The following is a 113,930-nucleotide window of genomic DNA, read 5'->3' as shown; positions in this document are numbered from 1 at the left end:
GGTCTTCTCGTTGAGAAAGGCATCCACCATGGCGCCGCGGTCGGCGTCGTGCCGGCCGCTGTTGGCGCGGGTGTACTTGCCGCTGAGTACGCCGCCCTTCAACGGCGACCACGGCGTGATGCCGAGGCCGAATTCGGACGCCATCGGCACGAGTTCCTGTTCGATGGTGCGCTCCAGCAGCGAGTACTCGACCTGCAGCCCGATGAACGCCGACCAGCCGCGGAAGCGCGCGAGGAGGTTGGCTTCGGCGATCTTCCACGCCGGGGTGTCCGAAACCCCGATGTAGCGCACCTTGCCGGCACGCACGAGGTCGTCGAGTGCCGCCATGGTCTCCTCGATCGGGGTGTTGGCGTCCCAGATGTGCAGCCAGTACAAATCGATGTAGTCGGTTTGCAAGCGACGCAACGAATTTTCGCAGGCGCTGATCAGTGATTTGCGGCCCGAGCCGCCGCCGTTGGGATCACCCGGATACAGGTTGCCGCTGAACTTGGTGGCGATCGTCAACCGATCGCGGCGGGCGGGGTGGCGCCCGACGTGGTCACCGATGATCTTCTCGGAATGGCTTCGGGTGTAGAAGTTGGCGGTGTCGATGAAATTGCCGCCGAGTTCGATGTAGCGGTCGATGATCTGTTGTGACTCCTCGACACTGCTGCCCCAGCCGAGGTCTTCGCCAAAGGTCATCGCGCCCAGGCAAAGGGGGCTGACGCGCAAACCGGAGCGTCCGAGTGTCACGTATTGATCCAGCGGCATGTTGCCCACTTCCTGGTAGATTGTTCGACCATGAGGTTGTTCATAACAAAACTAGTTTATGTCTGAACGATCTGGCAAGTCGTCTGCAGTGGATGCGGCCAAGATCTGGTCGCTGAACTATCGGGTGCTGCTGTCGGTCATCTCGTGCGCCGAGGCGGACATCTGCGCGCTGGGCCTCGAATCCAAGGAGCTTTTCCTGCTCGCCGAGATCGACGAGCATCCCTATCCGGCCGAGCTGGCCGCGACCCTGAGCATGCCCAAGGCGACGGTGACGCTCTACCTGAAACGGCTCGAGGCCGCGGGGTTCGTGCGCCGCGAGATCGACCCGTCCGATTTGCGCCGGCACCGGCTGCAGCTCACGACGACCGGGCGCCGGGCCGCCAGGGACGGCCTGAAGCTGCTTTCCGACGAGTTCGACAAGCGCCTCGGGCGGCTCACCGTCGCCCAGCGCAACGACCTCAGGAGCCTGCTCGAGAAAATCCTCTGAGCGTGGGGACTGTGGGCGTGAGCAGGTTGGCCCGGCTAGTCTGACGTGTCGTGCGCGTCCTGGTGATCGGTTCCGGTGCCCGTGAGCATGCGCTGCTGCTGGCGCTGCGCAAAGACCCGCAGGTCACGGGGCTGGCCATCGCCCCGGGCAACGCCGGCACCGCCCGGCTGGCCGAGCAGCACGACGTCGACGTCACCTCGGCGGAGGATGTCGTCGCCCTGGCGCGAGCGGTGCGCGCCGACCTGGTGGTCATCGGTCCCGAGGTGCCGCTGGTCCTCGGGGTGGCCGACGCGCTGCGGTCGGCCGGCATCGTCTGCTTCGGCCCCGGCAAGGACGCCGCCCGCATCGAAGGCTCCAAGGCGTTCGCCAAAGAGGTCATGGCCTCGGCCGGCGTGCGCACCGCGGCCACCGAAATCGTCGACAGCCCCGCACTTTTGGACGCCGCCCTGGACCGCTTTGGTCCGCCGGCCGGCGATGCGGCGTGGGTGGTGAAGGACGACCGCCTCGCCGCCGGCAAGGGAGTGGTGGTGACCGCGGATCGCGGTGCGGCGCGAGCGCACGCCGCCGGGCTGCTCGAAGCCGGCCACCCGGTGCTGCTGGAGTCGTATCTGGACGGTCCCGAGGTGTCGCTGTTCTGCGTCGTCGACGGCGCGACCGTGGTGCCGCTGCTGCCGGCGCAGGACTTCAAGCGCGTCGGCGACGGCGACAGCGGACCCAACACCGGCGGCATGGGCGCCTACGCGCCGGTCCCGTGGCTTCCCGACGAGGTCTATCGCGACATCGTCGGCAACATCGTCGAACCCGTTGCGGCCGAGATGGTTGCGCGTGGCTGCCCGTTCAGCGGATTGCTGTATGCCGGGCTCGCGATCACCGCAAACGGGCCCGCGGTGGTTGAATTCAACTGCCGCTTCGGCGATCCCGAGACCCAAGCGGTGCTGGCACTGCTGGAATCGCCACTCGGCCAGCTCCTGTACGCGGCGGGCAGCGGCACGTTGACGGAGTTCGGCGAGCTGCGCTGGCACGACGGTGCCGCGGTGACGGTGGTGCTCGCGGCGGAGAACTATCCCGGGCGTCCTCGGGTGGGCGACGTCATCGTCGGCTCCGAGGCCGACGGGGTGCTGCACGCCGGAACCGCGCGACGCGAGGACGGCGAAATCGTCTCCTCGGGTGGCCGCGTGCTGTCGGTGGTGGGAACCGGCGCCGACCTCTCGGCAGCGCGAGATCACGCGTATGACGTCCTACGTTCGATTCGACTGCCGGGCAGTCATTTCCGCAACGACATCGCCCAGCTGGCGGCCGAAGGCCAGATCCGCGTCTAAAAGGCGTTAGAAGGCGACCGCCTGTCCGTCGCGGCGCGGATCGCTGGCAGCGAAATAGCCGCCGTCGAGCCGCCAGATCGCCTGGCAGCTGCCGAATTGGTTGTAGTCGTCGACGGCGACCAGGTCGTGCCCGCGCCGGCGCAATTCGTCGAGCGTCGCAGCGGGGAAACCCTTTTCGCAGCTGACCTGCGTCCCCTCCACCCACCGGAACCGCGGGCCGTCACACGCCGCCTGCGGGTTCTGCCCGTGGTCGGCGATGCGCACCATCACCTGCACATGTCCCTGCGGCTGCATCATTCCGCCCATCACCCCGAAGCTCATCACCGGGGCCCCATCCTTGGTCACGAAGGCCGGAATGATGGTGTGGAAGGGGCGCTTGTTCGGGCCCACGACGTTCGGATGGCCTTTCGTCGCAAGGAAATTCGCGCCCCGGTTTTGCAGCGAGATGCCGGTGCCGGGCACCACCACGCCGGAACCGAATCCCATGTAGTTCGACTGGATCATCGACACCATCATCCCCGCGGCGTCGGCCGCGGTCAGGTAGACGGTTCCGCCCGTCGGGGCGCCCGCGGAGGCCGGCTTCGCCCTCGCGCGGTCGATCAGCGCGGCGCGCTGCGCCAGGTAGTCCGTGTCCAACAGGTGTTCGGGCCGCAGCGGCATGTGCTCGATGTCGGCGACATACGCCTGGACGTCGGCGAACGCGAGCTTCACCGCTTCGATCTGCAGGTGCACGCTGTCGGCGGAATCCGGTGGCAGCGACGCCATGTCGAAGCGCTCCAGGATGCCCAGGGCGATCAGCGCGACGATCCCCTGCCCGTTGGGCGGAATCTCGTGCACGGTGTATCCGCGGTAGCCGCCGTCGACAGTGCCCACCCAGTCGGCGCGGTGCGCCGCGAGGTCGCTACCCCGCATGACACCGCCGTGGGCCGACGCGTGCGCCTCGAGTTTGGCGGCCAGCACCCCGCGGTAGAACGCCTCGCCGCGGCTGGCGGCGATCGCCTCGAGTGTGGCCGCGTGATCGGGCAGGCTGAATCGCTCGCCGGGTTTCGGCGCCCGCCCGCCCGGCAGAAACGCCTCGGCGAAACCCGGCTGCCTCTCGAAGAGCGGCACCTGGGCCGCCCACTGCTCGGCCACCGTCGGCGAAACCAGAAAGCCGTTGCGGCCGTAGGAGATCGCGGGCTCGAAGAGCCGCTCGAACGGCAGCTTGCCAAACTTGGAGTGCAGTTCGGTCCACGCCGACACCGCGCCCGGCACGGTCACCGAATTCCACCCGAAGAGGGGAACGGCTTCTCCGCCAAAGTATTCCGGAGTCCAGCCCGCCGGGGAGCGGCCCGATGCGTTCAGCCCGTGCAATTGCTTGCCATCCCACACGATGGCAAAGGCGTCCGAGCCGATGCCGTTGGAAACCGGCTCCACGATCGTCAGCGTGATGGCGGTGGCTATGGCCGCGTCGACCGCGCTGCCGCCCTCGGCGAGCATCCGCAGGCCAGCCTGGGCGGCGAGCGGTTGCGATGTGCACACAACATTTTCCGCCACGACGGGCTTGCGGGGCCAGGCGTAGGGGAGGTTCCAGTCGAACGGTGCGCTCATCTCCGCGAGCGTAACGCCATGGCGATTTCGGACGCGATGCTTCGCCGTGGCGTTACGCCCGCGGGGCGGCGGCGCAGACCCCTCACGCCGTCAGCAGCGGTGCCATCCAGGTCAGCTCGGCGGGCAACTGCGAGCTCCAGAATCCCCCGTCGTGCCCACCGGGTGAGAAGCCACCGGCCGGCGGATTGCGCAGTTGCGCGATGAACTGCTTTGTCGCGCTGTAAAACGGATCGCTGTCGCCGCAATCGATCCGAATGGGGATCGAGGCCAGGGCGGGCATGCCGAACACCGAGTTCGCGGCGAAGTCGTCGGGGCCGTCGAAAGCGCCGGGTGCGGCCGCGCCTGACGACATCCACAGTGCGGGGCTCACCGCGCAGATCGCCGCGGTGCGGCCCGGTCCCAACCGACCGCCCAGCAGCAATGCGCCGTAGCCGCCCATCGACCAGCCCAGGAACGCCACCCGTGAGGTGTCCAGATTCTGGTTGCCCAGCATCGGGATGAGCTCGTCGAGCACCATGGCGCCGCTGTCCTCGCCGGAAGACCGTTTGTGCCAATAGCTGCCGCCGCCGTCGACGGCGACCACCGCGAACGGCGGTAGTCCGGCGTCGACGGCCTGCGCCAGACCGTGTTCGACGCCGCCCGCCATCACGGTGGACGCGTCACTGCCCTTGCCGTGCAGCGCGATCACGGGTCGCAGCGGCTTCGTCTGGCCCGGCGGACGCGCGATGGCCCAATTCGTGTTCACGCCGCCACGCGCGGCGGAGACGAAGGAACCGGTCACCATGGTGGGCGCGGCCGCCGCCGGGGGAGCCGGATCGCTAGGCGGGCTCGGCGCCAAAGGCACCTGGGTGCCGGCCGTCGACACCGGCGTGGCATGAGATGTGCGTGGCTGTAACAGGATGTCGAGTCCGTACGCGCCGACGGCGCCGAGGGCCGCACCGGCGCCGAGACCGAGCACGGCGCGGCGGCTCAAGTCGGGCATGCGGGCCATCATGCCATGTTCGTTCGGCGGGCCGTTTGGCCGAAATGGCAATGCAGTACCACTTTGGCTGGCACGATGGCTACTCGTGACTGCAGCGGTTACTCCGAAAGGAGAACGTCGACGGTACGCGCTCATCAGCGCCGCCGCCGAGCTGCTCGCCGAGGGCGGGTTCGAAGCGGTGCGCCATCGGGCGGTCGCCGGGCGGGCCGGATTGCCGTTGGCGTCGACCACCTATTACTTCTCCTCCCTCGACGATCTGATCGCACGCGCGGTCGAGCACATCGCGATGATCGAGGTGGCGCAGCTTCGCTCGCGGGTCACCGCGTTGTCCCGGCGGCGCCGCGGGCCGGAGACCATCGCCGAGGTGCTGGCGGACCTGCTCGTCGGGGACGTGTCCGGCCCGGGACTCACCGAGCAGCTGATCTCGCGCTACGAGCGACACATCGCGTGCACTCGCCTGCCCGCGTTGCAGGAAACCATGCGACGCAGCCTGCGTCAGCGCGCCGAGGCCGTTGCGGAGGCCATCGAGCGCTCGGGCCGCTCCGTGCATATCGAACTGGTGTGCACGCTGATCTGCGCGGTCGACGGGTGTGTGGTGTCGGCCCTGGTCGAGGGCCGGGATCCGCGCGCGGCGGCGCAGGGCGCGGTGGTCGATCTCATCGAGGTGCTCGCCCCCATCGATCAGCGCCCCGTGCAGATCTGACCCGGCAGCGACGGCGTCACGATGCATCCGCTGTCAACGTCGCCGTAGATCGTCATCCCGGCCGGGCGGCGCTGCGCGTACAACGCCACGTAGGCACAGACGACCGCGTCGACCGGATCCTCGGCGCGGCGCAGCTCGCATTTGCGGTGCGCGGCGGCCACCGCCGCCCGCAACGCGACCCAGCCCTCGTGCGCGGCGACGCGCAGCGGGATCGGGGCCTGCGCGAGCCGTTCGAGCCCGTCCATCAGTACCAGAAGCTCGGACTTGAGCCGGTCGACGCTACGGCCCGGCTTGGCCTTGTACTTCAGGGTTCGCTCCAACCCGAACAGCGCGACTGTCGCCGCATGCGGGTAGACCTCGACGGCGCGACGGCCGACCGGTGACCGAGGATCCAGGTCGAGGCCGAGCGCCGCGGCCAGGCGTCCGCCGCGCGGGCCGTTGGCGAATTCGGGCTTTCCGGTGTTGCAGGGGTGGGTGCCGGCCTCGAACCGGCGGAAGTCGCGGTTGAGCGCGGTCTCGGCCGGACGCTGGCCGGTCGGGTTGTTCACCACCAGAGGCGCGTCGAAGGCGACGACGCAATCGCCCCACACGTAGGGCCGCAACGCGGCCAGGATCTCGTCGTCGTCGCGGGCCGCGCCCACGCTCACCAAATCGCCGTCGGAGTCGACGACGGCGACGCCGGTCGGGTTGCGACCCGCCCAGGCGAGGTCGACACCGGCGAAGTACATCCGCACAGGGTATGACCGCGACGCAACGAGGGTATGGCGGCATCGAATGTAACGCCACGGTGATTTTCGGCCCGATTTTTCGCCGCCACGTTACGCCCGGTGATGAGAAGACCCGGGCGCGACGACCGTAAGCTGTGTGTTCGTGAGGACCAAGTGAGCATTCCGAATGTGCTGGCCACCCGGTACGCCAGCGCCGAGATGGTCGCGATCTGGTCGCCGGAGGCCAAGATCGTCGCGGAGCGGCGGCTGTGGCTCGCGGTGCTGCGCGCGCAGGCCGAGCTGGGCGTCGCGGTGCCCCCCGACGCGATCGCCGACTACGAGCGGGTGCTCGAGGACGTCGACCTGTCGTCGATCGCGGACCGTGAACGCGTCCTGCGCCACGACGTCAAGGCCCGCATCGAGGAATTCAACGCGCTGGCCGGTCACGAGCATGTGCACAAAGGCATGACCAGCCGCGACCTGACCGAGAACGTGGAGCAGCTGCAGATCCGGCGGTCGCTGGAGCTCGTCTTCGCGCACGGGGTTGCGGTCGCGGCGCGGCTCGCCGAGCGGGCCGTCGCCTATCGCGACCTGGTGATGGCCGGACGCAGCCACAATGTCGCCGCCCAGGCCACCACGCTCGGCAAGCGATTCGCGTCGGCGGCCCAGGAGACGCTGATCGCGTTGACCAGGCTGCGCGAGTTGATCGACCGTTATCCGCTGCGTGGCATCAAGGGACCGATGGGCACGTCGCAGGACATGCTCGACCTGCTGGACGGCGACGCGGCCAAGCTCGCCGAACTCGAGCGGCGCATCGCCCAATTCTTGGGTTTCGCAACGGTTTTGACCAGCGTCGGGCAGGTGTATCCGAGGTCGCTGGACCATGACGTGATTTCGGCGCTGGTGCAGCTGGGCGCGGGAGCGTCGTCGATGGCGCACACCATTCGGCTGATGGCCGGCCACGAGCTGGTCACCGAGGGGTTCGCGCCGGGCCAGGTCGGCTCGTCGGCGATGCCGCACAAGATGAACACCCGCAGCTGCGAACGGGTCAACGGCCTGCAGGTGGTGTTGCGCGGGTACGCGTCGATGGCCGCCGAGCTGGCGGGTGCGCAGTGGAACGAGGGCGACGTCTTCTGCTCCGTGGTGCGCCGAGTGGCATTGCCGGACAGCTTTTTTGCCATCGACGGGCAGATCGAGACCTTCCTGACGGTGCTCGACGAGTTCGGCGCCTATCCGGCGGTGATCGCTCGCGAGCTGGACCGCTACCTGCCCTTCCTGGCCACCACCAAGGTGTTGATCGCCGCGGTGCGTGCCGGCATGGGCCGCGAGGCCGCGCATCACGTGATCCGCGAACACGCGGTCGCGACGGCGCTGGCCATGCGGGAACGCGGGGCCGAGCCCGATCTGCTGGATCGGCTGGCCGCCGACGACCGGCTGCCGTTGGACCGGGCGGCCCTGGACGCCGCGCTGGCGGACAAGAAGGCGTTCACGGGCGCGGCCGGTGACCAGGTGGACGAGGTGGCGGCCCTGGTGGACGCGCTGGTGAGCCGCTACCCGGACGCCGCCAAGTACGCCCCGGGTGCGATCCTGTGACCCTGGCCGGCGCACTCGCGGAGATCGATTTCACCGATCTCGACAACTTCGCCGACGGGTTCCCGCACGACCTGTTCGCCATCCATCGCCGCGAGGCGCCGGTGTACTGGCACCCACCGACCGACAACACCCCGGACAACGAGGGCTTCTGGTCGGTCGCCACCTACGCGGAAACGCTTGAGGTTCTCAAGGATCCGGTGACGTACTCGTCGGTCACCGGGGGCGAACGGCCCTACGGCGGCACGCTGTTACAGGACCTGGCGATCGCCGGGCAGGTGCTCAACATGATGGACGACCCCCGGCATTCGCAAATCCGGCGACTGGTCAGTTCCGGGCTGACGCCGCGGATGATCCGTTTAGTGGAAGACGATCTGCGGACCAGGGCGCGCCGGCTGCTCGACGCCGTGGTGCCGGGCGAGCCGTTCGACTTCCTGGTCGACATCGCCGCCGAGCTACCGATGCAGATGATCTGCATCCTGCTGGGAGTCCCTGAATCCGAACGGCATTGGCTGTTCGACGCGATCGAGCCGCAGTTCGATTTCGGCGGTTCGCGCAAAGCGTCGCTCTCGCAGCTGTCGGTGGAAGAGGCCGGGTCGCGCATGTACGACTACGGCCGGCAATTGATCGCGTCCAAGCGTGAGAACCCGACCGATGACATGTTGTCGGTCGTGGCGAACGCGATGCTCGACGATTCGGATGCGTCGGCCCTTTCCGACCTCGAGCTGTACCTGTTCTTCAGCCTGCTGTTCAGCGCCGGCGCGGAGACCACCCGCAACGCGGTCGCGGGCGGGCTGCTGGCGCTGGCCAACCATCCGTCGCAATTACGTTCCCTGCGTGAGGATCTCGGTGCGCTGCCCACCGCCGTGGAGGAGATGGTGCGGTGGACCTCACCCTCGCCGTCGAAGCGGCGCACCGCCACCCGCGACGTCACGCTGGGCGGCCGGCCGATCGAGGCCGGACAGAAAATACAGATCTGGGAGGGTTCGGCGAATCGCGACGCCAGCGTGTTCGACCACGCCGACACATTCGATATCGCCCGGAAACCCAACCCGCACCTGGGATTCGGTCAGGGCGTGCACTACTGCCTGGGCGCCAACCTGGCCCGGCTGGAACTGCGGGTGCTGTTCGAGGAGTTGCTCTCCCGGTTCGGTGCCGTGCAGGTGGTCCGGCCGGTCGAATGGGCCCGCAGCAACCGGCATACCGGCATCCGGCACCTCGTCGTGGAGCTACGCGAAGACCAGTGACGATCCGGTTCGCCGATATCGAGCCCTCACCCGATGTGTTCGCTGCGGTGATGGCGACCGGCATCTTGTCGATCGGTGCGAAAAATCACGGGTACCGGTTGATCAGCGACACGATGGGTGTCATCGCCACTTTGGGTCTGGTCCTCCTGGTTGCCCTCGTCGTCGCGAAGGGTTGCGCCACCGGACACAAGCTGCGCTGGGATCTGACCGATCCCGACGTCACGCTGCGGATGATCACCTTCGTCGCCGCCTGCGCGGTGATCGACACGCGCCTGTCGTCGAATGTGTGGGTGGCGCGGGTGCTCGGTGCCGTCGGGCTGGCGTCGTGGCTGGTGCTGATCCTGCTCAGCGCGCGAAACATGTTGGCGCACCGCTGGTCCGCGCTGCGCGACCGCGCCCACGGCGCCTGGCAGCTGGGCAGCGTCGGAACATCGGGTTTGGCGATCGTGATCGCCCGGGCGGCCCGTCACACCGGTCATCACTGGTGGCTCGCGGTGGCCGTGGCCGCGTGGGTGGCGGCGCTGTGCATCTACGGCCTGATGACCTGGCTGACCCTGTGGCGCGTGGTCAACGAACGACAGGACCGCGACGGCTTCGAACCGGACACCTGGATCCTGATGGGCGGCATGGCGATTGCGACGCTGGCCGGCGATAACATCCACGCCGTGGCCCCCGCCTGGCTGGCCGGCCCGGTGCGCGTGGTCACCATCGTGACCTGGGTGACGGCCACCCTGTGGATACCGCCGCTGATCTACTTCGCGCTGCACCGCATTCGGCGGTATCCGAACATGCTGCGGTTTGCCGGCGTGTGGTGGGCGTTCGTGTTCCCGCTGGGCATGTATTCGGCGGCCAGCTTCGCCATGGCGATCGAGATCGGTCAGCGATCGCTGCTCACCGTCTCGCTGGTGTTCTTCTGGGACGCGTTGGCGGCCTGGTTGATTGTGGTCGCCGCGGGGCTGCTCCTGTTGTCGCGGGCGCTGCTGCTAAGCCCCGCGGATCGCGATACCCGCCGAGCGTAATTCAAGCGCGGCCAGGGCCCCGATGGTGACCGGGTCCTCACGGCGCCACCCGCCGACCGGGTCCGCGCTGACCGCGATCAACTTGCGTGGTGGGCGGTTGGTCAACGCGCGCAGCGCGAGCAACTGCGCACCGGCCGGGGTTGCGGCCAACGCGGTCACCGTCAGCTTGCGCCGAAAGAAGCGAACCCGCAGAAACAACCACGGGATCACCGCGACGAGGATCGGGAGCGCGACGACCGCCATCGCCAGCAGCACCGCGAGCCAGCTCGCCGCGGTGTCCAGGTCGTGGCCCGCACCCGCGATGTCCAGCGCGGCCTGGCTGGCGGAGTTGAGCGGCTTGCTGACCGTGTCGCCCACCACCGGGATGTGCTGGGCGCCGTGGCCGGCGGACGCGAGGTTGCCGGCGATGCCGTCCGCGCCGCTCTCGACCTGGCGGCCCGCGTCGGCGATGGTCGCGATGGCGTCGTAAACCGCCAGGGCGACGAGGAGCCACAGCGCCGTCCACACGACGACGGCGAAGTCGCTGAACAGCTGGGCGGCCAGCCGGCCGGGCCTGGTGGAGTAGGGCAGAAACCGCGGTGTCATAGCCCGATCCCAGCACAAGCCGCGTCGTCAGGTGCCCGATAGGCTGACCGGATGCCCGCACTGTCCGACTACCAGCATCTGGCCAGCGGCAAGGTCCGTGAGCTGTATCGCGTCGACGACGAACACCTCCTATTGGTCGCCACCGACCGCATCTCGGCGTACGACTTCGTCCTGGACAGCACTATCCCGGACAAGGGCCGCATCCTGACGGCGATGAGCGTCTTCTTCTTCGGTCTCGTGGACGCCCCCAATCATTTGGCCGGGCCGCCGGATGACCCGCGCATCCCCGACGAGGTGCTGGGCCGGGCCCTGGTGGTGCGGCGGCTGGACATGCTTCCGGTCGAATGCGTGGCGCGCGGTTACCTGACCGGCTCGGGGCTCCTGGACTACCAGGCGACCGGCAAGGTCTGCGGCATCACCTTGCCTCCGGGACTGGTCGAAGCCAGCCGGTTCGCCGAACCGCTGTTCACCCCGGCGACCAAGGCCGCGTTGGGGGACCACGACGAGAACGTCTCGTTCGCCCGCGTGATCGAGATGGTGGGCGGGGTGCGCGCCAACCAACTGCGCGACCGCACGTTGCAGATCTACGTTCAGGCCGCCGACCATGCGCTGAGGAAAGGAATCATCATCGCGGACACCAAGTTCGAGTTCGGCACCGACCGCGACGGCAACCTGCTACTGGCCGACGAGATCTTCACCCCGGATTCGTCACGGTACTGGCCGGCCGACGAGTACCAGGTCGGCGTGGTCCAGAACAGTTTCGACAAACAGTTCGTCCGCAACTGGCTCACCAGCCCCGACTCCGGGTGGGACCGCCACGGCACGCTACCCCCGCCGCCGCTCCCGGACGACATCATCGAGGCGACCCGTGGCCGCTATATCGAGGCCTACGAACGCATTTCCGGCCTGAGCTTCGGCGACTGGATCGGCCCCGCCGCATGAGCGAGTCGCACCTTGCCGGTCCCGTGCCACCCGTCGCCAAGCGGGTGGACAGCCGGCGCGAGCACCACGGTGACGTCTTCATCGACCCCTATGAGTGGCTGCGCGAGAAGACGAACCCCGACGTGATCGCCTACCTCGAGGCGGAAAACAGCTACGTCGACCAGATGACCGCCCACCTCGAACCGTTGCGGCAACAGATCTTCGACGAGATCAAGGCGCGTACCAAGGAAACCGACCTGTCGGTACCGACGCGGCAGGGCCAGTGGTGGTACTACGCCCGCACGTTCGAAGGCAAGCAGTATCGCGTCCAGTGCCGTTGCCCGGTAAGTGATCCCGACGACTGGAACCCGCCGACCCTGGACGAGAACACCGACATTCCCGGCGAACAAATCTTGCTCGATTCGAACGTCGAAGCCGAGGGTCACGAATTTTTCTCCCTGGGCGCCGCAACCGTCAGCCTCGACGGAAACCTGCTGGCGTACTCCGTCGACACCCTCGGCGATGAACGCTATACGTTGCGGTTCAAGGATTTACGCACCGGCGAGCTGTATCCGGACGAGATCGCCGACATCGGCGCGGGTGCGACCTGGGCCGCGGACAACCGCACCGTGTACTACCTCACCCTGGACGCGGCCCATCGCCCCGACAAGGTGTGGCGGTATCGGGTGGGCTCCGGTGCGGAATCGGAGCTGGTGTACCACGAAGCCGACGAGAAGTTTTGGCTCGGCGTGGGACTCACCAGAAGTGAGGCCTACGTCTTCATCGCCTCCGGTTCCTCGATCACCTCCGAATTCCGCTACGCCGACGCCACCGATCCGCAGGCGCAGTTCACCGTCGTGCTGCCGCGCCGCGAAGGCGTCGAGTATTCGGTCGAACATGCGGTGGTGGGCGGGCAGGACCGGTTCTTGATCCTGCATAACGACGACGCGGTCAACTTCACGCTGACCGAGGCGCCGGTCAGCGATCCCACCCAGCAGCGCACGCTGATCCCGCACCGCGACGATGTCCGACTCGACGGGGTGGACGCCTTCGCCGGCCATCTCGTGGTCAGCTACCGGCGTGAGGCGCTGCCGCGGCTCGCGCTGTGGCGCGTCAACTCCGACGGCACATACGCGGAGCCCGAAGAGGTTTCGTTCGATTCCGAACTGATGTCGGCCGGCCTGGCCGGCAACCCGAATTGGGGCGCGCCCAAGCTGCGGATCCGGGCGGGGTCTCTGGTCATTCCGGCACGGGTCTACGACATCGACTTCGTCACCGGCGAACGCACCCTGCTGCGCGAGCAACCCGTACTCGGCGATTATCGCCCGGACGATTACGTCGAACGGCGCGACTGGGCGGTCGCCGAGGACGGCGCCCGGATCCCGGTCTCGGTCGTGCACCGCTCAGGAATCGAATTCCCAGCGCCCGCGCTGGTTTACGGCTACGGAGCCTACGAGATCTGCACCGATCCGAGTTTCTCCATCGCCCGGTTGTCGCTGTTGGATCGGGGAATGGTGTTCGCGATCGCCCACGTCCGCGGCGGCGGCGAGATGGGCCGGCTGTGGTATGAGCACGGCAAGCTCTTGGAGAAGAAGAACACCTTCACCGACTTCGTCGCGGTGGCAAGGCATTTGGTGGATTCCGGAGTAACCCGCCCGCGCCGGCTGGTGGCGTTGGGGGGCAGTGCCGGCGGACTGTTGATGGGGGCGGTGGCCAACCTGGCGCCGGAACTCTTTGCCGGAATCCTCGCGCAGGTACCGTTCGTCGACCCGCTGACCACCATTTTGGATCCCTCCTTGCCGCTGACCGTCACCGAGTGGGACGAATGGGGAAACCCGTTGGCGGACAAGGACGTCTACTCCTACATGAAGTCCTATTCCCCGTATGAGAACGTCGAGGCAAAGCCGTATCCGGCGATCCTGGCGATGACCTCGCTCAACGACACGCGGGTCTACTACGTGGAACCCGCAAAATGGGTCGCGGCCCTGCGACACCTCAACGCGAACGGCAGCCCGGTCCTGCTGAAGACCCAGATGAATGCCGGGCATGGCGGCGTCAGCGGTCGCTACAAGGGTTGGGAGGAAACCGCGTTCCAGTATGCGTGGCTGCTGGCCACCGCCGACGGCGACCGTTATGGCGGCGGCCGGGACGGCTAGCTCGAGGATCAGCCGAGCCGGGCGCTAGTCGTCGCCGACGGGCGGGGTCGCCAGCCTCCTGGGCAGGAAGGATGCCGGGACGACGGTGAACGCCACCAGCACGACCGCCAGCACGAACACCGTCGTATAGGCGTGCGCCAGGTGGTGCGACACGTGGCTGGCCAGATCGGGCGTCATCGTCTGCCCGGGAAGGGCCGACGGGTCAATGCTTCGCTTGCCGGCGGGCGGGCGCACCCCGGCCATCTCGTTCGCCGCCATCAGGGCTTCGTTGCGATTGAACTGATTGGTCAGGATCACCGCCATGAGCGCGGCCCCGATCGACCCGCCCACTTGCTGATTCACGCTGATCAACGTCGTCCCGCGGGCCACCTGACGCGGGGTAAGCGCCTGCATGAGCGCCGCGGAAAGCGGCGTGGTGGTCAAGCCGGCACCCAGGCCCATGATCGCGAGCCCGGACACCAAGACCGGCGAGTATTCGGCCTGCGTGGCGACGCCGTAGGTGAACACGCCCAGACCCGCTGCCATCAGGGGCAGGCCGATCAGCACGATGTTGCCGGGACCGTGCTTGTCCATGAAGGCCCCGCCGATCGGCATCGTCAATACGGCCCCGATTCCGATCGGCAGCATGTGCAGCCCGGACTGCATCGGCGTCTCGTGGCTGACGATCTGGAAGTAGCTCGGGATCAGCAGCCCTACGCCGACTGAGGCGGCCCCGAACACCAGCATCGTCACGTTGACCTCCGTGACCACGGGGTTGCGGAACAGCCGCAGGTCGATCAGGGGGTGATCGGTGCGATGCCACGCATGCACGATGAACGCGCCGATCAATGCCAGGCCGAGCAGCGCCGGCCCCAGCACGTAAGGGTCGGTGATCGTGTGCCGACCCGGAATGGAGCACACCCCGCACAGGAAGATCGCCACCCCGGGGGAGAGCAACAGCGCGCCGGTGATGTCGAGGGCCTCCGAGGGGGCCGAGCGATCCTTCGCGAACATGATCGCGGCCAGCGCGAACGCGGTCAGCCCGATCGGCAGGTTGATCAGGAAGATCCACTTCCAGCCATACGCACCGATCAGCCAACCCCCCAGGATGGGCCCGCCGATGGGGCCGAGGAGGATCGGGATTCCCCCCACCGCCATGAGGCGGCCGACCCGTTTGGGCCCGGCCTCACGCGTCAAGATGACGAAGCTGAGCGGCAGCAGCATGCCGCCGCCCACCCCTTGCACCACCCGGAACAAAATCAGCAGCAAGATGTTCGGTGCCACCGCGCACAGCAGCGACCCCAGCGTGAAGATCAGGACCGAACCCATGAAAAGCCGCTTGGTCCCGAACCGATCCGCCGCCCATCCGGTGATCGGGATCACGGTCGCAAACGCGAGCATGTAGCCGGCGATGGTCCACGAGACGACCGCCTGAGTGGACCCGAACTGATCGATGAAGGTGCGTTGCGCGACGGCGACGACGGTGCTGTCCAGGACGGCCATGATGCAGGCCAGGCCACAGACTCCGGCGATCCGGAACAGTGCTGCGTCGAGCTTGTCCGGGTACTCGTCTGGGTGCCGCGACGGACCCGGCTCGATGGGCAACGGAACGGTGAAAGATGCGGAACGGGTGTTCTCCATGGCGCCGCTGAGCATATCCACCCGGCTAGCCGCGCTGAGGCGTTTTTACTCGTATTCGCCGCTATTACCACGCGTGTAATTCCTGCCGCGCAGAGGCGGCGCGGACGGCAGTTTAAAGCGAAAAAATCGGCTTTTCGCGGGCGACAGGGCGCGAATGCGTCATTCGCCGGCAGTTTCGCTTGCCGGCTTTTTCGGCAAAAAGGACGCCGGAATGATCGTGCAAACCACCAGCACGACGGCAATCACGAATACCGCGGTATACGCGTGGGAAAGATCATGCACCACATTCCCCCAAAAGCCCGGGACAAGGGCCTGCCGGGGGATTGCGGATTGGTCCACCGGCACCCCGTCGACGGTCGCACGCTGATGCAGGACAGCAACCTTGTTTGCCGCGACGATATTTTGGCTCCGATTGAACTGATTGGTCAGGATCATCGACATCAGCGCGGTCCCCATCGAGCCGCCCACCTGGTGGTTGACGCTCATCAAGGTGGTTCCCCGGGCGATTTGATGCGGTGCCAGCGCCTGCACGGCCGCGACCGACAACGGCATCATCGTGCAGCCCATGCCCAGGCCCGTGACCGCCAGCGCCACCAGCAGCACAGGTAGATAGTGCGCCTGCTTGGCCACCCCGAACGCGAAGGCCCCCAGCCCGGCCGTGATCAGCACAATCCCGACCAGCACGATTTTGCCCGGCCCTTGCCTGTCCACCAGCGGCCCGGTCAGCCGCATGGTCAGCATGGCGCCGAGCCCCTGCGGGATCAGGTGCACGCCCGCCTGCATCGGCGTTTGGTGCAGCACCTGCTGGAAGTAGCTGGGAAGCAGCAGGCCGGCGCCGAAAAAGGCGGTCGCGAAGACCAGCATCGTCACATTGGCGTGGGTCAGCACCGGATTGCGGAAGAGCCGCAGATCGATCAACGGATGATCCGCCCGGTGCCAGGCGTGCGCGACGAACCCCGCGATCAATGCCAGTCCGATCGTCGCCGGGATCACCACATGGCGGTCGGCCACGGTGCCGCGGCCCGGGACGGACGACACCGCGAACAGGAACATGGCCAGGCCGGGGGAGAGCAGCAGCACGCCGACGGCGTCGAACGTTTCCGACCGGACCGGATGGTCGCGGGGGAACACGATCGCCGCGAGAACAATGGTGAGCAGTCCGATCGGCACGTTGATCAGGAAGATCCATCGCCAGCTCGAGGTGTCGATCAGCCAGCCGCCCAGGATCGGGCCGCCGATCGGGGCGAGCAGCATCGGGATGCTCAGGATCGACATCAGGCGCCCGAGCCGGGCGGGGCCGGCCTCACGGGTCAAGATCATGAACCCCAACGGCAGCAGCATGCCGCCGCCGACACCCTGAACCACCCGAAAGATGATGAGCTGCAAGATGTTTGCGGCAATCGCGCACAGCAGTGATCCGAGCATGAAGGCCAGCACGGAGCCTATGAAGAGCCGCTTGGTGCCGAACCGGTCGGCGGCCCACCCGGTTATCGGGATCACTGTCGCCAGGGCGAGCGTGTAGCCCGTCATCGTCCAGGCCACGACCGCCTGCGAGGACGCGAACTGATCGATGAAGGTGCGTTGCGCGACGCTGACCACCGTGACATCCAGGATCGCCATGACCGTGGCCAAGATGCACACGCCGGAGATCCGCAACAGCTCGGCGTCCAACTTGTCGGGATACTCCCGTGTGTCGGCGCCCGGCTGCTCCGCGGGGGCATGGGGCAGCGGCGCTCCGGCCGCTGCGTAGGAGGCCTCGTCCATGGCGTTGCTTAGCATATCGAACAGATCGTGTCCGCCGGCGCCGGTGGCCGTTTGCTGGACCGCCCCTGAAATTCCGGTCGCCGAACCCAGTTATCGCTTTTGGGTGAGCGCATATACGCCTGCTGTCTGCGTGTCCTTCACCGTTCCGACACTTGCGGTCGGCAAACTGCTGGTGTGTCTGGAAAATTGATCGTTTCGGTCTCGGGGATCGGGGAACGCACCCTGCCCGACGTCGAGGCGTTCTGCGCACAAATGGATGCCCGTGAGGTACCGGTTTCGCTGCTGGTGGCTCCCCGCCTGTCCGGCGGCTACCGACTCGACAGCGACCCGAAAACCGTTGACTGGCTGACCGCCCGCCGCGCCGGTGGCGACGCGATCGTGTTGCACGGCTACGACGATGCCCTCACCAGGAAGCGCCGCGGTGAGTTCGCGATTTTGCGGGCGCATGAGGCCAATCTGCGCTTGATGGCCGCCGACCGGGTCCTCGAGCACCTCGGTTTACGCACGCGGCTGTTCGCGGCTCCCGGCTGCGTGGTTTCGCCCGGCGTCGTCAAAGCATTGCCGGGCAACGGTTTTCGGATGCTGGCCGATCTGCATGGGATCACCGACCTGGTGCGGCACACCACCGTGCGGGCGCGGGTTCTCGGCATCGGCGAGGGTGTTCTCGCCGAGCCGTGGTGGTGTCGCACGGTCGTGCTGTCCGCCGAGCGGATCGCCCGGCGCGGCGGCATCGTGCGGGTGGCGGTCGCCGCGCGGCACCTCCGCAAACCCGGACCTCTGCAGGCGATGCTGGACGCGGTCGACCTGGCGTTGATGCACGACTGCACACCGACGGTGTATCGCTGGCGTCGTGACAAGGCCTTGCTCGACGCCGCCTGACGAATCGACTGCCTGACCTGCTGTCCGGGGCACTACCCTGGACCGACATGAGCGTTTCTTCGGTTGCCGGGTTCGGCGCTGATGCCATCGTCGTCGGAGCGGGGCTGTCCGGCCTGGTCGCCGCCTGCGAACTGGTGGATCGCGGCCTGCGGGTGCTGATCCTCGACCAGGAGAACAGCGCCAACCTGGGCGGGCAGGCGTTCTGGTCCTTCGGCGGTCTGTTCTTCGTCGACAGCCCCGAGCAGCGCCGGTTGGGCATCCGCGACAGCCACGAGCTCGCGCTGCAGGACTGGCTGGGTACGGCGGCGTTCGACCGGCCCGAGGACTACTGGCCGCGCCAATGGGCCCATGCCTACGTCGATTTCGCCGCGGGGGAGAAGCGCAGCTGGCTGCGCACCCGCGGGCTCAAGCTTTTCCCTTTGGTGGGGTGGGCCGAGCGCGGCGGGTATGACGCGCAGGGGCACGGCAATTCGGTTCCGCGCTTCCACATCACCTGGGGCACCGGGCCCGCGCTGGTCGAGATCTTCGCCCGTCAACTGCGCGACCGCTCCACGGTGCGCTTCGCGCACCGCCATCAGGTCGACGAGTTGATCGTCGAGAATGACGCGGTGACGGGCGTCCGGGGGACGGTGCTGGAGTCCTCAACCGCGCCGCGCGGCGTCGCCTCCTCACGAAAGGCCATCGGGGAGTTCGAGTTCCGCGCCGCTGCGGTGATCGTGACGAGTGGTGGCATCGGGGGGAACCACGAGCTGGTGCGCAAGAATTGGCCGAAGCGGATGGGCCGCGTGCCCGAGCAATTGCTCAGCGGCGTGCCGGCACACGTCGACGGCCGGATGATCGGCATCACGCAGAAGGCCGGCGCGCGGGTGATCAACCCGGACCGGATGTGGCACTACACCGAGGGCATCACCAACTACGACCCGATCTGGCCGCTGCACGGAATTCGCATCATCCCGGGCCCGTCGTCGCTGTGGCTGGATGCGAACGGCAAGCGGTTGCCGGTTCCCCTGTATCCCGGTTTCGACACACTTGGCACGCTCGAGTACATCACCCGATCCGGGTTCGACTACACGTGGTTTGTGTTGAACGCCAAGATCATTGAGAAGGAATTCGCGCTTTCCGGGCAGGAACAGAATCCCGATCTGACCGGGCAGAGCGTGCGCGAGCTGCTGCGGAACCGGGCACGCTCCGGACCGCCGGGGCCCGTGCAGGCGTTCGTCGATCGGGGCGTGGACTTCGTCAGCGCGGATTCGTTGCGGGACCTGGTGTCCGCGATGAACAAGCTGCCCGACGTGCAACCGCTGGACTACGCCACGGTGGAGGCCGAGGTCACCGCGCGGGACCGGGAGGTCGCCAACAGGTTCAGCAAGGACGGCCAGATCACCGCGATCCGCGCGGCCCGCGGCTATCTGGGCGACCGGCTGGGCCGGGTCGTGGCGCCGCACCGGTTGACCGATCCGAAGGCCGGGCCGATGATCGCGGTCAAGCTGCACATCTTGACGCGAAAGACGCTGGGCGGCATCGAAACCGATCTTGCCGCACGGGTGTTGACCTCCGACGGCACTCCGCTGAGCGGGCTGTACGCCGCCGGCGAGGCGGCGGGCTTCGGCGGCGGGGGCGTGCACGGCTACCGCGCGCTGGAGGGCACATTCCTGGGTGGATGCATCTTCTCGGGCCGCGCCGCCGGCCGCGGCGCCGCCGACGACATCACCTAGCTGCTCGCGCTAGAAGGTGACGGCGTCCTCTTCGGGCAGCACCTGGAAGTCGGTGCTGGTCATCTCGGTGAGCCGGCCGTAGTAGATGCCACGTGCATCGGGGGCGATGATCCCCTGGTGGATGGGGACGGCGCGCGCTGGTGCCACCGCGCGAAGGTAATCGACCGCTTCCGAAACCTTCATCCACGGGGCCGCCGCCGGGGTGGCCAAAACGTCCACCGGCTCGTCGGGCACGAACAGCGCGTCGCCGGGATGCATCAACCGGGCGGGATGCTCGCCGTCGCCGATGAGAAACGAAATGTTCTCGATCACAGGGATTTCCGGGTGGATGACGGCGTGCTTTCCCCCCAAGGCCCGCACGGTCAGCTCACCGATCTGCAGTTCGTCGCCGACGTGTACCTCGCGGCAGGGCGCGCCGAGTTGCGCGGCGGTCTGTGGGTCGGCATACAGCGCGACATCCGGGTTACCCTCGAGCAGTGCCGGCAACCGTTTCCCGTCGACGTGGTCGGGGTGCTGATGAGTGATCAAGATGGCGGTTAAGCCGGTGATTCCCTCGAAACCGTGGGCGAAGGTACCGGGATCAAACAGCACGCGTGTCTGGTCGAACTCGGCGAGTAGGCACGAATGACCGAAATGCGTCAGTTGCATATCTACGATTGTGCCTTGATGGACAAGCTGCCGCTGCGCGTGATCCTGGCCACGATGCTGGTCGCCGGCGGCCTCGCGGTCGCGCTGGTCGTCGTCATCCCTGCGCACGGTGAGCCCGAGACCTGCCCCGCCATGTGCGACCGGATCCCCAACACCGCGTGGATCGATCAGCGTGCCGTGCCGCTGGACGCGGTGTACCACTGGCCCGCGCTCGCCGGTCAGGCGGTCCAGACGACGGGCTCGGCGCCCGGCCCCCGGTTTCGGTTCGAGGAGCTGTGCGCCACGCCGGCCACCGCTCGGGACCCCCGCGACTCGGCGGTCTCCGCCCGTTCGACGGTGCAGCATCCGGACGGTCAGTGGCAGTTGCAGGCCCAAATCCTGCATTGGCGCGGTGATACGGCCCGCGGTGGCGAGATCGCGGCCGAGGCGTTCCGTAGCGCCGTCGCCGCGTTGCGGAGTTGCCAGCAGCGTGCGCCGCAGCAATCGCCGTCGTTGACCAGCGACGACACCAACCGCATGGCCGCCGTGATCAGCGGCCCGGTGGTGATGCACACCTACCTTTTCGCCCACCCGGCCAGCAGCACGGTCAGCGAGGTCACGCTCTGGTCGACGTCCCCGCCGCAGGCGCCCTGGCCGGCGATGGCCGACGACCCGGTGCTGGGCGCCATGGGCGCGCCGCTGTGTGAGGCCTACATTGCCTCGTGCCCGTGAGGGCGAGCTGCGGTTTCGCCGGTAGAGTTGGCGGCGAAACGCCAACTGAGGAGGAGCGCCGGTGGCCCGGGTGATCGTGAACGTGATGCCCAAAGCGGAGATTCTGGACCCGCAGGGTCAGGCGATCGTCGGCGCGCTGGGCCGCCTCGGTCACCCGGGGATATCAGATGTCCGGCAGGGCAAGAGGTTTGAGCTCGAAGTGGACGACAGCGTGGACGACTCGGCGCTCGCCGAGATCGCCGAATCGCTGTTGGCGAACACCGTGATCGAGGACTGGACGATCAGCCGGGAGACGACGTGACCGCACGCATCGGGATCATCACGTTTCCCGGCACGCTCGACGACGTGGACGCCGCCCGGGCGGCCCGCCGCGTCGGCGCGGAGCCGGTCAACCTGTGGCACGCCGACGCCGATTTGAAAAGTGTCGACGCCGTGGTGGTTCCGGGCGGCTTCTCCTACGGTGACTACCTGCGGGCGGGGGCGATCGCCAGGTTCGCCCCGGTTATGACCGAAGTGGTGGACGCCGCGCGGCGCGGGATGCCGGTCTTGGGTATCTGCAACGGTTTTCAAGTGCTCTGCGAGGCCGGCCTGCTGCCCGGTGCCCTGACCCGCAACGTGGGTTTGCATTTCATCTGCCGCGACGTGTGGCTGCGGGTGGCGTCGACGTCGACGGCGTGGACGTCGCGTTTCGAACCGGACGCCGATCTGCTGGTGCCGCTGAAGTCCGGCGAGGGCCGCTACGTGGCGCCCGCCGAGGTGCTCGAGGAGCTCGAGGGCGAGGGGCGGGTGGTGTTCCGGTACCACGAGAACGCCAACGGTTCGCAACATGACATCGCCGGCGTCAGCTCCGCCGACGGCCGCGTGGTGGGCCTGATGCCGCATCCCGAGCATGCCATCGAGGCGCTGACCGGGCCCTCCGACGACGGCTTGGGCCTGTTCTACTCGGTGCTGGACGGGGTCCTCGCCGGCTGATCGGAAATGCCTGCGGCACAGCATAATTCGTCGAAGGCCGCGCTGATGGCGTCTGTCGCCTCATGCGGGTCGTCGAACGTCTGATCGTCGGTCAGCACCGCGACGCCGAGCCGGTCGACGTAGCTCCACACGGTGATGTTGACCGGGGCGCCGGGCGAGAGCACACCCGTGGAATAGATCTCGCTGACGGCCGCGCCGCCGAAGTGGCCCCGTTCGCGCGGTCCGACCACGCTGGATACGGCGACGTTCATCAGCTTGTTGGGCATGTCGCGCAGACCCAGCCAGCGAAATGCCGCCGGGGCGAAGGCGGTCGGCAGGTAGGCCATCATCTTCCCGTACAGCTGCGGGCCGAGGATCTCGTGGTCTTCCTTGGCGATCCGGGTGGCCACCGAGATCAGCCGGGCCCGTTCGATCGGGTCGTCGACATGCACCGGCAGCGAAATCATCAGCCCGCTGATCTCGTTGCCGGTGATCCGGTCCGACTTGTCGGTGGCGGTCGGCACCGACGCGATGATCGGGCGGTCGGCCGCGCCGTCGTAGGCCAGCAAGAGCGTTCGCAACCCGCCGGCCGCCGTCGCCAGCACCAGATCGGTCATGGTGATGCCCAACGCTTTTGCCGTCGCCTTGGCCTGCGGCAGCGGTAACGACGTGCTGGCGAACCAGCGCCGGGGTGAGACCACATGGTTGAGAAACGTCGGGGGCGCGTCAAAAGCATCGGCGAGGTCGGGGTGGTCTCCGCGCTCGCGGGAGCGACGCCGCACCCGCATCAGCCCCACGGCCGCGTCTTTGAGCAGCCGTGGCAGTTGCGCGAGTTGCCGGACGTGGTCGCGCGCGGCGGCGCGCAGCAGGTCGGCATCGGAAACCGTGACACCGGCTTCGTCGTTGTCGCGCTCGTCGGTGAGCCCGTCCCGCAGATCCATCGCGCGCGCCAGGAGGTTGACCGACGCGACACCATCGGCCAACGCGTGGTGCACCTTGCCGATCAAGGCGAACCGGCCGTCGGCCAGTCCCTCGGCGAAGTGAAATTCCCACAGCGGCCGGGTGCGGTCCAAGGGGGTGGACGCCACCTCGCCGATGACCCGATCGAGCTCTCGCCGCCCGCCCGGCGCGGGCACCCGGACGCGACGGAGGTGATAGTCCAGGTCGACCTCACAGTTTTCCTGCCACATCGGGTGATGCAGGTGCCACGGAATGTCAACGAGCTTGTAGCGCAACGGTTCCAGCAGGTGAAGCCGCCGGCGCACGTGGCGGCGGAACGCGTCGAACCCGAACTCGCCGTCGCAGTCGGCCGGGTCGATGATCGCCACCTTCAGCGTGTGCGTGTGCAGGTTGGGCGTCTCGCTGTAGAGCAGCATGGCGTCCATGCCGTTGAGTCTTTTCACACGTCACCTCGCCCTGCCGACGCGACCAGGCCAACAACTATGCCGCAGGGCGCCGGCCGCCGGCGCGGATTGGCGGCATCCTCAGCCGAGGATCGGAAACCGGCGCTGCTCGGCCAACCGCTTCAGCGCGTCCTCCATGACGGCGCGGACATGGGCGTCGACCTCGTCGATGTCGGGGTCCTCACCGAAGCGCGCGGTGACGTCGATCGGCTCGAGCACCTCGGTGACGACCTTTGCCGGCAGCGGCAGGTTGGGCGGGAAGATCACGCTGAGCCCGAACGGGAACCCGACGCTGACCGGCAGGATGTCCATGCGCGCCTTCGTTAGCCCCAGCTTGCGGGCCAGCCAGTTGCCCCGGGTCAAAAACAGCTGGGTCTCCTGGGCGCCGATCGACACTGTCGGCACGATCGGCACGCCGGCTTCGATCGCCGTTCGCACGTAGCCGGTGCGCCCGTTGAAGTCGATGGTGTTGGCGCTGAACGTCGGGCGGTACGAGTCGTAGTCGCCGCCGGGAAACACCAGCACCACCGCGCCCGAATGCAGGGCGGCGGCGGCGTTTTCGCGGCTGGCCTCGATCACCCCGAGGCGGCGCAGCCAGCCGTCCAAGGGCCCCATGAAGATCCCGTAATGGCCGAGCGTGTAGACGGGGCGGTCGTAGCCGAACCTCTCGTGGAAGGCCGGGGAAAAGATCAACACGTCCGGTGTCAGCATGCCGCCGGAGTGGTTGGAAACCACCAGCGCCCCACCGGACGGCGGGACGTTGTCGATGTTTCGCACCTCGGCCCGGTAATACCGTTTGATGGCCGGCCCGAGCGCGTTGGCGACCCGTTCGGTGAAGGCCGGATCCCATTTGGCGGTCTCGTGATTGTCCGCCGCGCCCGCACCGCTGCCCTTCATGGCTCCCCGCTGTCGTGATCGTGCCATTTGCTATTGGTTGCCGGCGTGACGCCGGTCTCAAACCTCAGGCCATGGATGACATATGATACTTTCGAATTTGGAGAATGTCATATTCGTTTGCTGGGGGCGACCCGGCGCTGGGGGATCATGTCCGAGAAGGTTCTTGTCACCGGGGGTTTCGGGCTCGTCGGCTCACAAACGGTGCGCCGGCTGGTCGCCGACGGCCAGCGCGTGGTCGCGACGGATCTGGGCACCCCCACCCAGCGCAAGGCGGCGAGGACGCTGCCCGACGGCGTCGAGGCGCACTGGGCCGATCTGACCGACCCGGGCCATGTCGACCGCCTGCTCGCCGCGACCTCACCCACCGCCATCGTCCACCTGGCCGCGGTGATCCCGCCCGGGATCTACCGCAGCCCCGCCCTCGGGCGCCGCGTCAACGTCGACGCGACCCTCACGCTGCTGCGCGCCGCGCAGGCCCGGCCGCACCCGGTGCGGTTCATCCAGGCGTCGAGCAACGCCGTGTACGGGGCGCGCAACCCGCACCGCAACGCCGAGCTGTTGCGCGCCGATTCCCCGATGAACCCGGCTGATCTCTACGGCGCGCACAAAGCCGAAGCGGAACAGCACATCCGGTCCTCGAACCTCGAATGGGTGATCTTGCGCCTGGGTGGGGTGATAAGCGTCGACCCGGAGGCCATGCCGTTCAGCGTTGACGCACTGTTCTTCGAAAGCGCCCTGCCGACGGACGGGCGCATCCACACCGTCGATGTGCGCGACGTCGCCCGTGCGTTCGCCGCGGCGACCACGGCCGACGTCGTCGGTGAGACCCTGCTGATCGCCGGCGACGAGTCGCACCGGATTCGGCAGGGCGAGGTCGGCAAGGCGCTGGCCGCCGCCCGGGGTCTCGTCGACGTCCTGCCCGGGGGACGTCCGGGTGATCCCGACAGCGATGACGACTGGTTCGTCACCGACTGGATGGATACCGCTCGCTCCCAACAAGTCCTGCAATTCCAGCACCACTCGTGGCCGGACATGCTCGACGAGATGCGCGCGACGGCGGGGTGGCGGCGCTACCCGATGCGGTTGATCTCGCCGCTGGCGCGGCGGTTTCTCGAAAGCCGTGCGGCCTACCGGGATACGCCCGGACGCTACGCCGATCCGTGGGGTGCCATCCGGGCGAAGCTGGGTGAGCCGCGCCCCGATGCCCCGGGTGCCGCGAGCGGCCCCTAGACCGGGCGTGCGTCAGCCGGCGTGACGCAGCAAGGACCGCTCGGCGGACGGCAGGCCGGCGGCGGGGTCCAGCTCCTCGAAGAGCTCGGTGGCGTCCGCGATCGTCAGGTCGACGAGGGACGCGAATTCGGCGAAGGACACTTTGCTTCGGATCCATTGCGACTTGCGGGCCACCACGCCGATGCGCTGCGGATCGCATGAGCCGTGCACGATCGCGGTGACGTGGCGGTCCTGGCGGTTCCACGTGTCGGCGAAGTGCGTCAGCCAGGGGCGGTCGACGGCCGGAAAGTAGCACCCGGGAGTGACCCGGATGATCAACACGTCGTCGTGCGCGGGCGAGATCTCGAAATGAATGTGCAGCCGTCGCGGAGCGCCGGTGACGAAGAAGTGTTCGCCGTCGCGGTGCCCGCGAAAGTATTGCCGTCCGCGGGTGCGCAAATAGCGTTCGACAAGGTTCGCGCACATCTGCTCGTTCGTCATAGACGTATCGTGTCGCCGGCGACTTTGCGGACGCTGGGAGCCAAGCGATGTGGCGCCGAAGAATCTGTTGAGAATTCGCTGAGTGCCCCGCTGCCCGTTTATCGAGGCCCGTCGAGCGGATACAGGGCGGGAAGATTGATCACGATCGCTTCCTGGGTGCTGCGGGCGATCACGACCTCGGCCGCGGTGTCGGGGTCGGGGTTTTCTTCCCGGTGCGGAAGATACGGCGGAATGAAGACGTAGTCACCGGGTTCGGTGGCAATACGTACCTCTTGGGTGCCGTCGTGAAACACGAACTCCGGGTGGCCGCTTCGCACATAGATCGCGGTCTCCGAGTCACCGTGGTGATGGTTGTCCGAGGCGGATTTCGGCGACGCGTGCGTCTCACCCATCCAGAGCTTTTCCGCTCCGACCGACGCGCCCGATAGGGCGGCGAAGCGCCGCAGCCCCTCCGACTGTGTGGTGTCCGAGCTGATCTCGGACGCCTTGATGTGGCGCACTCGGTTGCGGGCGACCGGTGCTGCCGTGTCGTCGAAGTCGGGATGGAATCCGTCGGAGGTGGCCATGGGTCAATTATCGTCCCGGCCATCCCGATACGCTTCGAGCAATCTCAGCCACAGCTCGCTGATCGTCGGGAAGCACGGCACGGCGTGCCACAAGCGGTCGACGGTCACGTGGCCGGCGACGGCGATGGTCGCCGAGTGCAACAGCTCGGTCACGCCGGGGCCGACCATGGTGACGCCCAGCAGCCGCCCGCTCTCCTGGTCGACCACCATTCGTGCGCGGCCGGTATAACCGTCGGCGTAGAGTTTCGCCCCCATCACCACGTCCCCGATCTCGATATCGACGGCTCGGACCCGGTAGCCGGCGTCCCGGGCTTGTTGGCTTGTCAGTCCGACCGCGGCCGCTTCGGGATCGGTGAAGAAGGCTTGTGGCACCGCGTAGTGGTCTGCGGTGGTCGCGTGTGCACCCCACGGGCTGGTGTCCAACGGTCTTCCGGTTGCGCGTGCTCCGATGGCCGCGCCGGCGATGCGGCCCTGATACTTGCCTTGATGCGTGAGCAGGGCGCGGTGGTTGACGTCGCCGGCGGCGTAGAGCCAGCCGTCCTCGACCGCGCCGCGCACGAGGCAGGTGTCGTCCACCTCGAGCCAGCTGCCCGGCTCCAATCCCACTGTCTCCAAGCCGATATCGTCGGTCAGCGGTGCCCGACCGGTGGCGAACAGCACCTCAGTCACGGTCAGCTCGCTGCCATCGTCCAATTCGAGGACAACGCTCGTGTCGTCCTGACGCCGCAGCGCGCGCACCGTGACACCTACCCGCACATCGACGCCGGCGTCGCTGAGCCCGCGGGCGATCAGCTCGCCCACGAACGGTTCCATGCGGGGTAACAACCTCGACCCCCGCGACAGTAGGGTCACTTGGGAGCCCAATCCCTGCCAGGCCGTAGCCATTTCGACACCCACGCCGCCGGCGCCCACGACGGCCAGCCGCTCCGGGACCGCGCTGCTGTCGGTGGCGCGCCGGTTGGTCCACGGCTTGGCCTCTGCCATTCCGGGCAAATCGGGCAGGGCGGGACGGCTTCCGGTGCACACGACCACCGCATGCCGCGCGGTGAGCCCGACACGCTCGTCGCCGGTGGTGACGACGACTCGCCGGGGGCCGTCCAACCTTCCATGACCGCGTACCAACGTCGCGCCGATTCCGCTCACCCAATCGGCCTGGCCGCTGTCATCCCAGTCGGTCACATACCGGTTGCGGCGGCCGAAGACACCGTCGGCGCTGATGGATCCGGTGATCGCTTCCCGAGCACCGTCGACACGTCGCGCGTCGGCGAGGGCAATGACGGGACGCAGCAACGCTTTACTGGGCACGCACGCCCAGTAGGAGCACTCGCCCCCGACGAGTTCGCGTTCGATAATGGCGACGCGCAGGCCCGCGGCGCGGGCGCGTTCGGCGGCGTTCTGCCCGATCGGTCCGGCGCCGAGCACGATGACGTCGAAGTCTCGTTCGCTAGCTATTGCCACTCTTGGCGATCCCTTCGGTTTGGGTTAGGCGCTCGGCCAGCTCGCGAAGGTTGCCGGCGACGATATTCGGCTGCGGCAGGCTGCGGACCGGTAACGGCGCGTTGCCGCGCCGGGTGATCAGAGCCCCACTGAACCCGACGCTCTGCGCGCCGAGGGTGTCCCACACGTGTGCGGCCACCATCATGCAATCACCGGGTGTCACACGGAGCTCGTCGCACACGTACCGATAGACGGCGGGCGACGGTTTGAAGGCGCGGCGGGCATCGACGCTCAGTTGGCGCTCGAAAAAGCCGGCCAGCCCCGAATTCTGTAGCGCCGTCGGGCCGTCCGGGTTGGGTGGGGAGTTCGTCAGGGTTACCAACCGAAAACCGTTGTCGCGCAATGTGGCGAGGCCCTCGGCGGCATCGGGGTGTGCCGGCATGGTGAGCAACCCGGTCGTCAGGCGATCGAGGTGGTCATCGGTGACGTCCACCCGGTGGACGTCACCCAGCATGCGCAGCACCGCCTGAGCGAGAACGGGGAACGGCACGTACTTGCCGGCCAGTGTGATGGTCATCGAGTACTGAATGAGCTGACCGAACCACTCGCGCAGCACGCGTTCGTCGCCGAACAAGTCCGCGAAAAGCGGTGCGAGGGACTCGATGTCGATCAGCGTCTCGTTGACATCGAAAACGAGGACGGATGATGTCGTCATGCTAGGGCTCGACCTTTTTAACGTTGGGCACATCCGGCCGCAGATACCCCGCCAGACACACGCAAATCAATACCATTCCGACGGCCGGCCACCAGAATGCGACGACTGCCGCCGCCGCGAAGACGCCGATCGTGATGAACGACCGCATGCGTAGAAGTCGGCGCACTCGCTGGGTGAGGTCCTCGTGGGCGGGCCGATCGACCACTTCCTGGCACAGCGCCAAGTAGGTGATGTTGACGAGCACGAACACCGAGGCATACAGAACAACCGGTGCGGCGGCCAGCCTGCTGTCGGCGATCCACTCGGTGGTGATCGGAATCAGCGACACCGAGAACAAGTGTGCAAAGTTCGACCACACCAATCGTGGCGTCGCCACTTGCGCGTAGCCGAACAGGTGGTGGTGGTTCACCCAGACGATGGCGATGAACACGTAGCTGACCACATAGCTCAGTCCGGTGGGCCATTCCGGTAATAACGCGTTGAAGGTGTAGGACTTCGGCGGCTTGAGCTCGAGGACGAGGATCGTGATGAGGACCGCAAACACTCCGTCTGAGAATGCGCCCACCCGGTCTGGACTCGTTTTCCGCGCGGCCACGACGCCTCCTCAACCCCGCTGGTGGTTTCGTTCCTGCAAGACCCAGGCGTTCCCGTCGGGATCGCGAAAGTCGGCGAAGCTCGCGTAGTCACCGCGATCGGGGTCGGTACCCGGGAGGAACCCGCCTCTCCAGCCGCCGTCGGTGTCCTTGTGGCGGATCTCGCCGACGGTTACGCCGCGACCGATCAACTCGGCGCGGCAGGCTTCGATGTCCGGGACCACGAGGTATAGGCCCCGCACCGAGCCGGCCGGCGCGTCGGTCAATCCCACGCCGAATTGGATTGAGGCGTGCGATCCCTCGGGCGTCAATTGGATGACCCGGAACCCGGGCGCGGGCGCGTAATCGACATCGAGGGCGAAGCCGACCTGGTCGTGGTAGAACCGTAGTGACCGGTCGGGATCGGCGACGGGCAGGATGACGACTTCGATGGACATCCTCATGACGTGCCCCTTACCGGATTCCTTCCTAAGACCTCGTCGGTGTCCAACCCGCGGTCGACACCGTGCGGGATGACGGTTTGGCCTGGTTCCAGCCGAAGTTGCTTGCCGTCGAGGTACACATTGATTTTGTCCGGTTCGAAGGACACCAGGTTGCGGACGCGCGACACTTCGGTCCACGCATCGACGTAAGACCACGCTGCGTGCTGGTGGCCGCCGATGTCATAGTACGAGCAGATTCCTTTGTATGGGCAAAAGGTCTGGATAGCAACGGGTTTGAGGGCGGACTCGTCGATATCGTCGCGCTCGACGTACCATCTGGGCGCGAAGCCGGATTCATACAGGGCCACGGGTCGGCGAGTCTCGGCGATCACGCGCTCTCCATCGCGGACGACGAGATGCCGTGCCGTGGAACGGATGTCGATGCGGTGGTAAGCGTCCGCGGCGTGCCCGACGATCCGTTCCTCTTCTTCATAGAAGGCATCCATGGCGCGCCAGGCAAAAGCCACCCGGCCCTGCAGGACGGTCGCATGCGCGGGCAGACCGGTATGTTCCCAGGCGCTGTGGGCGGCCTCCCGCCCCGGTGCCTTGACAGTGAACCACTGCGTGTCGCCGAGGTCGCGGTGCTGCGTCACCCGATCCTCGGCGGTCAACGTCCCCGCTTCGATATCCCCTGACGGAAAGTAGGCCACCGGGTAACGGCCGGGCTCGTGTAACAGGAGCACGTCCTCGCTGTCGGCGATCCACCGTTCCGCGAAGCGCACCCGCATCCGGCGGCGCAACGGCTCGGCAAAGAGCAGCCGCGACGGCATCGGCTGCTCGGTGAGGAAGTGCCCGATCGACCCGGTTGCCAGCGGGCCCTGCTGCCATGCCAGTCCCATGTGGACACCTACCTTTCCTGAATCCCCCGCGTGCCACGGTGTTTCGACAACACGTCACTCCAGCACTACGACCATCTTGCCGCCGGCCTCTCCGGCCTCCATCAGCCGGTGCGCCTCATGAATCTGGTCGAAGGAGAAGACCCGAGACGGTTTCGCCTCCAGCGTGCCGTCGGCGACCTGTCCGGCGATGTCCCCCAGCGGGACGTCGGACAGCGGGAAGCCCGGCGTGCCAAAGACGAAGCTGCCGAAGAAGTTCCAGTTCACACCGGATGCCATGCGCAACAGCGGGTTGAAATCCCCGATGGGCTCCAGCCCGCCCAGCCAACCGGCCAGGCAGGCCGTGCCGCCGCGGCGCAGCATGTCCAGGGAGTCGAGGATGGTGCTGTTGCCGACGAGATCGAGGACGGCGTCGATCCGGCCGCTCTCGGGAAAGTGGCCTGCCAGGTCGCGCCGCTCCAGCTCGATTCGCGACGCGCCCAATTGCTCGAGCATCGCGAAGCGTCCCCTGCTGCGCGCGGTCGCGATGACTCGTGCGCCGGCGGCCACCGCCATCTTGAGTGCGGCCTGCCCCAGGGACGACGTGGCCCCGCGTAACACCAGTGTCTGCCCGGCCTTCAGATCCAGATTGCGGAAGAGGCATGTCCAGGCCACCGCGAACGTTTCGGGCAATGCCGCCAACGCCGCCCACGACAGCTCGGAGTCGATGAGGGCGACGTTGGCCGCGCGCACGCGCGTGTATTGCGCATAGCTGCCGTTGATGGTTCGGCCGAGGCCACCCATCAGCGCGGCCACCTTGGCGCCGACCGGGAACTCACCGCCCGGGCACGAGTCCACGATGCCGACGCATTCGATGCCGCTCACCTCCGCGGCCTCGGCCCACTCGCCCCGACGCATGTGCATCTCGGCGTGGTTGATCCCGAAGCCCTTCACCGCGATGACGACTTCGCCGTCTTTCGGCAGCGGCTTGGGGAGGTCGTCGTAAACCAGGTTGTCCAGCCCGCCGAATCCCTTCAGGATGATCGCCCGCATGGTTTCCCCGCCGGGGCGCTCGCGCACGACGGCCGGTGCGGTGGGCAGCTCTGGTGAATCCGTGACGGACATGGACTGCCTCTTTCGACATCGTTGGCAGCGCGATACGCCGGTGCCTGCCGCACAATAATGGGCCAACTGACCCAGTATTATGTTCGAACGTTTCCGCCATGTCCAGGGCGGGCGGTCAGGAGTTGCGCTGACCGCGAGGCGCGCGGGGTCCGCCCTTGCGCGGCGAAACCGCGAACGAACGCACATAGTCGACGGCGGCGGTGACGGCGGCCCGCAGCGGCTGCGGATCGCCGGTGGCGTGCGTGAGCAGTGCGCCACCCTGGTGCGCGGCAACCAGTGGCACCGCCAGGTGGCGCGGATCGGCGTCGGGGCGCAGGTCGCCACGGTCACACATCGCCTGCAGGCCCGTGCGGAACAGTTCGATCCATTGGTCGTATCCGGCGGCCAGGTCGTCGTGGATTTCGTCGTCGGCCTCGATCAGCTCGCCCGCCAAGGACCCATAGACGCAGCCTCCGACCCGGTACACCGGATCGATGTCGGAGACGCAGGCATCGGCCCACGCCTGCAGCGCATCGAGGCTGTCGAGCGCGGCGAACTTCGCTTGAGTGTGGAAGTCCCGCACATTGTTTCGGCGTACGTCGACGACGTGCCGGGTCAGGTCGCGCTTGTCGTGGAAGTAGTGGGAGATCTGGGATCCGCCGACTTCGGCGGCGCGCCGCACCTGGTCGATGCTGGTGTTGGCGACGCCGCGCTCGAACATCAGCCGGGCCGCGGCCTCGATGATGCGCGCACGGGTCGCCAGACCCTTGTGCGTGTACCGCGGCGAGGGATGTTCAGTCACCTGGTGGCCTTGGGCGCGGACGGATCCGCCGGCTTTGCGCGGGCGGCGGCTCCGCGCCCGGCGCGGGGGCCGCCGCGGAACCCGTTCGGCACTGTCGGTGGCGAACATCCGCAAGTAGTTCACCGCGAAACGAATCGCATCGGCGTGCGGCCATTCCTCTTGGTAGGTGAAGGCCAAGATTCCGCCTCCTTGATGCGCGGTGATGATCACCAACGCCAGCTGCCGTGGGTCGGCATCCGCAACCAGCAGCCCGTCGTCTTTCATCCGCTGGATTGCCTTCTCCACCAAATCGATCCACCGGCGGTAGCCGGCCGCCAACGCGTCGCGCGTGGCATCGTCCGACTTGGCGAGCTGGCCGGCCAGCGCGTGATAGGTGGGGGTGCCGACATAGCCGATGCGTCGCAGGTAGCGCATGTTCAGGTCGATCCACTTTTCGAAGTCGTCGAACGAACTCAGGCCTCGAAGCGTGGGTTGCCGGTGAAAGTCCAAGACCACGCCGATTTGGTGTCGGATCACCGCCCGAATCAGCGCGCCCTTGTCGGCGAAATAGTGCGCGAGCTGCGAGCCACTGACCGAGGCGGCACGCCGCACGTTCTCCATGTTGGATGCGGAGAGTCCCTCGGTGACGATCAACTGCGCCGCCGCCTGCACGATTCGGTCGCGGGTGGCACGCCCCTTGGCGGTCAACCGTTGTTCGTCACGAACATCGGGATGGGCCATCGAGTCAGGCTAACCCGTCTGTGCCCCCAGTTATGGGATCTCCAGCCCAGACGACGGGATCGCCATGGCTGGTCGCCGCGCACCTCGCTGCCGGTCATCACACAGTGAGCTGCTTGGCGAGGAAGTTCCGGATCAAGGGGGTGACGTCATCGAGCGCGGATTCCAACAGAAAGTGCCCACCGTCGAGCAGGTGGATCTCGGCGTCGGGCAGGTCATCGGCGAATGCTTCGGCTCCGGCCGGTCCGAAGATTTCGTCGCCGCGACCCCAGACCGCCAGCAACGGCACCCGGCTGGCCCGGAAGTATTCGTGCAAGCGCGGATACAGGGGCGCGTTAGTGGCGTAATCGCGAAACAGCTTGAGCTGCACCAAGTCGTTGCCGGGACGGGAGAGCAGCGCGTAGTCGTGATGCCACGACTCGGGATCGACCAGGGTCTCGTCGGCCACACCGGTCACGTACTGCCACCGGGTGGCGTTCAGGGTGAGGAACTGGCGCACCGGGGCCTCGGTGTCCGCGGTGGGCTCACGCTGGTAAGCCTGCACGACCTTCCAGAAGCTCTCGACGAATCCCGCGTCATATCCGTTGCCGTTCTGGGTGATGATCGCGGTGATCGCGGACGGGTCGCGCAGCGCCAGGCGCCAGCCGATCGGGGCGCCGTAGTCCTGGACGTACATGGCATACCTATCGACGCCGAGGGTTCTCAGCAGGCCCGCCGTGAGGTCGGTCAGCCCGTCGAAGGTGTAGTCGAACTCCTCGACCGGCGGCGTATCGGAGAGTCCGAAGCCCAGATGGTCCGGCGCGATGACGTGGTAGCGGTCCGCCAGCGCCGGTATCAGATCGCGAAACATGTAGGAACTGGTGGGAAACCCGTGCAGGAGCAGCACCGAGGGAGCGCTCGGGTCGCCGGCTTCCCGGTAGAAGAGCCGGTGGCCGTCGACCGTGGCGTATCGATGATGAACAGGCGGCATGACATTCCTCCTGAGCCAACGCGATTCGCGCTCGAGTGCCGCGACCGCGTTCGGTAGACGTCGGCGAAACCGGGGACGACGTTATTTTTGGGTTGTGCAACCCATTATGCACCAAAGCGGGTTCGGTGCAACAGCCCGTGCGGCCGAGGTGTTGCCGTGCGGATCGGGCTGCAATATTCTGGGCCAACCATCCCAGTTGGGTGGCCGGTGCCATGACGAGCTGGTTCGAGGTGACATGGTGGGCACGCTTGTTTCGGTGAACGTGGGCATGCCCAAAGACGTCCGATGGCGAGACAAAACGGTCTTCACCGGCATCTGGAAGACACCGGTGCAGGGGCCGGTCATGGTGCGTCGGCTCAACATCGACGGCGACGGCCAGGGTGACCTCGCCGGCCATGGCGGGGAACAACGGGCCGTGATGGTGTACCAGAGCGAGTCCTATGACTTCTGGAAGACCTACCTGGGCCGCACCGACCTGCGGCCCGGACATTTCGGCGAAAACTTCACCGTCACCGGGCTTGCTGACCACGAGGTATGCATCGGTGACCGCTATCGCATCGGCGACGCCGAATTCGAGGTCACCCAGCCGCGAGTCACGTGCTTTCGGGTGGGTCTTCGACTCGACGAGCCCGACATGCCCAATCTGCTTGTCTCCCAGCATCGTCCGGGTTTCTATTTCCGGGTCATCACCGAGGGCCGGGTGCGGGCCGGAGACGACATCCTCCGGACCCGCCGCGGCCGTCATCAGCTCAGCGTCGCCGAGGTCGACGCGTTGCTCTACCTGCCGAACCGCAGCGTCGAACGGCTGCGCGAGGCCGTCGATGTTCCGGCGCTTAGCCCGGGATGGCAACAGTCTTTTCACGACATGCTGGGCGCCCACGATGGTGCGGCCGCGACGGCCTCCCCCGCCCCAGTCGAGCCTGGATGGAAGGGATTTCGAGACCTCCGGGTCACCGACGTATGCCGGGAGAGCCCGCAAGTGCTCTCGATCCGGCTGCAGGCCGACGACCGGGATCCGCTGCCACCGGCGCTTCCGGGGCAGTACCTCACGGTGAAGATTCCCGGGGCCGGTGACCCGGCGCCGTTGCGCAGCTATTCCCTGTCGGGCGACCCGTCGGCCGGGTACTACCGCATCAGCGTCAAGCGGGAGGATCACGGATTGGTGAGTGGCTGGCTGCACGCCCACGCCCAACCGGGGATGCTGATAACCGCCGCCGCCCCGCGCGGCGACTTCTGCCTCGCCGAGGACCGCCGTCCCGTAGTGCTCTTTTCCGCTGGAATCGGCGCGACACCGGTGCTCGCGATGTTGCATGCACTCGCCGTGGAGGGCAGCGGCCGTGACATCTGGTGGCTGCACGCCGCTCGCAATCGCCAAACCCAGCCCTTTGCAGCGGAAGTCGCGACGCTGATCGAGTCGCTGCCCCACGCCCGGCAGCAGGTCTTCTACACCGAAACGCAGGGCCGCCTGACCCGAGATGCCGTCGCGGCGTTGGGGCTGCCGACCGATGGCGTCGTTTACCTCTGCGGGCCAACACAATTCATGACGGATATCCGCGCAGAGCTGGTCGACATCGGATTCGCCCCCGCTCTGATCCACAGCGAGCTGTTCGGTGCGCTGCCTGCGATCAATCCCGGCGTCGTCGAAACGGGCACGCGCACACCGCCCCATCAGCCCGCCGGGCCGCCGGGCACGGGACCACCGATCACGTTTGCCCGCAGCGGGTTAACGGTCAATTGGTCGCCGGGCTACCGCAGCATCCTCGATCTCGCCGAAGCCTGCGATGTGCCGACCCGCTACTCCTGCCGCAGTGGCGTGTGTCATGTGTGCGTTACCGGAATCGTCGCCGGGACGACGACCTACATTCAGGAACCGCTGGAGCCGCCGGCCGGCGAGACGGTACTGATCTGTTCGGCGGCTCCCGAAACCGAGGTGGTGCTGGACCTTTAGCGAAATGCCGACGACGTTTGCTTCTACGGGCTCAGCGGGACGGACGCCTCGGCGGTGTAGCACAGGAAGGTGAGCGTCTCCTGTAGATACAGCTGCACGGTGTCGGCATCATGGCTGGTGTAGCCGATCGTCACGTCGGTCCCGAGCTGCAGGTCGAAATCGCCGCCGCGGGTGGTCAGCACGAAGGCACCGTCGATCGCCGGGGCCCAGATGATGTCTCCGGGAACCAGCCGGTCGATGTGTTCGAGGATCGGATATCCGTGTTGGGTCGTCTCGCTGACCTTTGTGTAGACGTCGGCGGACAGCAGCACAGAGTAGGGGCCGTCCACACCGGCCAGGCGGAGCTCGGAGATCGCCTGGGTGATGACGTCGGGGATCTCGCTGGGATCCGCCGGCAACGTCAGCGTCTTGTTGGAGCTGGCCGAACGGATGCCCTCGATCGATGCCGCGGCGTACCCCTCGAAGATGGCGCGGTCCTCCACGAACGCGAGTTTCTTTGCCGCCGCCTTGACCGGGTCCCAATCGGAGTCGTTGGCGCCGCGCTCGACGTTGTCGATCTCGTAGCGCGACAGCGTGAACGGAACACGAAGCCGTACAAGGGGTTTGCTCTCGCGCAGGTGCGCCTCCACGCCCTCGGTGGGCGAGGCCACGTTGGCCAGCCGACCGGTGCTGATCGAGGCGGCCACTGGGCCGCCGGGCTCGCTGACGTCGACGACCCGGCGCCCGGCGATGTGGCGCTTGAATGTCCGGGTCGCCTCCAATTCGATTTCTTCCCAGGCGGCTTCGGTGATCGGCGCCAGGTCGCGATAGAGGTTGTTCATGAAGTGGATCCTTTCAGACTGCCGATCGAAAGTGAGCCGTCCTGTGCAACAGACGTTTCCGCCGCCAGCGGTGCGGGCAGGGGCGGGGGGTCATCGAGGAAGTCGACGGTGGGGGAGAAGAACAATCCGCCGGTGATGGCGGTGGAGAAGTCCAGGATGCGGTCGGTGTTGCCGGGCGGGTCGCCGAGGAACATGTTGCGCAGCATTTGCTCGGTGACTTGGGGCGTGCGCGAATAACCGATGAAGTACGTGCCGTACTCGCCCTTGCCGAGCTCGCCGAAGGGCATGTTGTGCCGCACGATTTTCAATTCGGTGCCCTCGTCGTCGGTGATGACGTTGAGGGCGATGTGGGAGTCATCCGGCTTGACGTCGTCGTCGAGTTCGATGTCCTCCAGCTTGGTGCGGCCGATCACGCGCTCCTGTTCGGTGACGGATATCGAGTTCCACGAGGGCATGTCGTGCACGTACTTTTGCACGTGGACATAGCAGGAGCCGGCGAAGTCGGGATCCTCGTCGCCGATCGCGGTGGCGCTGACGGCAAGTGGGCCGTCCGGGTTCTCGGTGCCGTCGACGAATCCGAGCAAGTCGCGGTTGTCGAAATACCGGAAGCCGTGCACCTCGTCGACCACGGTGACCGCGCCGGCCATCGATTTCAGGATGCGGTCGGCCAGTTCGAAACAGACGTCCAAACTCTCGGCCCGGACGTGGAACAACAGGTCCCCGGGGGTGGCGGGAGCGTGGTGACGTGGGCCCTTCAGCTCGACGAACCGGTGCAGCTCGGCGGGACGCGGCCCGGAAAACAAACGGTCCCAGGCATCCGAGCCGATCGAGGCGATCGCCGACAACCGCTTCTGCGGCTCGCGGAAACCGATCGCGCGCACCAGCCCGGAGACGTCCTGCAGCGCGTCGTGCACGGTCGCCTCGCCGCCGTCGTCGATGGTCACCACGAGGAAGATCGCCGCGGGCGTCAGCGGCGCGAGGATCGGTTGCGGCTGGACGGGGGGCACTCTGGTGACCCTAGCGTGGCGACGGTGAGCGCCGGAAGCGGCGCGAGCAAGGAGCGCGCAATCGGGGGCAGCGTGGCGACGGTGAGCGCCGGAAGCGGCGCGAGCAAGGAGCGCGCAATCGACCCTAGCGTGAGCCCCGCGGGGCCGGACAGCCATGATGTTCACCATGTCCGGCGGGCCTCGAAACCAGACGAAGTCCTCAGCGAGCGCGCAGGGTCTCTGCGAGTTCATCGACGCGTCTCCGTCGCCATTTCACGCCTGCGCCACGGTGGCCGCCCGGCTGCTCGCCGCCGGGTACATCGAACTGAGCGAGGCCGAACCATGGCCGTCCGAACCCGGGCGCTATTTCACGGTGCGGGCGGGCTCGCTGGTCGCCTGGAATTCGCAAGCGCCCGACGGGCCGTTCCGGATCGTCGGAGCACACACCGACAGCCCCAACCTCAGGGTCAAGCAGCACCCCGACCGGGTGGTCGCCGGCTGGCGCGTCGTGGCGCTCGAGCCCTATGGGGGCGCGTGGCTCAACTCGTGGCTGGACCGCGATCTGGGAATCAGCGGCCGCCTGTCGGTGCGGGCGAAGGATCAAAGCACCGGGATCGCGCACCGCCTGGTCCGGATCGACGAGCCGATCCTGCGGGTGCCGCAGCTCGCGATCCACCTGGCCGACGACCGCAAATCGCTGACCCTGGACCCGCAGCGACACGTCAACGCCGTGTGGGGTGTCGGTGAGACGGCCCGGTCCTTCGTCGATTACGTCGCCGAGCGCGCCGACGTGGCACCCACCGACGTGCTGGCCGCCGACCTGATGACGCACGACCTGACCGCCTCGACGGTGATCGGCGCGTCGGACAACGGAACTGCGGACCTGTTGAGTGCCCCCCGGCTGGACAACCAGGCCAGCTGCTACGCGGGGCTCGAGGCGCTGCTGGCTGTGGCGCAGGGCGCGGGCTACCTGCCGGTATTGGTGCTCTTCGATCACGAGGAGGTCGGCTCGTCCTCGGACCACGGCGCGCAATCGGACTTGTTGGGCACCGTCCTCGAGCGAATTGTGCTGGCGGCGGGCGGCACCCGGGAGGACTACCTGCGCCGGCTGCCGGCATCCTTGCTGGCCTCCGCGGACATGGCACATGCCACCCACCCCAATTACCCGGAGCGGCACGAGCCCGGCCACCCGATCGCCGTCAACGCGGGTCCGGTGCTCAAGGTGCACCCCAACCTGCGCTACGCCACCGATGGGCGCACCGCCGCGGCCTTCGCGCTGGCCTGTCAGCAGGCCGGGGTTCCGTTGCAGCGCTACGAGCACCGGGCCGACCTGCCGTGCGGATCAACGATCGGACCGTTGACCTCCGCGCGCACCGGCATCCCCACCGTCGACGTCGGCGCCGCGCAGCTGGCGATGCATTCCGCCCGCGAGCTGATGGGCGCGCACGACGTGGCCGCCTATTCGGCGGCGATGCACGCGTTCTTGTCGCCGGCCTGACGGCCTAATCGGGCTTGGTCGTGGCCGCGCCGTGCAGGATCGCGTCGAGCAGCCCATCGAAAGTTCGCGGTCCCTCCGCAGCGAAATCGGTTGCGCCCCCGTGGGTTAACGCGCGAAACAGCATGGTGCCGATCAGCGCCTCGGCGATCGCGTCGAGGTCGGCGGCGGCGCTCAGTTCCTCGTCCCGGACGGCCCGGCGAAGTCGCGTCGTCAACCCGTCCAGCTGGGGCGCGCTGAGCTGCTGGTAGAGATCGTCGCCATCGGCCGGGCGGGCGGCCGCCGCGGCGATGAGCGCCCGCACCAACGCGGCGTTCGACGGCCGCGCCAGGAAGTCGGCGTGCTCGCGCAGCCACGCCTGTAGGTCGGCGCGCAGGTCCCCGGTCTCGGCGACGGGAAATGATCCGGTTCCGCCGTACGTCTCCAGGACGGCCTCGGCGACGAGCGGGGCTTTCGATGGCCAGCGCCGGTAGAGGGTCTTCTTCCCCACGCCGGCGCGCGCCGCGATGCTTTCCATCGACAACTCGGCGTAGCCGCCGGTGGTCAGGAGTTCGCGGGTGGCATCGAGGATCGCGTGATGCAGCCGGGTGTCGCGGGGCCGTCCGGCCCGCTCGTCTGACATGTGGGCCGAGCCTAGGTGCGGCCGGTTGCGGCGGCGAACCGATTCGGGACTGGCGGGCGGGCGTGCGCTCGGGTTACCTTCACCGGGACAAGTGTAGGAAACGATACGTGTCGTTTCTATGCCGGTGATCCGTGACGAAGGAGTCCACCCATGAATGCCCCCGCGTTGTCGGTGCCCACGACCTGGGATGACATCTCGCCGCAGTGGATGTCTGCGGCGCTGGCCGCCGCGCATCCCGGCGTCGAGGTGGACACGGTCACCGTGGAGGTTCGCGACGACGGCACCAACCGGCGCGCCCGCCTGGGGGTGACCTACCGCAACGGCAGCGGACCGGCGTCGGTGTTCGTCAAGGCCGCCGACCCCGACCACAAGGAACTGATCCGCATGACCAGCGGCATGTTTCACGAGCCGCGGCTGTTCACCTGCGGGGTCGATCTGCCCCTCGAGCACCCCCGCGTCTACACCGCGTTGATCGACGAGGACGCCTACGACTTCGTGATGGTCATGGAAGACCTCACCGCGCGCGGCGCCGATCCCCGCGACGCCACCAGGCCGATGACCGTCGAGCAGGTCGCCACCGGCGTGCGCGGCCTGGCCCGCATGCACGGACGGTACTGGGGCCAACGGGTTCTGACCGAGCCGGCGCTCGATTGGCTCGAGCCGTTCCTGCCCTGGGACGGCATGGAAATGGCGCCGCTGCCAGCCGCGCTGGAACGCCTCGGCCCGGACGCCCCCGAGCAGGTGACCTCGCTGACCATCGACGCGCTGATCGAATCGATCTGGAAGCCCTACATCAGAACGCTGACCGCGTCGCCGCAGACCCTGCTGCACGGCGATCCGCACATCGGCAACACCTACCTGCTGCCCAGCGACGAGGTGGGGTTCCTCGACTGGCAGGTGGCCCGGCGCGGCAACTGGTCACTCGACCTGGGCTACTTCCTGCAGGGCGCCCTGACCGTCGAGGATCGCCGCCGCAGCGAGCGCGATCTCCTCGAGGAGTACCGCGGTGCGCTCGGCCTGCCGAAAGCGGAGATGCCGAGCCCCGATGAGGTCTGGCTGCGGTACCGGGCCTCGGTGGCGCACGGGCTGACCCTGTGGCTGTGCACCGCCAGCGCCGGGGAGCTCTGGCAGCGCCCCGACATCGCGCTCGCGCTGGCCCAACGGTATTCGTTCGCCTACGCCGACCTGGATACGGCCGCGGCGCTGGCCGAGATCGCCGGCTAGAGGCGCTTGGCCAGCAGCTGTTCCGCCATCTCGGCGCCCTTGCGGCTGTCTGATTGCGCCTTGCGGAACAACTCGGCCACGTCCTTGTCCCCGGCGCGCTCGGCGTCCTGGATGTAGGTCTCTAACCGCAACGCGTTGTCGAGGCACTTCTCGGTGTACCAAATCAGGTTGTAGTTCTTGTCTTTGGTGCCGGTGATGTGTCCGGTTTCAACTGTCATTTCGTACTCCGGTTGATTGATCTTCGGACACTGTGCGGCTACCCGCCGACTACAGGTGCAAACGTTCGTCGCGCCCGGTAGGGCGGCGAGAGCGCCTTGCCGATGTCCAGCCCTAGACTGTGTCCCGTGACTGTCTCCGGGACGAGTGCGCGCACCCACGCGATCGACACCGTCGAGCACGCCGCCTCCACCCCCGACGAGCCGCAGCCGTTCGGTGAGCTGGGCCTCAAAGACGACGAATACCAGCGCATTCGCGAGATCCTGGGGCGTCGCCCCACCGACACCGAACTGGCGATGTACTCGGTGATGTGGAGCGAGCACTGCTCGTACAAGTCGTCCAAGGTGCACCTGCGCTACTTCGGCGAGACCACCACCGACGAGATGCGCGCCGGCATGCTGGCCGGAATCGGCGAGAACGCGGGCGTCGTCGACATCGGCGACGGCTGGGCGGTCACCTTCAAGGTGGAATCGCACAACCATCCCTCCTACGTCGAGCCGTACCAGGGCGCGGCCACCGGTGTCGGCGGCATCGTCCGCGACATCATGGCGATGGGCGCGCGGCCGGTCGCGGTGATGGACCAGCTTCGGTTCGGCGCGGCCGACGCGCCGGACACCCGCCGCGTGGTCGACGGCGTGGTCCGCGGCATCGGCGGCTACGGCAACTCGTTGGGTCTGCCCAACATCGGCGGTGAGACCGTCTTCGACGCGTGCTACGCCGGCAACCCGTTGGTGAACGCCATGTGCGTCGGTGTGTTGCGGCAGGAGGACCTGCATCTGGCGTTCGCCTCGGGCGCCGGCAACAAGATCATCCTGTTCGGGGCGCGCACGGGGCTGGACGGCATCGGCGGCGTGTCGGTGCTGGCGTCGGACACCTTCGACGCCGAGAACTCGCGCAAGAAACTGCCGTCGGTCCAGGTGGGCGACCCGTTCATGGAGAAGGTGCTCATCGAGTGCTGCCTCGAGCTGTATGCCGGGCACCTGGTGGTCGGCATACAGGACCTGGGTGGTGCCGGATTATCCTGTGCCACTTCGGAATTAGCGTCGGCTGGCGACGGTGGCATGGCGATCCAGCTCGAGAACGTGCCGCTGCGCACCACCGGCATGACGCCCGCGGAGATCCTGTGCAGCGAGTCCCAGGAGCGGATGTGTGCGGTGGTCACCCCGGAGAACGTCGACGCCTTCCTGGCGGTATGCCGCAAGTGGGACGTGCTGGCCACCGTGATCGGCGAGGTGACCGACGGCGACCGGCTGCGGATCACCTGGCACGGTCAGACCGTGGTCGACGTGCCGCCGCGCACGGTCGCCCACGAGGGCCCCGTCTACCAGCGTCCGGTCGCTCGCCCCGACACCCAGGACGCCCTGAACGCCGACGCCTCGACGCGGCTGCCGCGGCCCGCCACCGGCGACGAGCTGCGCGCGACTTTGCTTGCCCTGCTGGGCAGCCCGCATCTGTGCAGCCGCGCGTTCATCACCGAGCAGTACGACCGGTACGTGCGGGGCAACACCGTGCTGGCCGAGCACGCCGATGGTGGCATGCTCCGCGTCGACGAGGTCACCGGCCGCGGTATCGCGCTGTCGACCGACGCGTCCGGCCGCTACACCAAGCTGGATCCCTACGCCGGCGCCCAACTCGCCCTGGCCGAGGCCTACCGCAACGTCTCCGTCACCGGCGCCACCCCGGTCGCGGTGACCAACTGCCTCAACTTCGGGTCGCCCGAAGACCCCGGCGTGATGTGGCAGTTCTCCCAGGCGGTGCGGGGCCTGGCCGAAGGCTGTGCGGCCCTGGGGATTCCGGTCACCGGCGGCAACGTCAGCTTCTACAACCAGACCGGGTCGACGGCGATCCTGCCCACCCCGGTGGTCGGGGTCCTCGGCGTCATCGACGACGTCGGTCGCCGCATCCCCACCGGCCTGGGCACCGAGCCGGGCGAAACGCTAATGCTGCTGGGCGATACGCGCGACGAGTTCGACGGATCGGTGTGGGCGCAGGTGACCGCCGATCACCTGGGCGGGTTACCGCCCAAGGTCGACCTGGACCGCGAAAGGCTGCTGGCCGAGGTGTTGCGCTCGGCGTCGCGCGACGGCCTGGTGTCCGCGGCGCACGACCTGTCCGAAGGCGGCCTCGCCCAAGCCGTGGTCGAGGCGGCCCTGGCCGGTGAAACCGGTTGTCGCATCGTGCTTCCCGAGGGTGCCGATCCGTTCGTGCAGTTGTTCTCCGAGTCGGCGGGCCGCGTGCTGGTGGCGGTGCCGCGCACCGAGGAGAGCCGGTTCCGTTCGATGTGCGAGGCGCGCGGTCTGCCGGCGGTGCGCATCGGCGTCGTCGACCAGGCCTCCGACGAGGTGGAGGTCCAGGGACTGTTCACGGTTTCCCTCGCCGAACTGCGCGAGACCTCCGAGTCGGTGCTGCCGCGGCTCTTCGGATGAGCGCCAGCATCGAATCCTGATGCCTGCCAGGCGTTCTCGTCAAGCTTACGCCCTGTCTTTGGCCGCCGCCCTGGTCGGTTGGAGCTTCGCCGGCCCGCGGCTGCCGGCCCGGTGGCGGGTGGCGCTGCAGGCCGGCCTGGGGGGCGCGCTGGTGCTGGTGACGCGGGCCCCGCTGGGCCTGGGGCCGCCACGGTTGTGGGCCGGGCTGCGGCTGGGGTCGGCGGTCGCGTTCTCGGCGGCGAGCACGGTGGCCGCGACCACCCGCCTGCCACCGGTGCGCCAATCGATGGCCGTCCGGGAAACGCCCGCCTCCGCGCGGGACTGGCTGCTGGTGCGGATACCCGTGGGCACGGTGTGGTCCGAGGAGTCCGCCTTCCGCGCGGCGCTGGCCACCGCCGGCTCCGCGGCGTTCGGCAGACGCGGCGGAAGGGTGCTGCAAGCCATCGCTTTCGGCCTCTCGCACATCCCCGGTGCCCGCGCGACCGGTGAGCCCGTGGCGGCCACCGTGCTGGTCACCGGCATCGGCGGTTGGCTGTTCGGTTGGCTGGCCGATCGCACCGGCAGCCTCGCCGCACCGATGCTGGCCCACCTTGCCATCAACGAGGCCGGCGCCCTCGCGGTGTTGGCCGCGAGGTCTCGGGGCGCCGTCAGGGGTTGATGGTGTAGTCGCCCAGTTGGCGGCCCCACACGAAGTCGACCGCGAGCGGTGAACCGACCTCGAAGTGGTTGTAGGGAGCCATGCTCGCGCCGGTGTCCATGACCAGGAACGGGGCGGGCCACAGTTCTCGCGTGATCTTCTGCCAGCACCCCGGTGTCCCACCCGGTCCGCCGCGGGCGTTGGTTCGGGGCAGGTTCTCCGGCCAGATGTACGGATTGGGTGCGCCGGCGATAGCGCCCGAGGCGTGGGCGCCCAGCGAGTACCCGTTGTCGCCGAGCGCGTTGTGGACCCTGGGCGCGACTTCATCGAAATTGTATATGGTGCAATAGATTTCGGGGCTGTACTCGTCGAGCAGCTGGCTGCTTCCGACCAAATCCGCGGCACCGCGCGCGAAGTACGGCCCCGCGCGACCGAGAACATCCGCGCCGGCGTTGCTCAATCCCGCGGCCGCCAGCAGCGCCTGATCCAGATCGCGTTGCTGGCGGTTGAGCGTGCGCGCTGCGGTCACCGCGTGGTCCAGCGCGTCCCATAGGTCGGGGGAGGCGTGCGCATAAGTGTCGCCGAGGGCCGCCAGCTGCGCTATGTCGGTGCGCAGCGCCGGCATCCGGGGGTTCACGTCGTCGAGGATGGCGTTGCCGTCGATCAGCGACCGGCCGAGCTTTTCACCCAGTCCGGTCAACGCCTGCGCGGCCGCGCTGAGCGTCAGGTTCACTTTGACCGGATCGACCTTCTCGGCGATCGAGGTGACCGTTTCGAACAAGGTGTTGAACTCGGTTGTCACCGAAGTCGCGTCGATCACGATGGATGGCGTGATCGAATGCGCCGCAGGGTGATTCGGCGCGCTGAGCGCAACGTACTTGTTGCCGAACACCGTGGTCGCTTTGATGTCGGCGGCGACGTTGGCCGGAATCCGCTTGACGTACTTCGGGGTGATGTCCAGCACCACTTTCGCGGCCGGCTTGCCGCGATGGGTGACCTCCGAAAGGCTCGACACGCGGCCGATCTGGACCCCGTTGTAGGTGACCTTGGACCCGGGGTCCATCACCAGCCCCGCCCGCGGGGCCACCATCGTCAATTGCGTAATGGGCGTGAGGTCGCCCCGGAACTGCCCATACAGCAGCAACACGATCAGCGCCATGACCACGATCGTCACCAGGCCGACGGTCTTGTACGGTGGCCGCTCCCGCAAGCGACGGGGCTCCATGGTTTTGAGACCCTAGGGTATGGCGCCGCGCGACAAGGCCGATCCGGCCAAGACCCGGCAGGCCGTGTTGGCCGTGGCGCAATGGTTGGCTGACGAAACCACTCCGGCACCGAGCCGTGACGAATTGGCGGCGGCCGTGCGGCTCACCGCCCGCACCCTGGCCGCGGTGGCGCCGGGACGAAGCGTGGAGCTGCGGATCCCGCCGTTCGCGGCGGTGCAATGCGTCGCCGGCCCCACGCACACCCGCGGCACTCCGCCGAATGTGGTGGAGACCGATCCGCGGACCTGGCTGCTGCTGGCCACCGGCAAGTTGTCGTTCGCTGAGGCGAAGGGCACCGGTACGCTGCGTCTTTCCGGCTCCCGAGCCGGTGAGATTGACCACTGCCTGCCGTTGTTCGATGTGGGCTGAATGCAACCCTGAACTGCATCTTTAGGGTTTGGTGCGGGTATTTCGTCGCTCAACACGCCTGGTGGATTCGGCGGCTCGGCCCCGGTGCCCGTAGACTCCCTAGCGTCACCAACCGTTCCCCGGGGAGCCGCCGAATCGTGACCGCCCAAGAGCCCGACGAGGACTTCAACGCACCCCGTGAGGAATGCGGCGTATTCGGGGTCTGGGCCCCGGGCGAGGACGTCGCCAAACTCACCTATTACGGCTTGTACGCGCTGCAGCATCGCGGGCAGGAAGCCGCCGGTATCGCCGTCGCCGACGGGTCGCAGGTGCTGGTCTTCAAGGACTTGGGTTTGGTCAGCCAGGTGTTCGACGAGCAGACGCTGGGCGCCATGCCGGGCCACGTCGCCATCGGGCACTGCCGGTACTCCACCACCGGCGACACCACCTGGGAGAACGCGCAGCCGGTGTTCCGCAACACCGCGGCCGGCACCGGGGTTGCGTTGGGGCACAACGGGAATCTGGTCAACACCGCCGAACTCGCCGCCCGCGCCCGCGATGAGGGCCTGATCGCCAAACGCGCCCCGGCCCCGGCGACGACGGACTCCGACATCCTGGGCGCGCTGCTGGCCCACGGCGCCGCCGACTCCACGTTGGAGCAGGCGGCGCTGGACCTGCTGCCGACCGTGCGCGGCGCGTTCTGTTTGACCTTCATGGACGAGAACACCCTGTACGCGTGCCGCGATCCGCATGGGGTGCGGCCCCTTTCGCTCGGACGGCTGGACCGCGGCTGGGTGGTGGCCTCCGAAACGGCCGCGCTCGACATCGTCGGCGCCTCGTTCGTGCGCGACATCGAGCCGGGTGAATTGCTGGCGATCGACGCCGACGGCGTCCGCTCCACGCGTTTCGCCAACCCCACCCCCAAGGGCTGCGTCTTCGAGTACGTGTACCTGGCCCGGCCCGACAGCACGATCGCCGGCCGGTCCGTGCACGCGACCCGGGTGGAAATCGGCCGCCGGTTGGCCCGTGAACGCCCCGTGGAGGCCGACCTGGTGATCGGCGTGCCCGAGTCGGGCACCCCGGCGGCCGTCGGCTACGCGCAGGAGTCGGGCATCCCCTACGGCCAGGGCCTGATGAAGAACGCCTACGTCGGGCGCACCTTCATCCAGCCGTCCCAGACCATCCGCCAACTCGGTATCCGGCTGAAGCTCAACCCGCTTCGCGAGGTGATCCGCGGCAAGCGGCTCATCGTCGTCGACGACTCCATCGTGCGCGGCAACACCCAGCGCGCGCTGTTGCGGATGCTGCGCGAGGCCGGCGCCGTCGAGGTGCACGTGCGCATCGCGTCGCCCCCGGTCAAGTGGCCATGCTTCTACGGCATCGACTTCCCGTCGCCGGCCGAATTGATCGCGAACGCGGTCGAAGACAAAAAGGAGATGCTCGAGGCGGTGCGACACGCCATCGGTGCCGACTCGCTGGGCTACATCTCGCTGCGCGGCCTGGTCGCGGCGTCCGAACAGCCGGCCTCGCGGTTGTGCACCGCCTGCTTCGACGGCCAGTATCCGATCGAGCTGCCCGAGGAGACCGCGCTGGGCAAGAACGTCATCGAGCACATGCTCGCCAACGCCGCGCGCGGTGCCGGGCTCGACGATCTCGCGGCCGACGAAGTGCCGGTGGTGCACTGACTCGGTTGCGCTCCTTCGCCGACGTTTGATACCGGCGGTCAGCGCCGCCCGGTAGCCTTTATCGCGATGACGGATCCCGGAAAGAGCCCCGCGCGCCACGCAGGCAGTCAGGGCATCACCTACGCGTCGGCCGGGGTGGATATCGAAGCCGGCGATCGCGCCGTCGAACTGTTCAAGCCGCTGGCGACGAAGGCCACGCGACCCGAGGTGCGGGGCGGCTTGGGCGGATTCGCCGGCTTGTTCGCGTTACGCGGCGACTACCGCGAGCCGTTGCTCGCGGCCTCCACCGATGGCGTCGGAACCAAGCTGGCGGTCGCGCAGGCGATGGACAAGCACGACACCGTCGGGCTGGACCTGGTGGCGATGGTGGTCGACGACCTCGTGGTGTGCGGCGCGGAGCCGCTGTTCCTGCAGGACTACATCGCCGTCGGCCGCACCGTGCCGGAACGGTTGAGCGCCATCGTCAGTGGCATCGCCGAAGGGTGCGTGCGGGCCGGCTGCGCGTTGCTCGGCGGCGAGACGGCCGAACACCCCGGCCTGATGGAACCGGACCACTACGACATCTCGGCCACCGGCATCGGGGTCGTCGAGGCCGACGACGTGCTGGGGCCCGATCGGGTCAAACCCGGCGACGTCATCATCGCGATGGGATCGTCGGGCCTGCACTCCAACGGGTATTCGCTGGCCCGCACGGTGCTCCTCGAGATCGACCGGATGAACCTGGAAGGCTACGTCGAAGAGTTCGGCCGCACCCTGGGGGAAGAGCTGCTCGAGCCCACGCGCATCTACGCCAAGGACTGTCTCGCGCTGTGTGCCGAAACCCACGTCCGCACCTTCTGCCACGTCACCGGCGGTGGACTGGCCGGAAACCTGGCGCGCGTCATCCCGCACGGGCTGGTCGCCGAAATGGACCGCGGCACCTGGACGCCCGCGCCGGTGTTCGCCATGATCGCTCAGCGCGGCCGGGTGACACGCGAAGAGATGGAGAAGACGTTCAACATGGGCGTCGGCATGATCGCCGTCGTGGCCCCGGAAGACACCGACCGCGCGTTGGCCATCCTGACCGCACGGCACCTGGATTGCTGGGTGTTGGGCACGGTCGGCAAAGGTGGAAAGGCGGGCCCGCGGGCCAAGCTCGTCGGTCAGCACCCGAGATTCTGAGGGCCCCGGACTTCAGCTGAACTGATGCGGCGCCGGTGCTCGAGGCATCGGCGCCGAGGCGTTGGTTCTAGCGCCGCCAGCTGTCCTGGTCGTCCCAGGATCCGTCGGCGCCGTCGGTGTCCAGTTCGGTGGGCTCGTCGGAGCCAGTCCCGGACAGCTCTTGCTGAAGCCGCTGGAAGTCGGTCTGCGGAGAACTGTATTTGAGTTCTCGAGCAACCTTGGTCTGCTTTGCCTTAGCCCGGCCGCGGCCCATGGGGGAACCCCCTCGCGCAATAACGGAGCGGCCTAACGAGTAGGCGGCTCCGATCTCCTGGTGTCGTATTGTCCTGCCAACAGTTTACCGTGCCCCGCCAGTGGGCGTCGGTGCCCCCTGCTCGCTGTGGCGGACGTTACCGTTCATTATCCCGCACCGCCCCGCAACCGTTCAACGGCCAGTCGCCCGGCGCCGATCTGTTCGGTGGGAGGCAGGGAATCGACGTCGATCACGGCGGCGACCGCGGCCTCCGGACCGGTCGCCAATTCCGTCTCGGCGGGCAGCCCGCGCTTGAGCAGCGCCAGCGCGATCGGTCCGAGGTCGACGTGATCGACCACGGTGCCGAGCCGGCCGACGGCACGTCCGCCGGCCAGCACCGGGTCGCCCGTCGACGGCCGTTCCACCGAGCCGTCCAGGTGCAGCAACACCAGCATCCGGGGCGGCCTGCCCAGGTTGTGCACCCGCGCGACGGTCTCTTGCCCGCGGTAACAGCCTTTGTCCAGATGGACGGCGCCCTCGCCGGGGCCGCCGATCCACCCCACCTCGTGCGGGATCGTGCGTTCATCGGTGTCGACGCCGAGCCGTGGCCGCACTGCCGCGACCCGGTGGGCTTCGTAGGCCCACACGCCGCCGGGCCGCACCCCGGCCTGCGACAACCGGTTTCGCCAGTCACCGGCGTCGCCGCGCGGAACCACCAGGTCCAGTTCGACCGACCCGGCCGGCGTGCCGGGCATCCGTCGCACGAACCCGCCGTCGAGGGGAACCGCGGACAGCTCGGCGGGCAGCGCATCCACTCCGAGCGCGTCGAGCATCGTTTGGTCGGCCAACCGCGGGCCCAGCAACGAGAGCACGGCCAGATCGGCGTCGCTCGGAGTGACCTCGGACCAGAACACCATCTTGCGCAGGTATTCCAAAAGCGGCTCGGCGCGCCACGGTTCGGTGTCGAGGTAGGTGGTGCCCCCGAGCTCGGTCTGGATCCAGTGGTCCTCGACGCGGCCCTGACCGTCCAGGCTCAGATTCTGCGTGCTGGCGCCCTCGGGAAGGTTGCTGACGTGCTGCGTCGAAATGCTGTGCAACCACGTCTGGCGATCGTTGCCGGTCAAGGTGAGCACACCGCGGTGGGAGCGGTCGACCACGACCGCGTCGGTTTCGGCCGCGCGCTGCTCGCCCAGCGGGTCACCGTAATGCCAGACGGCGCCGGCGTCGGGTCCGGAATCGGGTGCGGGGACGGGGTGGCTCACACGTCAACTCTACGGCCGTCGAGTGTGCGCCCAACGAGTGTGCAGCCCGCCGCACGTTCGTCGACGACTGTGCGGCCGGCTTCACATTCGGCCCGGGAGCGGTGAGCCGATAGGCTTCTCCACCATGGCTGGCCCCAACGGTGTGATCGTCACGCTGGACGGCGAAATCCATTCGCCGGACGCGCCGCTGTTGCACGCCGACGACCTGGCGGCGGTGCGCGGCGACGGCGTCTTCGAGACGCTGTTGGTGCGCGACGGCCGGGCCTGTCTGATCGAATCGCATCTGCAGCGGCTGACCCAGTCGGCCGTGCTGACCGATCTGCCCGCCCCGGATCTGCCGCGCTGGCGTAGTGCGATCGAGGCGGCCACGCGGCGGTGGTGCGCGGGCACCGCGGACGAAGGCGCGATGCGGCTGATCTACAGCCGTGGCCGGGAGGGCGGTTCGACGCCGACGGCCTACGTCATGGTCAACGGCGTTCCCGAACGCGTCACGGCGGTCCGACGCGACGGACTGGCGGCCATCACCCTCGATCGCGGCCTGCCCGCCACGGGCGTCGACGCGATGCCGTGGCTGCTGGCCGGCGCCAAGACGCTGTCCTACGCGGTGAACATGGCCGCCCTGCGCCACGCCGCCCGCCAGGATGCCGGTGACGTCATCTTCGTCAGCACGGACGGTTACATCCTGGAGGGCCCACGCTCGACCGTGGTGATCGCCACCGACTCCGATGCACCCGAGGGCACGCCGTGCCTGCTGACGCCCCCGCCGTGGTATCCGATTCTGCGCGGCACCACCCAGCAGGCCCTGTTCGAGGTGGCCCGGGCCAAGGGGTACGACTGCGATTACCGGGCGCTGCGCGTCGCGGATCTGGTTGCTGCGCAAGGTGTTTGGCTGATCTCGAGCATGACGTTGGCCGCCCGGGTGCATACCCTCAACGGATTGCCGCTGCCGCGGTCGCCGATGGCGGCGGACTTCGCCGAATTGGTCGACGCCGCCATCGTCAGCGATCGCTGAGCGCTGAATCCTGTTGTCGCCTCTGCGATTCGCGGGTACGGTCGGCCGTACACAAGGAAGGAGGTGGTCCGAGAAATTGATAGCTTCATGGACATGTGAGGTGGCTGCGCGCTAGCTGCATCGGCTCGGAAGAGCCGGCGATACAGATGCGCTGGCGAATTCCCCGCAGTCACCCGGCCCCCGAGCTTCCGGTTTTGTCCGACCTGGAACACGGCTCGGGGGCCGCTCCATGTCGGCGGCCGCTACCGAGCTGCTAGCCGGCGAACCGGGACAACCGCGCCGAAAGATGCGGCACCAGGCCGCCGTCGGCGTCGACCCGCTCCTCGACATAGGCCAGATCGCCGCCCTCGACGATGCCGTAGAGCCGTTTGGCGCCGCCGACCAGCACGCCGGATCTGCTGCGGGCCAGCGCATCGGTCACCAGCTCCCACGACGACTGGGTGCGCGGGCGCCCGTAGAACAGTTCGACATAGCCCGCCGAATGGGCCAACAGCAGCTCGATCGCCTGGGATTCGCTGGGGTCGTCGGGATCGTTGACGAAGCGCCAGAAACCGGTCTCACGCAGATCGCGCTCCTGGTAATCGCCCGTCGCGCTCAGCCGCCAGGAGCGCGATTCCCAGTTGAGATAGTCGCCGCCGTCGTGAGAGACCACGATCTGCTGGCCGAACCGGTAGTCGCCGTCGTGGCCGCGGCCCTCGCCTTCGCCGCGCCACACGCCGACCAGCGGCAGCAACGCCAGCAGCGCGTCATTGAGATTCGCGCCCTCGCGCAGGTTGGCGGTGTCGGCGGGCAGGGGCAGGTCATCGAAGGACGGGATGTTGCGGCCGGCGGTCACCTTGGCGCGCTCAGCGGCGGCGGCCACCGCCCGGTCGCCGGAACTAGCCGCACTCAACGGTTCGTCGGAGGTCATGGTCGCTCCTCCCCATCGCTGCGCTCTGGATCGTCGCCGGCGGGGGTCATGTGCGCCGCTCCTCCCCATCGCTGCGCTCTGGATCGTCGCCGGCGGGGGTCATGTGCGCCGCTCCTCCCCATCGCTGCGCTCTGGATCGTCGCCGGCGGGGGTCATGTGCGCCGCTCCTCCCCATCGCTGCGCTCTGGATCGTCGCCGGCGCGCGTCACGACTCGTCAGTGATGAGCCGGTAGAGGGTGTAGAGGGCGAACCATGAAATCACCACAACCGCCACAACCAGCATGATCTCGAAGAACAGCACCACGGGGACAAGTCTATTCGTCCCGTCGCGGCACAGTCGCGGGCAGCTGGCCGATCAGGCGATCTTGACGTCGACCTCGTGGATGCCGGCGCCCGACGGCGTCACGACGGCGTTCCCGTTGCCGGCCGCCGACAGTGCGCGCAGCGTCCAGGATCCGGGAGCGGCGAAGAACCGGAAGTCACCGGTGGCCGAGGCCACCACCTCGGCGGTGAACTCGTCCGACGAGTCCAGCAAGCGGACGAACGCGCCACCCACTGCCTGGCCATCGCCGTCCACGACGCGGCCGGTGATCACCGTTTCCTTTTCCAGGTCGACGCTGGCGGGCAACGTCAGTCCTTGCTTCGGTGCAGAGCACATATCAGCTTCCCAACTCGATCGGGGCCCCCACCAGGGAACCGTATTCCGTCCAACTGCCGTCGTAGTTCTTGACATTCCTGTGCCCGAGCAATTCGTAGAGAACGAACCAGGTGTGCGACGACCGCTCGCCGATGCGGCAGTAGGCGATCGTTTCTTTGTCGCCGTCCAGGCCGGCCGCGGCGTACAGCTCGGCCAGCTCCTCGTCGGACTTGAAGGTGCCGTCCTCGTTGGCGGCCTTGCTCCAAGGCACGTTGATGGCGCCCGGGATGTGGCCGGGCCGCTGGCTTTGTTCCTGCGGCAAATGCGCGGGCGCCAGGATCTTGCCGGAAAACTCGTCGGGGGAACGCACGTCGACCAGGTTCTTGACGTTGATGGCCGCGATGACGTCGTCGCGGAACGCCCGGATGCTGTTGTCCGGTGCGGCCGCCGTGTACGACGTCGCGGGCCTGCTGACGGTATCGCTGGACAGTGCGCGGCCGTCGAGCTCCCACTTCTTGCGGCCGCCGTCGAGCAGCTTGACCTTCTCGTGGCCGTACAGCTTGAAGTACCAGTACGCGTAGGCGGCGAACCAGTTGTTGTTGCCGCCGTAGAGGATCACGGTGTCGTCATTGGAGATGCCGCGCTCGCTGAGCAGTTTCGAGAACTGCTGGGCGTCGACGAAGTCGCGCTTGACCGGGTCCTGCAAATCGGAGCGCCAGTCCAGCTTGATCGCGCCGGGGATGTGACCGGCGTCGTAAGCGCTGGTGTCCTCGTCGACTTCGACAAAGACGACGCCGGACGCGTCGAGATTGCTCTCAGCCCAGTCGGTCGAGACCAGGACGTCGGAGCGTGCCATGGAGTGGGTCCTTTCGATCACTTTTGGTTACAGCAGGTCAGGTGGGGCGCGCGCCGCCTCGCAAGCGGGCCACCAGTGGGTAGAGCTGGCAGCCCAGGCAGATTCCGAAGGCCGCGTTGAGGAACGCGGCCGCCAGGGCGGCCGCGGTGGCGATGACGCCGACCAGGACGGCACCGGCGGCGAAACCGGCCGTACCCAGCACGGCGAAGATCAGGCCGACGAGTTGGGCGAACTTCAGCGGCGCGGCGGGTTCGCGGTCCTGCACCGGGTCCAGCCGGGGCGCGACGACGGCGGCGAATATCCGGCCGTAGGGGTGCTGGCGGGGCCCGGCGACGGCGCCGATGGCGAAGATGACGGCCTGGATGGCAAGGATCGCCGCCGCGGCGGCCGGGCTGACCGCCGACACGACCAGCGTCAGGATCAAGACCCCGGTGGTCACCCACGCGGCAAATCGTGGTCCACGCACGTCGACGAGGTCGGGCTGCGTGGCGGTGTTGCTGCTCGGCAAGGTGTTACTCCTCGAATACCCCTGTTGCTGACGGAAATGACGATTGGAGAGGTGCCACGGTCGGGATCCGGGCCCGCTCCGAGTGCTACGCGAAGGCGCGGCTACTCAGCAGCAACAGCAACAACAACAGCCCGCGGTGCGGCACAGCGCAACTGCGCGGCGCTTGGTGAGCATGGGCTCGAGGCGGGCTAACACGTCGGTCAGCTTACCCAATGACACCGTGGTCAAGCCAACAGCGGTTTCAGGGCGGACCGCAGGTCGGCGGCGCTGGGCACTCCCGAGGTCCGGTAGCGCTGCCGCCCGTCGATGTCGAAGATCAACGTGGTGGGCAGGGACAGCACCGAATAACGGCGCGCGGTCTCGGGATTGGCGTCCAGGTCGACCTCGACGTGGGCTATCGGAGATCCCGGGTCGCCCAGGTCGTCGCAGACCTGGGTGACGACCCGGCGCACCCGGTCGCACGGCCCGCACCACGGGGCGCTGAAATGCACGACGGTCGGGCCGCCGCGGGAAAGTCCCAGGGCTGCGACGTCGGCGGCGGGGTCGCGATCCGGCCCGGGATCGATTTCCCGGATGCTGCCGGAGCGGCGGGTCAACAGCCAGCCGAGCAGCGTCGCGACGGCGAGCGCGGCGACGGTCACCACGATCACCGTCATCATGCGCGCCACCCCTGGCCATCGCCGCGTTCGGCGGCATCGTCAGCGTGCGTCATGACCGTTTAAACCCATCGAGGGACACCGTTACTCCATAGGTGATGCCCTCGATGATGACGTCGGAGCCGCGCGCGCCCTCGGTGGTGGGCGCGACGCCGAAGGGAAGCCGCTGATCGGGAAGCCTGCCCGCGAAGGCGTGCAGCACCGCGTAGTGCTTGTCGGCCGGGACGGTCTGGTCGGCGGTGTCCGGCCCGGTCAGCACGCCGGTGGGGGTGAAGACCAACGTCGCCGGGTCGTCGGGGGCGATGGACAGGTCGACCGAGACGCTGACGCGGTGATCGAAGCCGGAGGATTTGGGCGTGCCGGTGAACACCAGCCCGTGGCTGTCGGAGATGCCCGACGCGGTGACGCCGCCGGTCGAAGTGTTGGTTTCCTTGGGCGGGGCCTCGACCATCAGGTCGCTGATGCCCAGGTAGCGGCCCAGGTGGGTCGAGTCGATGATGATGCGGCTTTCCAGCTTGTGCACCGCGAGCTTCGCGTCGCGCGTGATCAGCCACGACGCACGCGCGAGATCCACCGAGTACATCGTGGCCTCGAGGGTGGCTTTGCCGGTCATCGCGTGTTCGACGGCGTTGGCCTTGATCTCCACCTGGTCGTAGTTGCCGCGCATGGCCTGCGGAATGAAGGGAAACGCCACGATGGCCACGAACGGGTCGCTGCCCAGGTTGGCCGCCTTGCGCACGCTGGCCGACAGCCGGTATTCGGCATAGATGCTGGTGCCGTAGTCGACTCCGATCGCGCCGAGGGCGACCACGGCCAGCAGGATCGCGGTCGCGGTCACGGCAATCAGCACCTTGCGCACCCGCATATTGTGGCGTAACCCCCGGCGGGGCCGGATCGCCCGTGGCGGGGCTCACAGTGGCTCGTCCGCCACGCGAAAAAACCAGGTAACACGTTATCGTTAGATGACCTGGTAACTAACGCGTGATGGCGTTGTGAATTTGGGAGATGCCGTTCCCCCGAGCTGGAGGGACTAGTTGGAGCTTTTACTGCTGACCTCGGAGCTGCATCCCGATCCGGTCCTGCCCTCGTTGTCGCTGCTTCCGCATCCCGTGCGGACGGCGCCGCCGGAACCAGCTTCGCTGCTCGAGGCCGGGACGGCGGACGCCGTGATCGTGGATGCGCGCACCGATTTGTCGTCCGCGCGTGGGCTGTGCCGCCTGCTGAGCACCGCCGGCCGGTCGGTTCCCGTGTTGGCGGTGGTGAGCGAAGGCGGGCTGGTGGCCATCAGCGCGGACTGGGGTCTCGACGAGATCCTGCTGCCCACCACCGGGCCGGCCGAGATCGACGCGAGGCTGCGGCTGGTGGTCGGCCGCCGCGGCGGGCTCGCGGACCAGGAAAGCGCCGGCAAGGTGAGCCTGGGCGAGTTGGTGATCGACGAAGGCACCTACACCGCCCGGCTGCGTGGCCGCCCGCTCGATCTCACCTACAAGGAATTCGAGTTGCTCAAGTACCTGGCTCAGCACGCCGGGCGGGTATTCACGCGGGCGCAGCTGCTGCATGAGGTGTGGGGGTACGACTTCTTCGGCGGCACCCGCACCGTCGATGTGCACGTGCGTCGGCTGCGGGCCAAACTCGGTTCCGAGCACGAGGCGTTGATCGGCACGGTCCGCAACGTGGGTTACAAGGCGGTCCGCCCGGCCCGCGGCCGCGCTCCGGCGACCGACTCGTCCGACCCCGACGGCACGGATGGCGGCGAATCCGGTGCGGAATCCGACTCCGAGGACGTCAAAGATCCGTTGGTCGATCCCTTGCACACTCAGTGATCCCGCCCGACTGGCGCCGGACGCTGACCGACGACGAACAGCGGGGCGTGCGCGAACTTGTCGGTGCTGCAACGGAATTCGATGGGGTGGCGCCCGTCGGCGAGCAGGTACTGCGCGAACTCGGACATGACCGCACCGAGCACCTGCGGATCACCTCGGACGACGCCGGCGCAATCATCGGTTATCTCAATCTCAGCCCGGCCCGCGAGGGTGAGACGGCCATGGCCGAACTCGTCGTGCACCCACGGGCGCGTCGGCGCGGGATCGGGGCCACGCTGATTCGCGCGGCGTTGGCCAAAACAGGTGCGAGCAACCGGTTTTGGGCGCACGGCACGCTCGAGCCCGCCCGCGCGACCGCGTCCGCGCTGGGCCTGGCGCCCGTGCGGGAACTGATGCAGATGCGACGCTCGCTGCGCGATCTCCCCGACACCGCGCCGTCGGTGCCCGGGGTGCGGATCCGCACCTATTCGGGCACGGCCGACGACGCCGAGCTGCTGCGCGTCAACAACGCCGCGTTTGCCTACCACCCCGAGCAGGGCGGCTGGACCGACGTCGAACTGGCGGAGCGGCGCGACGAACCGTGGTTCGACCCGGCCGGCTTATTTCTGGCGTTCGATGACTCCGCCGCCGATCAGGGCGGCAGGCTGCTGGGTTTTCACTGGACGAAGGTGCACCTCGATCGGCCCGGTTTGGGGGAGGTGTACGTCGTGGGCGTCGATCCGTCGGCCCAGGGCCGCGGACTGGGCCAGGCGTTGACCGCCGTCGGCATCGAATGGTTGGCCCGCCGCCTGGCCGACACCGCCGATCCCACCGTGATGCTCTACGTCGAGTCGGACAACGTCGCCGCCGTGCGCACCTACCAGCGCTTGGGGTTCACCACCTACAGCGTCGACACCGCATACGCGGTCACACCCGCGGCCAACTGACCGCGGGTACGCGGGGCATCGAGCCGGATCGTTAACCTGGTCCTTGCTACCGAGGCGTTGCTGCGCGCCGGGGCGGCGCATACTTTCGCCGCGACGGGCAACCTGGCAGGGGATGACCAGCGGCGCCCACATGCGTCTTGAACGGTGTCATGAAAGCGAGATCGGTGAAGCTCGACAGGCAGGGCAGGGCGGCGGCCGCGGTGGCGCTGGCGACGGCACTCGGCGTCGCGGCGCTGACCGCCTGCGGCAGCGACGAGAACCGTCCCGGAGCCGCGGCGCCCAGCGTCACCGCCCCCGCGGGCACCGCGGGGTGTGGCGGCAAGAACAACCTGACGGCGGAAGGCTCGACCGCGCAAGCGAACGCCATCACCGTCTTCAACCAGGTGTGGGGCCAGTACTGCCCGGGCAAGGGTCTGGCCTACAACCCGACCGGGTCGGGCGCCGGTCGCGAGCAGTTCATCGCCGGGCACGTGGACTTCGCGGGGGCCGACTCTCCTTTGGTCGCCGAACAGATCGGACCGGCCGCAAGCCGGTGCGGCGGGAACCCGGCGTGGGACCTGCCCCTGGTGTTCGGCCCGATCGCGCTCGCCTACAACCTGCCGGGGAATCCGGCCCTGGTGGTCAGCAGTGACGCGGTGGCCAAAATTTTCACCGGCAAGATCACCACGTGGAACGACCCCATCCTCGTCGGGCTCAACCCGGGTGTGGCCCTGCCCGACACGAGGATCACGCCGATCTACCGGTCCGACTCGTCGGGAACCACCGACAACGTGCAGAAGTATCTGACCGCCGCCGCCCCGCAGAGCTGGGCCAAAGGGGTCGGTACGGAATTCCAGGGCGGCGTCGGCGAGGGCGCGGCGAAGTCGTCCGGGGTCATCCAGGCGGTCCAGACCATTCCGGGCGCCATCGGATACGTCCAGAAGGGCTTCGCCGACCAGGCGCGCATGTCCTACGCCAAAATCGCCACCCGCGGCGGGGTGGTCCCGCTTACCAACGACACGGCCGGAAACGCCATCAAGGCGGCCAAATTCCTCGGCGAGGGAAACGACCTGTTGCTCGACCTCAACGCCATGTACGGCTCGCAGGAGCCGGGCGTCTATCCGCTGGTGCTCGTGACCTACGAGATCGTCTGCTCCAAGGGCTACGACGCCGAGACCGCCGGGGCAATCAAATCGTTCCTCTCCATCGCCGCCACCAGCGGGCAGGCCGAACTTTCCTCGGCCGGTTACATTCCGCTGCCCGATAAGGTCAAGGAACGACTGGTCGCCGCCATCGATGCGCTGCAGTGACCAGGTGAGATCGCAGTGACGGAGTTTTCGGGGCCAAACCCAATCGACTCGGGCGCGGGCGCGGTCCTCGCCACGTCCATTCCCGAGTCGCCGACGACACCCACCAGCCCGTGGGGCGAGGCCCGACCACATGTGGGAGACCGGATATTCCGGCGGCTCGCGCAGACCTCGGGCGTGCTGATCATCGTCGTGATCGCCGCGATCGCCGTCTTCCTGATCGGGCGCGCGGCACCGGCGTTGCAGCGCAACCGCGAGAACTTCTTCAGCTACGGCGGTAACTGGGTCACCACCGACCCGTCGGCGATGCACTTCGGGATCGCCAGCCTGTTGCCGGTGACCGTGTTCGTGTCGCTGTTCGCGTTGACCTTGGCCATGCCCGTCGCGCTGGGCGTCGCCCTCTTCATCACCCAGTACGCGCCGCGGCGCGTGGCGACGCCGCTGGCCTACGCGGTCGATCTGCTGGCCGCGGTTCCCTCGATCATCTACGGCGCCTGGGGCCTTTATGTGTTGGCGCCGCAACTGCGGCCCATCGCCACCTGGCTCAACCGTTCCGTGGGCTGGTGCTTTCTGTTCGCCGACGGCAACGCGTCGGCCGCCGGCGGCGGCACCATCTTCACCGGCGGCATCGTCTTGGCGGTGATGATCCTGCCGATCGTCACCGCCGTCACCCGCGAGGTCTTCGTCCAGACACCGCAGGACCAGATCGAAGCCGCGCTGGCGCTGGGCGCCACCCGATGGGAAGTGGTCAAGACCGTCACCCTGCCGTTCGGGCGGTCCGGCTACATCAGCGGCGGGATGCTGGGGCTGGGTCGCGCGCTGGGCGAAACGGTCGCGCTGCTGATCATCTTGCGGGGCACCCAGTCGGCGTTCGGCTGGTCGCTGTTCGACGGCGGCTCCACCTTCGCCACCAAGATCGCGGGCGCCGCGGCCGAGTTCGACGACCGGTTCAAGTCGGGCGCCTACATCGCCGCGGGCCTGACACTCTTCGCGCTCACCTTCCTCGTCGACGCCCTGGCCCGGGGCGCCGTCGCCGGGGCCGGCCGAAAGGCCGCGCGATGACGTCGATGCTGGACCGCCCGCTCAAGTCGCGGACGTTCTCACCGCTGTCCCGGCGCCGCCGTACCGCGAATCGTGTTGCGACCGTACTGGTTTCGCTGGCATTGCTGGTGGCCGTGGCGCCGCTGGTGATGGTGCTGTGGTCGGTGACCGTCAAGGGAGTCAGGGCGATCACCTCCACCGTCTGGTGGTCGCACTCGCAAGCCGGGATGACGGCCTTCGTGACCGGCGGCGGCGCCTACCATGCGCTGGTCGGCACCGTGCTGCAGGGATTGGTGTGCGCCGCCATCTCCATTCCGATCGGTCTGATGGTCGCGATCTATCTGGTCGAATACGGCGGCGGCACTGCGCTGGGCCGGTTGGCCTCGTTCATGGTGGACATCCTGAGCGGGGTGCCCTCGATCGTGGCGGCGTTGTTCGTCTACGCGTTGTGTGTGGCCACGCTGGGCCTGCCCCGCTCGGAGTTCGCGGTATCGCTGGCGCTGGTGTTGCTGATGCTGCCGGTGATCGTGCGGGCGACCGAGGAAATGCTGCGGGTGGTTCCGGTGGATCTGCGCGAGGCCAGCTACGCCCTGGGCATCACCAAGTGGAAGACCATCGTCCGGGTGGTCATTCCCACCGGGCTGTCCGGCATCGTCACCGGGATCTTGCTGGCGATGGCACGGGTGATGGGGGAGACGGCGCCGCTGTTGATCCTCGTCGGCTATGCGCAATCGATGAACTTCAACATCTTCAGCGACTTCATGGGGACGCTGCCAGGCATGATGTACAACCAGACGTCGGTCGGCGCGGGCCTCAACCCCATCCCCACGGATCGGTTGTGGGGTGCCGCGTTAACCCTCATCCTGGTGATCGCCGCGATCAATATCGTGGCTCGAGTGATAGCGAAATTCCTTGGCGCCAGAAAGTCATAGGCAGGAGCAGTAGTGGCCAAACGGTTGGACCTCAAGGGCGTCAACATCTACTACGGGTCGTTTCACGCCGTCGCGGAGGTGACGCTGACGGTGTTGCCGCGCAGTGTCACCGCGTTCATCGGCCCGTCGGGGTGCGGCAAGACGACGGTGCTGCGCACCCTCAACCGCATGCATGAGGTGGTGCCCGGCGGGCGCGTCGAGGGCAGCGTGCTGCTCGACGACGAGGACATCTACGGCGCCGGTGTCGACCCGGTCGGTGTGCGCCGGGCCATCGGGATGGTGTTCCAGCGTCCGAACCCGTTCCCCGCCATGTCAATTCGCGACAACGTGGTGGCCGGCCTGAAGCTGCAAGGGGTGCGCAATCGCAAGGTGCTCGATGAGACGGCCGAATACTCGCTGCGCGGCGCGAACCTGTGGGACGAGGTCAAGGATCGGTTGGACCGGCCCGGTGGTGGTCTGTCCGGCGGGCAGCAGCAGCGGCTGTGCATCGCCAGGGCCATCGCCGTGCAGCCCGACGTGCTGCTCATGGACGAGCCGTGCTCGGCGCTGGACCCGATCTCGACGATGGCCATCGAGGAGCTGATCAGCGAGCTGAAGCAGGACTACACGATCGTCATCGTCACCCACAATATGCAGCAGGCGGCCCGGGTCAGCGACTACACCGCGTTTTTCAACCTGGAAGCCGTCGGGAAACCGGGGCGGCTGATCGAGGTCGACGACACCGAGAAGATCTTTTCCAACCCGAATCAAAAGGCGACCGAGGACTACATCTCGGGCCGTTTCGGCTAGCTGGACGGCGGTTTCGCCTCTTCCTCGGGCAGTCTGCCGGTCGCCTGGAAAATGACGCGCCTGGCCACCTCGACGGCGTGGTCGGCGAAACGCTCGTAGAAGCGGCCCAGCAACGTCACGTCGACGGCCGCCGCCACGCCGTGCTTCCATTCCCGGTCCATCAGCACCGAGAACAGGTGCCGGTGCAGATCGTCCATCGCGTCGTCTTCTTCGCGGATCCGGGCCGCCTTCTCCGGGTCGCGCGACAACACCACTTCTTGGGCGCTGTTACCCAATTCGACTGCGATGCTGCCCATTTCGGCGAAGTAGCCGTTGACCTCTTCGGGCAGGGCGTGCTGGGGATGCCGCCGCCGGGCGATTTTGGCGACGTGCAACGCCAGCGCACCCATGCGGTCGATGTCCGCCACCATCTGAATGGCGCTCACGATCGACCGCAGATCACCGGCCACCGGCGCCTGCAAGGCCAGCAGCACAAAGGCGCTTTCCTCGGCGCGCGCACTCATCGCGGCGATCGCTTCGTGGTCGGAGATCACTTGCTCGGCCAGCACCAAGTCGGCTTGGAGCAGGGCTTGGGTGGCCCGCTCCATGGCGATTCCTGCCAAGCCGCACATCTCGCCGAGCCGCTCGGATAACTCCGAGAGTTGCTCGTGGTAGGCGGTTCGCATGTCGTCAAGGATACGTTCCCCGCGTCCGCGACAGGCCGCGGAGCGCCGTCAAAACGGCTTATTCGCAGGTGGTGTCGGCCGCGTTGGTGACGGTCAGGTCCTCGGGAAGCTTGGCCGGTGCGTTGCTCGAGCCGCGTTCGATCTGCAAACTCATCGACGAGCCGCTCGGTGAGGGAGCGGTGACCGACTTGAAATCCGGGCCCAGCACCACCTGTACGACCTGCCCGTAGCCGGAAACCCGCTGGACCTTGGCGTTGGCGAACGAGGACGCCACGGTGGCCGCGGCCTCTTCGTTGCCGGGCGAGAACAGCACCGTCGTCGCGGTCACCGAACTCGGGTAATCGTCGGGCGCCATCACGTTGAAGCCGTCCCGTTTGAGCTGGGTGGTCGCGGTCGCCGCCAGGCCGGTCTGCGTGGTGGCGTTGGAAACCCGCACGGTCACACCGCCGGGCGAGGTCGTCGTGACCTGTTGGTGTTGAGCCTCGGGCGTGGGGGACGGTTTCCTGGTGGTGGGGGCCTTCGACGCGCCCGTCGTCGTGCCCGAGGCGGACGAGGCGCTCAAATTCTTTGCGTTCTGGTCGTTTTCCTCCGGCAGCGGGTCGTCGTTGATGATGGCGTCGAACAGCGCCCGCATGTCGGACATGCGCGGCGGTTCGTCGCCGTTCTGGTCGGTGACGCCGGTCGGCACCGTCACGAACGTGACGTGGCCGGCCGCCATCCCCTGCAACGACTGACCGAGCTGCACCAGGTCCTTGGACTTCACGTTGTCGACGACGGTGTCGCTGATGAACATGTTGACGACGTTGTTGAGTTTGTTGAGGTCAAGCAGCGTGTCCGCCGAGATCAACGACCTCAGCAGCGACGACAAGAACAGCTGCTGGCGTTTGATACGCCCGTAGTCCCCGTTGAGTTCCGTGGTGACCTGGCGGGCCCGCACGTAATTCAATGCGGTGGAACCGTCGAGCATTTGGCGCCCGCTGTGTTCCAGCACGGTGCCCAGCTCGTAGTCGTGCAGCGAGGTGCTCGAGCACACCTCGACGCCGCCGAGGGCATCGACCATTTTCGCGAACCCGGAGAAGTCGACGGCGATGAAGCGGTTGATGCTCAAACCGGACAGCTTCTGGATTTCCTTCACCAGACACTTCGGACCGCCGAAGGCGAACGCCGAGTTCAGTTTGGTCTCGGTGTAGACCATCTTCGGTCCCCACGTCCGCGTCTTCGCGTCGTAGAGCGGGCCGTACTTGCCGGTGCTGGGGTTCCAGGCCTCGCATTGCATCGGGGTGATCGCCAGGTCGCGCGGGAAGGACACCGCCACCACGCGTTTGCGGTTGGCCGGGATGTTGACCAGCATCACGGTGTCCGAACGGGCGCCGTCGGCGTCGTCGGTGTCGCCGGCGCCCATGTTGGCGTTGTCGCCGGCGCGCGAGTCGAGACCGACGATCAAGAAGTCCTCGTCGCCGTACTGTCCGTTCGCGTCGCGGATGTCGTCCGAGTGCGGGTCGAGCGCGTTGATCGTGTTGAGCCGGGCGTTCTTCGACGTGCTCCACTGCCAGGCCCCGCCGGTCATCACCAGGGCCAGCACGGCGGCCAGCGCCGCTACCGAGCGGCCTGCCAGCAGCATCGGGCGGCGGCGTTTGGGCTCCTCGGGGGAGGCGTCGACGGCGTCGGAAGGCCGCTCGTCGGGCTCGTCGTCGTTGGGGTAGTCGGCGGCCATGAGCTCGCGAAGCTCGGAGACCGCGTCGAACGAGTAAGCGAGCTCGTCGATCACCTCTGTTTGCTGCAGCGCGAGCGGCGGCTCGGGCCCGGGCTGGAAGGCCTCGGGGCCGGGTTCAGAAAATTCGGGCTCGGGCGGCTCGGGCTCGGGTGGCTCGACCTCCGGGGCGGCGCGCCGGTGGATGGGCCGGTCGGGGGCGCCGATCTTGGCGATCAGATCGGCGACGCTGACCCCGCCCCCGGCGTGGCTTCCGGTGTGTTCCTCTTCCTGCGGCGGGGCGGGCTCGATGGCCGCTTCCGGTTGCCATCGGTGGATGTTGTCGTCGGGCGGTGGTTCGAAGAATCGCTCCCAGGGGGCAGCGCCCAAGCTCGGCGACGGGCCCGTGGGGATCGGTTGGGCGTGAGCCTCGCCCGGTGCGTGCCGACCGTTACGAGTGGCGTCGCGCTCGCCGTCACTCATGTCCTACCGGCCTCCGAAGCTCTGACGCAGACGTCAGCGTGTCCGTGCGTCGTGGCAGCGCAGCGCCGCTGTCGTCGGCGCGGCGGCTCGTGCCATCCGTTTTCGTTGCGCCCGTGCGGCGGCGCGAAACTCATCCGCCATCCAAGCGCTTGCAACAAAGCCCACATCGTACTGAGTTATCGCTCCGGAAGCGATTTCGAGCTGGTGGACTCAGCCGCCGGAGTGCATGACGTCGGCGCCGGCCGGCACGGTGCAGTCGTCGGGGTCGTCCAGCCAGCCTTCCGGGAGCACGACCCGGGCGGGTGAACCCTGCCGGCCCCGGGGCCCGCTCGCCTCATCCGGGAAGGGCACGCCGGCGTCCAACCGGTCGAGGAGGCGGTCCAGCTCGTCGAGCGTCTTGACCATCGCCAGCGCTCGGCGCAGCTCGGAGCCGGCGGGAAAGCCATGCAGGTACCAGGCGATGTGCTTGCGGATGTCGCGCATGCCCTTGTCCTCGCCGAAGTGGGCGGCCAGCAGCTGGCCGTGGCGGCGGACGATGTCGGCGACCTCGCCCAGCGTGGGCGGCGTGGGTGGCGGGCTGCCGGTGAAAGCCGCCGACAGCTCGGCGAAAAGCCAGGGCCGGCCCAGGCAGCCGCGGCCGATGACCACGCCGTCGCACCCGGTGGCGGCCATCATCGTCAGCGCGTCACTTGCGTCGTAGATGTCGCCGTTGCCGAGCACCGGGATCGTGCGCACATGCTGCTTGAGGCGGGCGATCTCGTCCCAGTCGGCGGTGCCGGAGTAGCGCTGCGCCGCCGTCCGGGCGTGCAGTGCGACCGCTGCGGCGCCCTCGCCTTCGGCGATGCGTCCGGCATCGAGGTGCGTGTGGTGCTCGTCGTCGATGCCGATGCGGAACTTGACCGTCACCGGTATCTGGGTGCCCTCGGTGGCGCGCACGGCTGCGGCGACGATCTGGCCGAAGAGCCGGCGCTTGTAGGGCAGCGCCGAGCCGCCGCCGCGCTTGGTCACCTTGGGCACCGGGCAGCCGAAATTCATGTCGATGTGATCGGCCAGCCCTTCGTCGGCGATCATCTTGGCGGCCGCGTAGGTGGCCGCGGGGTCGACGGTGTAGAGCTGCAGCGAGCGTGGCGACTCGTCGGGGGCGAACGTGGTCATGTGCATGGTGACCGGATGCCGCTCAACGAGCGCACGGGCGGTCACCATCTCGCAGACATACAGGCCGCTGACGGTGCCGACCTTGGATTGCTCCAGTTCACGGCACAGCGTCCGGAAAGCGATGTTGGTGACGCCCGCCATCGGTGCCAGGACCACCGGGCTGGCGAGCGCGATGGAACCGATGCGCACCGCTTGGTTACCGCCGGCTCATGGTCAGCGTGCCCGCGGTCTGGTGCAGTTCGGCCGCGGTGGTCCTCTTGCCGGTGCGGGCTTCTCGCTCGAGCTGGCGCCGCTTGGAGACCTCGAACTTGTCGCAGGTCGTCTCGAGTTCCTTGATCAGCAAGGCGAGGTCGTCGCGCAATGCGGCGGCTTCGCCGGTGAAGTCCTCGCGCTCGAAGATGCGCCATTTCCTCAGCACGGGCATGACGACCTCGTCGAGGTGGATGCGCGGGTCGTACACGCCGCCGACGGCGATCATCACGGCCTTGCGCCGAAACTCGGGCACCTGGTAGCCGGGCATCTGGAAGTTGCGCAGCACCTTGTGCAGCGACTTCATCGCCTGGTTGGGCGCGATCTCGAACCCGGCCTCGGTGACGTCGCGGTAGAAGATCATGTGCAGGTTCTCGTCGGCCGAGATCTTGGCCAACAACTGGTCGGCGATCGTCTCGTTGCAGGCTTTTCCGGTGTTGCGGTGCGAGATCCGGGTGGCGAGCTCCTGGAACGTGACGTAGGTGACGGAGTCGAACAGGCTCTCGGCGAAGAGGTCTTCGCGAACCTGGTGGTTCTGGCCCGGGCTGAAGCCGCGGTTCACCACCTCCATGCGCAGCTTCTCCAACTCGATCGGGTCGACGGCGCGCGTGACCACCAGGTAGTCGCGCAGCGCGATCCCGTGCCGGTTCTCCTCGGCGGTCCACCGGTTGACCCACTGGCCCCACGGGCCGTCCATGCTGAAGTTCATCGCGATCTCGCGGTGATAGGACGGCAGGTTGTCCTCGGTCATCAGGTTCTGCACCATCGCCACCTGGGCGACGTCAGTCAGCTGGGACTGGCCCGGCTCCCAGTCCTGCCCACCGAGCGCATAGAAGTTCTTGCCGTCCGACCACGGGATGTAGTCGTGCGGGTTCCAGTTCTTGTGCATGCTCTCGTGCCGGTTCAGGTACTTCTCGACGGCCGGCTGAAGTTCGTGCAACAGCTGTAGGTTTGTCAGCTCGGCTGACATAGCGCCTCCAGTTATCTGTGTCGATGGGTAGCAGTCAATATATCTGTGTACTTCAGTAGCAGCAAGTTCCCCGCCGGGCGTGGCTGATAACGGTTTGACATCGCGATCGAGCCCAGTCTTACGGCTTGCCGATGCGGCCCAAATGAAAACCCGCTACTGCGACTTGCCGAGCTCACCGGCGGGGACGTACGGCGCCGCGGTGATGTAGAGCATGTTGATGCAGTAGTCGATGAACTGCTTGCGGGTCGACCCGAGTTGCCCGTGCAGGTAGGCGGTGAACAGGCTCGACAAGCCGCCGACCAGGCTGGTGGCGATCATTTTCTGCAACACCGGATCGCCGATCCGGGACAGCTTGCGCTGCAGCAAGTCGATGAAGTTGGGCATCCATTCCGCGCCCGACCGGACCAGCACCGGCTCCACCGCCGGGGCCAGCAACAGCACCCGCCCGCGGACCGGGTCATCCACCATCAGCTCGACGAAGCGTTCGACGGCCTCACGCGGGGTCGTCGCCGACGTCAGGGTGTTCATCGCCCGCGTGCAGACATCGTCATAGACCGCGCGCACGAATTCGTCACGGTCGGCGAAGCTTTCGTAGAAGTAGCGCTCGGTCAATGCGGCCTTGCGGCACACCGCGCGCACGGTCAGTGCCGGCCCCCCGGAGCCGCCGAGCAACTGCACGCCGGCGCTGATCAGGTTGTCACGGCGAAGCGCGAGGCGACTCTCCAAGGGGACACCGGTCCAGCGGCCCCGTCGTTGACCCGTCTGCACATCGCTCCTAAGCTGAAAAATGACAACGGCTGTAGTCAAAAATTCAGATACCTACAGGAATCCAATAGTGACTCAAGATACGTCCGCATCGCGCCCCCTGACCAGCGACGCAGTGCGCAGCGACGGCCCCGCCACCGCTGAGCAGTCGATATCCGCCGGACCCAACGGCGCCGCGAGCGGCTGTCCCGTATCGCCGCTGGGCTACGAAGCGCCGCCCGCGCCGCTGGGGCCCGATTCCCTGACCTGGCGGTATTTCGGGGACTGGCGGGGCATGCTGCAGGGGCCGTGGGCCGGATCGATGCAGAACATGCACCCCCAACTGGGCGCGGCGGTCCTCGACCACTCCACCTTCTTCCGCGAGCGGTGGCCGCGCCTGCTGCGCTCGTTGTATCCCATCGGGGGAGTCGTCTTCGACGGTGAGCGCGCCCCGGTCACCGGCGCCGAAGTCCGCGACTACCACACCGACATCAAGGGCGTCGACGACCAGGGCCGCCGCTACCACGCCCTGAACCCCGACGTCTTCTACTGGGCGCACTCCACCTTCTTTATGGGCACCATTCACGTGGCCGAACGGTTCTGCGGCGGGATCACCGAGGCGCAGAAGCGTCAACTGTTCGACGAACACGTCGAGTGGTATCGCATGTACGGCATGAGCATGCGCCCCGTGCCGAACTCGTGGGAGGAGTTCCAGGCCTACTGGGACCACATGTGCCGCAACGTGCTGGAGAGCAATGAGGCGGCCCGCGCCGTGCTCGATCTCAGCGAGTTGCCCAAACCGCCTTTCGCGCAATGGATTCCGGACCCCCTGTGGGCCGTGCAGCGCAAACTGATGGCCCCCTTCTTCGTCTGGCTGACCGTCGGCCTGTATGACCCCCCAGTGCGGGAACTGATGGGCTACCGGTGGTCGCGACGCGACGAGTGGATGCACCGCCGCTTCGGCGACCTCGTCCGTGCGGTCTTCGCCGTGGTGCCGAGCAGATTCCGTAAGCACCCGCGGGCGCGTGCCGGCCTGGACCGCGCCACCGGGCGAATCCCCATCGATACCCCGCTGGTGCAAACCCCGGCGCGCAACCTGCCGCCGATTGAGGAACGTGGGGACCCCAAGCACTACTGCCCGATGGTGTCTTAAACGCCTCGGCGGCCGCCCGCGCTAGGCGTGGGCGTGACCGTGGACATCCTCCAGCCCGGCCTGGTGCACGTGCCGATGGGTGTGTTCCGTCCCGTCGGCGTGCGCGTGGGAGTGCTCGTGCTCCACGTGGTCATGCTCGTGGGACGTGTGCGGGTGGGCGTGCGTCACGTCGCCGTGCTGGTGCTCGTGCGCGTGGGGCGCGTCGTGGGTGTGCTCGTCGCTCATCGGTGATGCGTCCTTGCGTGGAATGGGTTGTGCTTCCGGCTCACTCAGCGGCTGCTGCCGCGTTGTCGGTTCGGTGTGGGCGACGATTCGGCTACTGCCTTTAACCCGCTGTCGCCGCGGTGGTGACCGGGGACCCCGGGGCCGGCGTGCTCGGCATTGAATACGGCGTCGATGACGAGCTGGCGGACGTGCTCGTTCTCCAGGCTGTAGAAGATCGTGGTGCCCTCCCGGCGGGTGCGGACCAGACGTGCCATCCGCAATTTCGCGAGGTGCTGGGAAACCGAGGGCGCCGGCTTGCCCACGTGCTCGGCGAGTTCGTTGACCGACATCTCGTGATCGGTCAACGACCAGAGCACCTGCACGCGGGTGGCATCGGCCAGCATCCGGAAGACCTCGACTACCAGGCTCGCCTGGTCGTCGGGAAGACGCCCTTTGCTATTACCTGCATGCATACGCAAATACTAGCGAAAGGCGCCAGGCCTGCCAAGCGGCTCAGGCCGGCGGGACGATCGTCGTCTGGCGCCGGCCGCCATTGCGCTCGTTCCACAGCCGGTAGACCTCTATCGCATCCTCGCGCGGGTCATACCGCATCGGCAGGCGTCGCTCGTCCCAGTCCTTCGCGAATTCGTCGTAGAACGTGGACAACTCGAAGTACTTGCGGTCATCGGCGTAGTACTGCTCGTAGCTGTCGCGGGTGGTCAGGAACACGACCTCCCGGGGCGAGCAGTAATACAGCGAGCCCAGGCACATCGGGCACGGGTGGGCCAGCACGTAGATCGTGCTGTCGACGAGGTGCTCGGTGCCCAGCTTCATACAGGCCTCGCGGATGGCGAGGATTTCGGCGTGGGCGGTGGGATCGCTCGTCTGAGCCACCTGGTTGGCGCTCTCGGCGAGCACCTGGCCGTCCTTGACGATCACCGTGGCGAACGGCCGGCCGCCGTCGGCCACGTTGCGACGAGCCAGTTCGATCGTTCGATGAGCGAAGTCGGTCACGGGTCCTCCGGCGGCGAACGGCAGTAGATACGTCGGAGAGTAGCCCCGTCGGCTGGGATTCGATCCTGTGATATTAACTAGATTATCTATCTTTTTTGGACCCGGTTGAAGGAGCCAGCATGGCGCGCAGCGAACGTGATCGTTGGGACCTGGCGACCAGCGTCGGGGCGACGGCGACCATGGTGGCCGCCCAGCGGGCGCTGTCCTCCGACGCAAAGTTGATAGACGACCCGTACGCCGCCCCGCTGGTGCGGGCCGTCGGGATCGACGTCTACGTCCGGCTGGTGAACGGCGAAATCGCGGCCGGCGGGAACGCGGAGTTCGATCCGCAGCGGATGGCGCAGGGGATGGCCTGCCGAACCCGCTTCTACGACCAGTTCTTTCTGGATGCTACCCGCAGCGGGATCGGCCAGGTGGTGATCCTCGCGTCGGGCCTGGATTCCCGCGCCTACCGGCTGCCCTGGCCGGCCGGGACCATCGTCTACGAGGTCGACATGCCGGAGGTCATCGAATTCAAGACCCTGACGCTGAGCGATCTGGGTGCCGAGCCGACCGCCGAACGGCGCACGGTCGCCATCGATCTGCGCGACGATTGGGCCTCGGCCTTGCAGGCCGCGGGATTCGACCCCCAGGCCCCCTCCGCGTGGAGCGCCGAGGGCCTGGTGGTCTATCTGCCGGACGAAGCGCAGGATGCGCTGTTCGACAACGTCACCTCGCTGAGCGCCCCCGGCAGCCGTCTCGCTTTTGAATTCGTGCCCGACACTGCCGTTTTCGCCGACCCGCGGTGGCGTGCGCACCACGACCGGATGAGCGAACTCGGCTTCGAGATCGACTTCAACGACCTCGTCTATCACGGCCAGCGCAGCCACATCGTCGACCATCTGAACGAGCGCGGCTGGCAGACCTCCTCGACAACGGTCGCGGAGCTGCACGCGGCGAACGGCTTCGTCTACGCCGACGACGACGTCGCCGCCGCTTTCGCCGATGTGACGTACTGCAGCGCAGTGCTCGGCCGATGAGCCGACATCAACTGCGCGGTCGGCCAGGCGATGCGCGGTGTGGTGCCCCCACTAGGACTCGAACCTAGGACCTGCGGATTAAAAGTCCGTAGCTCTACCAACTGAGCTATAGGGGCCGCGGAGATTCAGGATACTTGGACCGAAAACCCGGCTCGTTTGAGGATTGGGCACACCGTGACCTAAGCTGACGTGGCTCCCAACGAAACCACGTTGCGAGTACCCCGGAGTGATTCGGTTCTGGCCCCCATCGTCTAGTGGCCTAGGACGCCGCCCTTTCACGGCGGTAGCACGGGTTCGAATCCCGTTGGGGGTACGCGACGCGGTGACGCGGAGCAGCAGCAAGGCCCTGTGGCGCAGTTGGTTAGCGCGCCGCCCTGTCACGGCGGAGGTCGCGGGTTCGAGTCCCGTCAGGGTCGCCAGCGCGGCGAGGCACTCGGTGCCTTCCGGCCAGGTAGCTCAGTCGGTACGAGCGTCCGCCTGAAAAGCGGAAGGTCGGCGGTTCGATCCCGCCCCTGGCCACCATCTCTGACGTGCGCGGACGCGGTGACAGCACTCTATGGATGTTCTGGTGTGTCCGGTTCTTGTCCGTTCGCCTGGTTCGCAACGGAGCTATTGAGCCGGTCAAGGTTTGCGGCGACGTGGTCGAGTTCATCGGAGTAGAGGTCGCTATAGATATTCGCGGTGACGGTTGGCGTGGAGTGCCCCATGGTTTTCTGCACGTAGCGGAGGTCGGCGCCGGAAGCCCGGGCCAGGCTGGCGTAGGTGTGGCGTAGGTCGTGAATCGTTAAGGGCGCCAGTTGTGTTGTCTGCAGAGCACGAGACCAATGCACGTGGCGGCGCCAGTTGTTTGATCTGAGGAAGCCACCGTTCGGCGAGGTGACCGCTTGTTCCCCTGGCCCGCGGCTGGCAATTCGTGGCGTGAGTGCGTCGATCACGTTTTGGGGGAGTGGGACGGTTCGCACTGCGGCGCGAGTTTTCGGCGGTCCGACGATGATCCGGCCTTCCACTTCTGGCGCGGCCTGGCGGACGTAGAGCCGGCGCGCCACAAGGTCGATATCGCCGACGCGTAGGCCGACGAGTTCGGACCAACGCAGTCCGGTGAAGGCCAGGATGGTGACGACGTCCCCCTGGTCGCCGCACGCCGCTGCTAGGGCGGCTACTTCTGTCGCGGTGAGATAGCGGTGACGTTCTCGGGCGGGAATCCGGCCCGCCGATACGCCTTGCGCCGGGTTGCTGTGGATGCGGCCGTCCTCGCGGGCCATTTCGAGGATCGACCTCAGGAGTCGAAGGGTGGCGAGTTTCGCCCACGGCCCGACGGTGAGGGTATCGATGAATTGCTGGATGTCTTTGCGGGTGATCTCGTCGAGTGGGACATGGCTGAAGCGTGGGCTGATGCGGAGTTCCCAATGCTGGGTGTAGCCGCTCCAGGTCTTGGGTGACACGGCCGGGCGTTTCGACGCGCTGTATTGGGTCCAGATGCCGGAAAGGCTCGCACGACCGAGCCGGGGGTCGAAGCGCCTGGCACCGATCGCCGCTTCGCCGTCGCGCTCAGCTTTGAAGGCCCGTGCTTCGCGCAGGCTGGCGAACGTCGATGATGTTTCCACCCATCCCGAGGGTGAATCTGGGTCCCGCACGAGGTAGCGCACTTGATAGCGCGGCTGGCCGGCAGTGTTGGTCCTCTTGCGGATGCCGCGCGGTCCCGATCCGGCCACTTAGCGGCGCACCTGGCGGAGCCACGCGCGGACTTCCGCTGCGTCCCAACGTCTTACCCGGTCCGATAGCGTGTAGCACGGCGGTCCGACTTCTTCGCCGTGTTCGCGCATCGCGCCCCACCGGCTCACGGTCGCGGCCGAGACACCGAGGAGTTCGGCCACCCGCTCTGCTGTCAGCAGCTCCGGGAAGGTTGCGGTAACGGGGGCCGTGGTGCTGATGCCGAGAGTTGCCATGCTGATGTCCTCAGTTCTCCGCCGGACCTTGGTAGCTTTGAGTAGCCAACCCGTATTCGTTTGCAACTGAACGGATTAAAGAATCCGGCCAGTAGTTGGCCCGGACCCGCACCGTTGACCCGTCTTCGTCGATGACGTATCCGGTCCCAGGTTCATTGGGGTCGATGCGGTGTGCGGGCGCGGCATCGGCGAGGCCATCGCTCAGAACCATCGCGACCTCGTCACGTGAACGCACCCGTAGTGCAACGGTTTGGGTGAATAGTCCCCGCATGGGCAGGATCTCCTTGCGTGGGTCCTGCATGAAGGCAGCGACGACGATTCCGACGGCTCTGCCTTTTGTCAGAATGCGTGAAAGCGAGGCCGCAACTTGCTTCTTGATGACGGCGTCTGTCATGTAGGCCGTCAGGCTGGCCAATTCATCGATGAGCAGAACCACGAGCGGCTCGACGGTGCTGGGTACGTGCGAACGCGCTCGGCCGGCCATCCTGCGTCCGCGGCTCTCCAGTAGTTCCTCTAACTTGGTCAGCAGCCTGGCGGCCTCGGCCTCGGTCGTCGCGACTTTGGTGAATAGCGCGGAGCCGATTGACACTTCGATCCCGTACTTGAGGTCTACCGCGAAAAGCCGTACCGTCCCTGACCTCACGGCCGGAGCTAATCCGCCTGCGATGCCCCAGAAAATGGAACCCTTTCCCGCCCCTGAGCACCCGACGGTCAGGGTGTGCAAGCCAGCGACGCGGAGAATCCAGGCCAACCCGTTCTCGCGCCGGCCGATCTCAACGGCCTCCGCCGCGGAAGTGATGGGCTGGCTAGCAGTTCGAACGGTCGATAGCTGTTGCCGCATAACGAATTCCATCCGGACCGTGCCGGGCGCGACGACCGTCGAGCGGGCGGAATGTGCCCCGACGGCGTCACGGATTGCGGGCACCGAATTCTCCAGGTCATTCACCGTCTGGCCGGTCCGTGTGCGGATGCTCACTCGCAGGCAATCGCCGGCCATGCTCACCCCGAGGAGGCGAGGATGAGTCCAGACGGTCCTCGTCTTGCTCCTGCCCTGTGAATCCGCGCGGGTGACGCGCTCCGAAGTGGACAACCCGCAGGCCTTGGCAACTCGCGGCCAGGAGATCAACGCCCATAGCAGCCATCGGGCCTGGCGCGCAGGTGTTGCAACGTGACGCCCAAACGTGGCGGGCGAGCGCAGTCTCCAAACGACGAGCGAAAGCGCGACCACGCCGGTCATCGCGATGAGCCACGTGGCGCCGACCGCCAGTAGGTGGGTGAGGTCCAGGAGGTCCATCCCCGCGTCGGGATCTGGAATCGAATATGGATCGCTAGGTGCTACGGGGTCGTACGGGCTCATGCTGATGCCCGGTCTGTCGCCGTGGACGCCGCTTTGCCGGTGTCGGCAGTCATGCCCGATGCCCGAAACGACCATGCGATGCGGCCGGATTCGCTCGAACGGTCGACGTACGGCAATATGCACAGCTCGTCGAAAATGACTGGCGTGAAGGGCATTCCGGCAGTATTCGGTGGGCACACAGGCTGCTTGGGTGTTGCGAACTTGACGGTCAGAGTTCGGGCTCGCTTGCTAGCTGCCGGGTCACCGTCGAGGACTTCGACCTGCCACAACGGAGCGCCCGAGTCTCGATCAGTTGCCTGAACCTTGTTGTCCTTCGTTGACCGCTCGTAATCGATCACCGCCGTAACGTCGGACACCAGGAACGCTCGATGCGGGAAAACCTGCTGGTGAGACACCTTTAGCCACTTCGGAACAGACATTGTGGACCTTTCGGGAGAACTGCTCTAGACAAGTTGAGGTTACATAGTCGTCTAGAGGAGCGCAACGGCCAGCGGGCGATTCGTCGACGACTTTGGGCTCAGCGGGCCGGAAACTCGTATTCGAGCAGGTAGGCCGAGGCGACCTTCACCGTGTCGCAGACCTCAACCGCCACATCGTTCGCGTCATAGGCGGTTCGCAGGACCGTCAGTACCGGGAAGCCGAGTTCAAGTTCCAACTGTCGTCGTTCCTCGGGCGTGGGCATCCGAGCTGTGACTTCCTCGGTAAATCGGCTGAGGACGTGGCCGTTCTCTTCCAAGCGGGCGTAGATGCCACCGGGGCCCGTGTCGACCTGCCCGATCTTCGTGCCTTCAGCGAAAGCGGCCGGGATGAAGGAGACCGCCGTCTCAACTGGCCGGCCATTCGCTAGGTACCGCCTCGATCGCACGACAACGTCATCATTGGCCGAGACTCTAAGTCGCTCAGCTACAGAGGAATTCGGCTTCTGTCGATTCACGACGATATTGTCGACTTGCGGCGAGTAACCGGATTTTTCAGCTTCCACGGTGAACGCCGCCTTGCCTTCCGCGCGGTGCTTTCGCGCGAATCGATCTGACGCCAGTCTGTGAATCGGCGCCGTCGGCCGGACGAACACTCCGCGGCCATGTTGCGAAATGACCAGTCCCTCGGAACGAAGCTCATGCATCGCTTGTCTCACAGTCATGCGGGCCACGCCGAAATGCTCGATCAATTCCGCCTCGGACGGCAGTCGTTCCCCGCGGGGTAGCTGGTTGTGAATGATCGCTTCTCGCAACATGCTCGCGATCTGCCGATATGGCGGCTTGTCGTCCGCTCGGTCGATCTGTCCAAGTTGCAGCACTCGCTGGCCTTCCCTTACATGTCTAGACGACTAGTCTAGGAAGGCAGTCAACCCCGTGTCACGTCGCCGGCATCGAACATGGAGACCAACGATGGGAAACACGCCAAAGCACTCGGTCAGTGTCGCCGGCATCGTCGTTCGGGATGATGGTCGGGTTCTCGTGATCCGCCGAGACGACAACGGCCACTGGGAAGCCCCAGGTGGCGTACTAGAACTCCACGAATCCTTCGAGGACGGCGTCCGGCGCGAAGTCCTCGAAGAAACTGGCCTAGAGGTCACGGTGGAACGTCTGACTGGCGTTTACAAGAACCTCTCTCACGGGATTGTCGCTCTCGTCTATCGCTGCCATCCGGCCGACGGGATGACGCACCCGACAGCCGAAGCGCGCGAAGTTCGTTGGATGACAAGGGAAGAAGTTCAGTCGGCGATGAACCCTGCCTTCGCCGTGCGCGTGCTGGACGCATTCGACCTAGAGCCACGCTCGCGTGCGCACGACGGAGTCAATCTCTCGTGACATTGGCTCGGGGCTTCATCACGGTTCCATCCCACGCGGTGCGCCCCGTCGCACGAAGCCACACGCCTTCGGTACCGTCGCCCGCGCTGGTGCTGCGGTGGTCTGTGTGCTGACAAGCTGGTGAGACGCGATTCAGGAGGGCTCGGCTTGAGCCGATTCTTGGCGAGTAGCAGGGTGCGGGACTGTTAACAGCCAGTAGCCACGGCGCGATGGTTCGATCCCCCCACGGCGGCGAACTGTCTCGCATCGGATCGAGTAGGCTCGACCGATTCAAGGTGACCCCAAGAAGTCAGTGCGTGGTGGAAACATGAAGGCATGGCGGTGCGGAAGGATGCTCGTATCTATGGCGGAGCGGTAAGGTTGACCACGTTGTCAGTAACTGGGCAGATAGACCAGCTGGTGGCGCGACGGGCCTGAAGATGCTTGCAGATCCAGCATGGCGCGATTGGTATCGCGCGCAGCACGACCGCAGGTGCGCTCTCCTGACGGGTTCCGCCTATGAGGATCACATCACGGACATCCTGGCGCGGTTTCATCCGGACTTCATAAACCCGACCCCGGCGGGCAGGCTGGGAGATGCCGGATCCGACGGTCTGGCTGAAAGTGGCACGATTCTGTACGCGTGCTATGGCTCGCGCGCTCAGCAGGATGCCGAACGGAAGCTCGCTGCCAAGATCCAGGGGGATTTCGCTCGAGGTCTGGCGAGTTGGGACACCTTCGTATCCTGGCGCTTCGTGACCAACGCATCACCAGGTCCGGTGGCCGCGAAGGCTCTTACTGAGATTCAGCAAGCCCACGGACCGTCTACCCCCCGTCCGATCGAAGCGATGATTTGGGGATGTGATCGAGTTTGGACGGAAGTTGTGTCAAACCTTGCGCCATCCCACTTAAATGAGATATTCCCGGGTGTGCCGCGCGCTGAAAATATTGATCTTGCCGATCTAATTCCACTTTTGGACGAGCTTGGTCAAGATAGCGATTATAGAGAAGCGAATGAGTCGATCAACACGGTTTCTGTAGAAAAAATGAATTTCAACCGGCTGGCGCCGGCGTCGCAGATTGAGTTCAACGAGGGCCGTCTCATGTCGCCTCGGATCGACAAGTGGTTTGCTGAGCAGTCGAACCCTGATCTCCGCGATCATCAGGCCAGGAACTTTCGGGCAATCTACGAAAACCATAAATTGGCGACGACAGATGCAACCGAAATCCTTGAACGTATCTACACGTCGATCGGCGGATCCGATTTCCGTCATGACAGCAAACGCGCCAACTCTGTTTACGCCATCAGCGCGTACTTCTTTGATTCGTGCGATATCTTCGACGAGCCGCCCCCTGGTTGGACGGAGGGCTCCTGACATGCTGCTGCCAACCAAGGGAATCGCGGCCGACCGCTGCTTAATAACCCTAGGTGCTGAAATTCTGGAAACGGTCGAGCGGCCGATGGGCTTATCTGCCGTATGGGAATCATTAAGGAACTCACGCGCAACAAACGGGCAAGTCGAGCCGGCAACGGTTACCTTCGATTGGTTTTCGCTGGCCATCACCGCTCTGTATGCGATGAATGCTTTGGAAATTGACGATAACGGGACTCTGCGTAGGCATCATGTTTTTACATGAGGTTCGTGCGAATGATCCACGGTTCAAAACGATCGAGTTTCACGACGGACTTAACCTGATTGTCGCAGATAGGACGACCGAATCTACCCAGGGTGATAGCCGAAACGGAACGGGAAAATCGAGTTTCATTCGAATATTGCGTTATTTATTGGGGGGGAATCTTCCGGACGAGTTAAGGGCCGAAGAGCTCAATGACCACGTCTTCACCGGAGTATTTAGCTTTGATCGTCGTGATAACCAAATCAGGGTCGACGTCGAAGTCAGCCGACCAGTATCACCGACAACCAAGGTCGCAATAGACGGACCGTCGGAGATCCAAGGTGATGTCCAGGTCGAAGAGTGGAGGGGATGGCAGTCGACCGCACTGTTCGGTTTACCGGAAGAAGCGCAGCGTCCTACAATCGGACAGCTGTGGGGCCAGCTCGCCAGAACCACATTCGGCAATCCAGTCAAGAGTTACCTGACGGATACTGATTGGGAGACGGGCACGCGTCTCGGGTTTTTTATGGGTCTTGATCCTATTGTTCTCGCGCAAGCGGGCGAGGTAAGCCAGCTTGAGAAGCAACGCAGGGCAATTCGCAACGCCATCCGAGAAGGCGCACTGCAACATATCGAGTTAAACGAAGCCGATCTTCGATCCAAGTTGGCGGCAGCACGCCGCTACCGGGATCGCATTCGGAGCGATCTAGACAATTTCAAGGTTGACCAGCAGTATGCGGAACACCAGCGGGCCGCCGACGGCATTACAGCTCGCATTCAGAGGCTAAATGACGAGGGGCTGCTGCTCGAAAGACGGATGACAGAGCTCGAAGCAGCGCTGGAGGGCGAGACAGGCGAGGCGGAGGACGAGGGGTTGGCAGAACGAGTAGCCAGACTGTACGCAGAAGTGGGAGTCATACTTCCCGAATCGGTGCCAAGGCGCTTCGAGGAGGTCGCGGAGTTCCACAGGTCGGTAGTCAGAAATCGACGTACGCATCTTCTGCAAGAAAGACAGTCGGCGGCCGAAAGACTAGAGGCAATCACCGTGGAACGGTCGGAAATGGACGACCGACGCGCCTCGATAATGCGGCTTCTGAAGGAGACCGTTGCGCTCGATACGTTTTTGGACGCACAGCAGTCGTTGGTCGAGCTGGAAGCGGAAGTTGCCGACCTTGATCGTAGATTGTCATCTGCCGTGTCGATCAACAATATCGACACGAGGGTTCGAATGCGTACCGCCGAAGCAGCGGCGGCTGTGCGCAGCGAAATTGAGGAAAACTCAGAAGCACTCGAAAAACCTATCTCCCTGTTTAATGAACTCGGATCGGAAGTGTACTCGGATCGCGAGGCAAAGCTGCTCATTTCGTCGACGAACAAGGGGGTCCTTCACATAGAACCCGAGATAGCAGGAGATGCTAGCGATGGTATTAGAGGCGTCGAGACGTTCCTGCTAGATATGGTCTGCGTGGTAACGGCTGTGGATGCTGGTCGAGCCCAACCAATACTGGTTCACGATAGCCACCTATTCGATGCTGTGGACCACCGACAAATTGCTTCATGCCTTAAAATCGGCGCACGTCTTGCGTCTGAAAAAGGATTCCAATATATTGTCAGCCTCAACTCCGACGTTTTAGCTTCAGTCGAGGAAGAAGGCGGATTTGATTCATCCGAACACACTGTCAAAGTGTCGTTGACCGACAGCACTAGTGATGGCGGATTGTTTGGTTTCAGATTTAATTAACCGCTGGAGCGTAGATCCTACGTGCTGACTGCTGGCATATGATTGGTTAAGTGAACCGCAGTCGGCCTCTCATGAGGCAGGGAGCCGATGAGCTACCCCGAGGTTTCGTCTGTCGATCGCTTAAGAAATGGATTATTCGGTATCCTCGAACTCGCGCCTGATCGCTCGTAGAAACGCTAGGTGCCGGTCGCCTTTCTCGGTCAGTGCCAGGTACTTATGCGTATCCGATGCCGTACGCTTTCGTTGCCCCTTATCGATCAGCCCTAGGGCGCGGAACTGTACCTGAACTTGGTCCCAGTCGTCATTGAAAATTTTGATATCCCGTGACTTCCATCCCTGCACTTCCTTAACCTCTTGTTTCGGAATGGTTGAAGCGACAAGATGATCTCTTAACCGATCCCGCACGACTCTGTCCGTCGCTTCGTCAATCATGACCGGGCCGATGTCGCTGAAGATTGCGTCCCAGGTGGTGGTAGCGTGCAACTCCGCACGCTTCTTATCTTGGTAATTGTCTCCGTATCCGGTAACCAGCAACGGAATGGTCACTTCGTCGCTGCCCTGCGCCAAGTCAGACGTATTTTCTATCAGCGCTTTCTGTGCGCTCTCACGTTCCTTCTCGGACTCCGCCAAACGTTCTCGTAGGTCGAGGATTTCACGCTCGGTTTCAACCGTCATAGCCTTATCGCCACGAACCCACCCGGTACGCGGGCTCTTCTTTATCTCGCGGTTGAGACTAGTGATGACCTGCCCGCCAAGCTGATCTGGGCTTGTGAAGTGCTTGACCATTCGTGTCTCGACCTTCGCGCGGAACTCCGCCAACTTTCTGCGCGCCTTCTGCGTTGACTCCGTCTTGCCCGATTCGATCTTGTCGGGCTCACCATGGACGAAACCCAGAATCGGGGTGCCGGTCTCGACGGCATAGTCGTATTCCATCTCGGTGTAGCTGATCCCCTCAGCGCTTACGGAGCCGTAGCGACCTCCGACAACAACGACGTAGTAGTCGCTCTGGTCAATGACCTGCTTTATGAGCGTCCACTGATCGTCGTTAGCGGCTGGGAACAACTCCATGCCAGCAGGGAAGTGTTCGAGGCTTAAGATTGCTTGAATCACAGCCGCGCGTTCTTCGGTGAGGTCCTTGTAGGTGGAGCTTACGAACACCTGATACCGCTTCTCGTCCACGCGCCAAATCGTCGCATCACCTGCCGTGCTTTTCCAGGGTCAACGTGCCTTGGTGCTTCAGTCGGCTACGGCCGGTTACGAATGATCGTTTCGACGGTGCTCGTCGCATCGATGTGTTGGGCAAGCTCCGGCGATATGTATCTGGCGTGCCCGCGGATTCGGCGGATTATCTCGCGCCCCGAACGAGCGGTTGCCGGCTCATGATGAGCAACCCGATTGCGGGCCTTCAATAGGTCGCTCAAACCGTTGTGCAGTTGCACGCGGTGGGTTCCGCTCGGGTAAGCGTGTGCCAAGTGCGGCAGCCAAACGAGAGGTTCGTGCCGACGTGACGTTAGGAAGACCCAGAAACCGAACATTAGCTCGGCAATCACCTTGCCCGGCGACGCCGCATTTCCGCCAGCATTGTCACGCGCAGTGGCGATGTCGCGATGCGTTCGTGCGTTGCCGGCCACACTTCGGGGGAATAGATGATCGGCCGAAGAGCTGTCGAGCCAATGGGTGTCGCCGACTGCGACCGCCCCCATTAGAGCGGTGTCGTACATATTTCGCAGTCCGACCTCTAGATGGGCAAAATCGTGCAGCAGGGCGGCGTTCAGGCTGGCGCTCCATTCGTACAACGCCAAGGCGCGCGACCTGTCGTGGCCCGCCATCCGCAAGTAGGTTGCGAACCGTTCGGAACTCAGCCAGCTCTCGACCCAAGGCCCGTACGGCACCGTCATCCAGGCAGTCAACCACGGCGTTGCTGGTGGACACGGCGGTGGTGTAGACTCCCCTACACAAAGGCCAGAGTTGCATCCCAGGTGGATGTTCTGGTTGAGGTTTCAGAAGAACCCGGTATTCGACCCCAGCGGCCGACCCGGGTTCTTTGCTATTTGATCGAGCGGCCTTCGCCTTCTTTGCGTCCATACGGTGTCCAGCAGTCCGCTTATCTGTAAGACACGAACGCAAAATCGGTGTAAGCACGTGCTTGCGACCATGGGGTCGGCATTCATTTACGCGTGTCGCTGATGCTCTCGTATGTCATGACTCAATGTACAGACGAGGTAACCACCGGTCGCGCCGCACCCTTAGTGTTACCTTACGATACTCTTACTTTTCTTAAGTTTGGTGTACGGTCGCTTGTCATGGGCTTGACAGGCCGGCAGCAGGCCTTTGCGTTCGGGGGTGGTCACCCAGCTCGTTTTGGGTTCGACATCCCGCACGACCGCCGGCCTACCGCGTTGATCGACGACCAACTAGGAGAGGCCTGTGCACGACCCAGCCGTGACGAATACGGGGTTTGAGCAGCGATTGTCAGCGATGACGGCCACAGCGTTGCAGCGACGATGTGCGGATCGTGACGACTTGCTGGCCGTGTTGGCCAGCAGTGATGATGACCTGCTGGAGGTGATCGCCGCGGCCGCGCGGGTGCGGCGCAAGTTTTTCGGCAGGCGGGTCAAGCTCAACTACCTGGTGAACATGAAATCCGGGATGTGCCCGGAGGATTGCGGTTATTGCTCGCAGCGGCTCGGATCGAGTGCTGAGATCCTCAAGTACTCCTGGATCAACACCGAGGAGATCGCCCGCCATGCGCAATGCGCGATTGATGCCGGCGCCAAACGTATCTGCCTGGTTGCCGCCGGCCGTGGGCCGGCGGATCGTGATATCGAGCGCGTCACCGACGCGATCGCTGTGATCAAGAACTCTGCCCCAGCAGTGGAGGTGTGCGTCTGCCTAGGGCTGCTAAAACACGGGCAAGCCGAGCGGCTGCATGAGGCCGGCGCCGACGCGTATAACCACAACCTGAACACCAGCGCTAAGAACTACGCGCGTATCTGCTCAACCCATACCTTCAACGACCGGGCCGCCACCGTGGGTGACGCCAAAACCGCCGGGATGTCGCCCTGCTCGGGGGCCATCTTCGGGATGGGCGAATCCGACGACGACATCGTCGATGTCGCACTGGCTTTGCGTGAACTCCAGCCCGATTCGGTGCCGGTGAACTTCCTCATCCCGTTCGAGGGCACTCCCCTGGGTGGGCATTGGGAACTGACCCCGCAACGCTGCCTGCGCATCCTGGCGATGTTCCGATTCGCTTTCCCCGACGTCGAGGTCCGCATCGCCGGCGGACGCGAAATACATTTGCGCACACTGCAACCGCTGGCACTACACCTAGCCAATTCGATGTTCCTCGGTGACTACCTCACCAGCCAAGGACAGCCCGGCGAAGCTGATCGCGCGATGATCAGCGACGCCGGGTTCGTAATCGAGGGCGTCGAGGAATCCACCCTGCCAGTCGACCGCCACGACCTCGTCGTCACCCGCCGCCGCGGCGTAGGCACCACCACCCCCGCCAACACCTAGACCGCTGATAAATTCGGACAACGAGGTGAACTCAACCGTGTCGCACAAACCGGTGATCATCGTCGGAGGCGGCCCAGTCGGGCTGTCTGCTGCCCTGGAGCTCGCCCGCTTCCATGTTCCCAGTGTTGTGATAGAGCGGCATGATTCGACGTCTTGGCATCCGAAGGCCCGCAATCTAAACGCGCGGACGATGGAGATCGCCCGAGGGTGGGGAAGTGCGGTGTATCAACGGCTGCGCGGCATCGATACTCCGCCGGGCTGGAAGAGCCCGATGAGGTATCTGGACACGATTGTCGGCCAGGAGGTGGGTCAGATCGAGACGCGCGGTTTCGAAGGTCCCGGGCCGACGATTAGCCCTGCGCTGCCGATCATGTCGTCGCAGGATCTGACCGAAGCCATTCTGCGTGACGCCGCGGATGCCACGGGAATCGTCGATCTTCGCTTCGGTCACCAGGTCACCGACGTGCTGTCCGGGTCAAGCGACCACGACTCCGAAGCTGCCGTAGCGGTCCGAGTCAACGCGACGGGCGACACCTACACGCTCGCCGGGGAAGCGCTGGTTGCCGCCGATGGTGTCGACAGCACGGTACGCACGCAACTTGGTATCGCCTTGAACGGCGAACAAGGCCTCCATCATTTCGTCAACTGCTACTTCCGTAGCGATATCGAACACCATGTCGGCGAACGCCGGGGCGTGGTGTTTTTTGTCGCCAACCCCGATGCCGCCGGCCTGCTGCAACCGCTGGACGCGCATGGCCGCTGGCTGTGCCAGATCGGCGTGTCGCCTGACCAGTGGGTGCGCGAGCTCTGGGACGCCGAGCGAGTAAGGCAGTGGGTCCGCGGTGCGGTCGGCGTGCCGGAACTCGAGGTCGAGGTGAAAGGTGTTGGGCTCTGGCAGATGAACGCCTCGGTCGCCGATCGTTGGGTCCAGGGTCGCGTGGTGTTGTGTGGCGATGCCGCCCACCAGTTTCCGCCCACCGGAGGCCTTGGAGTCAATACGGGGCTGCAAAACATGCACAACGCCATGTGGAAGTTGGCCTTATGCATCCGCGGTCTGGCCGGGTGGTCGTTGCTCAAAACCTATGAGGATGAGCGTCGCCCACCCGCAATCACCACGATCACACAGTGTTTGGAGAATCACCGCAATCTCGCGCGGCTTGCCGCGGCTTACTACTATCCGGCGAGCAGTGACCTCAGTGCCGAGGAAGCCGAGCGGGAGAGCCGACACTTCGGCAATCATTTCGGCGTCGAGTTCGGCACCGTGTATCGCTCGGCCGCCGTCGTCGACGACGGCACAACACCTCCTGACGTCGACGACGACTACAGCGACTACGCGCCCTGCGCGACACCGGGCTGCCGCGCGCCACATATATGGCTGGGCAATGAACGTGACCCGATATCGACACTCGACCTATTCGGCGCCGGCTTCACCGTGCTTACCGGCCCGGACGGCGAGATTTGGCGAAAGGCCGCTGCTGATGCGGCGCGACAGCTCGGGGTGCCCATCGTCAGCTACGCGATCGGCGATCCGGGCTTGGCCGATCACAACGACACATTCTTCGATCACTACCAGATCGGCCACGACGGGGCGGTCCTCGTGCGTCCCGACGGGTATGTCGCCTGGCGCAGCGCAACCAGGCCGTCCGACGGTGCCCCGCTTATCCAAGCCGTCGAACAGATCATGGATCGCCGCCCGTAACGGGACTTTCCGGACAAGCGAACACGAAGGTGGCATGTGGCAGACCATGCGGTAGTTGTTGCCGGCGCGGGCCCGACCGGGCTGATGCTGGCCGGTGAGTTAGCGCTGGCAGGAATCGACGTTGCGATCATCGAGCGCCGCAGCAGCAGCGATGAGCTGATCGGCTCGCGCGCGGGTGGGATGACGTCGCGCACAATTGAGGTTCTCGATCAACGGGGGATTGCTGACCGATTCCTGTCGCAAGGATGGACGGGCCAGATCGGGCACTACTCCGGGATTTTCATCGACATCAGCGTCCTGCCCACCCGGCACAACTATGGGTTGGGACTGCCGCAGTACCGCATCGAACGCACCCTCGCCGACTGGGTGAGCGAGCTGGGAGTGCCGATCTATCGCGGCCGCGAGGTGAAAGGTTCCACCCAAGACGACGCTGGCGTCGACGTCAAGCTCTCCGACGGCCCGCCGCTTCGCGCGGCGTATCTTGTCGGGTGCGACGGAGGGCGGAGCGTCATCCGCAAGGCCGCCGGCATCGAATTCCCGGGGTGGGATCCATCGATGAGTTGCCTGATCGCTGATGTCGAGCTGGACGAGCAGCCGCCGTGGGGCATGCATCGCGACAGCGGGTTTCATTCCTTCTTCAAACTGGAGGATGGCGGGCCGGTGCGGGTCATGGTCGCCGAACCGCATCTCAAGAATGCTGGCGAGCCCAGTCTGGACGACATACGCGAGGCGCTCATCGCCGTGCGCGGAACCGACTACGGAATACGCAGTGCCATCTGGGTTTCCCGGTTCACCGATGTTACGCGGCAGGCGGCGTCCTACCGAGACAGGCGCGTACTGCTGGCCGGTGACGCCGCGCACGTGCACTTCCCGGTTGGCGGGCAAGGCCTTAACACCGGCATCCAGGACGCGGTGAATCTGGGCTGGAAGCTGGCCCAGGTGGTCAACACGACATCGCCGGAAAGCCTGCTGGATACCTACCACGGCGAGCGGCACCCGGTCGCCGCTGGTGTGCTACGCAACACCATGGCCCAAACCGCGCTCCTCGGTACCGGCGAACGTCTCGACGCGTTGCGCGACACCATCTCTGAGCTACTGAACATGGAAGAGCCACGCACGCGAATTGCCGCGATGATGACTGGCCTCGACATTCAGTACGACCTCGGCGCAGGACACCCACTACTCGGGCGCCGGATGCCCGATCTCGACCTAACCACCCCCACTGGTCCACTGCGAGTATTCAGGCTTCTCCACGACGCCCGCGCGGTGCTGCTAAACCTTGGCAAGCCTTGGGATTTCGACATCTCTCCATGGGCACATCGGGTGAAAGCCGTCGACGCCGAGTACGCCGGGCCGTGGGAATTCCCTGTTCTGGGCCAAGTAACAGCCCCCGAAGCCCTATTGGTTCGACCCGATGGATACATCGCCTGGGTGGGAGATGGCACCGATACAGGCCTGCGCGAGGCTCTTACTACGCGGCTCGGGCTCGGGGAAAATGAGAGTCAACCGATGGCCGGCGGTATATCTGCTTCGCCGGTCACCGAGTCATAGCGAAGCAGCATAAGGGCGAAACCGGCACGCCGGTCACGCCGACATCGTCGCCGAGCAGATTCAAGCGGCCACAACGCCGACAAACCAAGAACCTCAACGTGGGTGAAACCGTTACAGATAACAGTGTCACCGACGACGAAACGAGAAGTCCGAAGCAACGTCGGTAACAGTCATATACACTCGCCGGTTCGATACAGATAATGACGGCCACTCTGGCAATCGGTCATGCCTACACTTAGACGATGGTTCGAGAACTCTGGCCTACCCCGCCCGGTCAGCCCACTGACCCCGGTGTCCCTGATTTCGCACGTTGGGGCGACTCGGCGCCGTTGGTCGCGCAATCAGAATATCTGCATGCGCACATGTGCACGTTGTCGCTCGACATCGACGCCTTCGGAGCCGATGTGGGCGATCCCGCAGTGGTCAATTGGATTGTCAATCGGCTGGCTGGTACGGGGTTGACGATCGCCGACATCGTCCGTTCTTTGTCTACGAGGCTGAACTGGGCGATTATCGATCCCGCTCACACTCTCGAAGTGATGGAGGCGTTCGACAGGGCTCGTCATGCCTTCACCGAAGCCTGCGGCGCGGCTCAAGCCGCCACCGAGGCGTTGCGCAATCACACGCAATTTCCGGGGTGAGGTGCCGCAGGCGTGTTAACCGCAGCGCCAAGTAACGCTGTCGCGAGCCGGGATGCGAACGCTGGCCCGTCATTCACTAGCGCGTATCCGCCCGCGAGGCCGCCTTGGTTGCAGAAGGCGCGTCGACGTCGCACCCTCCGATGAGTCACGACGCCGGTGTTCTGACCAACACGCGGGACCAGCCGAGTGGCCGTGCGCGGCAAGACTGCGGTGGGGAAGCTGCTGGCAGGGTTGCTGTAGATCGCGTGGCTACGTGACCACCGCCGCACGATTCGGCGCGCCGCCAGGTACGCGTCCTGGGCGATCTCGACGACCGCAATGGCCTTTTTGAGTCCGTAGACGCCCCAGAACCTACCGGGACCACGTCCGGGCTGCTGCCACAACTCAGGCACGACATGTTGGTATTCCTTGTCGCCATCAAGATTTGGAGATGAGTGCTTGGTGAAATAGATGGCCAGGCGCTTGGGATCGCAAGCGCGCAATCCGTTGAGGATGTCGATGGCGGTTCCGGCGAGCAGGTGGCGGACGCGTTGCTCGGCGTCGGGGTGGGCGACGATGTCGGCCCACTCTTGTGAAAGCCAGTCTCGGAACTTGCGGCCGGATCGGCTGAGGGTCTGTGGGGGAGCCATCCACAGATGAATGTGTGGTGCGCCGCGCCGTTGAAATTCCAGCTTCCAAATGTAGCGGGCCGGTTCGCCCCATTCGCGCTGAAAGCGTTTGCGCCACAACACCATGTGGCGTTTCACGCTGGCTCCGTCAGGGGCGACACATTCCCAATCGCCGGGGTAGGTCAGCGTAACCATCGCCGGCACGCGGCCGGAGTCCACCAGGGGTGTGTAGTCGAGTTCGGCGAAGGTGCGGCACATCGCGGCGCGCGACTTGCGGGACCATTCGGTGATCGCCCGGCCAGGAGGATCAGGCGTGTCACAGCCTGCCTTGATGCGGTCCACCTCGACAGCCACATCGAGCCGGTGATGGTTGACTGCCCGCGCGGATGCCTTTTCGGCTCGAACGGGATTTGTCCAGGCGAGGCGGACCACTCCGGGGCCCACCGTGATCCGGAATCGGCCGGACTCCGGTTCCACGCTCAGACGGTCCCGCCCGTGCGCCCATGGTTCGGCCGGCTCAAAGAGTGCCGCCGCCGACGCCACCAAGTCGGGGCTCGGGAACCGCAGCCCCAGGGCATCCGCAGCCGACAGCTCCGCATCAACACCGCCCTCGACGGCGTCGCGGACACTTTTGGCACATATAACAAGCCCGTTGGTCCCAGCCGGAACACGGTCTACGCCGCTCCCGCCGTCCGACCGACCGCTACCGCTCTCGCGCCCTGCGGCCTTAGCGGCCTCGGGCACTCGCGGTCTACCGGCGTCCGCGGCTCCGTCCGTGTTCCGGCTGGCCGTTCGGGTTGGGTCCGGCCGAGGAGTGGGTCGCTCCGTACTCGTGCTGGTTGGACGAGCGATCGACCTGTTGACGCTGGGCATCGGGTAGCTGCTCCCCGGGAGCCCCCGGCGCGCGTCATCTAGTGACGGGCGACGAAGGGTCCCCTGTCGGGAGTGCTGTCACCGTGTCCGGTTTGTGTCCGATCGTCGGACGAGCGCCCTGAGTCAGACGTGCTCAGCGCGCCATATTTGACGTATGGGCGTCGTTAAACCGCAGGTCAGCGGCCATTCTGCCCGCCTGAAAAGCGGAAGGTCGGCGGTTCGATCCCGCCCCTGGCCACCACGTTGTTTATGCAGCTCAGAGCGTTGAAGTACCTCGTGGCAGCGCGCGTCGATCTCGCGAGAAATGGTCGAAATGGGGCCAAGATGAATCAGCTGCCGCCCTGGTTAAAACCATCGTCGAGTGAGTCGAGTGCGGTTGCGATGTCGTCAAGTTCATCGTCAAACAGATCCGCATAGGTGTGCGCGGTCACGGTGATCGACGCGTGGCCCATCGCCTTTTGGAGGAGTCGCAAGTCCGCGCCGGCTCGACGTGACAGCGACGCATAAGTGTGCCGCAGATCATGCACACGCAAACTGGCCCGGCCGATCTCAATGACCGACTTCCTCCAGCTGACCGCACGCTTCCAGTTCTCCAGACTCAGCCGTGAATCCTTCGGAGACGCGATCGCCGGCGCACCGGGTGGGCATGCATCGAGCCGCGCCTTCAGCGCCGGCATCAAGCGCTCGGGAATCGGAACAGAACGTCGGCCAGTCTCCGATTTCGGATTACCTTCGACGAGTTTGCCGCCGACCTGCGTCATCGACCGGCGAACACGGACACGGCGAGCACCCAGGTCAACATCCTCGCCATTGAGGCCAATGAGCTCACCGAACCGAAGACCGGTGTAAGCCAGGAGCAAGACGACGTCGCCCTGAGCCCCACACGTCTGGGCAAGGGCTGCGACCTCAGCGGCGGTCAAATAGATGTGGGGTGCGTGTCGCATCGGCGGAAACTTGGTGCGCAACGCCGGGTTCTTGCCGATCAGCTGGTCTTCCCCGACAGCGCGATCAAGAGCCATCTTAAGGACCGAGTGCGTCCACCGCACCGTCCGCGGCCCAAGACCCGATGCCGACATGCCATTCACCCACTGCTGGACCGACTCGTGATCAATCTTCCCGATCGGCCACGAACCAAAGTGCGGCTCGATACGCAGCCTCCAGTTGTCCTCGTATCCGCGACGAACCTTTGCGCTCAAGTCGGGTCGCGAAGCCAGCCAGGATCGATACACAGCGCGCAACTCGATTTTGCCGCCGCGCGGATCCACCCTCACCCCCGCAGCACTGCTGGTAACGAGCCGTGCTTCGAACTGCCGTGCCTCGCGCTCTGTTCTGAACGTCTTCTTGCGCTTCGAACGATCCGGTAAGCGCCACTGCACGTCGTAACGCACACCGTCCTTGGTCTCCCGGCGCCTTATGGCCAAGGTTCCTCCCGAATAGTGTTGCACGCCTTACGAATCAGGGTCCCAGCCATGGCGGGCGACCAGCCAATTCGAGCAGTAACCGCAGTCGTAAATTCGTTCTGACCATGCTCGTACGGACGAATTGCCTTACACCCGCGTCGATTCCAGCCACTCTTTGACATCACCCAGCAGCCACCGGCGGTGCCGGTCACTCAGCCTCATATGATGTGGACCCGGCGCAGCGATGCCGCGTTCCCGTCTAGCTGCCCAGTCGTGCAGCGTCGAAACCGGAACTCCCGTCATCGCTCGAACCTCATGGGCGGTCAGCATCACCGGACCGTCTTCCACAGCAGTCATGATCTCTAACTCCGTCTCCCGCCGTTCGTAGTGGTCGGCAGGTCATACCGCGATCATGAGGCATGGTCCTCGATCCTGGCTACCAGTAGAGCAACATTCGATGGTAGATACCAGCGGCGCCGCGGCCGCACTCCAACTCTGACCTCCTCGCCGCGGCGACAGCCGGGGATTTCATCGCGTGTGCGGCTTCGCCGTGCTGGCCTTCAACCACCACCGCATTGTTCTGGAAGTTGATGGCACACACCACTACACCGACGACCATGGGGGGAGCCTCAGCAACTCGGTATGCGGACGATGCTCGCTTCGACCGAGACATGCCAGTTACGCGACTATGCCGTATCTCGGTTCGGCGGAGCGGAACGAACAGGCGATACCGATGATCACTGAGTTCTTCAATGCGATGTTCACCAGGACGGCATTGGTGGCTAATCACGACGTCGTGCTGCCCGTGAGGCCTCGGAGGTGGGCATCCGAACCGGAGATTCCCGACTCCGCGGTGATGATGGGTTTCCGGCCGCTCAGCCTTCTGGGCGAGCAAGCCGTGACCTATTGCCGGCCTTCGATTGGACGTAAGCGCCTGTCGAGCTGATCGACTACGTCAATGAGGTCGAGCACTGCTTTAGGAGAGCCTGAAAGCCCACCTCATGGGGAGGCGAAGGGTGCCCTGAGCAGCAAATTTAGCACCATCGGGTGCCACTCGGAACCACGGCGTGTCGGGGATTCACCGACCATAGGAAGGCGCCGGCTATTCAAATGGCAGCTGTGTGGAGCTGGTCTATACCTCAGATGCGCTGGGGTCGGCGGTCAGCCAGGTGAACCCTCAGCGGACTGGCGCCAAGAACAAAATCTCTGCTGTGCTTTACAGCGGTAACGCAACTAGTTCTGACGGATCGGACCGCGCTTATCAATCGGACTCCGTCCATCTGGCGCTTATAGGTCTGGGACGTGATGGCGGCCATTTATATTGCTAGGCGGCATCACGGTCATGGTCGCGATAGTAGAACTCGGCGAACCACTTCCGCTGCTCAGATTATTCAAGAATAGGTAGGGCGGTGTGGTGTGAGCGATGGCGTGACAGGTGTCGGCTGCGGCGCGGGCGCCGTAGCCGCTTTCAGGCCGATGCCATGACGTTGTTCGAACAGCAGCAGCGCTGGCTTGAGGAACTGCGCGAGTACACCCGCAGGGAGGGAGCTGTCACCTGCAGCTCCGGCCACATGCCGTTGACCGCGATCGCGCAGGAGATCGCGGCTTCGGGCGCTGACCCCCGGCCGCACGACCACATGCATATCGACAGTTGGGCATCGAGAGCGGCCGACCTCTCCGACACTCTCGACTGGATCGGGCCCGACCTCCGGCCACTCGTCGACAATCCGGCCCGTGCGGTCCACCAGGCGATCAGCAGCGGCTTACTGGTGCCGCGCGCTGGCGCGCGACCACTGATCGATGACACGAAGCGCCCCTTCGTCGCCGCACAGACCGCCACGCTCGCCGCGATCTTTGACCACGATGACGTGCTCGTCGCAGCGTGGCGAGACTTCGTTCGAGCGTGCAAAGATATCGACCACGTTCGGTATCCGAGCGAACGGATCGCCTTCCTGCGCGACACCGTCGTGGGGCTCATCGAGTACCGCAAGCAGGATCGCGGGTTTTTCAGCCCTATGTCGACTGCCGTTGAAGTGCTCGTCGGCAATGCGGTGAGCGTGCGGCAGGCACAAGCGATGGTCGGCGATCCTGTCGACACGTCGACGCGGTTCGACCCGAATGCGCCTGTCAATCTGACCGAGGACGAGCGCGCTGACCTTGCGGCGCGCTGCGTCCTCAGGCGGCGACCCGCCGGCAACTATGCGGTCTGGTTCCGCCTGAGCCCCGGTTACCTCCGGCCGAATCCCAGTGTCACTCACGGCGACATCACGTTCTACGAAGCGCAGGCACTTGCCAGCGTGCTGGCCCACCCCGACCGCGCGCGGGAATTGTTTGACGTCGTGCCAGAAGAACTGCTCACCAACGAAATTCGTGCTCTACAGAGGGACCGATGGAGCGAAATCGACGACCACTTGGGGTTCCGAGCAATCCCAGGCTTGGTGTACGCCCGGGTCAAGGTTCACGATGTCGGGAGCCGCCGGGCCACGGAGACAGCCAGGATGCACCTCGACGCTGTGCTCGCGGTGGTCGCTGTCCACGAACACATGTGGAAGGTACTGGGCAGCTGCCTGGTTTACGACATCGACAATCCACAGCGGAACCACTCGCTTCCGAGATGGGGATTGATACAGCCACGGCCCGAACCTACCTACTACCAAAATGACCATTTCACAAGGGATTTAGCCAGTTTCACCGCCGACGGCCACCTGATCACCGCCGAGGTTGCCAGGCAGCTACGGCCGCCGCTTCGTCTCATGTCCGCCTTGACAGAAGCTCGACAAATTGATTCCGAAGCCGTCGTGATGGCCGCTGTGCGCGCCATCGAACACTGCAACAACTGGACCGCACCCACTGGCGGCCACCGCTGGTACGGATTCGTCGATGAGTATTTGGTCGATGAGTACACGCTCACAGCGTTCGCTCGGCGAGTAGTAATCGACGTCTTCCACGCGTCTGAGACGTACCTACCCGACAGCACGCCAGGCGCGGTAACCCCACAGGAACTCAATGCGATTCGCGAAGACATCATCGTGAACGAATGGGGCACGGCTATCGACAGGTCTAAAGCCGTCGCCCACGTCGCCGCACTGCGCCGCATCTACGCCGACCACTGGCTGGCGCGTCGGCTGGCTGAGACCGACGACATCATCTCGTCCGGGGCAGCACTCAGCCTTGTCTTCTCCAACGAACAAGCCCGCGTCGACTCGAGGGTTAAACGGCTCACCAGATCGAGAAACGCTGCTGTTCATGGTGGCCCGTTGTCCGAGGCGGCGTGTGCCACCATCGCGGACTTCGCCACGGTGGTTGCACAGAGTGCTCTGCATAACAACATCAGGGCCATCGTCGACGGCCACCAAGCCGATGCCCACGCGACAAGCCGGCGCGACGAGTACCGCCAGCGAATCGAGAATCTAGAGCGCGGCGGGGATTTGGAGAATCTCTTCGCGCTCACGTAGTCACCCTCGGGTGATAACTGCGACGAAGAGGGGTCGAGCAAGCAGACATGCACACGAACGCAAGCAGACTTAAACGCAGGCCGCCGATAACTGGTGTCGCAGAACCTGTTTCGAAAACCGATCGATTCTTGAAGCGGATACGCCGTCGGCAGCGGACGACGCGATGAGTATCGGCGGCGAGTTCTGGATACCGGACAACCCGAGTCACCGAATACGCGGGGAGTTCACCGCCGAGCTCGGCAGAAAGCCAGAGGCGAATCTGACCGCGAATCTGGTTGATGATCAGCGCGTCACGGTGCATCGAGATCCAAGTGGAAGAGTAACGGGCTGGTCTGTTTCGGCTGAGGCAACGCGATCGGTCGTGTCATTCCTGCCGACCACCTTGCACGGCAAGCTAGACAACGGAAAGCACGTTACCCTGATCGAGGCGCAAAACTATGGTAGTGCAGGGGATTTCAGCCCACGATATATCACGAACGCCGGTGCCATCGTCGGTGCTCTCGTGTCGAAAGATCAGCTCTACAGCTCCGTGCGCTTCCGCATGGACCGTCCGTACTCGCTCACGCACCTAGCCGACGGTGAGTCCAGCGAGGTCGCAGATGATGGCTCCAAGCTGAGTGTAGAGGCGGCTGATAGCGAGGACTGGGCTAGTGATAACTGGCTTGTCTACGACTCTGCTAAGGGTGACACGTTGCGGCAGCTAGAAGTGCGCGTGGTATCGGGTTGCCTAGCATTGCTGCAGTTGGCTATGTATCCCGACGAAGATCGGAACACCCGGGAAACTCAGGTACGAATCCACCCCGAAGGCGACTGGCTGCAGGTGCACGGGCCGGCATTTTGTTCCGGGCTGAGTGAGTTTGAAAATCAGCCCTTATTGAAGCCTGATCAGCTCAGCATCGAGAGCTACGCCAAATGGATTGAACTCCATACGAAGCTCGACGGACTCACCTGGGTGGTCGCCCGCCCGTTTATGGGTGCTGCGCAGACACGCGTTCTGTTACTCACGGCCCTAATTGAGGGATTCCACCGCGGGTTGCCTGGATACGAACAGGCGAAGTTCCCGGGTGTCGCTAAAAATGTGCTGCGCCGGGTGTACGAGGCCGCCCGAACGGCGGCTGTTACCCAAGCCTCGGCTGAAGGGCTCGACTCGAGCCTTGTCGCGAAAGCGGTTACTTTCTATCGGCAAGTAAGTTTCCAAGAGCGTGCACAGGCAATCGTCACAGAGGTATGCAGCGTGGTACCAGAAATCAGCGAGTCCATCACTGAGCTGGCTGGCCGAATCACGAAGGCGCGCAACAGTCTTGCGCATATCTTAGATGATAAGGCGCCGTTAGAGGACCGCGTCCTTCAGTGGCTCATTGTTTCTGGGGCGACCTCTTGGCTGCTGAGATGTCTGCTGCTATTGCAAGTTGGTATCGAGCCGCAACTGTTACGCGAGAGACTGTTGATGTTTCAACGCTTCGCGTTCTTTCGCGCAAATACAGCGCAGCACGTCCAAGAGCTCGGCTGGGATCTGCCGTCACCGAACTAGCGGCACCGAGACGAGAATCGCTTATTTCTTGGAGCGTTTCGGAATTTCCGTGAGGATCGTCAACTGCTGCTGCCCGGTTAAGGGTTCAGTGTCAGCGGAGTGATGGACAACACGCAGCGTGGGACCCTCATGCTGAGAGCACGTAACAGAAGCGGCGTCTATCCAAGCCGCGATGTCGGCCTTCAAGGTCCGCGCTGTCGGCGACAACAGCGACGGTGGCCGGTTAGTCAAACGGTGCGCAGATGCGATGACCTGGTCAGATAGCCACGTTCCGCATGTTTGGTTCAACATCTCCGCTTCCTTTTTCGCCATAGCGCTAAAGAGTACGTCGCTCAGCTGACATCTTCTGTCTTCGAATCACCCTTGGTCTCAACTTGTGACTGCTCCCGCGCAGGTGAGGGCTGCCCACTTGCTACCGCGAACGCGACCACCACCTCGTCCTCTTTGTCTTTCACGGCGACTTCACTCCATCCTCGGCCGATCGGAGACGCCAGCAGTTTATTTCGCTCAGCGGTGCGGTTGCCATCACGTCTGCGCCCGGCCTCGAATACCTCGTCGTACCGTCCTGGCCCGAAGCCAAGGAACGGCCGAAACGGAACACGCTCCGGATCCGCCGCAGCTTGCAACGGCGGAACAGCGTCGATGAAGTGTCGATAGAGTTCGCTCGCCATACTCTTCGGATACGGCTCGATGTACTGAACTTCGATAACTCCCGCTCCCACAATGATTTTCGTGCATTCGTGACACGGAAAAGTTGTCGTGTAGAGCGTCGAGCCGTCCACAGCCACTCCGGTGCGGGCTGCGCTGACGATCGCCGCTTGCTCAGCATGCAAGCACCTGTTGAATTCGATTAGGGAGGTAGCGCGAATATTGTGGAGGACCGGGGGTTGCCCATCCCGCTTAGCCAAAGCTTCCTTCAGCACTGCAGCCCCGCCAGCTTCGTTGCGTTCGTCGCTGAAGTACTCCGCCGCGGCGAGCTTCTCGAACACCTCGCTCAGCAACCGCGTGACATACGTTGGGTTGGGGTCACGACCCGTCTGAAAGTCCCGGTAGTCAGGAGAGTCGCCTTCGCGGTACTGTCCGCCGCCTGGCTTCGGCACCTCGTTGGTACCGACAAGGTAGGGATCGCCACCCGCAGGAAGCAGCACGGCTCCGACTTGCCGGCTGAGCGCCGCGGACCTCAGTGCTGCGGCCTTTGCGTGACGCATCGCATCCTCGTGCTGCAGTGGGGTGAGGAATGGCGCATCGAAAACGCCGTCGAGGAAGCGTTCGAGGTGATCTGTCCAGTTCAACCCGACGCGAACCGGCAAAAAATAGTCTGCAGCGGCGAAAACATCGCGAACCTGCTGACCACTTTTGTCGTCCGGATCGCCCTTATCGCGCCGCATCAGCTCGGCTAGCTCAGGATCGTTCTGGGGAGAGCTGAACGTGCCCTGCTGAGACGCTTGATCTTCAGCGAGGTTCTGTTCACATTCATCGGCGTCCTGAACGATTGACAGCAGCCAGAATCCGGCGCCATATACGTTCCGCAGTAGCCGTGCTTCGCGGGGATGCTTGAGGCTATCGAACACGTACACGATCGGCTGAACGTCGGTGTCCTCGTCGGCTTGACCCCCAACGGTTTCACGCATTCGCGCGACCCGCACAATCGCCAACGCGGCAACTGCACTGTCCTCGCCGGTCTTCCGGCGCAGCTCGTCACCGGCGTCCATACGCATTTTGTAGTAGTGCGGCTCCCCGCGACGCGGAAGCGGGTTGCCGCTCTCGCGAGGTACATCGTCGAGCAGATCCGCTAAACGCACCCGTTCCATCCCGTAGCCGTATTGCGTTAACTGCGCTTCCAGCTCCGATAGCACCTGATCGCGGCTGGATCCAATTGGCGCTACCAATCCGATGAACAGGTCATGTCGGCCGGGCGCACCGTCAGTCAGCAACCGAAGTGCTGTATCGCGGTGTTCCTCAACCACAATTCCTCCAGCCTGATCGCCGAGTACAACGTTTCAGAATACTGGAACACGTCACCGCAACGCCATGGCCGATGGCAGCGCAGCAACCTCTATTCAGGGCGTGGCAATGCCCAGACCCTAGATCGACCAACGGTCAATTCTCCGCCGGAGTGCCTGGTAAATGCCCAGCATGTGCAAACCAGCACCACGACTGCCCCGCTTAACCTGCGGCATCGTTATTGGCTCCCCGGCGCCCCCAGCGAGCATTCGCGGCCCGCCGCGCTTTCCTCGTCGTCGGAGTCGGCAGCGCCGGCAACTCGGTCTTGAGCGACTGAATCATGCGAGCCGTCGATTGCCGCAACAACCACAGCTCAGCCGAGAGCTTCACGCGCAGCTTCACGTCATCGCAGTCGTCATATGTCTAGGTTGGTGGACATCGCGTATCGGGTCAGTCGAGAAGTGGTGTGTCGGCGGTGGTGGAGGCGTCGTGTGCCGCACGGTTTGCCGTCGCGCGCCCCTCGGGTTGTCTGCGGGCTGGGCTGGTGTGGAGGTCGAGTCCGCTGTTGTGGAGTGCTTGGCGCATGGTATCGGCGAGTGTTCGTGATTGGTGTGTATCAACAACTTTCATGATTTCGGTTGCGGCGAGCGTGGTGACTTTGTCCAGTGCTACTTCTCGGGCCTGCCGCTGGGATAGCCAATCTTCGGCGTATTCGCCATAGTCGCGGAAGAGGAGCGCTGGGGCGTCGATGCGGCTTTCGCGGTTGGCGTGGGCGTAATCAAAGAGCGCGAGATCGAGCGAGCGGTGTTGCGACCAGCCGGCGACGGTCCGCCAGCGGCTCGGGGTGGTCGAGGGTGTGGTCTGCAATTCTTGAGCGGCGTCGGGTTTGGTGTGCCACAACCGCAATCGCGCGGCGTGGTGCAGGGTGCAGCGCAGGATTCCCATGGCGCGGTCGTCTTCTTCGAGCCACAGCCAATACCCGGAGAGCAGGGTTGCCGAGATTTGGGTGGCGGCGGCAGCGATGTGTGGTCGGGACTGGTTCCAGTGCGCGCACAGCGCGGCGAACTCCGCGGTCAAGATCTGCGCGGACCGCGGGCCCAGATGTCGGCGAATCTGCAGGCGCCCGTGTGAGTGTTCGAGGTCCAGGGCATGAGAGTGCTCAGTGATCGCGAATCTGATGTAGCGGTGCGCGGCGAAGGCGAGTTCGGCGAGCTCTCGCGGCGTGGGATGCTCAGCGCGGGATCTGTCGGCGAGCACAGCGTGGTAGTCGGTGTAGAGCTGGAAGAGTTCGTTGATGTTGGTGGAGGAGGCTAGTTCGGTGCGCGCCAGCGGCACCAGGGCCGGGGTCGGTCGTGTGAGCGGCGACGTGCCCAGCGGCACTGGTGTTGTCGACGCCGGCAGGGCAGGTGGTCGCCCTAGAGCCGACTCCGAACCGAGTGCGTGTGCGGCGTCGGGGTGTCTTGAGACTGCACCTTTTCCTGATGAGGCGAGTCGCATCTGCATCAGGCACAGCGACAGCGCATCACAGAGAGCATCGGTCGCCGAGTCTTCGGCGTCGAGGTCGTGAACAACCTCGCAGTCGGTCGGCCGATCAGGTGGTAGTGCGTCGATGAGCTGACAGAGTTCGTGATACACGTGGGCAGGGCATATGGTCCGCCGGTCAAGTTGGACATGCTCATGCTCGGTGCGGATCACACCTTTGGTGGGTGGGTGGTTGTCGATATCGTCGAAGATGTCGCCTGCCCCGACGTCGGTGCTGTATTGACCGACCATGTCCATGGCGCCGCGTGTCCACGCTCTGGCGATAAACGATTCCATCGATTCGTAACGGCGCTGGACGACAGGTTCGGCCAGCGACAGGTCGTGTCCATCGGCCAAGTTGTTGCCGCAAAATGATTGCGGCGCCCACGGTTTGGCCGGCGAGCATCAAGCGCAGCGCCGCGATGGTGCTTTCCAGACTCCAGGACAGGTGTGTTGGCCATGGGCTTTCATGCGGCGGTGAATACAGCAGCAGCTGACGGCCTCCGTGGGTAAGAGCTGCGTCCAATGCGCTGATCGCCAACAGATGAGGAACGCAGTGGTCCATGCAACGTTGGGCAACGGCATCGAGGTTGTCGATCCGCGTCGTGTGACGACTGACGAGTGCAGCGGCCAGTTGTGCTGGGCCGCTTGCGGCGACGCGTGTATAGGCTTCGACGGTGGGTGCAATGAGGCGAGTGCGTCGTTCGGCCTTGATTATCGCGCGTTCGGCTTCTTTGGGCGTCGGTTGCACCTGACCGAGCCTGCGTTCGAGCTGTGGCGACTTTTGCGTCCCATCGTGTTGGTCCCTCCCGTTACTGGCCGCGACCCGGGGCGAACCCCGCACCAACGGGACCGACCTCAGTCCTCTTGGTGGGCAACGAGTATCCGCGTCGGCCCGCAACTGGCCTGGTATTGCCGCAGCGTAAAACGCGGCCCGAAAATCCGTCTACCGCTGACCCGGAAATAACTCGCCACGACATCACCCAACGTCGAAAAGCTCCGGATCCTCGGGAATTTGCGGTGTCGACAGTTCGCGAGCAGCCCGCAACGCGTACGGTGGCAACGGGGGCTTGACCACGATCTGCAGTTCTGATCCCAACAACTCGCCGCGTGGCCGCCCGTCGTCAGTGCAACCGTTCCTAGATTGGGATCCGCCCAAGAGACGTCGGTAGTTTCAGGGCGCGCATTCGCATCAAAGATGCTCTGCGAGCGCACAATGGCGATATGGACGATCTGGTACCGACCGAGTTGCTCACCGGGGTGTTGGGCCGGCATTTGCGGCTCCCAGCGAGCTGGGATGACGCGGAGCGGGGGGAGTTCGTCGCCGAAGCCGCTCAAGAAGTCGCGTACAGAGTGGCGGAGCTGGCCGATGATTGGGCAGATCGGGCAGTGACCGAATGGGGCCGAGCGCACTGGCTTTTACCCAATGCTGAAACCCAAGCCGAGCTGGTGCGGCAGGCCCGCAGAGCCGCACTGGTCGCGGTGTTGTGCGAGGTGCTGCCCGAGGTGGCGGTCGACGAATTCTTCGCGGTGGCCTGACATTTTTGACCGCCGCGTCGACGCCGCCGCGGCGTCGGGCGACCGCGGCCAGAATCGCTGCACAGGGCAGCTCGCGCCGCGAGGACAGCAGGAGAGGAAGCGCGTCCCGGCGCGGCCCCGCCAGCGTGGCGCGCTGCGCGGCCCCGCGGGCGCGGACCCGCGCCCCTGCGGTTAGGCCAGCAATCGGGCGGCCCGAAGCGCAGTCAGCAGCCGCGCGGCCGCACGCACCGTGGCGTCGTGCTCGCCACGATGCAAACTGCCCAGGGTTGCGGCATCGGCCAGGCCGTCGAGCACATCGCGGCACGCACGGGGCGAGGTAAGGACGATCGCGGCCGCGCGGGTAGGGTCTGGTGATGGCGCGTGCAGCTCCACAACGCGGTCGCGATACTCCACGCACACCACCGGCGTTTCGACTCGCTCCACCACACGCTCGACGCGCAATCCGATCGCTCCAGACCGAGCAGCACGACGCTCCTCATAAGCGGCCCGCCGGCATACCTGCGAGCACCACACCCGTGGACGACCCCTACCGACAGCCGCAGGCAGCTCGGCCCGACAGCGCGGACAGACAGGCCGATCGGACACGAAGAAACACTAACTTAATTTCGTACGGACGAAAAGCGCTGACCGATCCACGCCCCGAATGCAAGAGGTGTGTGGTCTCTGGGGTGGCCGAGAATCGGGTCGTGGTGGTGCTCGTTGGTGTGTGACGCACGGACGGGATCGGCTTCTGTTGTGGAGCAGGGGGATCGGGCAACAGGGGTGGTGGACAAATGTGGACACACTGGTGTTGGTCAGTGCCGCAGAGAGGGCGTCAACTCGAAATCCAGCGACGCGCAGGTGTGTTTGCGAGGCGCAGAAAGCCAACGGAGCCCACGCTGAGCGTGGACGTCAAAAAGGTCGCTGACGCAGCGTCGTTCTTGTTGAGCACGGGCGATCGGCTGCCGCGGCCGAGTGGGAGCACAACTGTATCCCCGAGGTTCAAGCGGAGGGGAGCGGCGCCGTCAATGAACACCGCCAGTCCTGCGCTGCGCCAGCGGCGCAGCGCAGGACCGCGGTCAAGGCTCACCGCGATCGCAGAACTGGCGGGGTTGCTGAGCTGCGCGCGGTGTTGAAGGCGCGCTTCGCGGGCAGCTGTACTAGATGCGGCCAACCGCGCGGGCGCACGGCGCGGACGCCGCCGCGTCCAACGGCGCGGCGTTCGCTGGTGGACAGCGCATCGCGGCCGCGGTCGTGAGCGAACGCCGCGCCGTTGGTGGCCACGATCGTTCCTGCGGCAGCCCACGAGGTGTCGGTGGTCACCCGGATAAACGGCAGGGGATCGAACTTGCCGTTGCCCTGAGGTGTCCGCAGCGCCACGTCGACGCGTGAAAGAAAAATACCAAGTCCCAACGATGGTGATCGCGAACGAGATCACTGTGCATCGCGATATTGCTGCCCTACTGCACCATTCAAACCAGTGCACCATTCAAACCAGCTCGATCACGGAGGCGCCAACGCTGCGTCGAGGACAACCGCGCTCACCCGACCTCCGCCGGCCAGGCCTCGCTTATGTCTGATAGGCGATTGGGTCGATTAGGCGATGACAGAATAGGATCGACGGATCGGCCCCGAGCTGCCCTGGCTCGCATCGTCCTATCCGCCACGAGGTATGCCGTGAATGTCGAAACGCAAGCAGATATCGAACGATTGATGGTTGAGCGGAAAATCTCGTTTGTGTTCAGGCCATGCATCACCGAACGGCCGGACGGGACATGGGTCGCGCGCTACCCGGCCGCCGACTGGTCAGTCACCGGCCGCGACGCCGACGAAGCCCGCCAGCGGCTACACGCTGAACAGCTCGCCAGGATCCGCGACCCTAACCGTTCCGATTGGAAGGTTGATGCCGTCCGTCGGCACTTCGCGGAAGGGCCGCTCGACGGTGTTTACGAGCTAGATAATGCCGTAGCCGACCGTGTCATCGAAGCCGGGACGCAGGCGGCGCTGAACGCAGCGGTTGGCTCACCTTAGCCAAGTTCTACGAACTGTCGTGCTCTGCTGAGGAGCTCGAGGGAAAAGTCACGTGCGACGCTGTCTCCGACAGGTACTGATTGCCGGTGCACCGTCGGAGGTTAGCGGGGGATCAGGAACTGGTCCACTCTGCGGGACGCAACGCTTTGAATTTTGACCTATCCGGCGCGACATTAGCCCGATAAAACGTCATCTCAAGTCTGGCGCTGCGAAAGAAACCACGTAATGGTGTGCCATCGCCCAATGAGTGCCCTGGTCACACTCAACCGCTCACAGGCGCATGCTACTCAGCGGCGCTGCAGCGTCTTTACGGCAGTCGCCGGGCTTTTCCTCCGGGCCTTCAAGGTCCGGGTCGAGCTTGCATGCGTTCTGATCAGAACCCACCGGCGCGGCGCCCGGGTCGGGTCTTAGCGGCGATGCGCGATGTCCTGCCGGAGTTGACCGCGATCTGGCGAACTGGGAGCACTGCCGGCGTCGCAACCGTGGTGCGCATGTTCGGGTCGGCACCGCGATCAGTTGGTGCGGTGATGGTAGTCGCCCCAGACGGGAAGGTCGCCGGATCGATATCCGGCGGCTGTGTAGAGGCGGCGGTCTACGAATTGGTCACCGAGGTGGTACGCACCGGAACGCCCAAGCTGCAGCGGTTTGGAGCCGATGCGGACGATCTACTCGTTGCTGGTCTGACCTGTGGCGGAGAGATCGATATCTTCGCCGAGCCCATATCCCAAACGGTTTTCCCGCAATTGCAGACGGTCGCCAATTGTATCTTTGCTGAGCGCCCGGTGGGTGTCGCCACCGTTGTCGCGCATCCCGACGCTAGCTGGCTTGGCCGCCGTCTTATCGTTACCCCGGGATCGGTCGATGGGTCGCTAGGGTCTGCCCGCGCTGACGCTGCTGTGAGTCACGACGTGCGCGGACTGCTCGCCGTCGGAAGCACCGGCATTGTCAATTACGGGCTCGATGGCGAGCGGAACGAGTTCGGCATGGAGGTATTCGTGGCCAGTCATTTGCCGCGGCCCCGGATGATCATTTTCGGTGCAAACGACTTCGCCGCTGCTTTGGCAAAGCAGGGCGCGTTGCTCGGTTACCGAGTCACAGTGTGTGACGCTAGGCCCGTCTTTGCGACCGGAGCCCGTTTCCGGACCGTCGATGAGGTCGTCGTCGACTGGCCCCATCGATATTTGACGACGCAGGCGGAACAACGCTTGCTCGATGGCCGGACTGTGGTCTGTGTCCTGACCCACGACGCCAAGTTCGACGTGCCGGTACTACAGAGGGCGCTGCGCCTGGGCGAGTTGGGCTACGTGGGGGCCATGGGTTCGCGTCGCACACATCAGGACCGGATCGCCCAGTTGCGCGCGGCGGGGCTTACGGACGCTGAGCTGAGGGGGCTCGCAAGCCCGATCGGGCTGGACCTCGGGGCCTGCACACCGGCGGAAACCGCCGTGTCGATCGCCGCCGAGATCATCGCTCGTCGCTGCGGCGGCGGCGGTCGCCCGTTGACCGACATCGACTGCGGCATACACCACGACGACGAGGCGCCATGAACGCCCATATCGTTGGAGTGCTGCTAGCCGCTGGCGCTGGGAGGCGATACGGAAAGCCAAAGGTGCTTGTCGACGGCTGGTTGGACATCGCAGTGAATGCGCTGCGGGACGGGGGCTGCCGCCACATCGTTCTTGTGCTGGGTGCCGCCGACGTGCCGCCTCCTGTCGGCGTTACCGCGGTCACCGCGCGGGATTGGCACAGGGGCGTGAGCGCATCGGTGCGTGCCGGCCTAGCCGTCGCAGAGAGTCTGCAGGCAGACTTCGCGGCGCTGCATGTCGTCGACACTCCAGATGTTGGAGCATCGGTTGTCGCGCGAGTGATTGACCGGGCATTGGAGTCCCAAAGTGGGCTCACCCGCGCCTATTTCAGCGGTCGCCCCGGCCATCCCGTTGTCCTGGCGCGCAGACACTGGAACGCTGCCCTGGCCAAGATCACCGGGGACACCGGCGTGGGTGCCTACTTGCGCACTCGGACAGACCTGGACACCGTGGACTGCAGCGACATCGCCAGCGGTCACGATATCGACGAACCTGCTTGATTCTCCATGGGGAGACGGGAACACGCTACCCGTCAAGGCGCTTACTTCGACCTTCGGCATATCACGGTTTGCGCCTTTGTGAATTTCGCGGTTCTTGTTGCGGAGCACGGGTTCTGGTGCCGAGCGTTCAATATCCCAACTGGTGTGAGCTTTCAGTGCAACCGGGCCCGCGCTGAAAGTTTGGAACTGAGCCGAAGTTTCACCGGGAGGTGGTAGCTGAGAGGAGGCGGTGAAAGGTGGGGTCGAGTGTGCGTTCGGCTCTGAAAGCCCCGGGCAATTGCACGCCTGTTAACCGGCGCGCTCGGAAAGTATTGGGCGCAGCGCAGCTTTAGTGCTATTGATGCGTCGTCAGGGCCGATCATCCGTGAAACGTCAGTATCAGTTCTGGACACCTCTGTCCATCGCCCATTGACAATCGCTTTGCAATCGTTGGTGAGTTGGATGGTTGGCAGCGACCCGTTGTCGCCGTCTTCCGTCCGTACATGGAGCCCATCACGACCGTGGAATCAGGGGCGGTCCGCTCTTCGGAACAGTGGCCTTGAGTTGTGCCCGTCCTCAGCGCAACGCTTCGACGTGTGCGAATCGTAACGGCGGCTAAGGAAGCGGTGGTCGATCAAGCCTTCGCGAAAGGTAGCCGGTCGTGGCCGATAAGCCATTGACTAAGCCATTGACCTCGGCGGCAGAATCGTTAATTACTGCGTACGCGACCCGGTGCCCGATTCCTCCGCTAGTCGAGACAATTGCCTCTTTGACAGTGCGCCAGGCGTATGACATTCAACTTGAACAGGTTGGACGCTGGGCAGAAGGGGGACGAGTCGTCCGGGGGCACAAGGTAGGTTTGACATCTGCGGTGATGCAGCGGCAGCTCGGAGTCAATCAACCGGACTACGGCCATTTGTTCGCTGACATGTTCCGGCTAGCATCCACGCCCATCGACATCGACGAGTTTATCTGTCCCCGAATCGAACCGGAGATTGCGTTCGTCCTGAAGCGTGACCTGTCCGGTCCCAATGTGACTGTTGCCGAGGCTTTGCGTGCGGTCGATTACGTCCTGCCTGCACTGGAGATCATCGACTCCCGCATTGTTGACTGGCGAATTACGCTGTGCGACACCATCGCTGATAACGCATCATCTGCTGCGGTGGTGCTTGGGACAAAACCCACCAAAATCGACCGTCTAGACCTCAGACTGGCTGGCTGCGTTCTTGATATTGGAGGAGAGGTCGTCGCCACCGGTGCTGGCGCCGCCGTGCTTGGCGCACCACTGAACGCGTTGGTTTGGCTGGCGAATGTGCTTGGCGATCTCGGAATCTGGCTCGAAGCGGGTTCGGTCGTCTTGCCAGGCTCACTGACCGAATCAATTCCGATCGCGCCAGGGTGTGTTTCTGCGTCCTTCACCGACATTGGCTCTGTGACAGCGTTGTTCACGAAGAACGGAGAGCAGCATTTATGACCATCGCCGCTATCGTCGGGCCGGGCAACATCGGAACCGATTTGCTGTTCAAACTTCAACGCAGCGACTGCATCGACGTGCGATACATGGTCGGTGTCGATCCGGCCTCCGAAGGTCTGGCTCGGGCCCGGGCCTGTGGGGTGGAGGCCTCGGCAGGTGGCGTCAATTGGCTGCTTGACCAGCCCGAAGCGCCCGATTTGGTATTTGAGGCCACCTCAGCTCGCGCCCACGCATCCAACGCCGCCGCCTACGCCGCAGCGGGTATCACCGCGATCGATCTAACGCCCGCCGCGGTAGGCCCGTTCATCTGCCCGGCAGTAAATCTCGGCGAACATGCACTAGCACCCAACGTCAACATGATCACTTGCGGTGGTCAAGCAACAATTCCAATGGTTCACGCCGTCTCCCGCGTAACTCAGGTCCCGTACGCAGAAATCGTTGCGTCGATCTCGTCACGTTCGGCAGGACCGGGCACGCGCGCCAACATCGACGAATTCACCGAAACGACTTCCAGTGCAATCGAGTCCGTCGGTGGCGCCAAGCACGGGAAGGCAATCATAATTCTGAATCCGGTCGAGCCGCCAATGATCATGCGCGACACCGTGTTCTGCGCAATATCACCGGATTCTGACCGGGACGCGATCAGTGAATCCGTACACCAGATGGTGACGACGGTGCAGCAGTACGTCCCGGGCTATCGGTTGGTGGCCGAGCCGCAATTCGATCCGCCGCAGCCCGAGTGGCGCGGACATGCGCGCGTTTCACTGTTTCTCGAGGTCAGTGGTAGCGGCGACTACTTGCCCAAATGGGCGGGCAACCTTGACATCATGACCGCGGCGGCGGCACGAGTAGGCGAGCTCGTCGCCGCAGCGCGCCAGCAAAATTCGAAAGTCGAAATGGCATGACACCTCAGATCCGGATCACCGATACGACACTGCGCGACGGTAGTCATGCCGTAAGACACCAGTTCAGCCGGACACAAGTCCGCCAGATCGTCGCCAGCCTCGACGCCGCTGGGGTTGAGGTCATCGAGGTTAGTCACGGCGACGGTCTGGCGGGCTCGTCATTCAACTACGGCTTCAGCGGCACCGACGAACTGGAACTAATCAGTACGGCCGTGGATACCGCTCGACGGTCTCGCATAGCAGTGCTGCTCCTGCCAGGGGTCGGGACGGTCCGCACGCTGGCCGCGGCGCACGACGTCGGAGCTACGGTCGCTCGGATTGCGACACACTGCACCGAAGCCGACGTGTCGGTTCAACATTTCGGCGTGGCACGTCAGCTCGGAATGGAGACTGTCGGCTTTCTAATGTTGTCGCACCGCACCACGCCCGAAGGGCTCGCTAAGCAGGCCAGGATCATGGTGGATGCGGGTTGCCAGTGTGTATACGTCGTCGACTCGGCTGGCGCTCTCCTTCCTGACGGGGTCGAAGCAAGGGTCACCGCGTTAGTGGCTGAACTCGGCGACGACGCTCAAGTCGGTGTCCACGCTCACCAGAACCTTTCGGTCGGAGTTGCCAATTCGATCGCGGGCTATCGCGCGGGAGCCCGCCAGATCGACGGAACTCTGTGCGGGTTGGGAGCCGGTGCCGGGAATGCACCCATCGAGATACTGGTAGCAGCATTCGACATGCTCGGCGTATCAACCGGAATCGACACCGGGAGAATTCTCGCGGCCGCTCAAGAGGTAGTTCGACCGCATATTCCGCAGCTTCCGGTCGTGGATCGCAACGCGATCATTCAAGGCAAATACGGTGTCTACAACTCGTTTTTACTTCACGCCGAGCGCGCCGCCGAGCGCTACGGTGTCCCCGCTCACGTCATCCTGGCGAAGGTCGGTCAAGCCGGGTACGTCGGCGGACAAGAGGACATGATCATTGATGTTGCGGTGCGCCTAGCAGGAGAAATGGCACCGCGGCGCAACGATACGGTCTCCATTTGATCTCGCCTGGATTGGGCTCAACCCCCCGCCGTTGCGTCGGCAACCTGCTTGGCCGCCCGTCACCGCGATAAATGGGCGAGTGCCATATCGATCACCTCGGTATGCGTGTAGCCGGCGTAGTCCGCATACATCAGTTGGCTGGCAATCCACATCGACGCGGTTAGCAAGCAACGACTTTCGACGTCGTCGGGCGACGTGCAGATCTGGCTGAATAGGGAGCGCAGGTAGTCCATACGTTGAGTGTCGATGCGCTGCAACCGGCTTGCTACGTCGGTATCTTGTTGGGCCCAGAGTCGTATTGCGAGATCCGCCCGTGACAGTTCTTCGCTTGCCGCGGCAATAGCAAAGAGCTTCTGCAGTCGTGCGCGCGGGTCGGCGCCTTCAGCCTCAACGCGCTCAATAACGGCACCTGTGCTGGCCTGCTCCCAGGCGTCCAGCACAGCTGTCAGAAGCGACTGACGATCCTCGAAATGCCAGTAGAAGCCACCTTTGGTAACTCCGATCTGCTGAGCAAGCAACTCGACTCTAACGGAGTCAGGGCCTCCGTTACCCAGAGCTCGAAGGCCCGCCCTGATCCAGGCTTCTGGAGGAGTTCGGGCGTTGGCCATTCAACAGTTCCCTTCGATGTCGCCTGGTCTGTGGCTCTTCAATCACCGTAATCTTGCCCTATACGGAACCGTATGGATATAGTGTGATTCTATACGGAGCAGTATGGATCGAGGATAGATGCAGCCACACCTCGCGGCCGATGTCGCCGTAACCACACCCGCTGGTCGGAAATTTGCTGACGAGCTGTCCGACGGCCTGTCGGTAGAGGCGCTCAACGCGCCCGTGTCGCAAGCTGGCCGCGGGCCGGCGTTCACCAACTCGGCAGATGTAGACCTTGCGTCTGGACAGTCGGATTTGAGCACCTCGGTTGGCAAGGCACTGGCTTTGCTCAATGCCTTCGACTCGCCGGCTGGCGTCCTTGGCGTAACCGCGCTAGCAGATGCGGCCGGTATACCGAAGTCAACGGCATTTCGATTGCTCGTCGCGCTTCAGGTAAGCGGATTTGTAGAACGACGCGGAACCGGCTACTGCGTCGGACGTCGGATGTTCGAACTCGGAAACCTCGTCGCGGACTGTCGGCCACGAAGCCTGCGCGACGTCGCCTTGCCCTACCTCAGCGACCTTTACGCGCTTACCCACCAAACCGTGCATCTCGCGACCCTGGATGGAACCGATGTGCTGTATCTGGAAAAGCTGTTCGGTCACAACAAAACACGGGTTCCCTCACACGTCGGTCGTCGGTTCCCGGCGCACTGTACGGCGATCGGGAAGGCGATCCTCGCGCACTCGGATGAAACTACCGTCAACCGCGTAATTCAACGTGGCCTGCGCCCCCGCACCCCGTACACGATCGTGGCACCGGATCTGTTCCGTGGTGTCCTGGAGCGGTCACGCACATCCGGTGTGGCCTACGACCGGGAGGAAGGGACGATCGGCGTCGCATGTGTGGGGGCCCCAATCCTGGCTGGTGACCGAGTAGTAGCTGCCATCTCTGTATCTGGAGCGCCCCCGACATACGATCCGATGCGGTTTGCCAGCGCCGTGCGAAAAGCCGCAGAAGGGATATCGGCAAAACTCAATTTCCGCGCTTAAGAGCACCGTTCGCGACGGTTGCGGCGACGCCAATGGTTGTGGTCCCAGTCGCTTGGTATCACGCTTGCTCGCGTTCGTTGGTTCGCGACCACTGTATTCGGCTAGCTCCCAATGGAAGTGGTTTGTTCTGGTGCATGTAGATCCTAAGCTCGCTCCCATGGACACCGTGGGCGCAGTCACGTTGGATGGCAAGGTTACCCGGGACGAGATTTTCGTCGACCTCACTGAGCGGGTGGCGGCGCTCACCGCGGCGGGCCGTAGGCCCGGGCTGGCCACGATCTTGGTTGGTGATGATCCGGGGTCGCAGGCCTACGTGCGCGGTAAGCATGCCGACTGCGCGAAGGTGGGCATCACCTCGGTCCGTCGCGATCTGCCCGCCGACATCTCCGAAGCCAAGCTGAACGAGACGATCGACGAGCTCAACGCCAACCCCGAGTGCACCGGCTACATCGTGCAGTTGCCGCTGCCCAAGCATCTCGACGAGAACGCCGCGCTGTCGCGCATCGATCCGGCCAAGGACGCCGATGGCCTGCATCCGATGAACCTGGGCCGGCTGGTGCTCAACAACCCGGCCCCGTTGCCGTGCACGCCGCGCGGCATCGTGCACCTGCTGCGCCGCTACGACGTCGAGATCGCCGGTGCGCACGTGGTGGTCATCGGCCGCGGTGTCACGGTGGGCCGGCCGTTGGGTCTGCTGCTGACGCGCCGCTCGGAGAACGCGACGGTGACGTTGTGTCACACCGGAACTCGTGATCTGCCGGGGTTGACCAGGCAGGCCGACATCATCGTGGCCGCCGTCGGGGTGGCGCATCTGCTGACCGCCGACATGGTGCGCCCGGGGGCCGCGGTGCTCGACGTCGGGGTCAGCCGGGTGGACGGCAAGCTCGCCGGCGATGTGCATCCTGACGTGTGGGAGGTCGCCGGATACGTGTCGCCCAACCCCGGCGGCATCGGCCCGCTGACCCGCGCGTTCCTGCTGACCAACGTCGTCGAACTAGCCGAAACGCAGGGATAGAATCATCGCCCTGCGCCGGCTCGGCGTGGAAATAGGAAAGTTCCGTTAGGCGGATCGCGGACCTTTCCTAGCCCCTGGCTATTGGTCCACGCTTGGTAAACAATGCGGCGGTGAGGAAGCGATCAGGTGTGGAAGCGGGCATGCGCGGTTGACGAGGTCGCCTCTGGCGAGGCAATCATCGTCGACAATGATCCTCCGATTGCGGTCTTTCATGTGGACGGCGAGTGGTTTGCGACCGAAGACCGCTGCTCACATGATGATTCGTCGCTGGCCGATGGTTATGTTGAGGGCGCTGTCGTGGAGTGCGCCTGGCACTTCGCCAAGTTTTGCCTCCGGACTGGCAAAGTCCTGGCTCCGCCCGCTCGACTTCCCCTGGCGACATTTGACACAAAGGTGGATGGCGGGGTCGTCTACGTCAACGTCAAGTCGTGACGAGTAGCTGCCTAGTCTTGGCAGATATAGACTCCGCCACCGGCGGCAATCAGAAGTCCGGCCCTGGTCAGTCTCGGCCAAGGTTGCGCGCGTAGGCGAGTTCGGTGATGCGCGGGTCTGTGCTTGAATTGCACGAATTGCCTTGCATGTCAATGTGTTTTTACTTTGCGCTGCATTGCATGCCGTCGCACACAGATTCACACCACGGACGGTGGTGAGGTTGACTCGACTCTAGCGCCAAGCGCAAAACCGTTGCCATTGAACATCGCCCGGGCGAAGAGATATTCATCCGGTGTCCCGTCCGGCAATGCGCCGGACTAGTTCCCTTGCTTCTTGATCGTGCGTCCTGACCGCCCGTACGGTGCCGTGAGAGACTCCTGGCGAGAATTGAGTCGGCGCTGGTCATTGTGGTCGTTCGACGTCAAGTCCGCCTAGCGGAACGCCATTCGGATGCTGAGCGCTCTTGCTCTTTACGATTCGACCAGCGACAGCCTGGAAGGACACTAATGGGTGCCAAAAGCACAGTAACCGCACTGGGTTATGTTGTTGTCACAGCCGAAAATATCCCAGCATGGAAGTCATTCGCCGAGTCAGTGCTGGGCTTGCAGCTTAATCGTTCGCTGACAACTGACGAGACATCAGCACTGTATTTCAGAGTGGACGATTGGGACTGGCGGATCGCTATCGAGCGCGGAGATGACGGTGGCTTGTCCGCGCTGGGATTCGAAGTCGAAACCCTTCAAGCTCTTGAAGATTTGCAGGCGCGCCTTGCAGCTGAAGGCGTTTCGGTCGAGACCATCCCCGATCTCGCCACGCGTCGGCGGGTGCTCGCGGCCTTCCGGGCGAAGGATCCTGACGGCAACGTAGTCGAATTCTTTTGCGGCGGAAGTAAGGGACGCACCCCTTTCGTATCACCTCACGGCGCACGCTTTGTGACCGCCGAACAGGGCCTGGGACATGCCGTGCTTGGGGTATCCGACGTTTCGCGGACAGAATGGTTCTATGGCGAGCTGCTGGGCTTTCGGCTCAGTGACGTGATCAGCGTCGGCCCGATGACTCTGTACTTCACTTCGCCGAACTCGCGACACCATACGATTGCATATGGCGATATGCCGCCGCTCGGTCTCCAGCACATACTGCTCGAGGTTGACGATATCGACGCGGTCGGACGCGCTCTTGATCGTGCCCACGACGACGCTGGGGTACCCATCATTGCCAGCCTCGGTCGTCATACCAACGACCGAATGTTGTCCTTCTACTGCGGAAGCCCGTCCGGGCTGGTCGTCGAATATGGCTGGGGCGGAAGAGTGCTCAGCGAGGAATTGCGCACCACAGAGTTCTACGCGCAGGCGAGCGTATGGGGCCATCGTCTCGCAGATGGCACGGATCCCAGTGCGATTCAAGGCACCGGTCACTGATGAACGACGAGGACGGGCGATGGATGCACGGACCTATGAGCATTCTTTCTCGTCGTACAGGGCAAGTAACGCATTGGGGGCAGACATCGGATACACGTGCGTCTGGGACCGGTCGGCCAGCTGCGAGTAGGAGAACCCTTGAAACACCCGCGGCCCCACCAGCTGTCGACTCCCGCGCCAACGGCAGAGCGTGCGCGAGTCGCCCTGCAAGAGGGGATGTTTGAGTGAGTTCGACGCACGAGGTACGTGGGATTGTCGCCAAGGCAAAAGCTCAACGCGTTTCGCTGGAACGCGTACTTGTCCCCGATCCCGGCCCCGGCGAAGCGCTCGTCAATGTGAAGGCGTGCGCCCTATGCCGTACCGATCTTCTTTTCTGCGACGGCGAAGTCAGTGACACGTTCCCGTTCCTTCTGGGCCACGAGGCGGCTGGGATCGTTGAATCGGTCGGTGCGGGTGTCGACCATCTTGCGCCGGGCGACCTGGTCGTTCTAAATTGGCGCGCCGTTTGCGGACGGTGCCGGAACTGCCGCCGTGGCCGACCTTGGTGCCTGGCTCCACTGAACGCAAAGCAAAAGATGACTCTGCTGGACGGTACGCCATTGGCGGCAGTGCTCGGCATCGGCGCATTTGCCGAGAAAACGCTGGTGTCAGCCGGACAGTGCACTAGAGTGCGCCCTGGCGCCAACCCGGCGACAGTATGCGTGCTCGGATGCGGGGTAATAGCCGGGATAGGTGCGGCCGTGAACACCGGCAACGTCAGCCGGGGTGATTCCGTAGCAGTGTTCGGCTGCGGTGGTGTAGGCAACGCGGCGATCGCGGGGGCCTGCTTGGCGGGTGCCGTCACTATCGTTGCCGTGGACATCGACGAGCGGAAGCTGGCTCTGGCGAGGACGTTTGGAGCGACGCATGTCGTGAACTCGGCGCTCACCGATCCAGTCGACTACATCCAGTCGGTTACCGGCGGACGCGGCGTTGACGTGTCAATCGACGCAGTCGGTGTTCCTGCCGTGTACCGGCAGGCATTTGAGGCTCGCGATGTGACAGGCACGCTGGTGCTGGTTGGCGTTCCGGAAAAGGGGCTGGCGGTTGAGCTTGCCCTGCGGGATCTGTACGCGCGCGGCGGATCGCTTCGGGTCAGTTGGTACGGCGATTGTCTACCGGAGCGGGACATTCCGCCCCTGGTCGACCTGCATATGCAGGGCCGGCTAAATCTCGATGACTTTGTCAGCGAGACAATTCCTCTCGACCTGTTACCAGACGCGATACATGAGTTCGAACGCAGCGACGCGCTGCGTTCGGTCGTCGTCTTCGACTGAGATGCTGCAGCCTTCAGCTGCGGCTGTCAGCGGTACCGTGTCGGATTTCTTGGGAGCGGCACATGTACTCTCTGGTGCCTTGCTTGATGTTGAGCTTAAGGTCCCGAGGCAGTTGCGCGTTCGGTGGGCGAAATCGCTGGCGCAGTGTTGAGGCCGATGTTGCTCGGGGGGTAGCTCAGAATAGCCGCCTTCATCATCAGTTCTGCCCACTCAGCGTCCACCCGACTGCTCCACGTGATGCCAGAGCCGACTCCGTAGGAGAAGCAACCAGAGCGAT

Annotated in this window: 110 protein-coding genes and 5 tRNA genes (2 of these 115 only partly in view); 58 read left to right on the top strand and 57 right to left on the bottom strand. The window is 65.3% G+C overall.

What is annotated here, in order from left to right:
- Positions 1-759: the 5' portion of an aldo/keto reductase gene (locus QGN30_RS25105; protein ID WP_014379075.1), read on the bottom strand. It extends 336 nt beyond the left edge of the window; only the first 759 of its 1,095 coding nucleotides appear in the window; its start codon is at positions 757-759; its stop codon lies off the left edge, out of view.
- 49 nt (positions 760-808) lie between these two features.
- Between QGN30_RS25105 and QGN30_RS25100 the strand changes: the two genes are divergently transcribed.
- Together QGN30_RS25100 and purD are read left to right on the top strand one after the other, a co-directional pair.
- Entirely contained in the window at positions 809-1,237 is a 429-nt protein-coding gene (locus QGN30_RS25100; RefSeq protein ID WP_225331791.1) for a MarR family winged helix-turn-helix transcriptional regulator, read from the top strand.
- Between the two features lie 50 nt (positions 1,238-1,287).
- A complete protein-coding gene (purD, locus tag QGN30_RS25095) occupies positions 1,288-2,556 on the top strand; it encodes a phosphoribosylamine--glycine ligase (protein ID WP_014379077.1) in 1,269 nt (422 codons plus the stop codon).
- Between the two features lie 6 nt (positions 2,557-2,562).
- On the opposite strand, the gene QGN30_RS25090 is transcribed toward purD, so the two are convergent.
- Both QGN30_RS25090 and QGN30_RS25085 read right to left on the bottom strand, forming a co-directional pair.
- The gene (locus tag QGN30_RS25090) at positions 2,563-4,146 is read right to left on the bottom strand and encodes a gamma-glutamyltransferase family protein (RefSeq protein WP_014379078.1); all 1,584 of its coding nucleotides are present in this window, start codon (positions 4,144-4,146) and stop codon (positions 2,563-2,565) included.
- Positions 4,147-4,228: 82 nt separating this feature from the next.
- Entirely contained in the window at positions 4,229-5,140 is a 912-nt protein-coding gene (locus QGN30_RS25085) for an alpha/beta hydrolase-fold protein (protein WP_248923367.1), read from the bottom strand.
- 73 nt (positions 5,141-5,213) lie between these two features.
- Between QGN30_RS25085 and QGN30_RS25080 the strand changes: the two genes are divergently transcribed.
- Positions 5,214-5,831, top strand: a complete 618-nt coding sequence (locus tag QGN30_RS25080; RefSeq protein WP_008263833.1) for a TetR/AcrR family transcriptional regulator — start codon at positions 5,214-5,216, stop codon at positions 5,829-5,831.
- Here the strand turns inward: QGN30_RS25080 and QGN30_RS25075 are convergent.
- The gene (locus QGN30_RS25075; protein ID WP_029383875.1) at positions 5,810-6,559 is read right to left on the bottom strand and encodes a DUF429 domain-containing protein; all 750 of its coding nucleotides are present in this window, start codon (positions 6,557-6,559) and stop codon (positions 5,810-5,812) included. The two genes, QGN30_RS25080 and QGN30_RS25075, sit on opposite strands and share 22 nt — an antisense overlap.
- A gap of 153 nt (positions 6,560-6,712) precedes the next feature.
- Between QGN30_RS25075 and purB the strand changes: the two genes are divergently transcribed.
- Genes purB through QGN30_RS25060 form a run of 3 tightly spaced genes read left to right on the top strand, consistent with a single transcriptional unit; the run spans position 6,713 to position 10,394 of the window.
- Positions 6,713-8,131, top strand: coding sequence for an adenylosuccinate lyase (gene purB / locus QGN30_RS25070; protein ID WP_014941249.1), 1,419 nt, complete (start codon positions 6,713-6,715; stop codon positions 8,129-8,131).
- Positions 8,128-9,375 carry a cytochrome P450 gene (locus QGN30_RS25065; RefSeq protein ID WP_014379082.1) on the top strand — a complete coding sequence of 416 codons (1,248 nt, stop codon included), beginning with the start codon at positions 8,128-8,130 and terminating at the stop codon, positions 9,373-9,375. The genes purB and QGN30_RS25065 overlap by 4 nt, the downstream gene beginning before the upstream one ends.
- Positions 9,372-10,394 carry a tellurite resistance/C4-dicarboxylate transporter family protein gene (locus QGN30_RS25060; protein ID WP_008263842.1) on the top strand — a complete coding sequence of 341 codons (1,023 nt, stop codon included), beginning with the start codon at positions 9,372-9,374 and terminating at the stop codon, positions 10,392-10,394. Before QGN30_RS25065 ends, QGN30_RS25060 begins: the two co-directional genes overlap by 4 nt.
- Here QGN30_RS25060 and QGN30_RS25055 read toward each other — a convergent pair.
- Positions 10,359-10,979, bottom strand: coding sequence for a hypothetical protein (locus QGN30_RS25055; protein ID WP_009951947.1), 621 nt, complete (start codon positions 10,977-10,979; stop codon positions 10,359-10,361). The genes QGN30_RS25060 and QGN30_RS25055 overlap by 36 nt on opposite strands.
- Before the next feature lie 51 nt (positions 10,980-11,030).
- On the opposite strand from QGN30_RS25055, the gene QGN30_RS25050 reads away from it, so the two are divergent.
- Positions 11,031-11,921, top strand: coding sequence for a phosphoribosylaminoimidazolesuccinocarboxamide synthase (locus QGN30_RS25050; RefSeq protein ID WP_009951945.1), 891 nt, complete (start codon positions 11,031-11,033; stop codon positions 11,919-11,921).
- The gene (locus tag QGN30_RS25045) at positions 11,918-14,056 is read left to right on the top strand and encodes a S9 family peptidase (protein ID WP_009951944.1); all 2,139 of its coding nucleotides are present in this window, start codon (positions 11,918-11,920) and stop codon (positions 14,054-14,056) included. Before QGN30_RS25050 ends, QGN30_RS25045 begins: the two co-directional genes overlap by 4 nt.
- A gap of 24 nt (positions 14,057-14,080) precedes the next feature.
- Here QGN30_RS25045 and QGN30_RS25040 read toward each other — a convergent pair whose 3' ends face one another.
- Both QGN30_RS25040 and QGN30_RS25035 read right to left on the bottom strand, forming a co-directional pair.
- On the bottom strand, positions 14,081-15,691 hold the full coding sequence (locus QGN30_RS25040) for a DHA2 family efflux MFS transporter permease subunit (protein ID WP_009951943.1): 1,611 nt from the start codon (positions 15,689-15,691) through the stop codon (positions 14,081-14,083).
- Positions 15,692-15,835: 144 nt separating this feature from the next.
- Positions 15,836-17,455, bottom strand: a complete 1,620-nt coding sequence (locus QGN30_RS25035) for a DHA2 family efflux MFS transporter permease subunit (protein ID WP_248923368.1) — start codon at positions 17,453-17,455, stop codon at positions 15,836-15,838.
- Between the two features lie 159 nt (positions 17,456-17,614).
- On the opposite strand from QGN30_RS25035, the gene QGN30_RS25030 reads away from it, so the two are divergent.
- A complete protein-coding gene (locus QGN30_RS25030; protein WP_008263856.1) occupies positions 17,615-18,319 on the top strand; it encodes a DUF2334 domain-containing protein in 705 nt (234 codons plus the stop codon).
- Positions 18,320-18,366: 47 nt separating this feature from the next.
- The gene (locus QGN30_RS25025) at positions 18,367-20,034 is read left to right on the top strand and encodes an FAD-binding dehydrogenase (protein ID WP_014383795.1); all 1,668 of its coding nucleotides are present in this window, start codon (positions 18,367-18,369) and stop codon (positions 20,032-20,034) included.
- 9 nt (positions 20,035-20,043) lie between these two features.
- Here the strand turns inward: QGN30_RS25025 and QGN30_RS25020 are convergent, their stop codons facing one another.
- Positions 20,044-20,682, bottom strand: a complete 639-nt coding sequence (locus QGN30_RS25020) for an MBL fold metallo-hydrolase (protein ID WP_009951939.1) — start codon at positions 20,680-20,682, stop codon at positions 20,044-20,046.
- On the opposite strand from QGN30_RS25020, the gene QGN30_RS25015 reads away from it, so the two are divergent.
- The 3 genes from QGN30_RS25015 to purQ all read left to right on the top strand — a co-directional run bounded on the left by QGN30_RS25015 (position 20,659) and on the right by purQ (position 22,365).
- Positions 20,659-21,393: an ATPase gene (locus QGN30_RS25015; RefSeq protein ID WP_248923369.1), complete on the top strand. Its 735-nt coding sequence runs from the start codon at positions 20,659-20,661 to the stop codon at positions 21,391-21,393. The genes QGN30_RS25020 and QGN30_RS25015 overlap by 24 nt on opposite strands.
- A gap of 61 nt (positions 21,394-21,454) precedes the next feature.
- Positions 21,455-21,694 (top strand): phosphoribosylformylglycinamidine synthase subunit PurS, encoded by a 240-nt coding sequence (gene purS / locus QGN30_RS25010; RefSeq protein WP_248923370.1) that lies wholly within the window; start codon positions 21,455-21,457, stop codon positions 21,692-21,694.
- Positions 21,691-22,365 carry a phosphoribosylformylglycinamidine synthase subunit PurQ gene (purQ, locus tag QGN30_RS25005; protein WP_008263873.1) on the top strand — a complete coding sequence of 225 codons (675 nt, stop codon included), beginning with the start codon at positions 21,691-21,693 and terminating at the stop codon, positions 22,363-22,365. The genes purS and purQ overlap by 4 nt, the downstream gene beginning before the upstream one ends.
- Here the strand turns inward: purQ and QGN30_RS25000 are convergent.
- Both QGN30_RS25000 and QGN30_RS24995 read right to left on the bottom strand, forming a co-directional pair.
- Complete coding sequence (locus QGN30_RS25000; protein ID WP_014383797.1) at positions 22,332-23,747, bottom strand: wax ester/triacylglycerol synthase family O-acyltransferase; 1,416 nt, start codon at positions 23,745-23,747, stop codon at positions 22,332-22,334. The two genes, purQ and QGN30_RS25000, sit on opposite strands and share 34 nt — an antisense overlap.
- An 81-nt stretch (positions 23,748-23,828) precedes the next feature.
- The gene (locus QGN30_RS24995; RefSeq protein ID WP_248923371.1) at positions 23,829-24,644 is read right to left on the bottom strand and encodes a lysophospholipid acyltransferase family protein; all 816 of its coding nucleotides are present in this window, start codon (positions 24,642-24,644) and stop codon (positions 23,829-23,831) included.
- 147 nt (positions 24,645-24,791) lie between these two features.
- Between QGN30_RS24995 and QGN30_RS24990 the strand changes: the two genes are divergently transcribed.
- Positions 24,792-25,874, top strand: a complete 1,083-nt coding sequence (locus QGN30_RS24990; protein WP_248923372.1) for an NAD-dependent epimerase/dehydratase family protein — start codon at positions 24,792-24,794, stop codon at positions 25,872-25,874.
- Positions 25,875-25,886: 12 nt separating this feature from the next.
- On the opposite strand, the gene QGN30_RS24985 is transcribed toward QGN30_RS24990, so the two are convergent.
- The 10 genes from QGN30_RS24985 to QGN30_RS24940 form a co-directional block, all read right to left on the bottom strand.
- A complete protein-coding gene (locus QGN30_RS24985; protein ID WP_248923373.1) occupies positions 25,887-26,354 on the bottom strand; it encodes a YbjN domain-containing protein in 468 nt (155 codons plus the stop codon).
- Between the two features lie 98 nt (positions 26,355-26,452).
- Positions 26,453-26,920 carry a cupin domain-containing protein gene (locus QGN30_RS24980; RefSeq protein WP_014379090.1) on the bottom strand — a complete coding sequence of 156 codons (468 nt, stop codon included), beginning with the start codon at positions 26,918-26,920 and terminating at the stop codon, positions 26,453-26,455.
- Between the two features lie 3 nt (positions 26,921-26,923).
- Entirely contained in the window at positions 26,924-28,378 is a 1,455-nt protein-coding gene (locus QGN30_RS24975) for a dihydrolipoyl dehydrogenase family protein (protein ID WP_248923374.1), read from the bottom strand.
- Positions 28,365-29,072, bottom strand: coding sequence for a haloacid dehalogenase type II (locus tag QGN30_RS24970; RefSeq protein WP_248923375.1), 708 nt, complete (start codon positions 29,070-29,072; stop codon positions 28,365-28,367). Before QGN30_RS24970 ends, QGN30_RS24975 begins: the two co-directional genes overlap by 14 nt.
- Before the next feature lies 1 nt (position 29,073).
- The gene (locus tag QGN30_RS24965; protein ID WP_036455435.1) at positions 29,074-29,616 is read right to left on the bottom strand and encodes a TMEM175 family protein; all 543 of its coding nucleotides are present in this window, start codon (positions 29,614-29,616) and stop codon (positions 29,074-29,076) included.
- A 60-nt stretch (positions 29,617-29,676) separates the two neighbouring features.
- Positions 29,677-30,102, bottom strand: coding sequence for a VOC family protein (locus QGN30_RS24960; protein ID WP_248923644.1), 426 nt, complete (start codon positions 30,100-30,102; stop codon positions 29,677-29,679).
- Between the two features lie 2 nt (positions 30,103-30,104).
- Complete coding sequence (locus QGN30_RS24955) at positions 30,105-30,986, bottom strand: DUF427 domain-containing protein (RefSeq protein ID WP_326565980.1); 882 nt, start codon at positions 30,984-30,986, stop codon at positions 30,105-30,107.
- Between the two features lie 54 nt (positions 30,987-31,040).
- Positions 31,041-32,087 carry a zinc-binding dehydrogenase gene (locus QGN30_RS24950; protein ID WP_248923377.1) on the bottom strand — a complete coding sequence of 349 codons (1,047 nt, stop codon included), beginning with the start codon at positions 32,085-32,087 and terminating at the stop codon, positions 31,041-31,043.
- A gap of 115 nt (positions 32,088-32,202) precedes the next feature.
- A complete protein-coding gene (locus QGN30_RS24945) occupies positions 32,203-33,588 on the bottom strand; it encodes a TetR/AcrR family transcriptional regulator (RefSeq protein ID WP_326565978.1) in 1,386 nt (461 codons plus the stop codon).
- A gap of 97 nt (positions 33,589-33,685) precedes the next feature.
- A complete protein-coding gene (locus tag QGN30_RS24940; protein ID WP_326565976.1) occupies positions 33,686-34,555 on the bottom strand; it encodes an alpha/beta fold hydrolase in 870 nt (289 codons plus the stop codon).
- Between the two features lie 238 nt (positions 34,556-34,793).
- On the opposite strand from QGN30_RS24940, the gene QGN30_RS24935 reads away from it, so the two are divergent.
- Positions 34,794-36,503, top strand: a complete 1,710-nt coding sequence (locus QGN30_RS24935; RefSeq protein ID WP_326567452.1) for an MOSC and FAD-binding oxidoreductase domain-containing protein — start codon at positions 34,794-34,796, stop codon at positions 36,501-36,503.
- Positions 36,504-36,526: 23 nt separating this feature from the next.
- Here QGN30_RS24935 and QGN30_RS24930 read toward each other — a convergent pair whose 3' ends face one another.
- Together QGN30_RS24930 and QGN30_RS24925 are read right to left on the bottom strand one after the other, a co-directional pair.
- Positions 36,527-37,324, bottom strand: a complete 798-nt coding sequence (locus QGN30_RS24930) for a family 1 encapsulin nanocompartment shell protein (protein ID WP_067174695.1) — start codon at positions 37,322-37,324, stop codon at positions 36,527-36,529.
- Positions 37,321-38,331, bottom strand: coding sequence for a Dyp-type peroxidase (locus QGN30_RS24925; protein WP_145011878.1), 1,011 nt, complete (start codon positions 38,329-38,331; stop codon positions 37,321-37,323). Before QGN30_RS24925 ends, QGN30_RS24930 begins: the two co-directional genes overlap by 4 nt.
- Positions 38,332-38,488: 157 nt before the next feature.
- Here QGN30_RS24925 and QGN30_RS24920 point away from each other — a divergent pair, with 157 nt between their 5' ends.
- Positions 38,489-39,808, top strand: a complete 1,320-nt coding sequence (locus QGN30_RS24920; protein ID WP_326567451.1) for a M18 family aminopeptidase — start codon at positions 38,489-38,491, stop codon at positions 39,806-39,808.
- 4 nt (positions 39,809-39,812) lie between these two features.
- Here the strand turns inward: QGN30_RS24920 and QGN30_RS24915 are convergent, their stop codons facing one another.
- Positions 39,813-40,427 carry a TetR/AcrR family transcriptional regulator gene (locus QGN30_RS24915; RefSeq protein ID WP_014383801.1) on the bottom strand — a complete coding sequence of 205 codons (615 nt, stop codon included), beginning with the start codon at positions 40,425-40,427 and terminating at the stop codon, positions 39,813-39,815.
- A 150-nt stretch (positions 40,428-40,577) separates the two neighbouring features.
- Between QGN30_RS24915 and QGN30_RS24910 the strand changes: the two genes are divergently transcribed.
- A complete protein-coding gene (locus tag QGN30_RS24910; RefSeq protein ID WP_009951917.1) occupies positions 40,578-41,651 on the top strand; it encodes a phosphotransferase in 1,074 nt (357 codons plus the stop codon).
- On the opposite strand, the gene QGN30_RS24905 is transcribed toward QGN30_RS24910, so the two are convergent.
- Complete coding sequence (locus tag QGN30_RS24905) at positions 41,648-41,869, bottom strand: hypothetical protein (protein ID WP_008263898.1); 222 nt, start codon at positions 41,867-41,869, stop codon at positions 41,648-41,650. The two genes, QGN30_RS24910 and QGN30_RS24905, sit on opposite strands and share 4 nt — an antisense overlap.
- A 126-nt stretch (positions 41,870-41,995) precedes the next feature.
- Here QGN30_RS24905 and purL point away from each other — a divergent pair, with 126 nt between their 5' ends.
- The gene (gene purL, locus QGN30_RS24900; protein ID WP_009951915.1) at positions 41,996-44,293 is read left to right on the top strand and encodes a phosphoribosylformylglycinamidine synthase subunit PurL; all 2,298 of its coding nucleotides are present in this window, start codon (positions 41,996-41,998) and stop codon (positions 44,291-44,293) included.
- Positions 44,294-44,312: 19 nt separating this feature from the next.
- Positions 44,313-44,951, top strand: a complete 639-nt coding sequence (locus QGN30_RS24895; RefSeq protein WP_248923381.1) for an Rv0804 family intramembrane glutamic endopeptidase — start codon at positions 44,313-44,315, stop codon at positions 44,949-44,951.
- On the opposite strand, the gene QGN30_RS24890 is transcribed toward QGN30_RS24895, so the two are convergent.
- Positions 44,941-46,155, bottom strand: a complete 1,215-nt coding sequence (locus QGN30_RS24890; protein ID WP_248923382.1) for an MCE family protein — start codon at positions 46,153-46,155, stop codon at positions 44,941-44,943. The two genes, QGN30_RS24895 and QGN30_RS24890, sit on opposite strands and share 11 nt — an antisense overlap.
- Before the next feature lie 19 nt (positions 46,156-46,174).
- Between QGN30_RS24890 and QGN30_RS24885 the strand changes: the two genes are divergently transcribed.
- From QGN30_RS24885 to purM, 3 genes are all read left to right on the top strand, one after another.
- A complete protein-coding gene (locus QGN30_RS24885) occupies positions 46,175-46,564 on the top strand; it encodes a sterol carrier family protein (RefSeq protein WP_009955028.1) in 390 nt (129 codons plus the stop codon).
- Between the two features lie 137 nt (positions 46,565-46,701).
- Positions 46,702-48,228, top strand: coding sequence for an amidophosphoribosyltransferase (purF, locus tag QGN30_RS24880; RefSeq protein WP_014381785.1), 1,527 nt, complete (start codon positions 46,702-46,704; stop codon positions 48,226-48,228).
- A gap of 66 nt (positions 48,229-48,294) precedes the next feature.
- A complete protein-coding gene (gene purM, locus QGN30_RS24875; protein ID WP_009955025.1) occupies positions 48,295-49,389 on the top strand; it encodes a phosphoribosylformylglycinamidine cyclo-ligase in 1,095 nt (364 codons plus the stop codon).
- A 67-nt stretch (positions 49,390-49,456) separates the two neighbouring features.
- Here the strand turns inward: purM and QGN30_RS24870 are convergent, their stop codons facing one another.
- Both QGN30_RS24870 and ygfZ read right to left on the bottom strand, forming a co-directional pair.
- A complete protein-coding gene (locus tag QGN30_RS24870; protein ID WP_008263905.1) occupies positions 49,457-49,642 on the bottom strand; it encodes a DUF3073 domain-containing protein in 186 nt (61 codons plus the stop codon).
- Positions 49,643-49,788: 146 nt separating this feature from the next.
- Complete coding sequence (ygfZ, locus tag QGN30_RS24865; protein ID WP_225330802.1) at positions 49,789-50,883, bottom strand: CAF17-like 4Fe-4S cluster assembly/insertion protein YgfZ; 1,095 nt, start codon at positions 50,881-50,883, stop codon at positions 49,789-49,791.
- Between the two features lie 142 nt (positions 50,884-51,025).
- Between ygfZ and QGN30_RS24860 the strand changes: the two genes are divergently transcribed.
- A complete protein-coding gene (locus QGN30_RS24860; protein ID WP_014383803.1) occupies positions 51,026-51,895 on the top strand; it encodes an aminodeoxychorismate lyase in 870 nt (289 codons plus the stop codon).
- A gap of 253 nt (positions 51,896-52,148) precedes the next feature.
- Here the strand turns inward: QGN30_RS24860 and QGN30_RS24855 are convergent, their stop codons facing one another.
- From QGN30_RS24855 to lmeA, 6 genes are all read right to left on the bottom strand, one after another.
- Complete coding sequence (locus tag QGN30_RS24855) at positions 52,149-52,805, bottom strand: FABP family protein (RefSeq protein WP_008263908.1); 657 nt, start codon at positions 52,803-52,805, stop codon at positions 52,149-52,151.
- A 355-nt stretch (positions 52,806-53,160) separates the two neighbouring features.
- Positions 53,161-53,463: a DUF1416 domain-containing protein gene (locus QGN30_RS24850; protein WP_008263909.1), complete on the bottom strand. Its 303-nt coding sequence runs from the start codon at positions 53,461-53,463 to the stop codon at positions 53,161-53,163.
- Between the two features lies 1 nt (position 53,464).
- Entirely contained in the window at positions 53,465-54,298 is an 834-nt protein-coding gene (locus QGN30_RS24845; RefSeq protein ID WP_008263910.1) for a sulfurtransferase, read from the bottom strand.
- A gap of 37 nt (positions 54,299-54,335) precedes the next feature.
- Positions 54,336-54,806, bottom strand: coding sequence for a DUF4395 domain-containing protein (locus QGN30_RS24840; protein ID WP_009955018.1), 471 nt, complete (start codon positions 54,804-54,806; stop codon positions 54,336-54,338).
- 224 nt (positions 54,807-55,030) lie between these two features.
- Entirely contained in the window at positions 55,031-55,465 is a 435-nt protein-coding gene (locus QGN30_RS24835) for a thioredoxin family protein (protein ID WP_009955017.1), read from the bottom strand.
- 49 nt (positions 55,466-55,514) lie between these two features.
- On the bottom strand, positions 55,515-56,327 hold the full coding sequence (gene lmeA / locus QGN30_RS24830; RefSeq protein WP_009955016.1) for a mannan chain length control protein LmeA: 813 nt from the start codon (positions 56,325-56,327) through the stop codon (positions 55,515-55,517).
- A 169-nt stretch (positions 56,328-56,496) separates the two neighbouring features.
- Between lmeA and QGN30_RS24825 the strand changes: the two genes are divergently transcribed.
- The 6 genes from QGN30_RS24825 (at position 56,497) to pstB (ending at position 62,259) form a co-directional block, all read left to right on the top strand.
- Positions 56,497-57,285 (top strand): winged helix-turn-helix transcriptional regulator, encoded by a 789-nt coding sequence (locus QGN30_RS24825; RefSeq protein ID WP_014379102.1) that lies wholly within the window; start codon positions 56,497-56,499, stop codon positions 57,283-57,285.
- Positions 57,282-58,211 (top strand): mycothiol synthase, encoded by a 930-nt coding sequence (gene mshD / locus QGN30_RS24820; RefSeq protein WP_248923383.1) that lies wholly within the window; start codon positions 57,282-57,284, stop codon positions 58,209-58,211. Before QGN30_RS24825 ends, mshD begins: the two co-directional genes overlap by 4 nt.
- A gap of 164 nt (positions 58,212-58,375) precedes the next feature.
- Positions 58,376-59,500 carry a phosphate ABC transporter substrate-binding protein PstS gene (gene pstS, locus QGN30_RS24815; protein WP_038538407.1) on the top strand — a complete coding sequence of 375 codons (1,125 nt, stop codon included), beginning with the start codon at positions 58,376-58,378 and terminating at the stop codon, positions 59,498-59,500.
- Positions 59,501-59,515: 15 nt separating this feature from the next.
- Positions 59,516-60,559 (top strand): phosphate ABC transporter permease subunit PstC, encoded by a 1,044-nt coding sequence (pstC, locus tag QGN30_RS24810; protein ID WP_020188694.1) that lies wholly within the window; start codon positions 59,516-59,518, stop codon positions 60,557-60,559.
- Positions 60,556-61,470: a phosphate ABC transporter permease PstA gene (pstA, locus tag QGN30_RS24805; RefSeq protein WP_014379105.1), complete on the top strand. Its 915-nt coding sequence runs from the start codon at positions 60,556-60,558 to the stop codon at positions 61,468-61,470. The genes pstC and pstA overlap by 4 nt, the downstream gene beginning before the upstream one ends.
- Before the next feature lie 12 nt (positions 61,471-61,482).
- Positions 61,483-62,259, top strand: a complete 777-nt coding sequence (gene pstB, locus QGN30_RS24800; RefSeq protein WP_008263919.1) for a phosphate ABC transporter ATP-binding protein PstB — start codon at positions 61,483-61,485, stop codon at positions 62,257-62,259.
- Here the strand turns inward: pstB and phoU are convergent.
- The 5 genes from phoU to QGN30_RS24775 form a co-directional block, all read right to left on the bottom strand.
- Positions 62,256-62,924, bottom strand: a complete 669-nt coding sequence (gene phoU, locus QGN30_RS24795; protein ID WP_008263921.1) for a phosphate signaling complex protein PhoU — start codon at positions 62,922-62,924, stop codon at positions 62,256-62,258. The two genes, pstB and phoU, sit on opposite strands and share 4 nt — an antisense overlap.
- Before the next feature lie 58 nt (positions 62,925-62,982).
- Positions 62,983-65,097 carry an LCP family protein gene (locus QGN30_RS24790; RefSeq protein WP_326565964.1) on the bottom strand — a complete coding sequence of 705 codons (2,115 nt, stop codon included), beginning with the start codon at positions 65,095-65,097 and terminating at the stop codon, positions 62,983-62,985.
- Between the two features lie 210 nt (positions 65,098-65,307).
- Positions 65,308-66,393, bottom strand: a complete 1,086-nt coding sequence (dusB, locus tag QGN30_RS24785) for a tRNA dihydrouridine synthase DusB (RefSeq protein WP_326567448.1) — start codon at positions 66,391-66,393, stop codon at positions 65,308-65,310.
- Positions 66,394-66,448: 55 nt separating this feature from the next.
- A complete protein-coding gene (locus QGN30_RS24780) occupies positions 66,449-67,471 on the bottom strand; it encodes an acyl-ACP desaturase (protein WP_067174588.1) in 1,023 nt (340 codons plus the stop codon).
- 153 nt (positions 67,472-67,624) lie between these two features.
- Positions 67,625-68,239: a TetR/AcrR family transcriptional regulator gene (locus QGN30_RS24775; protein ID WP_095576516.1), complete on the bottom strand. Its 615-nt coding sequence runs from the start codon at positions 68,237-68,239 to the stop codon at positions 67,625-67,627.
- Positions 68,240-68,306: 67 nt separating this feature from the next.
- Between QGN30_RS24775 and QGN30_RS24770 the strand changes: the two genes are divergently transcribed.
- Positions 68,307-69,368: an oxygenase MpaB family protein gene (locus QGN30_RS24770; RefSeq protein WP_326565960.1), complete on the top strand. Its 1,062-nt coding sequence runs from the start codon at positions 68,307-68,309 to the stop codon at positions 69,366-69,368.
- 21 nt (positions 69,369-69,389) lie between these two features.
- On the opposite strand, the gene QGN30_RS24765 is transcribed toward QGN30_RS24770, so the two are convergent.
- Genes QGN30_RS24765 through QGN30_RS24755 form a run of 3 tightly spaced genes read right to left on the bottom strand, consistent with a single transcriptional unit; the run spans position 69,390 to position 70,586 of the window.
- Positions 69,390-69,593, bottom strand: coding sequence for a zinc transporter Slc39a7 (locus QGN30_RS24765; protein WP_082991537.1), 204 nt, complete (start codon positions 69,591-69,593; stop codon positions 69,390-69,392).
- A 44-nt stretch (positions 69,594-69,637) separates the two neighbouring features.
- Positions 69,638-70,045 (bottom strand): ArsR/SmtB family transcription factor, encoded by a 408-nt coding sequence (locus tag QGN30_RS24760; protein ID WP_083014797.1) that lies wholly within the window; start codon positions 70,043-70,045, stop codon positions 69,638-69,640.
- A 40-nt stretch (positions 70,046-70,085) separates the two neighbouring features.
- Positions 70,086-70,586 (bottom strand): nucleoside deaminase, encoded by a 501-nt coding sequence (locus QGN30_RS24755; protein WP_248923385.1) that lies wholly within the window; start codon positions 70,584-70,586, stop codon positions 70,086-70,088.
- 119 nt (positions 70,587-70,705) lie between these two features.
- On the opposite strand from QGN30_RS24755, the gene QGN30_RS24750 reads away from it, so the two are divergent.
- The gene (locus QGN30_RS24750; protein WP_326565954.1) at positions 70,706-71,605 is read left to right on the top strand and encodes a class I SAM-dependent methyltransferase; all 900 of its coding nucleotides are present in this window, start codon (positions 70,706-70,708) and stop codon (positions 71,603-71,605) included.
- A gap of 40 nt (positions 71,606-71,645) precedes the next feature.
- Here QGN30_RS24750 and QGN30_RS24745 read toward each other — a convergent pair.
- Positions 71,646-71,721: transfer RNA gene (locus QGN30_RS24745), tRNA-Lys, on the bottom strand.
- Between the two features lie 124 nt (positions 71,722-71,845).
- On the opposite strand from QGN30_RS24745, the gene QGN30_RS24740 reads away from it, so the two are divergent.
- From QGN30_RS24740 to QGN30_RS24730, 3 genes are all read left to right on the top strand, one after another.
- Positions 71,846-71,918: transfer RNA gene (locus QGN30_RS24740), tRNA-Glu, on the top strand.
- A 29-nt stretch (positions 71,919-71,947) separates the two neighbouring features.
- Positions 71,948-72,024, top strand: a tRNA-Asp gene (locus QGN30_RS24735).
- Positions 72,025-72,050: 26 nt separating this feature from the next.
- Positions 72,051-72,127 (top strand) — tRNA-Phe (locus QGN30_RS24730).
- Positions 72,128-72,159: 32 nt separating this feature from the next.
- Here QGN30_RS24730 and QGN30_RS24725 read toward each other — a convergent pair.
- The 5 genes from QGN30_RS24725 to QGN30_RS24705 form a co-directional block, all read right to left on the bottom strand.
- Positions 72,160-73,317, bottom strand: coding sequence for a site-specific integrase (locus QGN30_RS24725; RefSeq protein ID WP_248923387.1), 1,158 nt, complete (start codon positions 73,315-73,317; stop codon positions 72,160-72,162).
- Entirely contained in the window at positions 73,318-73,551 is a 234-nt protein-coding gene (locus tag QGN30_RS24720; protein ID WP_248923388.1) for a helix-turn-helix transcriptional regulator, read from the bottom strand.
- A 10-nt stretch (positions 73,552-73,561) separates the two neighbouring features.
- On the bottom strand, positions 73,562-74,908 hold the full coding sequence (locus QGN30_RS24715; RefSeq protein ID WP_248923389.1) for an FtsK/SpoIIIE domain-containing protein: 1,347 nt from the start codon (positions 74,906-74,908) through the stop codon (positions 73,562-73,564).
- Positions 74,905-75,327, bottom strand: coding sequence for a plasmid replication, integration and excision activator (locus QGN30_RS24710; RefSeq protein WP_248923390.1), 423 nt, complete (start codon positions 75,325-75,327; stop codon positions 74,905-74,907). Before QGN30_RS24710 ends, QGN30_RS24715 begins: the two co-directional genes overlap by 4 nt.
- Before the next feature lie 98 nt (positions 75,328-75,425).
- Positions 75,426-76,205 (bottom strand): GntR family transcriptional regulator, encoded by a 780-nt coding sequence (locus QGN30_RS24705; protein WP_248923391.1) that lies wholly within the window; start codon positions 76,203-76,205, stop codon positions 75,426-75,428.
- A gap of 91 nt (positions 76,206-76,296) precedes the next feature.
- Here QGN30_RS24705 and QGN30_RS24700 point away from each other — a divergent pair, with 91 nt between their 5' ends.
- The 4 genes from QGN30_RS24700 (at position 76,297) to QGN30_RS24685 (ending at position 80,056) form a co-directional block, all read left to right on the top strand.
- Positions 76,297-76,719: an NUDIX hydrolase gene (locus QGN30_RS24700; protein ID WP_248923392.1), complete on the top strand. Its 423-nt coding sequence runs from the start codon at positions 76,297-76,299 to the stop codon at positions 76,717-76,719.
- Positions 76,720-77,138: 419 nt separating this feature from the next.
- Positions 77,139-78,074 carry an ABC-three component system protein gene (locus QGN30_RS24695; RefSeq protein WP_248923393.1) on the top strand — a complete coding sequence of 312 codons (936 nt, stop codon included), beginning with the start codon at positions 77,139-77,141 and terminating at the stop codon, positions 78,072-78,074.
- A gap of 1 nt (position 78,075) precedes the next feature.
- The gene (locus QGN30_RS24690; protein WP_248923394.1) at positions 78,076-78,336 is read left to right on the top strand and encodes an ABC-three component system middle component 6; all 261 of its coding nucleotides are present in this window, start codon (positions 78,076-78,078) and stop codon (positions 78,334-78,336) included.
- Positions 78,323-80,056 carry an ABC-three component system protein gene (locus QGN30_RS24685; protein WP_082971063.1) on the top strand — a complete coding sequence of 578 codons (1,734 nt, stop codon included), beginning with the start codon at positions 78,323-78,325 and terminating at the stop codon, positions 80,054-80,056. Before QGN30_RS24690 ends, QGN30_RS24685 begins: the two co-directional genes overlap by 14 nt.
- 132 nt (positions 80,057-80,188) lie before the next feature.
- On the opposite strand, the gene QGN30_RS24680 is transcribed toward QGN30_RS24685, so the two are convergent.
- Positions 80,189-81,235, bottom strand: coding sequence for a DUF4062 domain-containing protein (locus tag QGN30_RS24680; protein WP_067784808.1), 1,047 nt, complete (start codon positions 81,233-81,235; stop codon positions 80,189-80,191).
- 65 nt (positions 81,236-81,300) lie between these two features.
- Positions 81,301-81,954, bottom strand: coding sequence for a CAAX protease (locus tag QGN30_RS24675; protein ID WP_248923395.1), 654 nt, complete (start codon positions 81,952-81,954; stop codon positions 81,301-81,303).
- Between the two features lie 529 nt (positions 81,955-82,483).
- Here QGN30_RS24675 and bioB point away from each other — a divergent pair.
- From bioB to QGN30_RS24655, 4 genes are all read left to right on the top strand, one after another.
- Positions 82,484-83,578 carry a biotin synthase BioB gene (gene bioB, locus QGN30_RS24670; RefSeq protein ID WP_248923396.1) on the top strand — a complete coding sequence of 365 codons (1,095 nt, stop codon included), beginning with the start codon at positions 82,484-82,486 and terminating at the stop codon, positions 83,576-83,578.
- Positions 83,579-83,615: 37 nt separating this feature from the next.
- On the top strand, positions 83,616-85,277 hold the full coding sequence (locus QGN30_RS24665) for an FAD-dependent monooxygenase (RefSeq protein WP_248923397.1): 1,662 nt from the start codon (positions 83,616-83,618) through the stop codon (positions 85,275-85,277).
- A gap of 36 nt (positions 85,278-85,313) precedes the next feature.
- Positions 85,314-86,828 carry an FAD-dependent monooxygenase gene (locus QGN30_RS24660; RefSeq protein ID WP_326565941.1) on the top strand — a complete coding sequence of 505 codons (1,515 nt, stop codon included), beginning with the start codon at positions 85,314-85,316 and terminating at the stop codon, positions 86,826-86,828.
- Positions 86,829-87,070: 242 nt separating this feature from the next.
- Positions 87,071-87,469 carry a hypothetical protein gene (locus tag QGN30_RS24655; protein ID WP_248923399.1) on the top strand — a complete coding sequence of 133 codons (399 nt, stop codon included), beginning with the start codon at positions 87,071-87,073 and terminating at the stop codon, positions 87,467-87,469.
- Here the strand turns inward: QGN30_RS24655 and QGN30_RS24650 are convergent.
- Positions 87,448-88,509, bottom strand: coding sequence for a rolling circle replication-associated protein (locus tag QGN30_RS24650; protein WP_248923400.1), 1,062 nt, complete (start codon positions 88,507-88,509; stop codon positions 87,448-87,450). The two genes, QGN30_RS24655 and QGN30_RS24650, sit on opposite strands and share 22 nt — an antisense overlap.
- A 614-nt stretch (positions 88,510-89,123) precedes the next feature.
- On the opposite strand from QGN30_RS24650, the gene QGN30_RS24645 reads away from it, so the two are divergent.
- Positions 89,124-89,191: transfer RNA gene (locus QGN30_RS24645), tRNA-Phe, on the top strand.
- 88 nt (positions 89,192-89,279) lie between these two features.
- Here the strand turns inward: QGN30_RS24645 and QGN30_RS24640 are convergent.
- Positions 89,280-90,338: a tyrosine-type recombinase/integrase gene (locus QGN30_RS24640; protein WP_248923401.1), complete on the bottom strand. Its 1,059-nt coding sequence runs from the start codon at positions 90,336-90,338 to the stop codon at positions 89,280-89,282.
- 547 nt (positions 90,339-90,885) lie between these two features.
- Between QGN30_RS24640 and QGN30_RS24635 the strand changes: the two genes are divergently transcribed.
- The 3 genes from QGN30_RS24635 to QGN30_RS24625 all read left to right on the top strand — a co-directional run bounded on the left by QGN30_RS24635 (position 90,886) and on the right by QGN30_RS24625 (position 95,336).
- Positions 90,886-91,296, top strand: coding sequence for a hypothetical protein (locus tag QGN30_RS24635; RefSeq protein ID WP_248923403.1), 411 nt, complete (start codon positions 90,886-90,888; stop codon positions 91,294-91,296).
- A gap of 535 nt (positions 91,297-91,831) precedes the next feature.
- A complete protein-coding gene (locus QGN30_RS24630; RefSeq protein WP_248923404.1) occupies positions 91,832-93,805 on the top strand; it encodes a hypothetical protein in 1,974 nt (657 codons plus the stop codon).
- A gap of 163 nt (positions 93,806-93,968) precedes the next feature.
- On the top strand, positions 93,969-95,336 hold the full coding sequence (locus QGN30_RS24625) for a HEPN domain-containing protein (protein WP_248923405.1): 1,368 nt from the start codon (positions 93,969-93,971) through the stop codon (positions 95,334-95,336).
- 332 nt (positions 95,337-95,668) lie between these two features.
- On the opposite strand, the gene QGN30_RS24620 is transcribed toward QGN30_RS24625, so the two are convergent.
- On the bottom strand, positions 95,669-97,303 hold the full coding sequence (locus QGN30_RS24620) for a hypothetical protein (RefSeq protein WP_248923406.1): 1,635 nt from the start codon (positions 97,301-97,303) through the stop codon (positions 95,669-95,671).
- Positions 97,304-97,730: 427 nt separating this feature from the next.
- Complete coding sequence (locus QGN30_RS24615; RefSeq protein ID WP_248923407.1) at positions 97,731-99,158, bottom strand: hypothetical protein; 1,428 nt, start codon at positions 99,156-99,158, stop codon at positions 97,731-97,733.
- An 867-nt stretch (positions 99,159-100,025) separates the two neighbouring features.
- On the opposite strand from QGN30_RS24615, the gene QGN30_RS24610 reads away from it, so the two are divergent.
- Positions 100,026-100,340 carry a hypothetical protein gene (locus QGN30_RS24610; RefSeq protein ID WP_248923408.1) on the top strand — a complete coding sequence of 105 codons (315 nt, stop codon included), beginning with the start codon at positions 100,026-100,028 and terminating at the stop codon, positions 100,338-100,340.
- Between the two features lie 171 nt (positions 100,341-100,511).
- Here QGN30_RS24610 and QGN30_RS24605 read toward each other — a convergent pair whose 3' ends face one another.
- Together QGN30_RS24605 and QGN30_RS24600 are read right to left on the bottom strand one after the other, a co-directional pair.
- Positions 100,512-100,781, bottom strand: coding sequence for a hypothetical protein (locus tag QGN30_RS24605; protein ID WP_248923409.1), 270 nt, complete (start codon positions 100,779-100,781; stop codon positions 100,512-100,514).
- Positions 100,782-101,405: 624 nt separating this feature from the next.
- Positions 101,406-101,699 (bottom strand): hypothetical protein, encoded by a 294-nt coding sequence (locus QGN30_RS24600; RefSeq protein ID WP_326565932.1) that lies wholly within the window; start codon positions 101,697-101,699, stop codon positions 101,406-101,408.
- Positions 101,700-101,996: 297 nt separating this feature from the next.
- Between QGN30_RS24600 and QGN30_RS24595 the strand changes: the two genes are divergently transcribed.
- The 6 genes from QGN30_RS24595 to dmpG all read left to right on the top strand — a co-directional run bounded on the left by QGN30_RS24595 (position 101,997) and on the right by dmpG (position 107,831).
- On the top strand, positions 101,997-102,350 hold the full coding sequence (locus QGN30_RS24595; RefSeq protein ID WP_248923411.1) for a hypothetical protein: 354 nt from the start codon (positions 101,997-101,999) through the stop codon (positions 102,348-102,350).
- 416 nt (positions 102,351-102,766) lie between these two features.
- On the top strand, positions 102,767-103,897 hold the full coding sequence (locus QGN30_RS24590) for an XdhC family protein (protein ID WP_248923645.1): 1,131 nt from the start codon (positions 102,767-102,769) through the stop codon (positions 103,895-103,897).
- Positions 103,894-104,436: a nucleotidyltransferase family protein gene (locus QGN30_RS24585; RefSeq protein WP_248923412.1), complete on the top strand. Its 543-nt coding sequence runs from the start codon at positions 103,894-103,896 to the stop codon at positions 104,434-104,436. The genes QGN30_RS24590 and QGN30_RS24585 overlap by 4 nt, the downstream gene beginning before the upstream one ends.
- A 640-nt stretch (positions 104,437-105,076) precedes the next feature.
- Positions 105,077-105,889 carry a 2-keto-4-pentenoate hydratase gene (locus QGN30_RS24580; protein ID WP_248923413.1) on the top strand — a complete coding sequence of 271 codons (813 nt, stop codon included), beginning with the start codon at positions 105,077-105,079 and terminating at the stop codon, positions 105,887-105,889.
- Positions 105,886-106,794: an acetaldehyde dehydrogenase (acetylating) gene (locus QGN30_RS24575; RefSeq protein ID WP_248923414.1), complete on the top strand. Its 909-nt coding sequence runs from the start codon at positions 105,886-105,888 to the stop codon at positions 106,792-106,794. Before QGN30_RS24580 ends, QGN30_RS24575 begins: the two co-directional genes overlap by 4 nt.
- A complete protein-coding gene (dmpG, locus tag QGN30_RS24570; protein WP_248923415.1) occupies positions 106,791-107,831 on the top strand; it encodes a 4-hydroxy-2-oxovalerate aldolase in 1,041 nt (346 codons plus the stop codon). Before QGN30_RS24575 ends, dmpG begins: the two co-directional genes overlap by 4 nt.
- A 59-nt stretch (positions 107,832-107,890) precedes the next feature.
- Here dmpG and QGN30_RS24565 read toward each other — a convergent pair whose 3' ends face one another.
- Complete coding sequence (locus QGN30_RS24565; protein WP_248923416.1) at positions 107,891-108,439, bottom strand: TetR/AcrR family transcriptional regulator; 549 nt, start codon at positions 108,437-108,439, stop codon at positions 107,891-107,893.
- A gap of 118 nt (positions 108,440-108,557) precedes the next feature.
- Here QGN30_RS24565 and QGN30_RS24560 point away from each other — a divergent pair, with 118 nt between their 5' ends.
- From QGN30_RS24560 to QGN30_RS24540, 5 genes are all read left to right on the top strand, one after another.
- Positions 108,558-109,472 (top strand): IclR family transcriptional regulator, encoded by a 915-nt coding sequence (locus QGN30_RS24560; protein ID WP_248923417.1) that lies wholly within the window; start codon positions 108,558-108,560, stop codon positions 109,470-109,472.
- Between the two features lie 166 nt (positions 109,473-109,638).
- Positions 109,639-110,487 (top strand): bifunctional methylenetetrahydrofolate dehydrogenase/methenyltetrahydrofolate cyclohydrolase, encoded by an 849-nt coding sequence (locus QGN30_RS24555; RefSeq protein ID WP_248923646.1) that lies wholly within the window; start codon positions 109,639-109,641, stop codon positions 110,485-110,487.
- A 126-nt stretch (positions 110,488-110,613) separates the two neighbouring features.
- Positions 110,614-110,919: a bifunctional 3-phenylpropionate/cinnamic acid dioxygenase ferredoxin subunit gene (locus QGN30_RS24550; RefSeq protein WP_248923418.1), complete on the top strand. Its 306-nt coding sequence runs from the start codon at positions 110,614-110,616 to the stop codon at positions 110,917-110,919.
- 506 nt (positions 110,920-111,425) lie between these two features.
- Positions 111,426-112,337 carry a VOC family protein gene (locus QGN30_RS24545; protein ID WP_248923419.1) on the top strand — a complete coding sequence of 304 codons (912 nt, stop codon included), beginning with the start codon at positions 111,426-111,428 and terminating at the stop codon, positions 112,335-112,337.
- A 224-nt stretch (positions 112,338-112,561) separates the two neighbouring features.
- Entirely contained in the window at positions 112,562-113,653 is a 1,092-nt protein-coding gene (locus QGN30_RS24540) for an S-(hydroxymethyl)mycothiol dehydrogenase (RefSeq protein WP_248923420.1), read from the top strand.
- Positions 113,654-113,748: 95 nt separating this feature from the next.
- Here QGN30_RS24540 and QGN30_RS24535 read toward each other — a convergent pair whose 3' ends face one another.
- Positions 113,749-113,930: the end of an anthranilate synthase component I family protein gene (locus QGN30_RS24535; protein WP_248923421.1), read on the bottom strand. 1,042 nt of this gene lie beyond the right edge of the window; only the last 182 of its 1,224 coding nucleotides appear in the window; its start codon lies beyond the right edge, outside the window — the gene reads right to left on this strand; its stop codon occupies positions 113,749-113,751.

It is taken from the genome of Mycobacterium sp. 3-98 (genome assembly GCF_035918355.1).
GTDB classification, from domain to species: Bacteria; Actinomycetota; Actinomycetes; order Mycobacteriales; family Mycobacteriaceae; genus Mycobacterium; species Mycobacterium intracellulare.
The sequence above is the reverse complement of the archived record's forward strand: the minus strand, read 5'-3'. Positions and strand labels throughout refer to the sequence as shown.

What these genes read in the sequence shown, in the direction of transcription:
- QGN30_RS25100 (WP_225331791.1), top strand. Translation starts at nt 809, where the DNA reads ATGTCTGAACGATCTGGCAAGTCGTCTGCAGTGGATGCGGCCAAGATC.
- QGN30_RS25090 (WP_014379078.1), bottom strand. Translation starts at nt 4,146, where the DNA reads ATGAGCGCACCGTTCGACTGGAACCTCCCCTACGCCTGGCCCCGCAAG.
- QGN30_RS25085 (WP_248923367.1), bottom strand. Translation starts at nt 5,140, where the DNA reads ATGATGGCCCGCATGCCCGACTTGAGCCGCCGCGCCGTGCTCGGTCTC.
- QGN30_RS25075 (WP_029383875.1), bottom strand. Translation starts at nt 6,559, where the DNA reads ATGTACTTCGCCGGTGTCGACCTCGCCTGGGCGGGTCGCAACCCGACC.
- QGN30_RS25055 (WP_009951947.1), bottom strand. Translation starts at nt 10,979, where the DNA reads ATGACACCGCGGTTTCTGCCCTACTCCACCAGGCCCGGCCGGCTGGCC.
- QGN30_RS25050 (WP_009951945.1), top strand. Translation starts at nt 11,031, where the DNA reads ATGCCCGCACTGTCCGACTACCAGCATCTGGCCAGCGGCAAGGTCCGT.
- QGN30_RS25045 (WP_009951944.1), top strand. Translation starts at nt 11,918, where the DNA reads ATGAGCGAGTCGCACCTTGCCGGTCCCGTGCCACCCGTCGCCAAGCGG.
- QGN30_RS25040 (WP_009951943.1), bottom strand. Translation starts at nt 15,691, where the DNA reads ATGCTCAGCGGCGCCATGGAGAACACCCGTTCCGCATCTTTCACCGTT.
- QGN30_RS25035 (WP_248923368.1), bottom strand. Translation starts at nt 17,455, where the DNA reads ATGCTAAGCAACGCCATGGACGAGGCCTCCTACGCAGCGGCCGGAGCG.
- QGN30_RS25025 (WP_014383795.1), top strand. Translation starts at nt 18,367, where the DNA reads ATGAGCGTTTCTTCGGTTGCCGGGTTCGGCGCTGATGCCATCGTCGTC.
- QGN30_RS25015 (WP_248923369.1), top strand. Translation starts at nt 20,659, where the DNA reads ATGACCGAAATGCGTCAGTTGCATATCTACGATTGTGCCTTGATGGAC.
- QGN30_RS25020 (WP_009951939.1), bottom strand. Translation starts at nt 20,682, where the DNA reads ATGCAACTGACGCATTTCGGTCATTCGTGCCTACTCGCCGAGTTCGAC.
- QGN30_RS24995 (WP_248923371.1), bottom strand. Translation starts at nt 24,644, where the DNA reads ATGAAGGGCAGCGGTGCGGGCGCGGCGGACAATCACGAGACCGCCAAA.
- QGN30_RS24990 (WP_248923372.1), top strand. Translation starts at nt 24,792, where the DNA reads ATGTCCGAGAAGGTTCTTGTCACCGGGGGTTTCGGGCTCGTCGGCTCA.
- QGN30_RS24985 (WP_248923373.1), bottom strand. Translation starts at nt 26,354, where the DNA reads ATGACGAACGAGCAGATGTGCGCGAACCTTGTCGAACGCTATTTGCGC.
- QGN30_RS24980 (WP_014379090.1), bottom strand. Translation starts at nt 26,920, where the DNA reads ATGGCCACCTCCGACGGATTCCATCCCGACTTCGACGACACGGCAGCA.
- QGN30_RS24970 (WP_248923375.1), bottom strand. Translation starts at nt 29,072, where the DNA reads ATGACGACATCATCCGTCCTCGTTTTCGATGTCAACGAGACGCTGATC.
- QGN30_RS24960 (WP_248923644.1), bottom strand. Translation starts at nt 30,102, where the DNA reads ATGTCCATCGAAGTCGTCATCCTGCCCGTCGCCGATCCCGACCGGTCA.
- QGN30_RS24955 (WP_326565980.1), bottom strand. Translation starts at nt 30,986, where the DNA reads ATGGGACTGGCATGGCAGCAGGGCCCGCTGGCAACCGGGTCGATCGGG.
- QGN30_RS24950 (WP_248923377.1), bottom strand. Translation starts at nt 32,087, where the DNA reads ATGTCCGTCACGGATTCACCAGAGCTGCCCACCGCACCGGCCGTCGTG.
- QGN30_RS24945 (WP_326565978.1), bottom strand. Translation starts at nt 33,588, where the DNA reads ATGGCCCATCCCGATGTTCGTGACGAACAACGGTTGACCGCCAAGGGG.
- QGN30_RS24940 (WP_326565976.1), bottom strand. Translation starts at nt 34,555, where the DNA reads ATGCCGCCTGTTCATCATCGATACGCCACGGTCGACGGCCACCGGCTC.
- QGN30_RS24930 (WP_067174695.1), bottom strand. Translation starts at nt 37,324, where the DNA reads ATGAACAACCTCTATCGCGACCTGGCGCCGATCACCGAAGCCGCCTGG.
- QGN30_RS24920 (WP_326567451.1), top strand. Translation starts at nt 38,489, where the DNA reads ATGTTCACCATGTCCGGCGGGCCTCGAAACCAGACGAAGTCCTCAGCG.
- QGN30_RS24915 (WP_014383801.1), bottom strand. Translation starts at nt 40,427, where the DNA reads ATGTCAGACGAGCGGGCCGGACGGCCCCGCGACACCCGGCTGCATCAC.
- QGN30_RS24910 (WP_009951917.1), top strand. Translation starts at nt 40,578, where the DNA reads ATGAATGCCCCCGCGTTGTCGGTGCCCACGACCTGGGATGACATCTCG.
- QGN30_RS24905 (WP_008263898.1), bottom strand. Translation starts at nt 41,869, where the DNA reads ATGACAGTTGAAACCGGACACATCACCGGCACCAAAGACAAGAACTAC.
- QGN30_RS24895 (WP_248923381.1), top strand. Translation starts at nt 44,313, where the DNA reads ATGCCTGCCAGGCGTTCTCGTCAAGCTTACGCCCTGTCTTTGGCCGCC.
- QGN30_RS24890 (WP_248923382.1), bottom strand. Translation starts at nt 46,155, where the DNA reads ATGGAGCCCCGTCGCTTGCGGGAGCGGCCACCGTACAAGACCGTCGGC.
- QGN30_RS24885 (WP_009955028.1), top strand. Translation starts at nt 46,175, where the DNA reads ATGGCGCCGCGCGACAAGGCCGATCCGGCCAAGACCCGGCAGGCCGTG.
- purM (WP_009955025.1), top strand. Translation starts at nt 48,295, where the DNA reads ATGACGGATCCCGGAAAGAGCCCCGCGCGCCACGCAGGCAGTCAGGGC.
- QGN30_RS24870 (WP_008263905.1), bottom strand. Translation starts at nt 49,642, where the DNA reads ATGGGCCGCGGCCGGGCTAAGGCAAAGCAGACCAAGGTTGCTCGAGAA.
- QGN30_RS24855 (WP_008263908.1), bottom strand. Translation starts at nt 52,805, where the DNA reads ATGACCTCCGACGAACCGTTGAGTGCGGCTAGTTCCGGCGACCGGGCG.
- QGN30_RS24850 (WP_008263909.1), bottom strand. Translation starts at nt 53,463, where the DNA reads ATGTGCTCTGCACCGAAGCAAGGACTGACGTTGCCCGCCAGCGTCGAC.
- QGN30_RS24845 (WP_008263910.1), bottom strand. Translation starts at nt 54,298, where the DNA reads ATGGCACGCTCCGACGTCCTGGTCTCGACCGACTGGGCTGAGAGCAAT.
- QGN30_RS24835 (WP_009955017.1), bottom strand. Translation starts at nt 55,465, where the DNA reads ATGATGACGGTGATCGTGGTGACCGTCGCCGCGCTCGCCGTCGCGACG.
- lmeA (WP_009955016.1), bottom strand. Translation starts at nt 56,327, where the DNA reads ATGCGGGTGCGCAAGGTGCTGATTGCCGTGACCGCGACCGCGATCCTG.
- pstA (WP_014379105.1), top strand. Translation starts at nt 60,556, where the DNA reads ATGACGTCGATGCTGGACCGCCCGCTCAAGTCGCGGACGTTCTCACCG.
- phoU (WP_008263921.1), bottom strand. Translation starts at nt 62,924, where the DNA reads ATGCGAACCGCCTACCACGAGCAACTCTCGGAGTTATCCGAGCGGCTC.
- QGN30_RS24790 (WP_326565964.1), bottom strand. Translation starts at nt 65,097, where the DNA reads ATGAGTGACGGCGAGCGCGACGCCACTCGTAACGGTCGGCACGCACCG.
- dusB (WP_326567448.1), bottom strand. Translation starts at nt 66,393, where the DNA reads ATGGCGGGCGTCACCAACATCGCTTTCCGGACGCTGTGCCGTGAACTG.
- QGN30_RS24780 (WP_067174588.1), bottom strand. Translation starts at nt 67,471, where the DNA reads ATGTCAGCCGAGCTGACAAACCTACAGCTGTTGCACGAACTTCAGCCG.
- QGN30_RS24765 (WP_082991537.1), bottom strand. Translation starts at nt 69,593, where the DNA reads ATGAGCGACGAGCACACCCACGACGCGCCCCACGCGCACGAGCACCAG.
- QGN30_RS24760 (WP_083014797.1), bottom strand. Translation starts at nt 70,045, where the DNA reads ATGCATGCAGGTAATAGCAAAGGGCGTCTTCCCGACGACCAGGCGAGC.
- QGN30_RS24750 (WP_326565954.1), top strand. Translation starts at nt 70,706, where the DNA reads ATGGCGCGCAGCGAACGTGATCGTTGGGACCTGGCGACCAGCGTCGGG.
- QGN30_RS24720 (WP_248923388.1), bottom strand. Translation starts at nt 73,551, where the DNA reads ATGGCAACTCTCGGCATCAGCACCACGGCCCCCGTTACCGCAACCTTC.
- QGN30_RS24715 (WP_248923389.1), bottom strand. Translation starts at nt 74,908, where the DNA reads ATGAGCCCGTACGACCCCGTAGCACCTAGCGATCCATATTCGATTCCA.
- QGN30_RS24710 (WP_248923390.1), bottom strand. Translation starts at nt 75,327, where the DNA reads ATGTCTGTTCCGAAGTGGCTAAAGGTGTCTCACCAGCAGGTTTTCCCG.
- QGN30_RS24700 (WP_248923392.1), top strand. Translation starts at nt 76,297, where the DNA reads ATGGGAAACACGCCAAAGCACTCGGTCAGTGTCGCCGGCATCGTCGTT.
- QGN30_RS24695 (WP_248923393.1), top strand. Translation starts at nt 77,139, where the DNA reads ATGCTTGCAGATCCAGCATGGCGCGATTGGTATCGCGCGCAGCACGAC.
- QGN30_RS24690 (WP_248923394.1), top strand. Translation starts at nt 78,076, where the DNA reads ATGCTGCTGCCAACCAAGGGAATCGCGGCCGACCGCTGCTTAATAACC.
- QGN30_RS24685 (WP_082971063.1), top strand. Translation starts at nt 78,323, where the DNA reads ATGTTTTTACATGAGGTTCGTGCGAATGATCCACGGTTCAAAACGATC.
- QGN30_RS24675 (WP_248923395.1), bottom strand. Translation starts at nt 81,954, where the DNA reads ATGACGGTGCCGTACGGGCCTTGGGTCGAGAGCTGGCTGAGTTCCGAA.
- QGN30_RS24655 (WP_248923399.1), top strand. Translation starts at nt 87,071, where the DNA reads ATGGTTCGAGAACTCTGGCCTACCCCGCCCGGTCAGCCCACTGACCCC.
- QGN30_RS24630 (WP_248923404.1), top strand. Translation starts at nt 91,832, where the DNA reads ATGACGTTGTTCGAACAGCAGCAGCGCTGGCTTGAGGAACTGCGCGAG.
- QGN30_RS24625 (WP_248923405.1), top strand. Translation starts at nt 93,969, where the DNA reads ATGAGTATCGGCGGCGAGTTCTGGATACCGGACAACCCGAGTCACCGA.
- QGN30_RS24610 (WP_248923408.1), top strand. Translation starts at nt 100,026, where the DNA reads ATGGACGATCTGGTACCGACCGAGTTGCTCACCGGGGTGTTGGGCCGG.
- QGN30_RS24590 (WP_248923645.1), top strand. Translation starts at nt 102,767, where the DNA reads ATGCGCGATGTCCTGCCGGAGTTGACCGCGATCTGGCGAACTGGGAGC.
- QGN30_RS24585 (WP_248923412.1), top strand. Translation starts at nt 103,894, where the DNA reads ATGAACGCCCATATCGTTGGAGTGCTGCTAGCCGCTGGCGCTGGGAGG.
- QGN30_RS24575 (WP_248923414.1), top strand. Translation starts at nt 105,886, where the DNA reads ATGACCATCGCCGCTATCGTCGGGCCGGGCAACATCGGAACCGATTTG.
- dmpG (WP_248923415.1), top strand. Translation starts at nt 106,791, where the DNA reads ATGACACCTCAGATCCGGATCACCGATACGACACTGCGCGACGGTAGT.
- QGN30_RS24565 (WP_248923416.1), bottom strand. Translation starts at nt 108,439, where the DNA reads ATGGCCAACGCCCGAACTCCTCCAGAAGCCTGGATCAGGGCGGGCCTT.
- QGN30_RS24560 (WP_248923417.1), top strand. Translation starts at nt 108,558, where the DNA reads ATGCAGCCACACCTCGCGGCCGATGTCGCCGTAACCACACCCGCTGGT.
- QGN30_RS24545 (WP_248923419.1), top strand. Translation starts at nt 111,426, where the DNA reads ATGGGTGCCAAAAGCACAGTAACCGCACTGGGTTATGTTGTTGTCACA.